General features: G+C 40.6%; 124 protein-coding genes and 4 riboswitches (2 of these 128 only partly in view). Of the genes, 92 read left to right on the top strand and 32 right to left on the bottom strand.

Annotated elements, in window-relative coordinates; genetic code table 11:
* Positions 1–1,214 carry the 3' portion of a fatty acid--CoA ligase family protein gene (locus DFO72_RS09080; RefSeq protein ID WP_113881389.1) on the top strand. 334 nt of this gene lie to the left of the window's left edge, so the window shows 1,214 of its 1,548 coding nt (coding positions 335–1,548); the start codon falls outside the window, past its left edge; it ends in the stop codon at positions 1,212–1,214.
* A 488-nt stretch (positions 1,215–1,702) separates the two neighbouring features.
* Here DFO72_RS09080 and DFO72_RS09085 read toward each other — a convergent pair whose 3' ends face one another.
* Positions 1,703–2,551, bottom strand: a complete 849-nt coding sequence (locus DFO72_RS09085; RefSeq protein WP_113881390.1) for a sulfite exporter TauE/SafE family protein — start codon at positions 2,549–2,551, stop codon at positions 1,703–1,705.
* A 220-nt stretch (positions 2,552–2,771) separates the two neighbouring features.
* On the opposite strand from DFO72_RS09085, the gene DFO72_RS09090 reads away from it, so the two are divergent.
* Positions 2,772–3,659, top strand: coding sequence for a LysR family transcriptional regulator (locus tag DFO72_RS09090; protein ID WP_113881391.1), 888 nt, complete (start codon positions 2,772–2,774; stop codon positions 3,657–3,659).
* Between the two features lie 231 nt (positions 3,660–3,890).
* Here DFO72_RS09090 and DFO72_RS09095 read toward each other — a convergent pair whose 3' ends face one another.
* Positions 3,891–4,751: a YitT family protein gene (locus tag DFO72_RS09095; protein ID WP_113881694.1), complete on the bottom strand. Its 861-nt coding sequence runs from the start codon at positions 4,749–4,751 to the stop codon at positions 3,891–3,893.
* A gap of 157 nt (positions 4,752–4,908) precedes the next feature.
* Here DFO72_RS09095 and DFO72_RS09100 point away from each other — a divergent pair, with 157 nt between their 5' ends.
* Positions 4,909–5,412, top strand: a complete 504-nt coding sequence (locus DFO72_RS09100) for an NUDIX domain-containing protein (protein WP_113881392.1) — start codon at positions 4,909–4,911, stop codon at positions 5,410–5,412.
* A gap of 37 nt (positions 5,413–5,449) precedes the next feature.
* Here DFO72_RS09100 and DFO72_RS09105 read toward each other — a convergent pair whose 3' ends face one another.
* Positions 5,450–6,469, bottom strand: coding sequence for a DUF3231 family protein (locus DFO72_RS09105; protein ID WP_113881393.1), 1,020 nt, complete (start codon positions 6,467–6,469; stop codon positions 5,450–5,452).
* 116 nt (positions 6,470–6,585) lie between these two features.
* On the opposite strand from DFO72_RS09105, the gene DFO72_RS09110 reads away from it, so the two are divergent.
* Positions 6,586–7,116: a topology modulation protein gene (locus DFO72_RS09110; RefSeq protein WP_113881394.1), complete on the top strand. Its 531-nt coding sequence runs from the start codon at positions 6,586–6,588 to the stop codon at positions 7,114–7,116.
* Between the two features lie 31 nt (positions 7,117–7,147).
* Here the strand turns inward: DFO72_RS09110 and DFO72_RS09115 are convergent, their stop codons facing one another.
* Positions 7,148–9,196, bottom strand: coding sequence for a molybdopterin-containing oxidoreductase family protein (locus DFO72_RS09115; protein ID WP_113881395.1), 2,049 nt, complete (start codon positions 9,194–9,196; stop codon positions 7,148–7,150).
* Between the two features lie 199 nt (positions 9,197–9,395).
* Between DFO72_RS09115 and DFO72_RS09120 the strand changes: the two genes are divergently transcribed.
* The 4 genes from DFO72_RS09120 to DFO72_RS09135 all read left to right on the top strand — a co-directional run bounded on the left by DFO72_RS09120 (position 9,396) and on the right by DFO72_RS09135 (position 13,839).
* The gene (locus tag DFO72_RS09120) at positions 9,396–10,076 is read left to right on the top strand and encodes a response regulator (RefSeq protein WP_113881396.1); all 681 of its coding nucleotides are present in this window, start codon (positions 9,396–9,398) and stop codon (positions 10,074–10,076) included.
* A 137-nt stretch (positions 10,077–10,213) separates the two neighbouring features.
* A complete protein-coding gene (locus tag DFO72_RS09125; RefSeq protein ID WP_113881397.1) occupies positions 10,214–11,725 on the top strand; it encodes a helix-turn-helix domain-containing protein in 1,512 nt (503 codons plus the stop codon).
* Positions 11,726–11,864: 139 nt separating this feature from the next.
* Positions 11,865–12,632 (top strand): hypothetical protein, encoded by a 768-nt coding sequence (locus DFO72_RS09130; protein ID WP_113881398.1) that lies wholly within the window; start codon positions 11,865–11,867, stop codon positions 12,630–12,632.
* 145 nt (positions 12,633–12,777) lie between these two features.
* Entirely contained in the window at positions 12,778–13,839 is a 1,062-nt protein-coding gene (locus tag DFO72_RS09135; protein WP_113881399.1) for an SDR family NAD(P)-dependent oxidoreductase, read from the top strand.
* A gap of 46 nt (positions 13,840–13,885) precedes the next feature.
* Here the strand turns inward: DFO72_RS09135 and DFO72_RS09140 are convergent, their stop codons facing one another.
* Positions 13,886–14,989, bottom strand: coding sequence for an aromatic acid exporter family protein (locus tag DFO72_RS09140; RefSeq protein WP_113881400.1), 1,104 nt, complete (start codon positions 14,987–14,989; stop codon positions 13,886–13,888).
* 199 nt (positions 14,990–15,188) lie between these two features.
* Here DFO72_RS09140 and DFO72_RS09145 point away from each other — a divergent pair, with 199 nt between their 5' ends.
* On the top strand, positions 15,189–15,704 hold the full coding sequence (locus DFO72_RS09145; protein ID WP_113881401.1) for a YbaK/EbsC family protein: 516 nt from the start codon (positions 15,189–15,191) through the stop codon (positions 15,702–15,704).
* 97 nt (positions 15,705–15,801) lie between these two features.
* Positions 15,802–16,980, top strand: a complete 1,179-nt coding sequence (locus tag DFO72_RS09150) for a M20 family metallopeptidase (RefSeq protein WP_113881402.1) — start codon at positions 15,802–15,804, stop codon at positions 16,978–16,980.
* A 53-nt stretch (positions 16,981–17,033) separates the two neighbouring features.
* Here DFO72_RS09150 and DFO72_RS09155 read toward each other — a convergent pair whose 3' ends face one another.
* Positions 17,034–17,243, bottom strand: coding sequence for a methionine aminopeptidase (locus tag DFO72_RS09155; RefSeq protein ID WP_113881403.1), 210 nt, complete (start codon positions 17,241–17,243; stop codon positions 17,034–17,036).
* Between the two features lie 118 nt (positions 17,244–17,361).
* Positions 17,362–18,261, bottom strand: coding sequence for a LysR family transcriptional regulator (locus DFO72_RS09160; protein ID WP_113881404.1), 900 nt, complete (start codon positions 18,259–18,261; stop codon positions 17,362–17,364).
* A gap of 195 nt (positions 18,262–18,456) precedes the next feature.
* Here DFO72_RS09160 and DFO72_RS09165 point away from each other — a divergent pair, with 195 nt between their 5' ends.
* The 12 genes from DFO72_RS09165 (at position 18,457) to DFO72_RS09215 (ending at position 28,725) form a co-directional block, all read left to right on the top strand.
* Positions 18,457–20,268: an assimilatory sulfite reductase (NADPH) flavoprotein subunit gene (locus tag DFO72_RS09165; protein ID WP_113881405.1), complete on the top strand. Its 1,812-nt coding sequence runs from the start codon at positions 18,457–18,459 to the stop codon at positions 20,266–20,268.
* 25 nt (positions 20,269–20,293) lie between these two features.
* Positions 20,294–22,015, top strand: coding sequence for an assimilatory sulfite reductase (NADPH) hemoprotein subunit (gene cysI, locus DFO72_RS09170; protein ID WP_113881406.1), 1,722 nt, complete (start codon positions 20,294–20,296; stop codon positions 22,013–22,015).
* A gap of 230 nt (positions 22,016–22,245) precedes the next feature.
* On the top strand, positions 22,246–23,232 hold the full coding sequence (locus DFO72_RS09175) for a nuclease-related domain-containing protein (protein WP_243856106.1): 987 nt from the start codon (positions 22,246–22,248) through the stop codon (positions 23,230–23,232).
* Positions 23,233–23,302: 70 nt separating this feature from the next.
* Positions 23,303–24,430, top strand: coding sequence for a pyridoxal-phosphate-dependent aminotransferase family protein (locus DFO72_RS09180; protein ID WP_113881407.1), 1,128 nt, complete (start codon positions 23,303–23,305; stop codon positions 24,428–24,430).
* 14 nt (positions 24,431–24,444) lie between these two features.
* Positions 24,445–24,918, top strand: coding sequence for a GyrI-like domain-containing protein (locus DFO72_RS09185; RefSeq protein ID WP_113881408.1), 474 nt, complete (start codon positions 24,445–24,447; stop codon positions 24,916–24,918).
* A 63-nt stretch (positions 24,919–24,981) separates the two neighbouring features.
* Positions 24,982–25,497: a DinB family protein gene (locus tag DFO72_RS09190; RefSeq protein WP_113881695.1), complete on the top strand. Its 516-nt coding sequence runs from the start codon at positions 24,982–24,984 to the stop codon at positions 25,495–25,497.
* A gap of 96 nt (positions 25,498–25,593) precedes the next feature.
* Positions 25,594–25,746 (top strand): hypothetical protein, encoded by a 153-nt coding sequence (locus DFO72_RS29410; RefSeq protein ID WP_166672452.1) that lies wholly within the window; start codon positions 25,594–25,596, stop codon positions 25,744–25,746.
* A 13-nt stretch (positions 25,747–25,759) separates the two neighbouring features.
* Positions 25,760–26,419 (top strand): hypothetical protein, encoded by a 660-nt coding sequence (locus DFO72_RS09195; RefSeq protein WP_113881409.1) that lies wholly within the window; start codon positions 25,760–25,762, stop codon positions 26,417–26,419.
* A 15-nt stretch (positions 26,420–26,434) separates the two neighbouring features.
* Entirely contained in the window at positions 26,435–26,893 is a 459-nt protein-coding gene (locus DFO72_RS09200) for a GNAT family N-acetyltransferase (RefSeq protein ID WP_113881410.1), read from the top strand.
* Positions 26,894–26,904: 11 nt separating this feature from the next.
* Positions 26,905–27,651 carry a class I SAM-dependent methyltransferase gene (locus tag DFO72_RS09205; protein ID WP_113881411.1) on the top strand — a complete coding sequence of 249 codons (747 nt, stop codon included), beginning with the start codon at positions 26,905–26,907 and terminating at the stop codon, positions 27,649–27,651.
* Between the two features lie 22 nt (positions 27,652–27,673).
* Positions 27,674–28,162, top strand: a complete 489-nt coding sequence (locus tag DFO72_RS09210) for an NUDIX domain-containing protein (RefSeq protein ID WP_113881412.1) — start codon at positions 27,674–27,676, stop codon at positions 28,160–28,162.
* Positions 28,159–28,725: a GNAT family N-acetyltransferase gene (locus DFO72_RS09215; protein ID WP_113881413.1), complete on the top strand. Its 567-nt coding sequence runs from the start codon at positions 28,159–28,161 to the stop codon at positions 28,723–28,725. Before DFO72_RS09210 ends, DFO72_RS09215 begins: the two co-directional genes overlap by 4 nt.
* A 57-nt stretch (positions 28,726–28,782) precedes the next feature.
* Here the strand turns inward: DFO72_RS09215 and DFO72_RS29415 are convergent, their stop codons facing one another.
* Positions 28,783–28,923 (bottom strand): hypothetical protein, encoded by a 141-nt coding sequence (locus tag DFO72_RS29415; protein ID WP_166672453.1) that lies wholly within the window; start codon positions 28,921–28,923, stop codon positions 28,783–28,785.
* A 68-nt stretch (positions 28,924–28,991) separates the two neighbouring features.
* On the opposite strand from DFO72_RS29415, the gene DFO72_RS09220 reads away from it, so the two are divergent.
* The 4 genes from DFO72_RS09220 to DFO72_RS09235 all read left to right on the top strand — a co-directional run bounded on the left by DFO72_RS09220 (position 28,992) and on the right by DFO72_RS09235 (position 32,406).
* A complete protein-coding gene (locus tag DFO72_RS09220; RefSeq protein ID WP_113881414.1) occupies positions 28,992–29,555 on the top strand; it encodes a histidine phosphatase family protein in 564 nt (187 codons plus the stop codon).
* Positions 29,556–29,570: 15 nt separating this feature from the next.
* Positions 29,571–30,596, top strand: coding sequence for a DUF2332 domain-containing protein (locus DFO72_RS09225; protein ID WP_113881415.1), 1,026 nt, complete (start codon positions 29,571–29,573; stop codon positions 30,594–30,596).
* A 134-nt stretch (positions 30,597–30,730) separates the two neighbouring features.
* Positions 30,731–31,681 carry a rhodanese-related sulfurtransferase gene (locus DFO72_RS09230; RefSeq protein ID WP_113881416.1) on the top strand — a complete coding sequence of 317 codons (951 nt, stop codon included), beginning with the start codon at positions 30,731–30,733 and terminating at the stop codon, positions 31,679–31,681.
* 104 nt (positions 31,682–31,785) lie between these two features.
* Positions 31,786–32,406: a LysE family translocator gene (locus DFO72_RS09235; protein WP_113881417.1), complete on the top strand. Its 621-nt coding sequence runs from the start codon at positions 31,786–31,788 to the stop codon at positions 32,404–32,406.
* A 75-nt stretch (positions 32,407–32,481) separates the two neighbouring features.
* Here DFO72_RS09235 and DFO72_RS09240 read toward each other — a convergent pair whose 3' ends face one another.
* Positions 32,482–33,228 carry a hypothetical protein gene (locus tag DFO72_RS09240; RefSeq protein ID WP_113881418.1) on the bottom strand — a complete coding sequence of 249 codons (747 nt, stop codon included), beginning with the start codon at positions 33,226–33,228 and terminating at the stop codon, positions 32,482–32,484.
* A gap of 101 nt (positions 33,229–33,329) precedes the next feature.
* Between DFO72_RS09240 and DFO72_RS09245 the strand changes: the two genes are divergently transcribed.
* From DFO72_RS09245 to DFO72_RS09265, 5 genes are all read left to right on the top strand, one after another.
* Positions 33,330–33,794 (top strand): hypothetical protein, encoded by a 465-nt coding sequence (locus DFO72_RS09245; RefSeq protein WP_113881419.1) that lies wholly within the window; start codon positions 33,330–33,332, stop codon positions 33,792–33,794.
* 117 nt (positions 33,795–33,911) lie between these two features.
* Positions 33,912–37,130, top strand: a complete 3,219-nt coding sequence (locus DFO72_RS09250) for a DEAD/DEAH box helicase (protein ID WP_113881420.1) — start codon at positions 33,912–33,914, stop codon at positions 37,128–37,130.
* 13 nt (positions 37,131–37,143) lie between these two features.
* Positions 37,144–37,353, top strand: coding sequence for a DNA-binding protein (locus tag DFO72_RS09255; RefSeq protein WP_113881421.1), 210 nt, complete (start codon positions 37,144–37,146; stop codon positions 37,351–37,353).
* Positions 37,354–37,461: 108 nt separating this feature from the next.
* Positions 37,462–37,716 (top strand): hypothetical protein, encoded by a 255-nt coding sequence (locus tag DFO72_RS09260; protein ID WP_113881422.1) that lies wholly within the window; start codon positions 37,462–37,464, stop codon positions 37,714–37,716.
* Positions 37,717–37,757: 41 nt separating this feature from the next.
* A complete protein-coding gene (locus DFO72_RS09265) occupies positions 37,758–38,204 on the top strand; it encodes a GyrI-like domain-containing protein (protein ID WP_113881423.1) in 447 nt (148 codons plus the stop codon).
* Between the two features lie 28 nt (positions 38,205–38,232).
* On the opposite strand, the gene DFO72_RS09270 is transcribed toward DFO72_RS09265, so the two are convergent.
* Positions 38,233–38,859 carry a metal-dependent hydrolase gene (locus DFO72_RS09270; RefSeq protein WP_113881424.1) on the bottom strand — a complete coding sequence of 209 codons (627 nt, stop codon included), beginning with the start codon at positions 38,857–38,859 and terminating at the stop codon, positions 38,233–38,235.
* A gap of 223 nt (positions 38,860–39,082) precedes the next feature.
* Here DFO72_RS09270 and DFO72_RS09275 point away from each other — a divergent pair, with 223 nt between their 5' ends.
* Positions 39,083–40,249 carry a TraB/GumN family protein gene (locus tag DFO72_RS09275; protein ID WP_113881425.1) on the top strand — a complete coding sequence of 389 codons (1,167 nt, stop codon included), beginning with the start codon at positions 39,083–39,085 and terminating at the stop codon, positions 40,247–40,249.
* 125 nt (positions 40,250–40,374) lie between these two features.
* Here the strand turns inward: DFO72_RS09275 and DFO72_RS09280 are convergent, their stop codons facing one another.
* Together DFO72_RS09280 and DFO72_RS09285 are read right to left on the bottom strand one after the other, a co-directional pair.
* Positions 40,375–41,529, bottom strand: coding sequence for an ABC transporter permease (locus tag DFO72_RS09280; protein WP_243856107.1), 1,155 nt, complete (start codon positions 41,527–41,529; stop codon positions 40,375–40,377).
* The gene (locus DFO72_RS09285) at positions 41,498–42,427 is read right to left on the bottom strand and encodes an ABC transporter ATP-binding protein (protein ID WP_113881426.1); all 930 of its coding nucleotides are present in this window, start codon (positions 42,425–42,427) and stop codon (positions 41,498–41,500) included. Before DFO72_RS09285 ends, DFO72_RS09280 begins: the two co-directional genes overlap by 32 nt.
* A gap of 225 nt (positions 42,428–42,652) precedes the next feature.
* Here DFO72_RS09285 and DFO72_RS09290 point away from each other — a divergent pair, with 225 nt between their 5' ends.
* Positions 42,653–43,441, top strand: a complete 789-nt coding sequence (locus DFO72_RS09290; RefSeq protein ID WP_113881427.1) for an aminoglycoside adenylyltransferase domain-containing protein — start codon at positions 42,653–42,655, stop codon at positions 43,439–43,441.
* A 37-nt stretch (positions 43,442–43,478) separates the two neighbouring features.
* Here the strand turns inward: DFO72_RS09290 and DFO72_RS09295 are convergent, their stop codons facing one another.
* Positions 43,479–43,820 carry a hypothetical protein gene (locus DFO72_RS09295; RefSeq protein ID WP_113881428.1) on the bottom strand — a complete coding sequence of 114 codons (342 nt, stop codon included), beginning with the start codon at positions 43,818–43,820 and terminating at the stop codon, positions 43,479–43,481.
* A 148-nt stretch (positions 43,821–43,968) separates the two neighbouring features.
* Here DFO72_RS09295 and DFO72_RS09300 point away from each other — a divergent pair, with 148 nt between their 5' ends.
* From DFO72_RS09300 to DFO72_RS09360, 13 genes are all read left to right on the top strand, one after another.
* Entirely contained in the window at positions 43,969–44,793 is an 825-nt protein-coding gene (locus DFO72_RS09300; RefSeq protein ID WP_113881429.1) for a pentapeptide repeat-containing protein, read from the top strand.
* 19 nt (positions 44,794–44,812) lie between these two features.
* Entirely contained in the window at positions 44,813–45,268 is a 456-nt protein-coding gene (locus DFO72_RS09305; RefSeq protein ID WP_113881430.1) for an NUDIX hydrolase, read from the top strand.
* A gap of 69 nt (positions 45,269–45,337) precedes the next feature.
* Positions 45,338–46,465 carry a DNA polymerase III subunit beta gene (gene dnaN / locus DFO72_RS09310; RefSeq protein ID WP_113881431.1) on the top strand — a complete coding sequence of 376 codons (1,128 nt, stop codon included), beginning with the start codon at positions 45,338–45,340 and terminating at the stop codon, positions 46,463–46,465.
* Positions 46,466–46,730: 265 nt separating this feature from the next.
* A complete protein-coding gene (locus tag DFO72_RS09315; protein ID WP_113881432.1) occupies positions 46,731–47,423 on the top strand; it encodes a response regulator transcription factor in 693 nt (230 codons plus the stop codon).
* Positions 47,401–49,620: a sensor histidine kinase gene (locus DFO72_RS09320; RefSeq protein ID WP_243856108.1), complete on the top strand. Its 2,220-nt coding sequence runs from the start codon at positions 47,401–47,403 to the stop codon at positions 49,618–49,620. The genes DFO72_RS09315 and DFO72_RS09320 overlap by 23 nt, the downstream gene beginning before the upstream one ends.
* A gap of 16 nt (positions 49,621–49,636) precedes the next feature.
* Positions 49,637–50,137, top strand: coding sequence for an RNA polymerase sigma factor (locus DFO72_RS09325; RefSeq protein ID WP_113881433.1), 501 nt, complete (start codon positions 49,637–49,639; stop codon positions 50,135–50,137).
* Positions 50,138–50,372: 235 nt separating this feature from the next.
* Complete coding sequence (locus tag DFO72_RS09330; protein ID WP_113881434.1) at positions 50,373–50,852, top strand: hypothetical protein; 480 nt, start codon at positions 50,373–50,375, stop codon at positions 50,850–50,852.
* 808 nt (positions 50,853–51,660) lie between these two features.
* On the top strand, positions 51,661–52,017 hold the full coding sequence (locus tag DFO72_RS09335) for a DUF805 domain-containing protein (protein WP_113881435.1): 357 nt from the start codon (positions 51,661–51,663) through the stop codon (positions 52,015–52,017).
* 102 nt (positions 52,018–52,119) lie between these two features.
* Positions 52,120–52,647 carry a general stress protein gene (locus DFO72_RS09340; protein ID WP_113881436.1) on the top strand — a complete coding sequence of 176 codons (528 nt, stop codon included), beginning with the start codon at positions 52,120–52,122 and terminating at the stop codon, positions 52,645–52,647.
* 108 nt (positions 52,648–52,755) lie between these two features.
* Entirely contained in the window at positions 52,756–53,589 is an 834-nt protein-coding gene (locus DFO72_RS09345) for an aminoglycoside 6-adenylyltransferase (protein WP_113881437.1), read from the top strand.
* Between the two features lie 36 nt (positions 53,590–53,625).
* On the top strand, positions 53,626–53,979 hold the full coding sequence (locus tag DFO72_RS09350; protein WP_113881438.1) for a VOC family protein: 354 nt from the start codon (positions 53,626–53,628) through the stop codon (positions 53,977–53,979).
* 1,288 nt (positions 53,980–55,267) lie between these two features.
* Positions 55,268–55,810, top strand: a complete 543-nt coding sequence (locus tag DFO72_RS09355; protein ID WP_113881439.1) for a DUF1572 family protein — start codon at positions 55,268–55,270, stop codon at positions 55,808–55,810.
* Between the two features lie 297 nt (positions 55,811–56,107).
* Positions 56,108–56,923, top strand: coding sequence for a lipid II flippase Amj family protein (locus DFO72_RS09360; RefSeq protein WP_113881440.1), 816 nt, complete (start codon positions 56,108–56,110; stop codon positions 56,921–56,923).
* A gap of 50 nt (positions 56,924–56,973) precedes the next feature.
* On the opposite strand, the gene DFO72_RS09365 is transcribed toward DFO72_RS09360, so the two are convergent.
* The 6 genes from DFO72_RS09365 to DFO72_RS29875 all read right to left on the bottom strand — a co-directional run bounded on the left by DFO72_RS09365 (position 56,974) and on the right by DFO72_RS29875 (position 62,448).
* The gene (locus DFO72_RS09365; protein ID WP_113881441.1) at positions 56,974–57,579 is read right to left on the bottom strand and encodes a DedA family protein; all 606 of its coding nucleotides are present in this window, start codon (positions 57,577–57,579) and stop codon (positions 56,974–56,976) included.
* 272 nt (positions 57,580–57,851) lie between these two features.
* Complete coding sequence (locus DFO72_RS09370) at positions 57,852–59,162, bottom strand: hemolysin family protein (protein ID WP_113881442.1); 1,311 nt, start codon at positions 59,160–59,162, stop codon at positions 57,852–57,854.
* A gap of 136 nt (positions 59,163–59,298) precedes the next feature.
* Complete coding sequence (locus DFO72_RS09375; RefSeq protein ID WP_113881443.1) at positions 59,299–59,679, bottom strand: MerR family transcriptional regulator; 381 nt, start codon at positions 59,677–59,679, stop codon at positions 59,299–59,301.
* A gap of 166 nt (positions 59,680–59,845) precedes the next feature.
* On the bottom strand, positions 59,846–61,069 hold the full coding sequence (locus DFO72_RS09380; protein ID WP_113881444.1) for a dicarboxylate/amino acid:cation symporter: 1,224 nt from the start codon (positions 61,067–61,069) through the stop codon (positions 59,846–59,848).
* 148 nt (positions 61,070–61,217) lie between these two features.
* A riboswitch (cyclic di-AMP (ydaO/yuaA leader) is annotated at positions 61,218–61,362 on the bottom strand.
* 134 nt (positions 61,363–61,496) lie between these two features.
* Positions 61,497–61,682, bottom strand: coding sequence for a hypothetical protein (locus tag DFO72_RS09385; protein ID WP_113881445.1), 186 nt, complete (start codon positions 61,680–61,682; stop codon positions 61,497–61,499).
* A 568-nt stretch (positions 61,683–62,250) separates the two neighbouring features.
* Positions 62,251–62,448, bottom strand: coding sequence for a hypothetical protein (locus DFO72_RS29875; RefSeq protein ID WP_243856109.1), 198 nt, complete (start codon positions 62,446–62,448; stop codon positions 62,251–62,253).
* Between the two features lie 118 nt (positions 62,449–62,566).
* Here DFO72_RS29875 and DFO72_RS09395 point away from each other — a divergent pair, with 118 nt between their 5' ends.
* The 11 genes from DFO72_RS09395 to DFO72_RS09445 all read left to right on the top strand — a co-directional run bounded on the left by DFO72_RS09395 (position 62,567) and on the right by DFO72_RS09445 (position 73,175).
* The gene (locus DFO72_RS09395; RefSeq protein WP_113881446.1) at positions 62,567–63,016 is read left to right on the top strand and encodes a GNAT family N-acetyltransferase; all 450 of its coding nucleotides are present in this window, start codon (positions 62,567–62,569) and stop codon (positions 63,014–63,016) included.
* Positions 63,017–63,166: 150 nt separating this feature from the next.
* Positions 63,167–64,183 carry a serine hydrolase domain-containing protein gene (locus tag DFO72_RS09400; protein ID WP_113881447.1) on the top strand — a complete coding sequence of 339 codons (1,017 nt, stop codon included), beginning with the start codon at positions 63,167–63,169 and terminating at the stop codon, positions 64,181–64,183.
* Between the two features lie 61 nt (positions 64,184–64,244).
* On the top strand, positions 64,245–64,769 hold the full coding sequence (locus DFO72_RS09405; RefSeq protein ID WP_113881448.1) for a DinB family protein: 525 nt from the start codon (positions 64,245–64,247) through the stop codon (positions 64,767–64,769).
* Positions 64,770–64,939: 170 nt separating this feature from the next.
* Positions 64,940–66,100, top strand: coding sequence for an endonuclease (locus tag DFO72_RS09410; RefSeq protein ID WP_113881449.1), 1,161 nt, complete (start codon positions 64,940–64,942; stop codon positions 66,098–66,100).
* Positions 66,101–66,214: 114 nt separating this feature from the next.
* Positions 66,215–66,365: riboswitch (cyclic di-AMP (ydaO/yuaA leader) on the top strand.
* A 76-nt stretch (positions 66,366–66,441) separates the two neighbouring features.
* The gene (locus DFO72_RS09415) at positions 66,442–67,098 is read left to right on the top strand and encodes a potassium channel family protein (protein ID WP_113881698.1); all 657 of its coding nucleotides are present in this window, start codon (positions 66,442–66,444) and stop codon (positions 67,096–67,098) included.
* 46 nt (positions 67,099–67,144) lie between these two features.
* Positions 67,145–68,515, top strand: coding sequence for a TrkH family potassium uptake protein (locus tag DFO72_RS09420; RefSeq protein ID WP_113881450.1), 1,371 nt, complete (start codon positions 67,145–67,147; stop codon positions 68,513–68,515).
* An 85-nt stretch (positions 68,516–68,600) separates the two neighbouring features.
* Positions 68,601–69,035 (top strand): MarR family winged helix-turn-helix transcriptional regulator, encoded by a 435-nt coding sequence (locus DFO72_RS09425; RefSeq protein WP_113881451.1) that lies wholly within the window; start codon positions 68,601–68,603, stop codon positions 69,033–69,035.
* Positions 69,036–69,408: 373 nt separating this feature from the next.
* Positions 69,409–70,302: a 2OG-Fe(II) oxygenase gene (locus tag DFO72_RS09430; protein WP_113881452.1), complete on the top strand. Its 894-nt coding sequence runs from the start codon at positions 69,409–69,411 to the stop codon at positions 70,300–70,302.
* On the top strand, positions 70,299–70,568 hold the full coding sequence (locus DFO72_RS09435; RefSeq protein WP_113881453.1) for a DUF1450 domain-containing protein: 270 nt from the start codon (positions 70,299–70,301) through the stop codon (positions 70,566–70,568). Before DFO72_RS09430 ends, DFO72_RS09435 begins: the two co-directional genes overlap by 4 nt.
* 119 nt (positions 70,569–70,687) lie before the next feature.
* The gene (locus DFO72_RS09440; protein ID WP_061793441.1) at positions 70,688–71,056 is read left to right on the top strand and encodes an ArsR/SmtB family transcription factor; all 369 of its coding nucleotides are present in this window, start codon (positions 70,688–70,690) and stop codon (positions 71,054–71,056) included.
* Positions 71,049–73,175, top strand: a complete 2,127-nt coding sequence (locus tag DFO72_RS09445; RefSeq protein WP_113881454.1) for a heavy metal translocating P-type ATPase — start codon at positions 71,049–71,051, stop codon at positions 73,173–73,175. The genes DFO72_RS09440 and DFO72_RS09445 overlap by 8 nt, the downstream gene beginning before the upstream one ends.
* Before the next feature lie 92 nt (positions 73,176–73,267).
* On the opposite strand, the gene DFO72_RS09450 is transcribed toward DFO72_RS09445, so the two are convergent.
* Positions 73,268–75,448 (bottom strand): FUSC family protein, encoded by a 2,181-nt coding sequence (locus DFO72_RS09450; RefSeq protein ID WP_243856110.1) that lies wholly within the window; start codon positions 75,446–75,448, stop codon positions 73,268–73,270.
* 142 nt (positions 75,449–75,590) lie between these two features.
* Between DFO72_RS09450 and DFO72_RS09455 the strand changes: the two genes are divergently transcribed.
* The 12 genes from DFO72_RS09455 (at position 75,591) to clpP (ending at position 86,438) form a co-directional block, all read left to right on the top strand.
* Positions 75,591–75,929: a YolD-like family protein gene (locus DFO72_RS09455; RefSeq protein WP_113881456.1), complete on the top strand. Its 339-nt coding sequence runs from the start codon at positions 75,591–75,593 to the stop codon at positions 75,927–75,929.
* 105 nt (positions 75,930–76,034) lie between these two features.
* A complete protein-coding gene (locus DFO72_RS09460; RefSeq protein WP_113881457.1) occupies positions 76,035–76,526 on the top strand; it encodes a tetratricopeptide repeat protein in 492 nt (163 codons plus the stop codon).
* A gap of 66 nt (positions 76,527–76,592) precedes the next feature.
* Positions 76,593–76,769, top strand: a complete 177-nt coding sequence (locus DFO72_RS29420; RefSeq protein ID WP_166672454.1) for a hypothetical protein — start codon at positions 76,593–76,595, stop codon at positions 76,767–76,769.
* 141 nt (positions 76,770–76,910) lie between these two features.
* The gene (locus tag DFO72_RS09465) at positions 76,911–77,669 is read left to right on the top strand and encodes a GNAT family N-acetyltransferase (protein WP_113881458.1); all 759 of its coding nucleotides are present in this window, start codon (positions 76,911–76,913) and stop codon (positions 77,667–77,669) included.
* Between the two features lie 195 nt (positions 77,670–77,864).
* Positions 77,865–78,488, top strand: coding sequence for a YhbD family protein (locus DFO72_RS09470; protein ID WP_113881459.1), 624 nt, complete (start codon positions 77,865–77,867; stop codon positions 78,486–78,488).
* A gap of 19 nt (positions 78,489–78,507) precedes the next feature.
* Entirely contained in the window at positions 78,508–79,221 is a 714-nt protein-coding gene (locus DFO72_RS09475; RefSeq protein ID WP_113881699.1) for a polymer-forming cytoskeletal protein, read from the top strand.
* 109 nt (positions 79,222–79,330) lie between these two features.
* Entirely contained in the window at positions 79,331–80,812 is a 1,482-nt protein-coding gene (locus DFO72_RS09480) for a spore germination protein (protein WP_243856111.1), read from the top strand.
* 18 nt (positions 80,813–80,830) lie between these two features.
* Complete coding sequence (locus tag DFO72_RS09485) at positions 80,831–82,000, top strand: Ger(x)C family spore germination protein (RefSeq protein WP_113881461.1); 1,170 nt, start codon at positions 80,831–80,833, stop codon at positions 81,998–82,000.
* Between the two features lie 17 nt (positions 82,001–82,017).
* On the top strand, positions 82,018–83,121 hold the full coding sequence (locus tag DFO72_RS09490) for a GerAB/ArcD/ProY family transporter (RefSeq protein ID WP_113881462.1): 1,104 nt from the start codon (positions 82,018–82,020) through the stop codon (positions 83,119–83,121).
* A gap of 495 nt (positions 83,122–83,616) precedes the next feature.
* Positions 83,617–83,695, top strand: a riboswitch (ZMP/ZTP riboswitch).
* Between the two features lie 67 nt (positions 83,696–83,762).
* On the top strand, positions 83,763–84,962 hold the full coding sequence (locus tag DFO72_RS09495; protein ID WP_113881464.1) for a phosphoglycerate dehydrogenase: 1,200 nt from the start codon (positions 83,763–83,765) through the stop codon (positions 84,960–84,962).
* Positions 84,963–85,155: 193 nt separating this feature from the next.
* Positions 85,156–85,830 (top strand): sigma-70 family RNA polymerase sigma factor, encoded by a 675-nt coding sequence (locus DFO72_RS09500; RefSeq protein ID WP_113881465.1) that lies wholly within the window; start codon positions 85,156–85,158, stop codon positions 85,828–85,830.
* A 26-nt stretch (positions 85,831–85,856) separates the two neighbouring features.
* On the top strand, positions 85,857–86,438 hold the full coding sequence (clpP, locus tag DFO72_RS09505) for an ATP-dependent Clp endopeptidase proteolytic subunit ClpP (RefSeq protein WP_071155714.1): 582 nt from the start codon (positions 85,857–85,859) through the stop codon (positions 86,436–86,438).
* 44 nt (positions 86,439–86,482) lie between these two features.
* On the opposite strand, the gene DFO72_RS09510 is transcribed toward clpP, so the two are convergent.
* Entirely contained in the window at positions 86,483–87,142 is a 660-nt protein-coding gene (locus DFO72_RS09510; protein ID WP_009333678.1) for a GntR family transcriptional regulator, read from the bottom strand.
* A gap of 294 nt (positions 87,143–87,436) precedes the next feature.
* Here DFO72_RS09510 and brnQ point away from each other — a divergent pair, with 294 nt between their 5' ends.
* Both brnQ and DFO72_RS09520 read left to right on the top strand, forming a co-directional pair.
* Positions 87,437–88,789, top strand: coding sequence for a branched-chain amino acid transport system II carrier protein (gene brnQ, locus DFO72_RS09515; protein WP_113881466.1), 1,353 nt, complete (start codon positions 87,437–87,439; stop codon positions 88,787–88,789).
* 140 nt (positions 88,790–88,929) lie between these two features.
* A riboswitch (purine riboswitch) is annotated at positions 88,930–89,033 on the top strand.
* A 129-nt stretch (positions 89,034–89,162) separates the two neighbouring features.
* Complete coding sequence (locus tag DFO72_RS09520) at positions 89,163–90,032, top strand: 5'-methylthioadenosine/S-adenosylhomocysteine nucleosidase (RefSeq protein WP_113881467.1); 870 nt, start codon at positions 89,163–89,165, stop codon at positions 90,030–90,032.
* A 350-nt stretch (positions 90,033–90,382) separates the two neighbouring features.
* Here the strand turns inward: DFO72_RS09520 and DFO72_RS09525 are convergent, their stop codons facing one another.
* The gene (locus DFO72_RS09525) at positions 90,383–90,694 is read right to left on the bottom strand and encodes a winged helix-turn-helix transcriptional regulator (RefSeq protein ID WP_113881468.1); all 312 of its coding nucleotides are present in this window, start codon (positions 90,692–90,694) and stop codon (positions 90,383–90,385) included.
* Positions 90,695–90,840: 146 nt separating this feature from the next.
* On the opposite strand from DFO72_RS09525, the gene DFO72_RS09530 reads away from it, so the two are divergent.
* The 7 genes from DFO72_RS09530 to DFO72_RS09560 all read left to right on the top strand — a co-directional run bounded on the left by DFO72_RS09530 (position 90,841) and on the right by DFO72_RS09560 (position 95,166).
* Positions 90,841–91,245, top strand: coding sequence for a DoxX family protein (locus DFO72_RS09530; protein WP_113881469.1), 405 nt, complete (start codon positions 90,841–90,843; stop codon positions 91,243–91,245).
* A 17-nt stretch (positions 91,246–91,262) separates the two neighbouring features.
* Entirely contained in the window at positions 91,263–92,111 is an 849-nt protein-coding gene (locus DFO72_RS09535; protein ID WP_113881470.1) for a VOC family protein, read from the top strand.
* A gap of 23 nt (positions 92,112–92,134) precedes the next feature.
* Complete coding sequence (locus tag DFO72_RS09540; protein ID WP_113881471.1) at positions 92,135–92,725, top strand: NADPH-dependent FMN reductase; 591 nt, start codon at positions 92,135–92,137, stop codon at positions 92,723–92,725.
* A gap of 117 nt (positions 92,726–92,842) precedes the next feature.
* Entirely contained in the window at positions 92,843–93,571 is a 729-nt protein-coding gene (locus DFO72_RS09545) for a ZIP family metal transporter (protein WP_113881472.1), read from the top strand.
* A 76-nt stretch (positions 93,572–93,647) separates the two neighbouring features.
* Positions 93,648–93,932 carry a YrhK family protein gene (locus tag DFO72_RS09550; RefSeq protein WP_113881473.1) on the top strand — a complete coding sequence of 95 codons (285 nt, stop codon included), beginning with the start codon at positions 93,648–93,650 and terminating at the stop codon, positions 93,930–93,932.
* Positions 93,933–94,034: 102 nt separating this feature from the next.
* Positions 94,035–94,244, top strand: a complete 210-nt coding sequence (locus DFO72_RS09555) for a DUF2187 family protein (protein WP_113881474.1) — start codon at positions 94,035–94,037, stop codon at positions 94,242–94,244.
* A 196-nt stretch (positions 94,245–94,440) separates the two neighbouring features.
* Positions 94,441–95,166: an MOSC domain-containing protein gene (locus DFO72_RS09560; RefSeq protein ID WP_113881700.1), complete on the top strand. Its 726-nt coding sequence runs from the start codon at positions 94,441–94,443 to the stop codon at positions 95,164–95,166.
* Between the two features lie 76 nt (positions 95,167–95,242).
* Here the strand turns inward: DFO72_RS09560 and DFO72_RS09565 are convergent, their stop codons facing one another.
* A complete protein-coding gene (locus tag DFO72_RS09565) occupies positions 95,243–96,463 on the bottom strand; it encodes an MFS transporter (protein ID WP_113881475.1) in 1,221 nt (406 codons plus the stop codon).
* A gap of 206 nt (positions 96,464–96,669) precedes the next feature.
* Between DFO72_RS09565 and DFO72_RS09570 the strand changes: the two genes are divergently transcribed.
* The 3 genes from DFO72_RS09570 (at position 96,670) to DFO72_RS09580 (ending at position 99,245) form a co-directional block, all read left to right on the top strand.
* Positions 96,670–97,128 (top strand): NUDIX hydrolase, encoded by a 459-nt coding sequence (locus DFO72_RS09570; protein ID WP_113881476.1) that lies wholly within the window; start codon positions 96,670–96,672, stop codon positions 97,126–97,128.
* A complete protein-coding gene (locus DFO72_RS09575; RefSeq protein ID WP_113881477.1) occupies positions 97,125–97,865 on the top strand; it encodes a class I SAM-dependent methyltransferase in 741 nt (246 codons plus the stop codon). The genes DFO72_RS09570 and DFO72_RS09575 overlap by 4 nt, the downstream gene beginning before the upstream one ends.
* A 102-nt stretch (positions 97,866–97,967) precedes the next feature.
* A complete protein-coding gene (locus DFO72_RS09580; RefSeq protein ID WP_113881478.1) occupies positions 97,968–99,245 on the top strand; it encodes a hypothetical protein in 1,278 nt (425 codons plus the stop codon).
* 380 nt (positions 99,246–99,625) lie between these two features.
* On the opposite strand, the gene DFO72_RS09590 is transcribed toward DFO72_RS09580, so the two are convergent.
* Positions 99,626–100,114 (bottom strand): J domain-containing protein, encoded by a 489-nt coding sequence (locus DFO72_RS09590; RefSeq protein WP_113881479.1) that lies wholly within the window; start codon positions 100,112–100,114, stop codon positions 99,626–99,628.
* A 208-nt stretch (positions 100,115–100,322) separates the two neighbouring features.
* Here DFO72_RS09590 and DFO72_RS30395 point away from each other — a divergent pair, with 208 nt between their 5' ends.
* The gene (locus DFO72_RS30395) at positions 100,323–100,451 is read left to right on the top strand and encodes a hypothetical protein (RefSeq protein ID WP_258549807.1); all 129 of its coding nucleotides are present in this window, start codon (positions 100,323–100,325) and stop codon (positions 100,449–100,451) included.
* A 146-nt stretch (positions 100,452–100,597) separates the two neighbouring features.
* On the opposite strand, the gene DFO72_RS09595 is transcribed toward DFO72_RS30395, so the two are convergent.
* Both DFO72_RS09595 and DFO72_RS29425 read right to left on the bottom strand, forming a co-directional pair.
* Positions 100,598–100,840, bottom strand: coding sequence for a DUF2164 domain-containing protein (locus DFO72_RS09595; RefSeq protein ID WP_019382696.1), 243 nt, complete (start codon positions 100,838–100,840; stop codon positions 100,598–100,600).
* Between the two features lie 117 nt (positions 100,841–100,957).
* A complete protein-coding gene (locus DFO72_RS29425; RefSeq protein WP_166672455.1) occupies positions 100,958–101,134 on the bottom strand; it encodes a hypothetical protein in 177 nt (58 codons plus the stop codon).
* Positions 101,135–101,225: 91 nt separating this feature from the next.
* Here DFO72_RS29425 and DFO72_RS09600 point away from each other — a divergent pair, with 91 nt between their 5' ends.
* The 5 genes from DFO72_RS09600 to DFO72_RS09620 all read left to right on the top strand — a co-directional run bounded on the left by DFO72_RS09600 (position 101,226) and on the right by DFO72_RS09620 (position 104,185).
* The gene (locus DFO72_RS09600) at positions 101,226–102,188 is read left to right on the top strand and encodes a LacI family DNA-binding transcriptional regulator (RefSeq protein WP_113881480.1); all 963 of its coding nucleotides are present in this window, start codon (positions 101,226–101,228) and stop codon (positions 102,186–102,188) included.
* Positions 102,189–102,571: 383 nt separating this feature from the next.
* Positions 102,572–103,045 carry a hypothetical protein gene (locus tag DFO72_RS09605; RefSeq protein ID WP_113881481.1) on the top strand — a complete coding sequence of 158 codons (474 nt, stop codon included), beginning with the start codon at positions 102,572–102,574 and terminating at the stop codon, positions 103,043–103,045.
* Positions 103,042–103,551 carry a hypothetical protein gene (locus DFO72_RS09610; protein WP_113881482.1) on the top strand — a complete coding sequence of 170 codons (510 nt, stop codon included), beginning with the start codon at positions 103,042–103,044 and terminating at the stop codon, positions 103,549–103,551. The genes DFO72_RS09605 and DFO72_RS09610 overlap by 4 nt, the downstream gene beginning before the upstream one ends.
* 110 nt (positions 103,552–103,661) lie before the next feature.
* Positions 103,662–103,856 (top strand): transcription initiation factor TFIIIB, encoded by a 195-nt coding sequence (locus DFO72_RS09615; protein ID WP_113881483.1) that lies wholly within the window; start codon positions 103,662–103,664, stop codon positions 103,854–103,856.
* Positions 103,857–103,984: 128 nt separating this feature from the next.
* Positions 103,985–104,185, top strand: a complete 201-nt coding sequence (locus DFO72_RS09620) for a hypothetical protein (RefSeq protein WP_113881484.1) — start codon at positions 103,985–103,987, stop codon at positions 104,183–104,185.
* 55 nt (positions 104,186–104,240) lie between these two features.
* On the opposite strand, the gene DFO72_RS09625 is transcribed toward DFO72_RS09620, so the two are convergent.
* The gene (locus DFO72_RS09625) at positions 104,241–105,197 is read right to left on the bottom strand and encodes a 3-oxoacyl-ACP synthase III family protein (RefSeq protein ID WP_113881485.1); all 957 of its coding nucleotides are present in this window, start codon (positions 105,195–105,197) and stop codon (positions 104,241–104,243) included.
* 151 nt (positions 105,198–105,348) lie between these two features.
* On the bottom strand, positions 105,349–106,770 hold the full coding sequence (locus DFO72_RS09630; protein ID WP_113881486.1) for a vWA domain-containing protein: 1,422 nt from the start codon (positions 106,768–106,770) through the stop codon (positions 105,349–105,351).
* Positions 106,771–106,917: 147 nt separating this feature from the next.
* On the opposite strand from DFO72_RS09630, the gene DFO72_RS09635 reads away from it, so the two are divergent.
* Together DFO72_RS09635 and DFO72_RS09640 are read left to right on the top strand one after the other, a co-directional pair.
* Positions 106,918–107,460 (top strand): GNAT family N-acetyltransferase, encoded by a 543-nt coding sequence (locus DFO72_RS09635; RefSeq protein ID WP_113881487.1) that lies wholly within the window; start codon positions 106,918–106,920, stop codon positions 107,458–107,460.
* Positions 107,461–107,530: 70 nt separating this feature from the next.
* Positions 107,531–107,872: a n-acetylglutamate synthase gene (locus tag DFO72_RS09640; protein WP_113881488.1), complete on the top strand. Its 342-nt coding sequence runs from the start codon at positions 107,531–107,533 to the stop codon at positions 107,870–107,872.
* Positions 107,873–107,904: 32 nt separating this feature from the next.
* Here the strand turns inward: DFO72_RS09640 and DFO72_RS09645 are convergent, their stop codons facing one another.
* The 3 genes from DFO72_RS09645 to DFO72_RS09655 form a co-directional block, all read right to left on the bottom strand.
* Complete coding sequence (locus DFO72_RS09645) at positions 107,905–109,140, bottom strand: Bcr/CflA family efflux MFS transporter (protein ID WP_113881489.1); 1,236 nt, start codon at positions 109,138–109,140, stop codon at positions 107,905–107,907.
* 136 nt (positions 109,141–109,276) lie between these two features.
* Positions 109,277–109,660: a VOC family protein gene (locus DFO72_RS09650; RefSeq protein WP_113881490.1), complete on the bottom strand. Its 384-nt coding sequence runs from the start codon at positions 109,658–109,660 to the stop codon at positions 109,277–109,279.
* A 63-nt stretch (positions 109,661–109,723) separates the two neighbouring features.
* Positions 109,724–110,449, bottom strand: a complete 726-nt coding sequence (locus DFO72_RS09655) for a MurR/RpiR family transcriptional regulator (RefSeq protein ID WP_113881491.1) — start codon at positions 110,447–110,449, stop codon at positions 109,724–109,726.
* A gap of 231 nt (positions 110,450–110,680) precedes the next feature.
* On the opposite strand from DFO72_RS09655, the gene DFO72_RS09660 reads away from it, so the two are divergent.
* The 3 genes from DFO72_RS09660 (at position 110,681) to DFO72_RS09670 (ending at position 113,273) form a co-directional block, all read left to right on the top strand.
* Positions 110,681–112,117, top strand: coding sequence for a glycoside hydrolase family 1 protein (locus tag DFO72_RS09660; RefSeq protein ID WP_113881492.1), 1,437 nt, complete (start codon positions 110,681–110,683; stop codon positions 112,115–112,117).
* Between the two features lie 140 nt (positions 112,118–112,257).
* On the top strand, positions 112,258–112,539 hold the full coding sequence (locus tag DFO72_RS09665; protein ID WP_113881493.1) for a hypothetical protein: 282 nt from the start codon (positions 112,258–112,260) through the stop codon (positions 112,537–112,539).
* A gap of 119 nt (positions 112,540–112,658) precedes the next feature.
* The gene (locus tag DFO72_RS09670; RefSeq protein WP_113881494.1) at positions 112,659–113,273 is read left to right on the top strand and encodes a hypothetical protein; all 615 of its coding nucleotides are present in this window, start codon (positions 112,659–112,661) and stop codon (positions 113,271–113,273) included.
* 102 nt (positions 113,274–113,375) lie between these two features.
* On the opposite strand, the gene DFO72_RS09675 is transcribed toward DFO72_RS09670, so the two are convergent.
* Positions 113,376–113,544, bottom strand: partial view of a polysaccharide deacetylase family protein gene (locus DFO72_RS09675; RefSeq protein ID WP_113881495.1) — the end only. Its footprint extends 3,521 nt past the window's final position; 169 of the gene's 3,690 nt are visible here — the last part of the coding sequence; its start codon lies off the right edge, out of view; the stop codon is at positions 113,376–113,378.

Consider the following 113,544-nt stretch of genomic DNA (forward strand, 5'->3'; position numbering starts at 1 on the left):
TGGAGCAGGTAATGAATCATGTACCAGCCCTTGAACAAATTATTGTATGTGCAGCTGCTCCAGGGGGAGCAGCTGTGAAGAATAATAAAATCAAAACATTCACAGAGGTTTTAATGTCAGGTGATCCCGAATTGCCGTTGCCTATTATTCATAAAGATCAAACCGCAGTTATTTTATATACATCCGGAACGACAGGAAAGCCAAAAGGTGCAATGCTCACACATTATAATTTATATAGCAACGCAAGAGACCTTCTATCTTTTTTAGAAATCTCCAAAAATGATCATATCATTGCCGTACTTCCGATGTTCCACGTGTTTTGTTTAACTGTAGCCATAAATGTTCCGATTATTTGCGGAGCGACAATTTTAATTGTACCGAAGTTTATTCCTTCAGAAGTGTTCCGTATTTCCCGTAACTATAAAGCAACAGTATTTGCCGGAGTTCCGACAATGTACAATTTCTTACTTCATTATCCAGAGGCTGATCCTTCAGATTTGCAAAGTCTTCGTCTTTGTGTGTCTGGGGGAGCATCGATGCCTCTTACCTTATTGGAGAACTTTGAAAAAAAATATAATGTGCAAATTTCAGAAGGCTATGGTTTATCTGAGGCTTCTCCAGTGACATGCTTCAATCCGCTGGACCGTCCAAGAAAGCCAGGTTCAGTCGGGACAAGCATAATTAATGTAGAAAATAAAGTAGTAAATGAGCTTGGAGAAGCCATCCCAGCTGGGGAAGTAGGGGAGTTGATTGTTAGAGGTCCGAATGTCATGAAAGGGTATTACAAAATGCCCGAAGAAACAGCTTCTGCGATTCAGGATGGCTGGTTACACACAGGAGACCTGGCAAAAATGGATGATGATGGCTATTTTTATATTGTCGATCGTAAGAAAGATCTTGTAATAGTTGGAGGATATAACGTTTATCCCCGAGAGGTTGAAGAGGTATTATACAGTCATTCTTCCGTTGTTGAAGCAGCAGTAATTGGAGTGCCAGATGAAGATTATGGCGAGGCATTAAAAGCGTATGTTGTCCGTAAAGATCCATCTCTAACAGAAGAAGAGCTGACAGCTTTTTGCAGGGGACATTTAGCTAAATATAAAGTACCATCTGGAATAGAGTTTTTAGATGAACTGCCCAAGAATACGACTGGAAAGATTCTCAAGCGTGCATTGAGACAAACATTGTTATCGAAGGATATTCAGCAGACGTAACAGTTGCTTAGTTTAAAGGAGATATAATAACCCCCACTAATGGTGTTGAGGTGATTAGTTGTAGAAAGCGGTCAATGTTTTAGTATTGGGTATAAGAACTCAATATTAGCTTTTGTCTCATTTGTTCGGAGTATATTTTCTTTGGAAAATCTTATGAAGTGAAGCTAGTGGATGCAAGAGTTGAATATTCATTGAGGATCTTCAGCTCTTTTTTCGTATTCGACAAACGGGGCAGCATTACTTAATGAAGAGATTTGAGGTTTAAAACAAAAAGAGCCCTCTTGGTATCATTTGAGGTGTCATCACCATTTACTAGGGCTTAAATCGGATGGAACGGTGGTAGCAGTGGGCCGAAATATTGAAGGTGATTGCAATAAGCGCCCTGAATGAAAAATTGTAGCGGTAGCGGCGGGTAATAATGAATATGCCAAATCATAAATCATCTAAATAGTAAGTCCTTGCCAAGTTGAATAACATGTCTGTTTGCTTTAGCTAAAAAACATTCGAACCCCGATTATAACTAATAATATTGAGAGCATTTGCATAATGACCTTTCCATTCATACGTTGGGCAAGGATGATTCCAAGTTGTGACCCGATGATTACCCCGATCCCGCCGAATAGTATAGTTAGCCAGTCAAAGCTGTTATAAAACAACTGAGAAGCAACACCTCCCGAAGAATAGATGCATAAAGAAAAGATCGAGGTTGCAGTTGCATGGTGAGCGGGCAGTTTAAATATATAAATGAGAATTGGAACCAGTAGCCAGCCTCCCCCAATACCTAGATAACTTGAAAGAACTCCAATGATGAATCCGAGTAAAATTAACCGTGTGTTTATTGAAGCGTGACCTTTCTTAAGAGGTATCATTTCTCCTTTATGAGTGACGAGTTCCGTCGTGTCAGGTTCCACACTTTCACAGGAAGCGCAGGGGTACTTTTCCGCAGCGGCCAGTTGATTCTTTGCTTTTCCTTCAAAAGGAGAGTTTTTTGTTATCAAAAAGATACCAAGTGTGACCAGCATCGTGGCAAACACAACATAGAAGTATTGGGAGGAATAAGATTGCAGTAGCCAAACACCTAATAATGAACCTGGGATAGCGCTGATTCCTATGGTAAGCCCAGTTCTGTATTGAATCAATCCTTGTCTGGAATACCCGATGACTCCAGAAAGCGAATTTATGAGTACAATGACCAATCCAGCACCTGCTGCCAACACGGGGTTCATATCTAGGATAAGCAATAAAGCGGGGACAAAGATAAAACCGCCCCCTGCACCGACGATGGTACCGTAACCACCTGCAATAATCCCTATTAAAAGCAGTAATAATCCTGTCATTCTATCCCTATTTCCTCCTCTCGGAATACTACTGTACAGCTACATTTTCCCAGACAGGATGACCGGTGTAAAATGAATAAAATTAATAGGGTATAACGAAAGGATATAGCCCTTTCAAGTTTAATTTATGTATATCATAGAGAAAATAGATGGTCAAAAGTTAACCATGTATTCTCTGCATGACATCTCAAAAATTAAAGAATAGAATTAGGTGGATCAGATGAATATAGCGAGTTTAAGAATGTTCTGCCGGGTAGTGGACGAGGGAAGTATGAGTAAAGCAGCCCGTTTAAGCTTCGTATCACAGCCTGCTGTTACAAAGCAAATTCGACAATTAGAAAACAGGTATGGAACCTTATTATTTGACCGAATGGATGGAAAAATGACATTGTCAAAGGCAGGTGAAGTTCTATACTCTTACGCAAAAGATATCATAGAAGCCGATAATACGTCTTTTCAAGCCATTCAGGAGATACTGGGGGAGCATGAACATAAGATCCAGGTGGGAGCAAGTCCTACTATAGGTGAATATTTACTTCCTGGGATGCTGGGAGCATTTAAAAAGCATCATCAAGAAATGAATTTTCGATTGTGGGTTGGTAATACACCATATATACTATCGAAATTAGAGGAAAATGAGATAGATATTGCACTTGTTGAGAGTGGTGTAAAAGACCCGAATTATAAAGTGCAAAAATTTGCAGAAGATGACCTTATCCTAGTTACTTCTCATCATCACCGGTGGAAAGGGAAGGAGTTTATCGAAGTAGATGAACTCAAAGAAGAAAAGATTATATGGAGGGAAAAAAACTCTGGGACTAGGGAATTAGTTGAACTTGCACTGAGGGAATACATGATGCTGGAACAAATGGATTATGCGATGGAACTTGGCAGCATTCAATCCATAAAAAGCGCAGTGGAAGCTGAATTAGGGATTAGTATCCTCCCTAGAATAACGGTCTTAAAGGAATTAAAATACAATATTCTCAGGGAAGTCAAAATAAAAGACTTCTCCATAAAGAGGGCACTATGGATTGTACAGAAGAAGCGGCGTTTTAAAAAGTCTGCAGAAATTTATTTTGAACAATTCTTACAAAGCAGAATCTAATAGAATCTTAAAAGATACAGACTTATTCGAAGCAAAGCATACCGGCCTTTACCGTTGTCGTAAAAACAACATTTTGAAGGGGGCTTACAATCATAAACGAATAAAAACAAAATAAAAAGACCTAAGTCCATTGGAGTACCGAACTTAGGTCTTGGAATCTGTTTAACTTTTAATGTCTAACTTTATTGGGTCAGAACAATTAATTAGGAAGCTGCTTTTTTTATTTAACCATTAATGAGCTGTGCCTTTGTCAAAGTTGCTGCCGCTGACATCGGCAATATTTTCTATAGCCACTAATGCATTCGGGTCGATATCTTCCACAATCGAACGGAGCGTAGATAATTCAATCCGTGTGACGATGGTATAAATGATTTTTTTCGGCTCTCCAGTAAAAACACCCTGGCCCTGAATATAGGTCATTCCCCGCCCCAGTTGCTTCAGGAGCTCGGCAGAGATTTCTTCAGGCATATCAGAAATGATCGTAACTGACTTCAGCTCTTCTATACCTTCCACAACGATATCAATCATTTTATAAGCAATATAATAGGTGATAATGGAGTACATGGCAGTTTCCCAGCTAAAAACGAGGAAGGCCGCAAGAATAAATATAAATACGTTGACAATCATGATAAACTGGCCGACAGACACTGGTCGCTTTTTGCTGACTAGGATGGCGATAATTTCTGACCCATCCAATGCTCCGCCAGTTCTGATCACAAGGCCGACTCCTGTACCGAGAATGACAGCTCCTATGACTGTCGCTAAAAATAAATCATTGGTTACCGGCTCAAAATGATGCAGGTAAGCGGTACTGGCAGATAAAACAATAACACCGTATAACGTATGTATCGTAAATTTCATTCCTATTCTACGGAAGCCAATATAGAGAAATGGCAGATTTAAAACAATCAGGAATATACTCATGGTCATCCCGGTCAGTTCAGCAGCGATAATGGAAAGACCGATAACCCCGCCATCGAGAATATTATTGGGGACAAGGAAAAACTCAAGTCCTGCCGCTGCAATCACCGCACCTAGCGTAATCATGATGAGCTGTCTTATCTCTTTTAATACCCGTTTTTTCTTTGTCATTGCCAATATGATCAAGCCCTTCTTTTTTAAATACTTTCATATTATAGCACTTATTAAGAAAAACCTTTAAGCAGGAACCACTTAGCTGTAAAAGAGGAAATAAAAAGGCAAGTGTTGAATGTAATTAAGCGGATTTAAAAAAAAGCGAGGTAAATATATGACTGCTGCTTACGTGGATTGGGGCGGAGCAAGGATAAAATTAACCTGGAAGGAGGCAGCCTATCTTCCAGAAAGAGAATGTATTACGAGCGTTCATGGGTTTTGCTTTTTAGGAGGAAAGGTTTTATTAGTGAATTTGCAGAACCGGGGATGGGATATTCCCGGCGGTCACATAGAAAAGGGTGAAAGCCCGAAGCAATGTTTTAAGAGAGAAGCCATGGAAGAAGGCTATGTGGAAGGGCAGTGCACCCAAATGGGATATATTATCGTAGACCATAGCGAGAATCTGCAGTGGACTGAAAGAAGCGCATATCCTAAAATTGGCTATCAGATTTTTTATCATATGGATATAGAAAGAATGTTCGACTTTGAAGCCAGGTATGAGTCATCAGAAAGGATCCTGGTCGATCCTCCGCAAATACCTGAGTTTTGTGAGGGATGGCATGAAACACTTGCTGAGGCTTTAAACTCAGCAATGAAAAGAAGTATCTCCAATTTATGAACCAAAAAGAAAAAGAGCATGGCTGCTCCTTTTTCCATCATGATCCGTTTTTATTCTGGGCCAATTTTTTTCGGTCTTTTGTGCCAGGCGGCTTTTCCATCCAATGATGTTTAATCATAATGTCTGCTCCCGTTTTGGCATATTTGGCAATCTCAATGGATAAGCGTTCATAATTCATGGCCAAATCGCTGCGCTGGCTGGCAGCTGCTGCCGTAGCATAGTTTCCGGTTCCTGCTGCACTTATTAAACTCATATGAAACATGATCAGCTTATCTGAAAATGTCTGGGTAACCGAATTGCTGACACTGACATCAGGCAGACGGGGTGTGGGAATATCATTTTGCAGCAGAATATCTGTGAAAATTTTAATATGTTTGTTGGCTATTTCTGCACCTCTAAGCATAAAATCTGAAACCTCTTTAACCGGTGAGGTCTGAGCAAAACTGAGGCTTAAGTTTACCCCCATGGCATTGGTCATGACATTCATATACAAATGAGATATTTCTATTGTATTTAACGGTCTTTTATTGGCCAAAGGATTCAGCCCGCTTAAATAATTCTTGCTATCAATATATTCAGTCACAGGTGGTGTTTCTATATAAGGGTGCCTTGCAAACAGGCCTTTGCTGAGGGCAATCCGGGTTGACTTATTATATAGAACTGAAGTTTCATGAAGTCCATTTGTAAAGTATTCACATATGTCTTCCCTTGAACTCATGGAAAGAAAGCTGCCGTAAGAAATAAGACCTGTCCGAGCCATATGGTTTATATACGTTAAGCAGAACATATCAGAAAAGAGCCATGGGGCAGTCATAATGACGTCGTTATCAGAAAAACCATTAGGCAGCGGCATCTCACTCTGCTGAAAAACCTTGACAAGCTTTTTTAAATGGGTGGTGGTCAAATCATATGCGAATTGGACCACTCCCTTAATTTCTTTATCCTCCAGATCTTTAAGCATAAACCCTAAAATGCACTTGGCCATGCTGTCATTCATATAGGAAGTCCACAATGATGCAATTTCAGCCGCTGTGAGACGTGTCTTATTCTTTTGCATTGGATTGCCTCCATTATACGATTATTGACTATGGTTGATATTTTTTCCTTTAAAGTGGTTCTTATTCTTTTTCCGGATTAAGTCATCAATCAGCATTTGGAAAAGGGGCTGATTATTTGAGAAGAATTATGGTGATTGGGATTTCAGCGGGCGCAGGAAAATCAACCTTTGCCAGAAAATTAGGAGAAAAAACAGGCATTGAGGTACATCATCTGGATGCTGTATTCTGGAAGCCCGGCTGGGTGGAAAGCAGACTTCAAGAATTTTCGGATGCCCAGCGTGAACTTGTGAAAAAACAGCAGTGGATTATTGAAGGCAATTACAGCAATACTTTTGAAATCAGGGCAGCTGCGTGTGATACAGTCATATATCTAGAACTTCCCCTGTATCTCTGCTTGTACAGGGTATTGAAGAGGTGGCTGACCAATCTAGGTAAAACACGGCCTGATATGGCAGCCGGATGCAAGGAGAAAATGGACTGGAAGTTTATTAAATTCATTCTGACAACATACAGAACCCGCAAAAAGAAAATGGCTGAACGGCTTGACAGATTTGCAGCAGAAGGTAAAAAAGTCATTGTACTTAGAAAATCGGATATTGATTCATTCATAGAGGATTTTGATGTTAAGAATAACAATGCTTCATAGAATGCAAAAAACCCCTGCAATTTTGCAGGGGTTATTCTTTTCTGATTTTCGAAATATTTACCCGGCCTGAAAAGAACACGGCACCGCCTCCCATATCGGAAAGCCTGTCCGGAGTCAGCGAATTGACCAGATGTTTTGTTCCTGGGGCGTCTGCCCAAATTCCCTGTGAAACGACTGTACCAGGAAGGACAAGTTCTCCGACAACCGCTTTGAGTTCACATTCCCCTCGTTCATTCCAAATACGAACCAAGTCGCCATCTTTAATTTCAGCATTTATAGCATCCCTTGTATTTATGTGAAGACGCGGTTCCTTCTCCATGGCTGCATGTTTTGTATTATTCGAAAAAGTTGAATTCAAAAAGTTATGGTTCGGTGCAGGCACAAATAGAAAAGGGAATTTATTTACTTCCTTCAGCGGTATGTATGTCGGCAGAGGAGGATATCCATCATCTTTCATTTTCTGCGAGTATAATTCTATTTTTCCGCTGGGCGTGGGCAGCCTGCCAGGAAAAAGCGGTTTTATCCTTGCTTTGATAAACTTGTTTTTCTTCAGGGATTCAGCTTTGATTTCCTCAATTAAGGGGTTAGCTGGAAAATCTAATGCGGCATCAATCATTTCTTCTTCTGTTTCTTTAAAAACAGAATCATGAAAGCCCATTCCTTCTGCAAGAAGCCGAAACACTTCGACATTAGATTTTGATTCGCCGTATGCTTCTATGACTGGCTCCTGAATTTGGATGTAGTGGTGCCAATAGGATGAATAGATGTCCGTATTCTCAAAAGAAGAAGCCGCCGGCAGTACAATGTCAGCATACTTGGCCGTTTCGGTTAAGAACAGATCATGGACAACAAGGAACAAATCCTCTCTCTGCAGCCCTTGACGGACCTTATTCCCTTCTGGTGCAACAACAGCAGGGTTGGTTCCATAGACGTACATAGATTTAATCGGTTTTTCCAGCTCAAAGAGTGCCGAACCGATCCGATTCATATTAATGAGGCGTGTATCCTTTTTGTGCAGGAGGTCAGGCCTTTGAAGGGCTCCAGTATTAAAAGCAAGATAGCCGGAGTTTCCCTTGATGGCACCGCCGCCCTTTAAGAGCCAGTGTCCTGTAATTGCAGGAAGACATGAAATGGTGCGAATGCACATTCCTCCATTGTCGTGATGCTGTGGCCCGTTGCCGATTCGGATAAAAGCAGGGGAAGTCTTTCCATACATACGGGCTAATTTCAGAATATCATCTTTTGGCACACCTGTTATGCCGGCTACTGTTTCAGGATCATATTCCTTCACATGTTCACGAAGTTCCTGGTGGCCAACCGTATACTTTTTCAGAAAGGGCTCATCTTCCAAATTTTCGTCAAACAAGACGTGCATCATGCCAAGAGCCAGAGCAGCATCAGTGCCGGGAGTAATCGGTATAAACCAGTCGGCCATTTTTCCAGTCTGGTTTTTATGGACGTCAATCACAACGATTTTCGCACCGCTCTTTCTTGCTTTTTGTGCGAGAATCATTTGATGCATGTTCGTGCTGACTGCATTAATGCCCCATAGAATAATGAGCTTTGAATGGATGGTATCCTCCGGATCTATTCCAAAGCTCCCGCCCATTGTGTACGTATATCCAGCTGTACCGGCAGACTGGCAAATCGTCCTGTCAAGGCGTGATGCTCCGACTTTATGGAAGAAACGGCGGTCCATTCCTTCTGCGTTTAATCTGCCCATATTTCCGTAGAAACTATATGGCAGGATGCTTTCAGGGCCATTATTGACTATTAGGTCCTTCCATCTGGAAGTGATCGTGTCTATCGCCTCTTTCCACCCAATCCGTTCAAAATGGCCATCACCTTTGGTGCCAGTACGCTTCATTGGATATTTTAGGCGATTTTTATCATAAATCCTTGATGGCATGTTGCGGACCTTATTGCAAATATTCCCCTGTGTTACGGGATGATTGGGATCTCCTTCAATTTTTACGATTTTTCCTTCTTTTTTATGTACGAGAAGGCCGCATTGATCGGGGCAATCCAAGGAGCAAACGGATGGGAAAACACCATCTAAGGTTTTGCTGTAAGAGTTCATGTCCACATACTCCTTCCTCATAGTATTTCGATCATAACATAAAATTCAGTTTATTTGATTGGCGTCTTGAGGCATCCGGCAAATTTCTATAATGAAACACCGAACCTCATATTTGAAACTATGCTTTGAAAAAACTTATGTAAAATAGGTTTGATAGATACGAATGGTTCAGAATACATCCGAGCAGGTGAACAGGGAAATGGCGCTAAAAATTGCGATTGTAGATGATCATAAGCTCTTCAGAGAAGGGGTCAAACGGATACTGGAAATGGAAGAAGACCTTGAAGTTGTTGCTGAAGGGGAAGATGGCCGTGATGCTCTCATAATTGATAAGAATTATAAGCCTGACGTCATGATTATGGATATCGACATGCCCAATATGAATGGCATCAAAGCAACGGATAAGCTGAATGAAAACAAATCAAAAAGCAAAGTCATTATATTATCTTTTTATGATGATGAGAATTATGTGACGAGAGTGCTCCAGTATGGTGCAGCCGGGTACCTCCTTAAAGATATTGGTGCAAAAGGGCTAATCGAAGCAATCAGGATTGTTGCAAGCGGCGGCAGTTATCTGGATCCCAAGGTTACACAAAATATTATTAAGGAATACAAAAGACTTACAGAATTAAATTCAGGCAGCAATCATGCGTCAAATCAAAACTATCAGCGTCCTCTGCATATTTTGACTCGCCGCGAATGCGAGGTGCTTCAGCTGCTGGCAGATGGAAATAGCAATACTGGCATCAGTAAAGCGCTTTTTATTAGCGATAAGACGGTTAAAAATCATGTAAGCAGCATTTTGAGAAAGATAAAAGTTCATGATCGGACTCAGGCAGTCCTTCTAGCCATCAAAAAGGGCTGGGTCAGAATCGGTTAGAACCAATGAATGTAATTCAGAATTGGGCATGTTCTCCTGAGCATGCCTTTTTTCGTTGAGATAGCAGTAAAAGATGAGTAAACAGATTCGGTAAAAGAAAAGATAACTTTGAAGTGCTTGAAAAGATAGGTGATAAAATGAACCGGTTTTATAAACGCTATTCAGATTTAATCTTTCATTTGCTCAGTGAAAATAAATGGATCAGTTTAGCTCAGCTGGCAGAACGAACAGGTTTTTCAAAAAGCACGATATGGCGTGATCTGGAATTCCTGGACACGATACTGCCGGAGGATTGGAAGCTTGAAAGGCATGAGGCTTTTGGAGTTAGGCTGAGAAAACCTGAAAGCGGGACTCTGGAGAGCATTTTGAGAGAAATTCGCGATAAGAATACTTATTTCCATACGTTAAAGCTGATTTTATTAAGCGATGGAATAGATATTTCTCTAATATCCAATGAGGTGCATATAAGCCGTTCGACCGCATACCGCCACATTGAAAAGCTTCAGGAGGTTCTTCAGGAATCACAGCTTACTTTAACTTCGAGTCCTTTCAAAGTAGTCGGAGATGAAAGAGATATCAGGCGTTTTATCATGCAATACTTAGATTTAATGAGCTTTAAACCGGAAGCTGAGAAGGATTGGCCGTATTCCGGGGATTTTCAGTCGGCCTTGCTGGTGCAGACCTCGAGCTATTCGATGACTCTCCGGACAGGAGCCGTTCAGCGCCTCAAAATGATCTTATATATTTCAAACCTGCGTATGTCTATGGGCTATTTTGTTTCATTTCCAAAAACTTTGGTGGATGCATATAAGGAAAGTAAATTTTTTCTCTCAGCTAAGGAAATAGTGCATTTTATGGCTAAAGCCAATATTCCTTCCAGGGAAACACAGCTCCAGGAAATACTTTTCTTTGCCATTTATTTAATGAGTGAGGAAAGGCCGACGAATAGATCGGAGCATCTGCGTTATCTCCGCAGGAGAAGAATAGGCGAAAGGGAACATCCTTTTTCTGTCTACTTAGAAGACCTTTCGAATATTGCTGGCTTCAATTTAACAGATGATGATATCTTTCTATTTCACATTTACCAGACATTCAAGAGAATTTACCTTGAAAAAGAATTAAATACCGAAACACTCCATAGCTCAATGATGCAATATCTTCCATATTATGAGACTAATCCACTTTTCAAAACAATAGAGGACCTGGGAGTCAAAACATTCTCGAAAGTCCCCCTTATTTTTAAAAAGCTGGATGTTCTTGAAATCTTTACTCTTCTCCAGGCTGCTATTCTGCGAAAGAGGAATAGGCATGTAATACAAGCTGCGCTTGTATGCCGGACATATTATGAAAAAGATTATATTAGGGAAGTGCTAAACTATCATTTTGGAAAACAGCTTTCTATATCAACGCTTGATTCATCAAGCATCGATTTAATTTCAGAATATGAAGAGTTTGATCTGGTCATATCAACCGATTTTGATCATTCATCCAAGCTTAAAGACCTGCCAGCCATAAATGTTTCTGCATTTCCGACAGGTTCAGAGCTTATGGAAATCAAGCAATTCATACATGATCATTTTTTAAAGCAAATGGACCTGGATAAAGAGATGATCTATCCCTTTGAAAAGCAGGATGAGCCATACTCATAAGGAGACGCCTTCAAGCTGAAGGTGTTTTTTTATTTATTTTTTAAAACATGTTGATTTTGATAATCATTATCAATTAAAATAAAGATAGATGATAATCGGTTTCAATTATACATAGTTTTGATTTTAAGGAGGCGAGGAGTTGATCAAAAACTCTCAAGTATCCGTCCGCACAATGACTGACCAGAATTTAACGGACTTTATCCGGTGCCCTTATAAATTTTATTACGCACATATTGAAAAGAAAAAACACCCTCTTGGCTGGCGTCAGGCCATTCAGCATATTATCAATAAAGTTGTTTCATCCTATTTTCAGCTGCCGCAAAGCCATCGCACTCCTGCGAACGTTCTTATGCTGATCGATCAATATTGGGGAAGGCTGGAGCTTCGCATGTTTGATTCCCAGCTCCAATATTATATGGCTGCAGCAACGGTAACTGATAGTTTAATGAGAAACTTAAGCAGTGAATCTGAAATAGCACAGCCGCTGTTTTTGTATGAAAGGTTCAGAATGAATCTTAAAGAGCTGAATGCAGATCTTTCTTTAACTTTTGATGTCGCGGAATGGCAGCAGGACTCTTTTATAGTGAAGAAATTCCTGGTGGATGCTGATGAGCAAATGCTTGAGCTCTATTGTCATTTAACAGTGGTTTTTTCAGAAAAGGTATTTGGAATAAGGCCGGCCAGAATTGAGGTCGTAACATTAATGGATGGTGATAGGCATGTATTCAATCCAAATAAAGATAGCCTTGAAGCGGGATTAATCTATCTGCAGATGATGAAGGCGCTTCTTGAAGACACAAGACAGTTTTCGGATTTGTACAATATGAATGAGTGTCCAGCCTGTCCTTTTCAGGGAGTCTGCGACAGGGATGAAAAGAATGAGCGAAAACAAAAATACTTATCCTAAAAAAGGCGCCTGGGGAAAACCAGGCGCTTCTGTTGTTTATGAATATGCAGAACCGATTTAGGGTAAATGTATTTCCATTGCTTTTAAATGAATTTCCCGCTAAAGTTTTTACAGGGATGTTAGGTAGAAAGGTTGCGATTCTTCTTTGAATATACTAATTACAGGTGCAAACGGTTTTTTAGGGAAAAAGCTTTCATTAAAGCTTTTGGAACAGGGGCATGAACTTTATTTATTAGTCAGGAGCAGAAAGCGGCTGGATGCTTTCATGCAAGGCGAGGGAAGCGATTTTTCCAGACAGATTCATATATTGGAAGGCGATGTTACAGAAGAGCATCTTGGATTAAATAGAGAACTGGTGCATTCATTAAAAGGAAAGATAGATGCCTTATATCATAGTGCAGCACTTCTATCTTTTGATGAAAAGGATAGGGATAAGACTTTTAAAGTGAATGTGGGAGGAACAGAAAATGTTCTGAATCTTGCTTTGGAAATAAATTGTCCAAAAGTTTTATATATCAGTACCGCCTATACGGTTGGGAAAGAGATTTTTGGGGCGGAGGCTCTTTACTCTGCGGACAGGCGTTTTGTAAATCCCTATGAAGCTTCCAAATGCGAGGCAGAACACCTCGTATATACATTTCGGGAAAAACTGGATATTGTTATTCTCCGTCCGGCTATTATCATCGGTGATTCCAGAACAGGTGAAGCAGATACAAACTTCGGCTTATATGGATTTCTAAAAGGCATTAAGATCTTAAAGAAACGGGCCATGCGAAGACAAGACGGCCAATTCTGCAGAATCTATTTGGATCCAGAAGTTGCCCAGAATTTTGTGCCAGTGAATTATGTTATAGATACACTGGATGCCGCCCTGATTCATGCAGAAAATGGCGGGATTTTCAACATTACAAACCCTAACCCGCCTCTGCAATCAGATGTATATGAAATAGTAAAAGAGGTATTGGATTTTCCGCAATTGGAGATGTGTGTCCCATTATCTTCTGCAGAAATGACAAGTGAGGAAAAGGCTTTTCATAATTCAATGAGCATTTTCCACAGCTATTTCCAGCGGACCATTGATTTTCCATCAGACAATACGCAAAAGCTGCTTGCAGATGCAGGAGTTCCCATGCTGCAAATGGACCGTGATGTATTAACAAGAATAATAGCAGGATATTTGCTCGATGAAGCAAGTATATCTTCCTGATAAAAGAAAAGACCGGGGTTTGATTTCCCGGTCTTCCTTTATTCATTCATGCCTGTTCCCCGCCTTTTTGGGCACCTGCTTCAAGTGGGGCTTTTAAAAGCTTCCGGTGCTTAATTTCCATAGTCTGAATTTGATTCAATTCCTCAATTAAGTCATGGATGGAGAGAACCTCATATAAAATGGCTGTTTCAGGCTGGACATGGTGGTGTGTGCGCGGTCTCAAACCGCCTGCAGGGTTCAGCTGTTTTTGCTCAATAAACCACTGTGTTACTTCGCTGATTTTTTTATGATGGCTTTCTGTAATAAGAAAGCCCGGGTCATATAGGCTGTCTTTTATATCCTCAAGAACAGCAGCGGCTGCCTTTTTCCTGTCCTTCTCCAGCTCCGGAAGGACAGTTGGCAGAAAGATCAAGTTTCCCACGTGATAGGTAATCTGCCTTAAAATAGTCAGTTTTTTATATTCATAATGAAAGTTGCGCATATCTTCACGGCTAAATCGGTGATACCTATATTCTGCTTTTTGATAATGGCATAAGGTTTCGGTTTTATCGATATCTTTAATAAGTCTTTGAAAATCAGAACGGACAGTGCCATCGGATCCCTGTGAATTGAAAATTTCAAGGCCTCTTTTATGTAAAATGTCACCGGATCGTCTGTAAAGGGCATGTATGTTTTTTATGATTGATGTTGAGTAATTGGGAGGCATGACAAAAAAGTTAACTGCTGTGGAAACGACAATTCCGGTAGTCGTAGTCCCCAATCGAATGAAAAAAGAGGACAGATAATGGTCCTGTACTGTTGAAATCATAGCGACACCCGTCAATGTAGCCACCAGCATTCCATCGTGAAGCTTCAGCTTATGGCAGACAATGATTGTCGCAAGCGACACGGAAGCATAACTGTACGGGCTGTCCCCGAAAATGAACGTAAATAATACAGCAAATCCCGCACCAATGGCTGCCGCCGGAAACCGGACATATGCTTTCCGAATTGAGTCCGCAACAGTGGGCTCAATCGTAACGATTGCCGTAATCACAGCAAACATGGCTGGCCAATCCAGCATATGGCAAATAAAAGCTGTTATAAAAACCGCCAGTCCGGTTTTGGCGATTCTTCCTCCTATAAATTTATATGGAATAGTCTGTTTCATACATAATCCTTCTTTTAATCTGTGGTTTAATATTAAATTTATATTAGTGCAAGAAACCAATAAGAGCAAATGTGAATCTTCTGATAAAGAGAAATTATCCCGATGACATCATCTGATAGTATGTTAAAATAGACAACTATAAAGTATAAATATTGAATATATATAAGATTTTACGGAATTAGAGGAAGGGTGAGTTTGAATGTCAATTGAAAGTGTGAAAGCCCATTTTAAAAAATGGGATCGGGAACAGGATGTAATGGAGTTTGATTCTTTAAGTGCAACAGTGGAACAGGCTGCTGAAACTATCGGTGTCAGCCCTGCACAAATTGCCAAGACTCTTTCCTTCAGGGGGGATGGGGATGAAGCAATTCTTGTGGTGGCAGCAGGCGATGCCAAGGTTGATAACAAGAAGTTCCGGAAAACGTTCGGTTTCAAAGCCCGGATGCTTTCAGCGGAGGAAGTCCTCGAGCAGACCGGCCATGCCGTAGGCGGTGTGTGTCCATTTGGACTGAAAAATGACCTGGATGTATATCTGGATGAATCTATGAAAAGATTCGAGACCCTATTCCCTGCATGCGGAAGCAGCAATTCCGCCATTGAACTGACACCTGATGAAATTAATACATATTCAGATGCAAAAGCCTGGGTAGATGTGTGCAAGGACTGGGAAGAGGCGCTGATCATCGAGCGGCCGCTGGAAAAAATAACGAAATAGATGTCATATTTTCGTGCTGAAATCAAAGAAGTGTTGTATAATTATAATTAATACTGAATAAATATATATAATTGCGGGTTAGGAGAGCAGATAATTCATGGGAAAGAATCTGATTATTAAACAAATTGATGAACTTCAGGATGACTTTAATAGAATAAGCACCTATATCGGCGAGAATCCCGAACTGGGGCACGAAGAGTATAAGGCATGCAAAATATTGACAGAGGAGCTTGAAAAGCATGGTTTTTCTGTAGAAATCGGCACCTGCGGTTTACCGACTGCATTTACGGCAGCTTATGACAGCGGGAAAGAAGGTCCTGTGATTGGATACATGTCTGAATACGATGCATTGCCTGAAGTAGGGCATGCATGCGGTCATAATCTAATCGGCACGATGGGGATTGCTGCAGGAATAGGACTAAGTAAAGTGATTCATGAAACTGGGGGGAAGGTTATTGTCTTTGGCACGCCTGCAGAGGAGACGAAGGGCGGTAAGGTGACCATGGCCGAAGCTGGTATTTTTGATGTTTTGGATGCAGCAATCATGGTTCACCCTCTTGACAATTTTGTGAAAAGCGGGTCATCATTGGCAATGGATGCCATACAGTTTGAATTTTTTGGAAAATCAGCCCATGCAGCTGCCAGCCCCCATTTGGGAATAAATGCTTTGGATGCTGTCCTGCAAACGTTCAATAGCATAAACGCTCTGCGCCAGCATATCAAACCTGATGCCAGAATCCATGGCATTATCACTGAAGGGGGCAAAGCCGCAAACGTGGTTCCGGACTATGCGGTTGCCCAATTTTATGTTCGTGCAGCCAAACGTGAGTATGTGAATGAACTTGTTGAAAAGGTCAAGAAATGTGCGGAAGGGGCAGCTTTGCAGACTGGTGCCGAAATGAAGTGGTCATTTTATGAGTTCTCTTACGATGATATGGTTACAAACAGCCCTTTATCAGAAGCATTCAATAAAGAACTGCTTTCTCTTGGTGTGAACGAGGCGGAAATTCTGGAACAGAAGGATGGGTCAGGTTCTCTTGATATGGGGAATGTCAGCCAGGTGGCACCTTCCATTCATCCTTATATTAAAATCTGCAATGAGTCATATGCTTGCCACACACATGAATTCCGGGAAGCTGCTATGACTGAGCAGGCTAAAGAAGCCATGATACTCGGAGCGAAGGCAATGGCATTTACGGGGTATGAAGTGTTAACCAACCAGGAGCTTTTAAAACAGATGAAAAAAGATTTCGAGTCAAACAAGGCATTAGCTTAAAATCCAAAATATGGCCATGATCCAAAAGAAGCATGAGGATCATGGCCATTATATTATGATAAACTATTCCATTCTGAATACAGTCCGGTTCCATTGCAGCCCTGGCAGTCAAATTGGTTTGCATGGTAAGCGAATTCATTCCCCGGATAGAGTGAAAAACCCCTGCCGTAACAGTCAGGACACTTGTTTTCTTCCTTCATGCGATTGACATGATTCTGATATCTGCTTTCCCGCCATTCATTAAAGGCATTCAATAATCCCATCTTTTTCACCTCAGCCATTTTTCCTTATTTTGAATAAAATGGGCAGATTTTATACACTTCGCTACTATAGTATATGAATAAAGTGGGACTAGTGTGAAAAAAAGCTTGTTCAAAAATGCTATTTACCCTTCGGGTGCTTCCATTTTTCGCTGAGTGCTTCGATAAAAATGCTGACATTCTTTTTTTCCTGCATGATGGGGGAAAGGACATAGGAAAGAGTGCGTTTGAATTCCTGATTTTTCACTTTGATTATTGACAGGTTATTTTGTTTAACGTCCCTTTCAACGACGCTTCCAGACAGGATGCTTATTCCCAGCCCGTTGATGAGTGTTTCTTTTATCCCCTGGTTGCTGCTGATCGTTAAAAGTGATTTCACCTTAAGACCATTTGATCTGACAACATGGTTAAAATACTCGCGTGTCCCTGACCCGTTTTCCCTCATGATCCATGCCTGATCTTGAAGGTCAGCAATGGTGGTTTCCTCTTTTTGTACCAATGGATGCTGGTTGGAAGTCACAATATATAATTCATCCTCTAAAAAGGGAGTTACGATAAGCTCTCTTTCATTTGTCTGGCCCTCTATTAACCCAATATCCACATGATGGGACCGTGTTGACTGAACAACTTCCTCCGTGTTGGCAATCGTCACTTGGAGGTTTAGCTCAGGATACTGATTCTGCAAATCAAGCAGCAGGGGAGGCAGGATGTATTCCCCTATAGTGAAACTGGCCGCAATTTTGAGGTCTCCTTTAATGGTGTTTTGCTGCTCTAAAATTTCCTGTCTGGTTTGCTCGTAAATGGTAATCATCTGCTTGGCCCGGTCATATAATATTTCACCGCTGGGCGTAATTTTCAAGTATTTTGGAGAGCGTTGAAATAGCTTGGTCTGAAATTCCTTTTCCAGGTTTTTAATATGCAGGCTGACACTGGGCTGTGACATAAGAAGGAGCTCGGCCGTCTTCGTAAAATTTTTAACTTCAGCCAATGTGACGAATGTTTTTAATGCATCATAGTACAAAATATCACCCTTTCTATAATTAGTAATATTAATAGCTGCGATAATTAATATTTATTTTACTAATGGAATATCATTCGGTAAAGTAATAGATATATATTTTTTGCGTATAAAACCGACTTTTTTTATAGGAAAAGAGGAAATTTAAAGAAATACTATAAAACCAGCCTTTTGCGCTGGTTTGCGAGGTGGATCATGTTGCAACTTCAGGTAATGAACAGTCCGTTTAATCAGGAGCAGGCAGAGCTCCTTAATCGTCTTCTTCCGACTCTTACAGAGACACAATCCCTCTGGCTGAGCGGGTATCTTGCCGCGATACAGTCTTCATCACTGCAGGCTGCCCCGGCAGTGGAAGAACGTCCCGCACCTGCGGCGGCTCCGGCCATTCCAAAAGAAGTGACAATCTTATTTGGATCACAAACCGGGAACGCACAGAACCTGGCAAAAAAAACTGGAAAAACGCTTGAGGATAGAGGTTTTCAAGTAACGGTTTCAGCAATGAGTGACTTTAAGCCCAATAATCTTAAAAAGGTCAAAAACCTGTTAATTGTCGTAAGTACCCATGGTGAGGGAGATCCGCCTGACAACGCTTTGACATTCCATGAATTTGTTCACGGAAAAAGGGCGCCCAAAATGGAAGACTTCCGATACTCAGTTTTGGCACTTGGCGACAGCTCATATGAATTCTTCTGCCAAACGGGAAAAGATTTTGATAAACGTCTGGAGGAACTTGGCGGAATCAGAATAACGCCGAGAGTGGACTGTGATCTTGATTTCGAGGAGCCTGCAGCAGAGTGGGCGGAAGCAGTTTTAGCCGGATTGAGCGAAGGGGAAAGCAGCAGTCCTTCTCCTGCAGCAGCAGCTTCTGTTTCAGCTTCAGCACCTGCCGAGTCAGTCTATTCCCGGTCCAATCCTTTCAGGGCAGAAGTTCTGGAAAATCTTAATCTCAATGGACGCGGCTCCAATAAAGAAACCCGCCATCTCGAGATTTCTCTGGAAGGTTCCGGTCTGACTTATCAGCCTGGTGACAGCCTTGGGGTATACCCTGAAAACGATCCCGAATTGGTTGACTTGCTTTTAGCTGAGATGAGCTGGGATCCTGAGGAAGCAGTCAGAGTGAAGGAGGAAACAGTAACGTTAAAAGAAGCGCTTACGGCTCATTTTGAGATTACTGTCCTGACCAAACCGCTTGTTGAAAAGGCTGCAAAGCTTTCTGGAAATGAAGATCTGCACCTGCTTGTGTCAGACAGCAATCAACTGAAATCCTATATGAATGGGCGAGACTTAATTGATTTAGTCCGTGACTTTAAACCATGGAACAGTTCGGCACAGGAGTTTGTCTCTATACTGCGTAAGATGCCTGCGCGTCTTTATTCCATTTCCAGCAGCTTCGAGGCGAATCCTGATGAAGTTCATTTAACAATCGGTGCTGTCCGCTATGATGCTCATGGCCGTGAACGCAAAGGTGTCTGCTCCATTTTATGTGCGGAGCGTCTCCAGCCTGGCGATACACTGCCAGTATTTATTCAGCACAACGAAAACTTTAAACTTCCGGAGAATCCGGACACACCAATCATTATGGTAGGTCCAGGAACCGGAATTGCACCGTTTCGATCATTTATGCAGGATCGTGAAGAAAGCGGTGCAGATGGGAAATCATGGCTATTCTTTGGCGACCAGCATTTTGTGACTGATTTTCTTTATCAGACTGAATGGCAAAAGTGGCTCAAGGATGGAGTCTTGTCGAAGCTGGATGTCGCTTTTTCCCGTGATGGTGATGAAAAGGTATATGTTCAGCATAGAATGCAGGAAAATAGCAAGGAATTATTCCAGTGGCTTCAGGAAGGAGCAGCCGTCTATATCTGCGGCGATGGGAAAAACATGGCACATGATGTCCATAACACACTAATAGATATTATTGAAAAAGAAGGCGGTATAAGCCGCGACCAGGCTTTAGAATATCTTGCCGACATGCAGAAAAATAAACGCTACCAGCGCGACGTATATTGATTTGGAAGGAAAGGAGTTTTACAGCATGGTAAACCCAAACTTAAAAGCACCGGATGGCCCTCCGAGTGATGTTGAGGGAATTAAGGATCGAAGCAACTATTTGCGCGGAACGCTGGAGGAAGTTATGCAGGACAGGATCAGTGCCGGAATTCCCGATGATGATAATAGATTAATGAAGCACCATGGGAGCTATCTGCAGGATGACCGGGATCTGCGGAATGAACGCCAGAAACAGAAGCTTGAGCCTGCCTACCAGTTTATGCTCCGGCTGCGCCTTCCTGGAGGGGTTGCAACACCTGAACAATGGCTTGTCGTGGATGATTTAGCTGAGAAATATGGGAACGGAACTTTAAAACTGACAACACGCCAGACCTTCCAGATGCATGGAATTCTAAAATGGAATATGAAAAAGACAATTCAGGCAATCCATTCGACGATGCTTGATACGATAGCGGCATGCGGCGATGTGAACCGTAATGTAATGTGCATCTCTAATCCCGATCAATCGGAAATTCATTCGGAAGTGTATGAGCTGGCGAAGATGCTCAGTAACGACCTCCTGCCTCGCACACGTGCTTATCATGAAATTTGGCTGGATGAAGAAAAAGTAGCGGGCTCTCCTGAAGTGGATGAAGAGGTTGAGCCGATGTATGGCCCGCTTTATTTGCCCCGTAAATTTAAAATCGGGATTGCTGTACCGCCTTCCAATGACATTGATGTCTTTTCCCAGGATCTCGGCTTCATTGCCATCGTGGAAAACGGAAAGCTGGCAGGCTTTAACGTGGCAATCGGCGGAGGAATGGGCTTCTCCCATGGAGATAAGGCGACCTATCCGCAGCTTTCGAAAGTGATCGGCTTTGTGACACCTGATAAAATTTACGAAGTGGCTGAGAAGGTAATAACGATTCAGCGCGATTACGGCAACCGCTCAGTCCGAAAAAATGCCCGTTTTAAATATACGGTTGACCGCCTTGGTCTGGAAACAGTTATGGTAGAGCTGGAGAACCGTCTGGGCTGGAAACTTGATGAAGCTCGCGGATTCAAATTTGATACTAACGGAGACCGATACGGATGGGTAAAGGGTGTCCGCGGAAAATGGCATTTTACGATGTTCATAGAAGGCGGCCGTGTGGCAGACTTCGAGGGATATAAATTGAAAACAGCATTGCGTGAAATTGCCAAAGTTCATAAAGGAGATTTTAGGCTGACTGCCAATCAGAACCTCATTATCGGAAGTGTATCAACCAAAGATAAAGCAAAGATCGAGGCGCTGATTAATGAGTATGGCTTAACAGATGGAAGCCGCTATAGTGCATTGCGCCGCGGGTCAATGGCCTGTGTGGCCCTTCCGACGTGCGGTCTGGCGATGGCCGAGGCAGAACGCTATCTTCCTGTCTTGGTCGATAAAATTGAGGAGATCGTTGACGAAGCAGGCTTGCGGAACGAAGAAATCACTATCCGCATGACCGGCTGCCCAAACGGCTGCGCCCGCCACGCACTCGGCGAGATTGGCTTTATCGGCAAGGCAGTCGGCAAGTACAATATGTATCTCGGGGCAGCATTTGACGGAAGCCGCCTCAGCAAAATGTACCGCGAAAACATTGGCGAAGAAGAAATCCTGAACGAGCTGCGCGCCATTCTGCCGCGCTACGCCCGTGAACGTCAGGACGGCGAGCATTTTGGCGATTTCGTGGTCCGGGCGGGGATTATTGAAGCGACAACGGACGGGACTAATTTTCATGATTGAGCTGAAGAAAGATGGGGCGGGAGCCCTGTCTTTTTTTTCTTTGTGTTCGGGAGCCGAACGCACGTAAATATTTCTATCCACACATATTTTCTGCCTATAAGCACACAAAAAAGTCTATCCGCACATAATTTTGGCTATCCGCACTTAAACATTCTCTTCGGAGTTTTTCTTAGAGGATTTGAAGGAGTATTGCAGAATTTTTTAGTATCAAGCAAGAATGGAGTGAAAAAATGATCCTCAAAGAACGAAAAATCCCTCTTTTAATTCTTAAAACAGAAGCTCTCCTCCGAAGGCTTCCAGCTCATCACCCCAAAATCCCTATCATTAGCGAAGAACTGAATAAAAGATTTGCAGGCTATAAAGGGGAAGCTTCATTGGATTTTCCTCTTGATTTTCTAGATAGTAAGGAATATTTTATCCTTCATGATCTCCGCCTGCCAGATAACGATCGCTTTTTCCAAATCGATACTCTTATATTTACAAAAAAGTTTGCTCTAATACTTGAAGTGAAAAATATAACAGGTATCCTTCATTTTGATACAGTATATAATCAATTAATTCGTATAAAGAATGGAAAAGAGCAAGTTTTCCCCTGCCCTTTAATTCAGGTGAATAGACAGGCATCTCAACTTAGAAGTTGGATTAATGCCAATGTCAGTATTGAAAATTTACCGGTCTATTCGTTTGTAGTCATATGTAATCCGCATACAGGAATTAAAGTCATTCCTCCTTATATTGACCTCAGCCGTAAAGTTATACACCGAAATACGCTCCCTATAAAAATGGAGCAAATAGAAAAGTCCATTAATGGAGAAATCAGTAATAAACTCCTTAAAAAGTCCATTCGCTTATTAAAAAAGCAAAATAGAGAGCAGGAAAGCTCAATACTATTAAGATTCCAGATCAATCAATCTGAAATTCTTACGGGTGTATTCTGCCCTGCCTGCAGCTATCTGCCTCTACAAAGAGTCAGTCGCACCTGGAGATGTCCTAAATGCCAGATAACCAGCAAAGAAGCACATATGAAAGCATTGCATGACTACAGTCTTCTGCTGGGGACTGCCATCACGAACAAGGAGCTGAGAAACTTTCTGCATATTCCTTCTTCCTATACCGCAGCCCGACTCCTCCAATCCCTCAATCTCCCGCATACCGGCGCTCAAAAAAATAGAAGATATACACTAATTTTTCCGAAGGAAACACCAATCCAAAAGTAATTAAAAGAGGTATTTGATAATAACTGTCGAAACATTTAGATATCTATAAACCTATCAAGGAGGAATATTCATGCCAAACGAGGAAATGCTTTTGATTCCAGGGCCGACGCCTGTTGTGGATTCGATTTATGATGCAATGGCACAAGAGACGCGGGGGCATACGGATCCCAGGTTTGCCGCTATTTATAAAAGTGCGATTGAGAAGACAAGGGAGATGCTGAAGACAGATGGGGAAGTGTTTGTAATCTCTGGCTCCGGGACGATAGCAATGGAAATGGCTCTGGTCAACACGGTTGCAGCTGGAGAGAGGCTTTTGATTATAAGTCAGGGCTTCTTTGGTGATCGTTTTCAGCACTTAGCAAAGGCGTTCGGAATCCAGGCAGATATCATTCAGTCCGAATGGGGAAAGCAGGTGGATCCCGCAGCTGTTGAGGAAAAGCTTGCGTCCCATTCCTATAAAGCTGTGACAATTACCCATGCTGATACTTCTACTGGTGTTGCGGCAGATTTGGATACATTAGTGCCTATCATTAAGAAGCAAGGGGCTCTTGTTATTTTGGATGGGGTCTGTGCGACAGCGGCAATGGAGGAGGATATGAGCAAGTCGTATGGCGAAGGAAAAATTGATGTTGTTTTGACAGGCTCACAGAAGGCGATTGGTGTCCCGCCAGGACTCGCTGTTGTGGCATTCAATGGGACAGCACTGGCTGCCAGGGAACAAATGGAACAGGTTCCTGCCTACTATTGCGATATCTATAATTGGATTCCAATTATGCATGACCCCCAAAAATACTTTGCTACACCGCCTGTTAATTTGATCTATGCCTATGATGAGGGCATGAAACTGGTCTTAGCTGAAGGAATGGACAATCGCTGCAAGCGCCATGAAGCATATGGTAAAGCTGTCAGGGCTGCACTTGCTGAATATGGAATGAAGGCAATTGCCGAGGAAAAGGCCGCCGCAGCGACTCTCAGCTGTATCCTTTACCCTGAAGGAATGGATGATGCTGAATTCCGTGCATCTCTTGCAAAAAAAGGTGTCATTGTTGCCGGAGCAGGCCATATGGGAAATACGACTGAAAATATGCTTGAAAAAGCCATTGTGCTGATCGGTGAAACAATGAACGAATTGGGCTTTGAAGCAGATATCCAAAAAGCAGCTGATAAGTTTAGAGAACTTGCATTGCCTGTTGCTTAATAAGGAGAGAAGAGATGTCTGATTTGACTTTCCGAGCGGCTGAGACAGAACTCGGAGAATTAAAACTGATAGGGATCCGCGTCTTATGCCCGCCGGATCAGTATCCGGCCGAAATTCCGAAGGCTATAAATCTATTATCTGGACGCCTTACAGAAATTAAGGGAGCTGTAAATCCTGAACGGCTTGTTGGTGCCTTCAAAGTGGAGGGAAACTCTCCTGAAGAAGACGGATATTGGATTTGCATTGAAGTGAAGGAATTTATTAGTGTTCCTGATGGTATGTCCTCATTAGAAGTTCCACCGCAAAAATATGCTTCTATCCGGCACAAAGGACCTAATTATGAGATTGGAAATTCCTATAGGGAATTGCACAGCTGGATTGAAGAAAAGGGATACAAGAGGCTGAAAAATAAATGGCACATAGAAATCCATCATAGCTGGGAGAGTATTGAGGATTTAGATTTAGAGCTAATGGATACGATTGTATAATATTAAAAGACTGCCATCCCGGCAGTCTTTTTCCTGAACATTACAGAATTGGAGAATGCAAGTATTGTCGATTGCCGTATTAAGCGTGTGAAGGGCTACAATGAAAAAATAGGAGAACTTGTATCAATGCTTGAACATGCCCGAGAAGTAACGCTGGAAGATATATCAGGCTTAACACAGGCTGAATTGGATTTTCGTCCTGATCCAGGCAGCAATTCAATTGGCTCACTTTTGAAGCATATAGGATTTATTGAATATGTTCACCAAGTCATTACTTTTGAAAATAGAGATCTTAACGATGAAGAGCATTTAAGATGGGCCGCCGCGTATGAACTGGGCGAGAAGGCAAGGAGGGAAATTAATGATCATCCTCTTGAATATTATTTGAAGAAACTGTCTGCAATAAGAGGAAAAACGTTAAAACATTTATCATCCAAAAAAGATTGCTGGTTATATGAAGAAGGAAAGTGGAGCAACGGAGTGACCTTTAATAATTATTGGTTCTGGTATCACGTCATGGAGGATGAAATTAGCCATCGCGGACAAATCCGGGTGATAAAAAGACAGCTGGCAACCTAGAGGTGATAAGCTGACCGTCTGGTTTTTCCAAAAATATGAAACTAAAGGTCTTTTTGTTCGTATATAAGGTAAAACATTTAAAGGCGGTTAAACGTTATGAACAAAAAAAATTGGGGCCTTTCAGGAAGCGGACTGGCATACGGTCTGTCGCTGGGATTAGTTTTTGGAATGCTGTTTGAAAATTGGGCATTGGGTCTTGCTATGGGAGTTGCTTTTGGGGTATCGTTTGGATCCGCAAAAAAGGAGTAAAGGGGAATCTGCCTTGATAAAAAATAAAAAGCTCTTTGTGGCATCGGTTGCCTTAATCGTTATTTCCATAGCTTTAAACTTTCCTTTTCCGCATCAATATCCGCTAGGTGAAGCAGCCTTAATGATATTAAACATTCCTATAAAATCAGCAGATGGATTTCATTATGCAGGGGTTTTCATTCTCTTTTTACTTGTGTTGGGCATGGTCTTTCTTCATCGTTCACTTGAAAGATATCATTTGCGATCTTTCTTTGCCGTTATCGTTATTGTTTCCCTTCTACCTCCTTTTCTGGCAGAATCCTACCAAAAAACGCTGGCAGAAGGAATTTATGCTGTTTCCTATGTTAAAGATGAAAGTTTGTGTAAATTTGAAATGATTAGTGAAGAAACATTGCAGGGAATTTGTGAGCTGTCATTTGAAAATTACAGCAATGAAGAAGTGTCTTTTACTATCGGCTTTTATGACAGATATTTAACTGAAGAGGATTTCCAGATGCTTTCACTAATGAACAGTGGAGAACACAATAACGTTAAACTGCTCCCTAACGAGGCAAAGGTCGTTCGTATTAAGAAAGAGATTGATGTGTCACAAATCAAAAACCACGTTGAGAGTGGAGAAGCTGCTTATGTAAGCATCATTATTAAGTCAGGTGATAAAAACAGGAAATTATAAGAAGGTGCTGAAGAAATGAACATTGGGTTAAAACCCGTTACAAGAGACAACTGGGAAGAAGCCATTAAGATGAAGGTAAAAGAATCGCAGCGTGATTTCGTTCCTTCAGCGGCTGTTTCACTTGCAAAGGTATATATTAAACCAGATGGAGATGATGTAGAGTATATCCCATTTCTAATATATGAAAATGAAAAAATGGTCGGGTTTATCATGCATGCCTATGAACCGGATACGGCTAACATGTATTGGATTAACGGTTTTTTTATTGACCAGAATTATCAGGGAAGAGGATATGGCCGGGCAGCATTAGCCGAGATGATCTGCTGGATAAAAACTAAATTTCCGCAGTGCGAGGAAATCCGTTTAACTGTTCATAAAGATAATCTTCACGCAAGGAATCTATATAAAAACTTCGGATTTTCCCCGACCGGAGAGATTTGGGGAGAGGAAGAAGTTTACTATTTTTCGGTATAAAGGAGATATTTATGTTTAATGAAACATTGGAATTAAATAAGAAAAGCTGGGATGAAGCGGCTAAAAGATTTTATGGGCGCAACCCTTTGCCTGAATACGGACCGCTGGCGCCAACTGAAGATGATCTTCAATTGTTCGGAGATGTGCACAGCTTAAAGATGCTGGAGATTGGATGCGGAAGCGGGCATTCCCTAAAATATTTGGACCAGCGCAGAGCAGGTGAATTATGGGGATTGGACTTGTCTTCCAGGCAAATCGAATCCGCAAAGGAACTGCTGATAAATTCATCTTCACGAGTAAAGCTGTTTGAATCCCCGATGGAACAAAATCCGGGAATCCCTGCTGATTATTTCGATGTCGTTTTTTCCATTTATGCGATCGGCTGGACCACGAATTTAGATAAGACGCTTAAAAACGTTCATCACTACCTTAAAACAGGAGGGATGTTTATATTCAGTTGGGAACATCCGATGTATAACCGGATCAAGGCCGAAAATGGAGCATTAATTATGGATAAATCCTATCATGAGGAAGGCTCCTATCAGCATATAGCCTGGAACCAGCCTGCCATTATGCAGCAATATAAACTAAGTACATATATCAATCTATTAATAGAAAACGGGTTTGCGATAGAAAGGGTAATTGAAGATGTCAGCCTTACAGAGGAAGATGTTCAGCGGCATGCCAACCGATGGTATTCTTTTGAAAAAACAAGAGCTATACCCGCTGCTTTTATTATTAAATGCAGAAAGCTATAGAAGAAAAGGCGGATGAGACCGAATGACCTATCATATTAGAGTCAGAGCAGGGGCAGTTATTATAGAAAATAATTCGATTCTGCTTATTGAGTTTCAGGATGAAAGAGGCCTTCATTACAATTTGCCTGCAGGAGGGGTTGAACCTAAGGAATCTGTTATTGATGCAGTGAAAAGGGAAGCGAAAGAAGAGGCCTCTGTGGATGTGATGGTCGGCCCATTGGCATTCGTTTATGAATATGCCCCTCACTTAAATGAATGTAGGTACGGGCAGATACATTCACTGGGCTTAATGTTTGAATGCCAGTTGAAGGAAGGCACATTGCCTAAGATGCCTTCAGCCCCGGATCCAAACCAGACAGGTGTTAGGTGGGTGCCGCTTTCGGAGCTGGCCAATATAGTGCTGTATCCTAATATGAAAGCTCACATCCTGGAATATGTTAAACATAAAAGAAACATAGATTTGATCGAAGAACACACACTGGATGTTTACCCGATGGAGATGAAAAAATGAATAAAAAAATAATGATCGATTGCGGTGAGATCATCCTTAGGGAATACAGGATGGAAGATGTGCCAGAGCTTTATGAAATTACTTTACAGCCCGAGGTTTATGAGTTCATTCCTGGTGCGCAGGCTACACTTGAACAGCGTATTAACTGGATGGAGAATTATGAAATTCCTGCGAATAAAAAGTTTAGGTCCTCGATGCCTGACCTGAAGGATGCTGGATTTTTGAATTTAGGAATCATACTAAAGGAAACTGGAAAGTTTATTGGTTTTTGCAATACAGGAATAAAAGATGAATTGCCGAAACCGAACAGGGAAATTGGCTATGCTATCTCAAAACACTACCGAAATAAAGGATATTCCACGCTTGCTGCAAATGGGCTAATGGGATTTCTTTTTGAAAAAACAGCTCTTGAAACACTGAATGCCGTTGCATTAACAAGCAATTCCCGTTCCATTCGCGTTCTGCAAAAGTGCGGATTTCAGCATGCTGGAGAAATGGAAATCGACGGAGAGCAATATTCCCATTACATCCTCAGAAAAAAGGATTGGGCATCAAATTCATAAAACTACAGTAACTGCAAAGACACCCTCCATCCACTATGAGGGTGTCCCGCCATTCCTTTATCTATCTGATTTAGAGTTTGTATTAAATGTGCCACTTCTGTTTTCCTGTTCATGTCCACGGACCTGGTCTCCGCCATTTCCTTTTTCGTGTACCTTTTTGCCGCCAAGCTTTACGTTTGGATATTCTTGTTCCCGCATGGTATTCACCTCCATGTTAATTAAATTATCCATAAAGGAAGAAAATATATAAATTTTGGGGTTTTTAAATGGAAATAACACTTATTAGACATGGCAGGTCATCGCAAATGGATAATCACCGCATGAGTAGCCATGAATTTAAAAAATGGGTGGAAATGTATAACCACTTAGGAATTGTTGAGGGTGAGACATGTTCTTCTGACGCAATAGAAAAAGGGATTTCAGCCTCTTTTATACTTACAAGTGATTTAAGAAGGTCAATCGAGTCGGCCAAAAGCATAAATCCTTCTGCAAAGATACAGACAGATCCATTATTCAGGGAAACTGAATTGCCCATACCTGCCGGTAAATTTCCGGGTATGAGATTAAGGCCAAATACCTGGGCTGTGGTATTAAGGCTACTATGGTTATGCGGCTATTCACAGGGCTGTGAATCATACAGGGATGCAAAATTACGGGCAAAGCATGCATCATCAACATTAACCGCTATTGCAAAAGAACATACCTTTGCTGTTCTCGTAGGTCACGGTTTTTTCAATCATTTAATTGCGAGGGAACTTCAAGAAGCTGGGTGGATCGGGAAGAGAAAAACAGGTTCAAAGCATTGGAATGCAGATACTTACATCTATTAACGGAGGGGAAGGAGAATGGTAAAACCTAATCTAGCATCCAGATTCAAAACATTTGGACAATATGAATGTCACGGATCCAGTGGGCTTTATGAGTTCTTGTCTTATAAGATTGCAGAGGATGAAGAATTGCTGGTTTTGGCATCTGAAGCGAAAGACGGCCAGCCAGTGCCGAATTTATTTCTTGGAGCCATTCATTATCTGCTTTTAAGCGGGAAAGAGCATGAACTTAAGGAATATTATCCAAGTTTAGTGGAGAATCCCAAAAACCCTCTGGAATCTTTCCAAAGCTTTAAAGATTTCTGCAGGCTAAATTCACAGGAAATTAAAGAAATAGTAAAAGCAAAATTAGTCCAGACGAATGAAGTTAGGCGCTGTGCTTACTTATACCCTGTGTTTGCCTGGATCTTTCAGCAAACCGAAAAGCCCCTGGCTTTGATTGAAATAGGAACAAGCGCGGGCCTGCAGCTTCTTTGGGATAAATACTGCTACACTTATGATACAGAAGAAACTTTTGGAAATCCAGCCTCGAATGTTCAATTATCCTCTGAAATTAAAGGAGGGCATGTCCCGATTTTACAGCCAAAAATGCCGCCGGTAGCTTCAAGAACTGGAGTTGATCTGCATATAAATGACCTGAATAATGAGGAAGATTTTCTATGGCTGAAATCACTTATCTGGCCTGAACATCAGGAGAGAAGTACTTTATTCGAAAAAGCTGCCCAAGTTGTGAAAGAAAATCCAATCAGCCTGATTGAAGGAGATGGTGTTGAGCTTTTGCCCAGGCTGATTAAAGGCATACCTGATGAACATTTAATCTGTGTTTTCCACACACATGTAGCAAATCAGATGCCTAGAGAGGTAAAAGAGAATCTGCTTAATAAAATAAAAGCAAGCGGACAAAGCAGGGATATCTTTCATATTTATAATAATATCCAGGACCGGAATCTGCATCTTGATTATTATCTGGATTCCAAAGAATATAAGAAATTGGCCGGCAAAACAGAGGGGCATGGAAAGTGGTTCACATGGGAATTGAATTAAGCTTCCTTACTATTTCGCACCTCTAAAATTTTGAAACTTGACAGCATCTGTTATACTTATCTAGGTAAGTATATATTGTTTTAACCTATTAACAGATATATCTTGCAAATATTAAGTGATAGGTGGAAATACAAATGAGTCACAAACCATACAGAGTTTTACTTTACTACATGTATGTTCCGATTGAGGACCCTGAGGAGTTCGCAAAGGAGCATAAAGCTTTTTGCAATGAGCTGGGCCTTAAGGGACGCATTCTTGTTGCGAATGAAGGCATAAACGGGACTGTTTCCGGACCAGTGGAACAGACAGACCGGTATATGGAAGCAATGAAGCAGGATCCGCGGTTTGCGGAGATGGTTTTCAAAATAGATGAAGCAGATGGACATGCCTTTCCTAAGATGAAGGTTCGTGCACGTCCCGAGCTTGTAACACTTCGCCTTGAAGACGATGTGAACCCCAACGAGGTTACAGGCAAATACCTGGAGCCAAAAGAGTTCTTCGAAAGACTTCAGGATGAAGACACAATTGTTTTAGATGCACGAAATGATTATGAATATGATCTTGGCCACTTTAGAGGTGCGATCAGACCGGATATCAAAAATTTCCGCGATCTGCCGGAATGGGTGCGTGAAAATAAAGAATTGCTTGGTGATAAAAAGATCATTACGTATTGTACAGGCGGCATCCGCTGTGAAAAGTTCTCCGGATGGCTTGTAAAAGAAGGATTTGAAGATGTAGCCCAGCTTCACGGAGGAATTGTCACTTATGGAAAAGATCCTGAAGTACAGGGAGAACTCTGGGACGGCCAGCTTTATGTGTTCGACGATCGCATTGGCGTTCCGGTTAACCAAAAGGAGCATATAATCGTAGGCAAGGACTACTTCACAGGTGAGCCTTGTGAACGCTATGTCAACTGTGCAAATCCTGCATGCAATAAAAAGATCCTATGCTCTGAAGAAAGTGAGCATAAATATATGCGCAGCTGTTCTGATGAATGCCGAAAGCATCCTCAGAACCGTTATGTAGCTGAACACGGTCTTTCCGAGGCAGAAGTGGAAGAAAGAGTAGAACAAGTAAGAGCATAAGATGTTTAGAGCAGATTTTCCTTTATGGAAACTGCTCTTTTTTTATTGGAAATTTCATGAAAGCTGATATAATATTCTTAAAAATCTTATAAGGTAGGTGGGATATGGAGAATTTACTGTTATTTCTGTTTATGTCGTTTCTGCTTGTTATTTTACCGGGACCTGATACTGGGATTTTAATTCAAAACACGATTTCAAGCGGGAAAAAAAGCGGCATTAAAACGATGTTCGGATCTGTCGCTGGGCTGATGGTCCATACAATGGCTGTTGTATTTGGCTTATCGGCATTAATTGTAAAGTCTGCTTACATATTTTCTTTTATTAAGTATGCTGGTGCGATATATCTTATTTATTTGGGCATCGTTTCGTTAAAGTCTCTATCGGGTAAACAAGAATCAGCTGACATGGAGAGTAAGTATAAAAAGAACAAATCGCATTTTCTTCAAGGGTTTTTCACGTGTGTGTCCAATCCAAAAGTAGCTGTGTTCTTTTTAACATTTTTCCCTCAATTTTTAAGTGCGGAAGGGAATCACTTTGCGCAATTTCTTGCGATGGGCTTAATATACAGTCTTATAACAATTATTTGGTTCTTTTTCTATGTATATTTGATTGACTTTTTCAGGGCCTGGCTGAAGAAACCTTCTGTTAATAATGCGATTCAAGGAATTTCTGGTGTGGTTTTAATGGGATTTGGCATTAAATTGGCACTTGAGAAACAGCCTTAAGGAAGGGACTGCTTAACCTCTAAAATAGGTTAAAGCAGTTTTTTTATGGTTTAGCGTAGGAAATATACTCTTTGATTATAGCTGTTCTCCCCAGCTTCTAATTAAATCTGTCATAGCATATTTGTTCTGTTTAAACTGCTTAGCGCGGTGTCCATTTGCGCCAGAAAGGTGAGGAAAGCCAGATAATATGGTATGTCCTGTAAGTTGTTTAGCTGTGTATAGATGACGGATGATCCTTTCGGCGGTTATTCCCAGCGGAATTATGAGTGCAGGGCTATTTATTTGAGCCAGCTCTTCTGGGAATACTTCTGTTGCGTACTCGGCAAGCATCGCTGTTATTAATAGATCAGGCTGGTGTCCGGTATAATTATTGCCACGGAAGAAAACCGGATATTTTAAAACAGAAGTGGTGTGAAGGAGCGGTCTATTTCGCCCGAAAAGTGTATCAGTGCCATCTAGGTGCAATGCTTCTTGTAAACCGCATTGGTCTAGCATGCTTATTAAATTTCTCCTCATCCCTCCTGAAAAACTGGCTGCCTTTTTGGTCTCCTTCAGGATTGCATTAAGCTCATTTTCAGCAGCCAGTCCTTTCAAGAATGATTCAAAGGCAATCCTCATTTGGGCCCATCCAGGAGTAATCCCGACGATTACAATTTTCGCGTCATTATTGATATATTCGTTGTGCGGGGCATAATATATGTCCAAATCCCCATCCTGACTTATTAAGAACTCTTCAGTCATTAATTGATCCTTTGTCAGCGTTCCGACTTTTGGCAGCTTTTCAATGGCTGGAAGATACTTTGAAAGTAATGAACAATCCATAAGATCTCCTTCTAATATGTAATGGTATATGAATAATGTTACCAAATCATGAATAATAAAAGCCATCTAAGAGACATTAACAAATAAAAAGGATTCTGCTCATGTATGGACTGATAATAGCTGCCATTCTTTTTAATTTCATTGCATTTACAACAAAAAAACGTCTGACAAAAAATCAAATTTTACATATATGGACATTCACAATTTCAGCTCAGCTAATATTTGATGTCATGATTGAGTTTAAATTTGGGGGATACTGGTACTTTGACAAGGAGCCAAACTGGGCAGGACTGCTGGCACATATTGTTCTGGTACCCCCAGTTAACATGATGTATCTGAATTGGTATCCTTTCAGAGGGGATCTCATTAAACGATTTTCTTATATTGTTATTTGGGTAGTTGCCATTTTGCTGTATGAAGTCATCGCTTTATTGCCTGAGCCATGGGGATATTTTAATTATGGCTGGTGGAGATTGTGGCATGCAGCTTTACTTGATCCCATGCTGCTTTTATTGATGGTCAAATTCTATAAGCTGATTACGAGGTTTGAAGGGGAACTTAAATAACTGTAAATGATGATCTAAAAGGGAGATGTGCTCTCCCTTTTTGTGTTAGATGAAATGATTTATGGCAGATGACTGTGATACAATTTAAGTATACATATTCCCGGAAGGAGAACGTTTGTGGATATTAAATTGACTCACAAATTGATAAAAGAAATGTGCGGCACTGTCTCCTTCAAAAGAGGGGACGCTTTTTTCCGTAATAAGAAGGTAACGATAAAGAAATACAATGATGAGATTTGTGAAGCAGCAGTATCTGCTGGTGAGGAATTTTTCGTTTCGGTCGAGAAAACATCCGGAAACAGTTTTAAGACATTGTGCAGCTGTCCAAAGCTAGCTTCGTTTGATAAAGAATGCCAGCATGCAGCGGCTGTTCTGCTGGCAATTTATGATATGCAGCAGCACAGATCGCCCAGGATAAAGGATGCAGCAGGCACCCTTGTGGTTTCTGCCGAACACGCCTTAACGGATGGTCTCATGACACTTTTCAGTGAGCAGCCAAGAAGGTCAAGTGGACACCAGCTTCATTTTGAAAACAGGCAGGTGCTCCGTCCAGAATTCACATGTGTGCCTGTTCATTTGGGGAAGGGGCATTATTTGTTAGCCATAAAATGTACCATCGGCCCAATCGCTGTCCTTGATATCCGTCAATTTCTTCACGCCGTTAAAGAGGGAGAACCAAGCCTATTATCATTAACTTTTACCTACGACCCCGCTTTGCATTGTTTCCCGCCAGAAGCTGATGCAGTTCTTCAGCAGCTGATACAGCTAATACACGATGAATCCATTTATATAAATGCTTTAATGGATGATTTCGATTATACTGCGACCAAGCATATGCTCTTAATCCCTCCGTCATCTTGGGAAAGGCTGAAGCCTGTTTTGACGCTTGCTGAGAAAGTAAGGCTTGAGATAATGGGGAAAACATTTGAACGGATGGCTTTTTCAAAGGAACGGCTGCCTTTAAGGTTTGAACTTAGCGAAAAGGAAGAGAAATGTTATTTAAATGTTTTTGGCCTGGATCGGATGCTGATCCTGGATTCATATTATGCTGTTCTATCAGGCGGCAAATTAGTCACGCTCAATAAAGAAGATTGCCAGCGTTTATATGATTTAACACAAATGCTGGAGTCAGCGGGGAGAAGCCAGATTCCGATTGCTGCTGAACAAATGGAACTGTTTCTGGAAAAAGTGGTCCCTGGACTGAGAAAGCTGGGGGATGTCCATATTTCAGAAGACATGTCACAAAAATTTATGAAAACACCTTTGATTGCCAAGCTATACTTAGATCGTCTGCGGAACCGGCTTCTGGCAGGAATTGAATTTCATTATGAAAATATCGTGATCAATCCGCTGGAAAGAAGAGAGCCGAAGGGCGGCACACGGATTATTAGAGATGTGGAATTAGAGGATGAGATCCTTCAGCTTATGGAGGAAAGCTCCTTTGCAAAGACGGATGGCGGCTATTTTCTGCAAAATGAAGAGCTGGAATATGAATTCCTTTATCATGTTGTCCCTAAACTGCAAAAGATGGTCCAAATATATGCCACTACGTCTGTCAGAAACCGTATTTTCAGGGAAAATGCCAAGCCGCAGATACGGATAAAAATGAAAAAAGAGCGGACGAATTGGCTGGAATTCAAGTTTGAATTGACCGGCATAGCTGATCAGGAGATACGGGATGTATTATATGCACTTGAGGAGAAACGGAAATTTTATCGCCTGAAAAATGGCGCGCTCCTTTCTTTGGAAACAAAAGAATTTGAGGAAATCCAGCGTTTTCTGAAAGCTGTGCCTGAACAGGCAGAAGATCTGGAGAGCGGTTTGAACATGCCGGTTGTATCCGGTCTTAGAATGCTGGACACAGCTGGAGATCAGGAGATGTTCCATCATGAGGAATCCTTTAGGGAGTTTTTAGAAGAGCTTGAGAATCCATCATGCCTCCAGACTCCTGTGCCGGAAATTCTGAATCCTATTTTGAGGGAATACCAGAAAAGCGGCTTTAAATGGCTAAAGATAATGGCGCATTATGGATTTGGCGGCATTTTGGCTGATGATATGGGACTGGGGAAGACACTGCAAAGCATTGCTTTTATTCAGTCTAACCTTAAGGAAATTCGGGAATATACCGGTCCTGCACTCATAGTGTGCCCTTCATCCTTGACGTATAACTGGTTAAGCGAACTGACGAAGTTTACACCGGATATCCAGGCAATTGTCATCGATGGAACTCAAAATGAACGGGCTGAGCTCCAAACGGATTTATCTGGCATTGATGTGGTGATTACTTCCTACCCCTTGGTGCTTAAAGATATTAAATGGTATGAAATGCAGGATTTTTATACGGTGTTTTTCGACGAAGCGCAGGCATTTAAAAATCCGGTAACTCAAACAGCGAGAGCAGTAAAGAAAATTAAAGCCAAATATCGCTTTGCTTTAACAGGTACACCCGTTGAAAATTCTGCGGAAGAACTGTGGTCTATTTTTCATGTCGTCTTCCCTGAATTGTTTGGCGGCTTAAAGGATTACGGAAATTTAACAAGGAAGACGATTGCCAGAAGGGTTCGTCCCTTCATGCTCAGGAGGCTGAAAGAAGATGTTCTTTCAGAGTTGCCTGAAAAGATGGAGCTTATTGATTCTGCTGAGTTGCTTCCCGATCAGAAGAAGCTCTATGCGGCTTATCTGGCAAAACTGAGAGAGGATACCTTAAAGCATTTAAATAAAGATACACTCAGAAAAAACCGCATAAGAATCCTTGCTGGTTTAACACGGCTCCGCCAGATTTGCTGCCACCCTGCTTTATTTGTGGATGGATATAAAGGGAGTTCAGCGAAGTTTGAACAGCTTAAGAGGATTATCGAAGAATCGAGATTGTCTGGAAGAAGAGTGCTTATTTTTTCGCAGTTCACTAAAATGCTTGACCTTATTGGCAGAGAACTTGCCCTTCTGGGTCTGCCGTTTTTCTACCTGGATGGACAGACACCTTCCGCGGAAAGGGTGGAAATCTGCCGCCGATTTAATGAGGGAGAGCGCGATTTTTTCCTGATTTCATTGAAGGCAGGCGGTACGGGTCTAAATTTGACTGGTGCAGATACAGTCATCTTATATGATTTGTGGTGGAATCCCGCCGTTGAAGAACAGGCAGCCGACCGGGCGCACCGCATAGGACAGAAAAATACTGTCCAGGTAATAAAATTATTGTCGAGAGGCACCATCGAAGAGAAGATGAATGAACTTCAGGATAAAAAGAAAAACTTAATTGAAGAAATCATCGATTCGAATGGAAGTGCAGCCGGAAGCCTGACGGAAGAAGATATACGCGAAATATTAATGATCTAAAAGGAGGAACCCCATGCCAGAAAATAATCTAAAGGGGAGCAGATTCCCTGAAAAGCTGGCAAAGCCAGCATTGCGTGCACTCGAAGGGGCAGGCTACTTTACAATTGAACAGTTAGCCGGTGCCACTGAAGCAGAATTGCTGGATCTCCATGGAATGGGGCCAAATGCCATGGCAAAACTTCGCAAGGCAATGGCAGACAGAGGTTTAACATTTAAAGTTTAGTAAGGAAGACGCGACTCTTGAGACGCGTCTTTTTAATGGCTGTTTTCGTATATTGGTGCTTTTTAATTGCTTAGTTTGAATTGCTGAGTTGATTGGAGCGGAGGGCACTTGATCCTCGAAAATGCTGACGCATTTCCTTCGTGCGGTGTTAAAGTCGAGGAAGTTAATTCAATGTCCTGCGGGAGAAGCGGGACAGGTGAGACCCAGCAGGTACAATGCGACGAGGAGGCTCACCGCACCCACCCCCGCGGAAAGCAAGTGCCCCGTGCTGAAATCAACGGGCTGAATTCATGGGCAATAACAGCAACCTATGAGAAAAAAGCCTTTTTAATCTATCAGATTAAAGGAGGGATTTTCCAATAGTTAGAGAAATTCTTAGTATTCAAAGTTTGGAGGGATTTCTAATGTGTAAAGTCGTTTTGCAGGAGTTTAAAGCAGTAGTCATAAGGAACAAGGGTCTTTTTAAGGATTATGCCCATTTGGTGCCTGAAGCAGCTCAGAGCTTCTTGAAGCAGGGCCATCTTGTACAGCATAGCAGCGGACTGGAAGTGTCCATTTATGAACCTAAGAGGGGGGAAGACCACTTAGAGGGAATATTTTTTGTCGGTTATTTAGTTCATAAGAAACCTGAAACACTGCCAGATGGGATGGAATATATAGAGGTGCAGCATACTTATGCATCAATCAGAGGAAAGGGAGCTGACATGGGCGGCCTGTATGCACGTCTTAACAATTGGATTAAAGAGCAGGGCAATACGCAGGGTTCCGCTGATCATTATATTTTGGAAGTTTATTATCCGGCTGAAAATGAGGATGAGGATGTAGAAGTATACATTCCAGTCAAAAACTAACCGCTCAAATTCTGAGCGGTTGTCTGTCTTAGATCTCTTTCGACGAAATCGGGAGAAAGAGCTTTATGCCCCTTTTATTAAATGGAAGCAATTTTAAATCGGCTATCAAATGACTTATATAACCGGCAAGGCATGTATAGAATACACCCTCTATGCCAAGTGATCCATCAAATTTGGCTGAGATGAATCCAAAAAAAATAACACCCAGGATAGAATGAGTATAACTGCGGTGGGAAACGAAGGAAGCTATCAATATATAAATCCCAAATAATATCAGCCACAGTTCCTGCAAAGAGATTCCTCCCGCCAGGACGCCAATTCCCGTAATGGTCAGCATATGCTTTTGTTTGATTTTCGCAGAAATGGCGGTCATGCTGATCCCTATAGCGATGCCCAGCCATTTCTCTTTCGGCGAGCCTTCATAGAAGCTATAGATGATCATTAAAATTCCTATGATTTGGGCAACTGTCCGAACGACTTCATGTGAAAGTGTAAGCCGGTCACGAAGTTTTCCATCAATGTCGAGGTCCGGGATTAATCCAGAAACGCTGCCGAGTCCTACTAATAATAGCGTTGTGGATGGGCTGGCATGAACAGTGTTCGCAACCACATATCCTGCTGCTGCTCCAATCGCTGCATGGGCGGTACCATTCAATATAATTTCCACCTTTATAATATATTTGCATTTTTTTCATGCATTCTTATATTATATCAAAACACTTGTTCTGTTTAGGGGTTAATAGATTATTTTGTTATTTAGGGCTAAATTCACCTCTGAGTTCATTATCCTGGGCATACTTAAAACAGTTCATGGTATAATGAACAATACATTGAGCTATAAGCATACATATTAGAATTTGTATCTAAGGAAGGTATTTATGTCAGAGGAAAACATAACGAGGATTCATTTAGACGGCAAGGAATACATATTGATAGGAACAGCACATGTTTCAAAGCACAGTGCAGAACAAGTGAAGGAAGTCATAGAGGCTGAACAGCCTGACTCTGTTTGTGTGGAATTGGATGAACAGAGATATCAATCGATTACAGAAGGCAGCAAGTGGAAGGAAATGGATATCATCCAGGTAATTAAGGAGAAGAAGGCTTCACTGCTTTTAATGAATCTGGCGATTTCATCCTTTCAAAACCGCATGGCTGACCAATTCGGCATTAAAGCCGGCCAGGAAATGATTCAGGGAATTGAATCAGCCAAGGCTGCCGGGGCAAAGCTTGTTCTGGCTGACCGGAATATCCAGATTACCTTTGCAAGGATTTGGGGCAACCTCGGATTAAAAGGGAAATCCCTGCTTCTTAGTCAAGTAATAGCAAGTATTTTCAGCAAGGATACCATAACTGAAGAAGAACTTGAGAAGATGAAAAATCAGGATACGATAAATGCGATTCTAAATGAATTTACAGATAGTTTTCCGCGATTAAAGAAACCGCTCATTGACGAGCGGGATCAATACCTTGCACAAAAAATTAAAGATGCACCAGGAGAAAAAATAGTAGCGGTGCTGGGGGCAGCCCATGTACCGGGGATCAAAGAGGAAATCAAAAAAGAACAGGACATGGCCAAATTGACTGAGCGCCCTCCAAAATCAAATGTTCCAAAGATAATTGGCTGGAGTATTCCGGTGTTCATTTTGGCCATTATTGCCTATACATTTTTCGCAAATCCTTCTGCGGGTCTTGCACAGACTATCAGCTGGATTATTTGGAATGGCTCCTTGTCAGCACTGGGGGCTGCCATTGCAATGGGACATCCTCTGACCATTTTAACTGCCTTTGTTGCAGCGCCAATTACATCATTGAACCCCCTTCTTGCAGCAGGCTGGTTTGCCGGACTGACTCAGGCCTATATACGCCGTCCGAATGTAAGGGATTTTGAAACCTTATCTGAAGATGTATTTAGTGTTAAAGGATTCTGGAGAAACAAAGTGAGCCGGATTTTATTGATTGTTGTCCTTTCCAATCTGGGCAGCTCGCTGGGAACCTTTATTGGGGGAGCAGATGTAATCAGAGTGTTTCTTGAAAATTTATAAGAAAGCCTTTCTGGGATGAAATCAAGATGATTTCATCCTTTTTCAATATTAATGAATTTTTTATACTTCCAAAAAAAATACTGAAGAAGGCCAGCTGGCCGATTTTGGCAGCTGGCACTTTTTCATTATCTGTCAGCAGCAATCGCTTTTCTCTTATAAAGCAAGGATCCCAAAAGAAAAGTAACGGCTCCCCATAACGTCATCACGCCAATTCCTGCCCAAAGTCCTGCTGTAGCAATGCCGGTTTCATACACCATGCTTTCCCTTAAGCCTTCAGCAAAATAGGTTAGCGGCAGGATGCTGGATATTGGCTGGATCCATTCAGGCATCGTTTCAATAGGGAAGAACACTCCGCTTAAAAACATCATGAGAAAACTGCAGATATTGGCTACTCCCATATAAGCTTCTGTCGTTTTGCTGAAAGATGAGAAGAAGTAGCCAAGTGCATTAAAGGATAAAGCACCGATCAGGAATACGATAATCAAGGTAAAAGGATTAATATAAAGATTGGCTCCAAACACGAGGACACCTATTAATGATAGCAGGATGATCTGCACAATACTGAACAACAGCCTCATAACCATATCACTTAATCCGAAAATGCCCATATTTGCCGGTGTCATTCGCAGCCTTTTGATTAATCCCTTTCTGCGCATGTCGACCAGATCCACCATGCCAAACATGCCGCCCTGGGCAATGGATAAAGCAATCATCCCAGTTAAAAGGAAATCTGTATAATCCAGTTCATTAGTGCCAGAGGTTATCGATTCATATTGCAGATCATATTTCGGGGAAGCACCTGCTGCCATTAAATTGGCCTGCTGGATAAACTTATCCAGAATGCCGGAAACTGCCTGGGCTGCGGCACCCTGTTCATTTTCTTTGTTTATTAATAGGGTAACAGAGGAGGCCTCTGCCGACCCCGGCAGGATGATGGCGGCATCCACTTCCTGATCTTTTACCCATTCCTCTGCTCTATCCCTCGCAACAGGTTTTCCAGACTTGACTTCAAAAACGGGAAGACCGCTGATTTGAGAAAGCATCATCTCTGAAGCAGGATTCGGGCTTGGATCCACAACTGCCACTTCGGTTTTAAACTCTTCATCTGAATTTCCGCTGAAGATGACCATGAAGATAACCATTAGGATAACCGGGAAAAAGATGCCCCAAAACCATGCTTGTTTTTCGCGAAGAGTTAATTTCAGCTGTGCTAAAAACATCATTTTAAATTGATGGTATCTATTAATCTTAATCCCTCCATTCTTTGCCGGTAAACGCAATAAACACATCCTCCAGGCTCATTTCCCGTATGGAGACCTGTTCCACTCCGAATGATTTTTCTTTTGTAAATTTAAATAAGTCCAAAAGGGTTTCTTCAGGTTTTGCTGCCCATATTTTTAGAGTTGCCCCTTCCCGTTCCGTTTTGGATACGGATTCCAGGACCTTCGAGAATATATCAGCATCCACTGCAGCACCTTCGCCATCAAGGAAACTCAATCTTATTTCCCGTTCATCTGTAAGTTTCTCTATGAGTGCGGAAGGGGAGTCAAGTGTGATCACATTTCCCTGATCCACGATGCATACACGATCACTTAATTTCTCTGCTTCTTCCATGTAATGAGTGGTAAGAATGGTTGTTTTGCCTAGTTCTTTAAGATGAAGAATGATATCCCAAATATTTCTTCTGGCCTGGGGATCTAGTCCGGTAGTCGGTTCATCCAGAAAAATGATTTCAGGGTCACTAATCAGCGCCAGTCCAATTGCCAGTCTTTGTCTCTGGCCGCCTGATAATTTTTTTACATGATTTTTGCGGTGCTCAGTAAGATTGACAATTTCCAGGATTTCTTTGGCTGACCGGGCATGGTCATAAAAGGAAGCAAAAAGGTTCAGGTTTTCTTCTGGTGTTAATAAATCAAACATGGCACTTGACTGTGGCTGGACGCCAATTTTCTTTTTAATTGAAACGGCATGCTTATTCCAATCGAGGTCGCCAAAATGGATTTCACCGTTATCGGGTGAAACAAGGCCCTCAATCATTTCCAGTGTAGTCGTTTTGCCAGCTCCGTTTGGACCGATAATAGTGAAGACTTCCCCGGCATTAACCGAGAAACTTATATCCCGGACAGCCTTTATTTGGCCAAAGGATTTTTGCAGATTTCTTACTTCTAACACAGTCATTCGTCTTCCTCGCTTTCATGACAAGTTGGATATTAGCATCATGCAAAATTCTAACCTTTTATTTAATACGTTACTTTTTTTGAAAAAATTCATTTTTTTAGTAAACTTAATAATATCTATACTGATTACATAATATGGGGCAAACCGATGTAGAGAAGATGATTGCCGGGTTTGAAAATGAAGTGTGAAAGGCTTTTTCTATTAGAAGTTAGGGGAGAAGTGTAAATGAGAGGACTTCCAATAGTGGTTGATGAATTATTAAATGAATACATAGATTTAGTAAATGAATATATGCCCAATCAGCTTGAAGGCCTCTATTTGCACGGATCGCTTGCACTGGATGCTTTTGTGGAAGGATCAAGTGATATTGATTTTATTGCGGTTACAAAAAGCGGTTTAACTGTATCAGAATTCAAAAAAGCTGAGGAGATCCATGGGATACTAGCAGAAAAATATCAGTTTCCTGAGATGGATGGGGTATATTTAACTCAAAATGACCTGGGAACGCTTTGTGAATGTTTCTTCTATAATAACGGGACAATGAATTATGGGCATTTTCTGAATCCAGTCACCTGGTGGCTTTTACAAAAGAATGGTATTGTCATTTATGGGGCTGTTCCGGTTATAGAGATAAATGACAATGAATTGGTTTCATACACTTACGAGAACATGAATACATATTGGGCAAGTCGAATCCAGTCATTCGAGGAATCAATTGATGAACTGACACAAATAGCAGACTCTGAGATTGATAAAGAAGTTGAATGGATGGTGCTCGGCTTATTGCGCCAGTTTTACACATTGAGAGAGAAGGATATTATCTCTAAGCAAGGGGCCGGTGAGTACTCCTTAGAGCATTTGCCGGAAAAATGGCACCCAATCATAGTGGATGCCATTAATATTCGCAGAGGTGAGGAAAATAGACATTATACAAGAAAGCGTGATCGAATTAAAGAAACTATTAAACTGTCAAAATATCTTATAAGCCAATCAGCAGCAATCAAAAATAGGTGAGCTCCCCTTGATGTGAAGCTCACTTGACTGAAGGCCGTTACGTTATCCTTATTGGAGTATCCAAGTTATGGGAATCCCGATAAGATCGATAAGAGACAAATCTTTTTCCGTGTGAGGATCCATCCAATTGAAGTATCCGTTCATTAATTGTTTCCATATACAGAAAGTCATCATTCGCATTTAGACGGTAGAAAGTGTAGGTGTTTCCAAGGAGTTCTTTCTTTGTTATTTGTGTATCGGGGTGCTGCTGGATGAATTCTGACAGCTGCTTAACAGAAACTGAAGGAACCTCTGCCATTTCATAAAGCTTCCCTTTAAGGTTTGCTTTTAGCTTGCTTACGGCACTCATTGCCTTTTCTTTATATTTATTCCTGGACATAAAGTCACTCCCTTAATAATGAGATATTAAGAATAATTTCCATTTGCAGAAAGAATAAACATTACCTGCAGGAAAGTCAAGAACAGTAACAAATAAAAAATATTGCTGAAATGCATCCTGTAATTTGAACGAAAGGAAGTGCCGTGTTTTGCCTAAACAAATTAGTAATTTAATATCCGATTGTGAAAATTGTTTTGGGCTTTGCTGTGTGGCCCTCCCATATGCAAAATCAGCTGACTTTGCTCTTGATAAGGAAGCAGGTAAACCATGCCCTAATCTGCAAGCTGATTTTCGCTGTCAAATACATGCAGACCTCAGGGGAAAAGGCTTCAGGGGATGCACCTCATTTGAATGCTTCGGAGCAGGCCAAAAAGTATCTCAAAACACTTTTATGAATAGAGACTGGCGCAGCCATCCCGGACTGGAGAAAGAGATGTTCGATGTGTTTCCCATTATGCATCAGCTTCATGAAATGCTTTTCTACTTAACAGAAATTCTATATTTGGAAGCCGCTATGCCTATTCATGATGAAGTCAGAGAAATTTTGGACAAAACAGAGGATTTAACTAATATGGAGCCGGATGTGATTATGGGTATTGATGTCCAGGCACATAGGGGTGAAGTTAATAAGCAGCTTCTAAAAGCCAGTGAGCTTGTCAGGAAGAACTCAGGATTGAATCAAAAATCCGCGAAAAAATATAGCGGCCGGAGAGATTTTATCGGAGCCAGATTAATCGGTGAGGTGTTATGCGGAGCGAATTTAAGAGGTTCCTTGTTTATTGCAGCTGACCTGCGCAAAGCTGACTTGAGATATACGGATCTTATTGGTGCAGACTTTAGGGACGCAAATTTATGCGGAGCCAATCTAATGGGAAGTATTTTTCTTACACAGGCTCAGGTTAATTCAGCAAAAGGGGACATGTATACGAAGCTGCCAAATGGTTTACAGAGACCGCAGCATTGGGTGAATTAAAGGAAAGAAGAGATGCCGAATGACACAGAACGAAATCGTGCTTGTTGTCAGCACATCAATTATACAGGAAGGCAAAGTGCTGATGATTAAAGAGAATAAAGCCACTGTAAGGAATAAATGGAATTTCCCGTCCGGCCGTGTTGAAAAAGGGGAAGATATCCTTGCAGCTGCCTGCAGAGAAGTTAAAGAAGAAACGGGCTTGGACGTAAACCTGACCCATACAACTGGTATCTATAACTTTATCAGCAGTACGGACCATCAGGTCATCTTATTCCATTTTATTGCTCAAATAAGAGGGGGCTTTTTAAACCTTCAGGAAGAGGAAATTGCCGATAGCATGTGGTTGAACCTGTCAAACCTTAATCGCTTTAAAGACGAGGAACTTCGCGATGCCAAAGTCATAAGGCAAATCCTGAATGCCGTAAAAGGGGATAAGCTTTATCCCTTGGAGCTGTTTCAAACAAAGTTAAGCTGATAAGGTAAAAGGAATATTCAGGAATTTTGTCGAAAGAATACCTTATCGATAATATTAGGTGGGGTATGAATGGAATTTAAAATTAGGAATGAATATTTTAATAAAGCCATTGGAGAAGTAAGCAGTGCAATTTCTGCCAAGACACCTTTTCCTATTTTAACCGGGATAAAGCTGACTGCATGTGAGGACCATTTAAGACTCACTGGAAGCAACTCAGATATTGTGATTGAAAAACTCATTCCTGCTGCTGATGAAGGGGATGTGCTGGAAATAGTAAAGACAGGCAGTGTTGTAGTAACATCCAGATACCTGACAGAGCTAATTAAAAAGCTGCCGGGTGACATACATATCAAAGTGAATGAAAAGCATAACGTGACAATCATATCAGATGAAATTATTACATACATAAATGGTTTTCCAGCCGAACAGTATCCGAAACTTCCTGAATTTGATAATTCTCATGGGATCCAAATTTCTTCTGTAAAATTATCAGCAATAATAAAGCAGACCGTGTTTGCAGTTTCGAAGAATGATACAAGGCCGGTGCTCACAGGAGTGCATATGATTGTTAAAGAAAATCACTTTTCGTGTGCGGCAACTGACTCACATCGTTTAGCTTTTCTGGACACAAGGATCGCTTCTGCTTCCAAAGGGTCTTTCATTGTTCCAGGCTCGAGCCTAAAGGAACTTTTAAAGCTATTGGCTCATCAGGAAGAACGCAAAATACAGATCTTCTCATCCGAGAGCTATTTAGTTTTCAAAACAAAATCAATCATGCTCTGTTCACGGCTTATTGAAGGCAAGTATCCTGATGTAACTGGACTCATCCCAAATGAAGCGAAAACAGTTATAAAACTGGACGCAAAGAAACTATTAAAGGGAATTGACCGTGCCTGCCTGTTTGCCCTCGAATGGAAGAATAACAATGTCCTTCTGGAGATAAAAGAAGGAAAATTGAAAATATCTTCAGTTTCCTCTGCCATTGGAAAAATTGAAGAGATACAGCCTCTATTAGAAATCACAGGCGAGCGGGAGCTGTCCATATCACTTGATGGAAGCTTTTTAATGGATGCCCTAAAAGCTATTCAGGAAGAGCATGTTCTTTTAAGCTTCAGCGGCTCAATGAAGCCGGTTATAATCAAGCCTGTCAGTGACGAATCTTATATTCAGCTTGTTTCGCCCGTCCGTTCGTATTGAGAGCAGTCTTCTTACGTGGAGAAATGACATTTCTAAATTACTTTTTGCACCATTCACCAGCTAGACAGCTGGCGGATGGTGCTTTTTTATGACTTACAATTACAAGTCTATATTTCCATTTCCACCCATTATAAAATAGAAGGGATGTAAACTTAAGAAATGCAGATTCAATCTTAAGAAATTCTTAAGATTTCTATTACATTAATGTTAAGATTTTGCGTTTAGTATAAAAATATGAAAAGAGCACCTTGAAAGCAGGGGGATTATGAATAACTATTATGTACTCGTCGTAGATGATGAAAAAGAGATAAGAGATGCCATTGAAATTTATCTTAAAAATGAAGGCATTACTGTATTGAAAGCAAAAGATGGAATCGAAGCTCTGGAGATATTGAATGAGAACCAGGTGCATCTGATCATTTTGGATGTCATGATGCCTAAGCTCGATGGTATTTCAGCTACATATAAAATTCGTGAAAAGAAAAACATCCCGATTATTATTCTGAGTGCCAAAACAGAGGACACAGATAAAATTCTAGGGCTGCAGGTTGGAGCTGATGATTATGTGACCAAGCCTTTCAATCCCATGGAATTGGTTGCCCGGGTGAAATCACAGCTGAGAAGATATGTGACATTCGGAACATTTGAAGGAGTCAAAAAGGTGATTGATCTGAACGGTCTCATGCTGGATAAGGAAGCAAAAGAAGTGAGTGTTAATGGAGAGCCAGTGAAAATGACTCCGATCGAGTATAAAATTGTGGAACTTTTAATGACGAATGCCGGACGCGTTTTTTCCATTAATGAAATATATGAACGGGTATGGAACGAGCCGTGCTATAACGCAGAAAATACGGTGGCAGTCCATATTCGGAAAATCCGTGAAAAGATTGAAATTGACCCGAAGAATCCGAGATATTTAAAGGTGGTATGGGGAATTGGATACAAGATGGAAAAATAAATTCATCATTGCAATGATAACGGTTTTATTTGCTTTTGGAGCGAGCGGCGTTTTGTCTGTTCTAATAAACGGAAGAGAATATGCGAACCCGGACTATTTTCACACAAGTCAGTTTAGAAGTGATTTGGATCAGTATGCCGGATACCTGGAAATGTTCGAACTGAATAACGTTACCCTCGAAAAAGCTAAGGAGGCAATAGAGGTGTCAGAAGAGGACATCCATGAACATCGCTATCGTTATGGAACTCTGCCTGAACAAATAGATAATATTAGAAGCCAATATGAATATAGAATCCAAGAGGCAAAGGACACTGAAAATAATGAATTTGCCAAGGCTTTAACCGATCAGATGAACAAAAGAATCGAGGATATTACGAAGAACTTTGAGAGTGATGAACACGTACGCCCCAAATTGATAAAAGAAAAAGAAGAAAAAATAGAAGAGTTTTTTAAGGAAAAGGAACAATTGCGGGATCAGTATGATTTTTATGAGGATTCGTTTACTTATTATTTTGAGGATACTTCCACTGGTGAAGTATTCACCAATTTAACTTTGTCCAAAAATGAGTCTCCGGATGAAGTAATGAAAAAAGAGATGGTTTATCGTACCGATTACACCATGGACAAAAATTATTTCCTTCATTTTATTATGGGGGGGTATGGGGAGTTTGAACAGTCCCTGGTAGAATCGCAATCAGGCTACTTTAAAGGACAAATAGGCCTGGCTAAAAACCTTCCTGATTCAAATATGTTCATTGATCAAAATAATCATTTCAAACAAAAGCAGATTATATTATTAATTTATGGCGGCTCAGCGGTTTTGGCTATTATCGCTGCATTGATTGCTGGCAGAAAGTCAAAGGCCCTGTCTGCTGAAATCAAAAGGTGGGAGCCTTTATATAATAAGCTGCCTATAGATTTAAGAATAACCTTTTTGGGGTTGGCAGTAATAGGCAGCAGTTTGGCCTTATTTCTGATAAATGATTTTCTAATAGACTCCTACAATATCCTTCCGCGAGTTATTGAATTGATTATTGTGCTTCTTGGAGCATCGGTTCTTTGCGGTCTGACAATTGTTCAGCTCAAATATATCGCTGGTGAATTTAAGGACTTGAAAAACGCCAAGGCAGTTTTGAAAAAGAGTCTGGTTTATAGAGCGGCTGGCGGTTTGAAAACCAGCCTTCAGGAAGCCTTTTTAAACCGGAGTATAGGAACTCAGCTGTTTGTTGTTTTATTAATCATCTTTGGAATGGGAATGGGTTCAATTGTCATGTTCTTCCACCCGCTATTTGCCCTGTTTTATGTAATGGTCTTAGCGTTTGCAGGTATTCCGCTAGTTATGGCACTTATCAGGCGTGTAGGCTATTTCAACCGAATTGCCGTGACCGCAAATGAATTGGCAGCGGGCCACATGGGACCGGACTTACCGGTTAAAGGAAAGGGTGTTCTGGCTTCACTAGCAGGAAATATGAATGTATTGAAGCAGGGCGTAAAAACTTCCCTTAGCGAGCAGGCAAAAAGCGAAAGGCTGAAAACGGAGCTGATTACAAATGTCAGTCACGATTTAAGAACACCACTAACTTCAATTATTACGTACACGGAACTGCTGAAGTCAGGTGAAGTTTCTGAGGACGATCGCTCTGCCTACCTTGAGATTATTGACCGTAAGTCTAAACGGCTTAAGGTTTTGATTGATGATTTATTCGAAGTCTCGAAAATGGTGAGCGGCAATATTGAGCTGCGGAAGGAAAGAGTGGACCTTGTCCAGCTGCTGCAGCAGGCTCTCGCGGAGCATAATAACGCTATTAATGAATCCAATCTGCATTTCAGAGTAACCCAACCTGATCATCCGGCAATCGCATTTGTTGATGGCCAAAAGCTCTGGCGAGTCTTTGATAATTTAATTGGCAATATACTGAAATACTCATTGGAACACTCACGGGTCTATATTGCGATAGTGAAAGTGAAGAGTCAGGCAGTCATAACGTTTAAGAATGTTTCTAAATATGAATTGGACGATCAAAGTGAAGAACTGTTCGAGCGTTTTAAACGAGGAGATAAATCAAGGCATACAGATGGTTCAGGCCTTGGCCTTGCCATTGCCAAATCGATTATTGATCTTCATGATGGAAATCTTGAGATAGATACAGATGGTGACTTGTTCAAAGTGAGCATTTCACTGAATATAGAGGAGTAAGGGAAGAGGATGAAGTATGGATATTACCGAGCTGTATACGTGTCATTATAAACGCCTTTATCATATTTGTTTCTCGATGACAAGAGACGCATATCTTGCGGAGGATATCGTTCAAGAAACTTTTATTAAAGCCATGAAGAAAGCGGAAACGATTATCGATGAAGAAAAAGCGGGGGCATGGCTCTCAGTCATTGCCCGAAGGACCGCTCTGGACGTTATTCGGAAAGAAAGGCGGAAGACTGCTGTGCCGATGGAGCAGGACATGCTGGAATGCCTCGGTATAGCTGCAAAACAGAATGTCGAGCAGGAAGTTGAATCCGGCTTTGCTGCTGAGGAAATCACGGGGGCGGTAAAGAAGCTGACAGGCAGCTATAGAGATATTCTTTTGCTGAAAATAGACCGGGGATTAAAGGAAAGAGAAATAGCCGCTATGCTTAATTTGAATCCTTCAACTGTAAAAACCAGAATCTTCAGGGCTCGAAAGCAGCTGAAAATGATGGTGCAATTAGGGGCATAGCAAAAATAAAGAGAGCAATTGGCCAATAAGATTGGGCTTTTGCTCTCTTTTAAATTTATCCTTTCCGGCATGGGCGGCGGAGCAGACTCCGTTCCTATGGACTTGTACTTCTTATCGATATTAGGGCGGTGTATTTATAGACGGGCAATATCAGGTCATTTGTATTCTCTGCTTTTGTATAGCAGACGTCCGAAATAGGGGATAATAATATAAACTTTCGAGAAAGAGATATAATATGGTTTTACTTATAGCTTCCATAATCGCCTTTAATATAGTTGCCTTCAAAATGAATAAAAAAATTACTCCCAGTCAAGTTTTGCAAATCTGGACATTTACGATAGCTTTTCAGATGATATTTGATTTAATTGTTGAATTTAAACATCATTTTTATTGGTACTTTACTCCAGCTATTGAATGGGAAGGCTTGCTGCCGAGGTTATTTTTAATTCCGCCGGTGAACATTATTTTTTTGAATGGATACCCTTTTTCAAAAGGCATTCTTAAAAAAATGGTTTATCTGCTTTTCTTTGTTGCGGGAATTATCCTTTATGAAATGGCGGCTCTGCTTCCTGAACCATGGGGTTACTTTAACTATGGTAAATGGAAGATATGGTATTCGGTGATTGTTGACCCATTTCTGCTGCTTGCTCTCGTTTTATTTTATAAGTTGTTGATTTTATTAGAGGAGAAAAGTTTTTTACAAAAGAAGTATTGAAACAATAAAAGTCGGTTCATTGTATTTTAGTGGTTTCCTTATGATTCTTTGGCCGTTAATCTGATATAGGAACTTATTAGAAAGAAATTTTCTTCAGATGGGTTGTCATTGCTTTAGCTAATTTAAATACGGATGAAATGCTAAGTTTATATTTTCGGATTTATGAGCTAAACGCGGGGGAGGGCAGCTGGGAGCCCTTATCATCAACTGACTCTTGGAGCAACATTCGGGATTATCTTTTTAAATTTCATCCCAGAAAGCTAGTGCTCTTTTAAATCAGCACGGTTCATTTTTTCACATCTTTTTGAAAAGGCTACAGTCAAGCGGAATTATACAAATTATTTCTCCTGGAAATGGTGGTATTCTGCCCCTATTAATGTAGTTTTTTTATTAGTGTGTGCTGTCATTTGCATTTTATTAGGTCAAAATTAAAGCTTCCTGCTTATGCCGGAAGCTAATTCTTGTGTTGGAATCTGTTTGGGAGCCTATCTTTATGCCTGGCCATTCTGTTTTCGAACAATTTTTTTGCCTCGTGCTTTATTGCACCTAGAAGTGTTCTTAGTATTTTCATGTTTATCACCACTATAAGAATATGCCGCAAAAAACATTCAGTGCCAGTCCGTGTATCTGCTAAGATGAGAAAAAAAGAAAAATAGACTCCTGTTTCAATGATAGGAGGCAGGAGTTTTTTATTTCATTTATGGGGGGAATCCTTCAATTTTTAATAAAAAACATATTTTTCCCTGCTGAAAAAAGGATTTTACTATTGATATAATAGATGGGTGTGTACAGCGGAGGTGAAAACAGCATGAATGCATTTATTAATGTGTTTAAAGAATCATTTAATTTCAGCGGAAGATCCAGAAGAAGAGAATATTGGATGTTTATTTTGTTTACATTTGTCATTTCAATTATTTTAACTATTATTGAGATGATTTTGGGATGGGAGATTACAGAGGACATTGGAATCCTTACAACCCTCTTCTCTCTGATTATGTTAATTCCGAGTCTTTCTGTAACTGTCAGAAGGCTGCACGACACCGGGAAAAGCGGCTGGTGGATTTTAATCTCTTTGATTCCATTAATCGGAGGGATTATTATCCTCATCTTTACTTTAATGGACAGTGAACGTGGATCAAATAAATACGGGCCTAACCCTAAATAAAAAAATCTCCAGCCGTCACGGCTGGAATTTTTTTTGAAACTATTTTTGGGAAAATTCGTATTACTTTTAAGTGGTATCTTTACCTGGAAGTGAGGAATTTAGGTGAGGAATAGAGTATTGAAGAGACTTTCATATCTTTCTACCGGAGAAGCGACGAGCCTTATAATGTTTGTTTTTATCAGTTATCTGGTGAATTATACATATCCTGATCTGCGTTTATATTCACTATTTTCTTTCTGGTCATCATTTCTGCTGCTGGAGTTTTTACTCCTTCAAGGCTCCATTTATTGGTATATAAAATGGAAGCGGTTAAAAAGAGAAAATACATCTGCTGCACCGATCAGGATGGTTAAGCAGTTATGGGCTATAAAAAAATGGAACATTGCCATGATAATCATTATTCCGGCTGCCTTCATAGCAGATTATTATATGTGGCATCCCTCAACACCTCAGGGACTGGGGATTGCCGCCTTTATCTATACCTTTGCCATCCTCGAGTATGTTAACTATTTTCATATTCAGTTATCTTATGATAATCGCGCTGATATTAACAGCCTCAAGCAGTCAAAGCACTTTAAACAAGCTAGTTTGAGCAAGGATTTTAAAAGGCTGAAAAATAGTAAAACATAAAGCAGGAATTTTCGGTAAGCTTACTGAACACATAATATGGAACTAGTAGAATGTGCAGAATAGGCAAAGTACTAATGAATAATGTATAAGGGAGTTGGCCAGATGTGAATGGGATTATATGTTAAATACAAAGGAAGAGATTCCGAACTTCCACGACATAGAGAAAGAATAATGCATTCTATTGAAAAGGATTTGATCCATGATCAAAATGTATTATCTGTATTTTATGGCGGTTCAATAGGAGAGAACAGTACGGATTTATTTTCAGACATTGATCTGCGGATTGTCGTGAATGATAAAGTATTTGAGGAATATAGGCTTAATAAAAAGGGCAGGGCGAAAAAATGGGGAAATGTATTATTCTTCGAAGATAATCCCCGTGCATCACATACTGTTGCACACTATACAAATTTTATTAAAGTAGATGCATTTTATTATCGTTCCCAGCAGCTCCAGCCATCTGTATGGCTTCAAAATATTAAGATCGTTCATGATACGGATGGAGTAATGATTTCTTTATCTGAAAATTCAAAATGTTTAACTTACCAGCCCGCTCTTGAGGAAGTAGAAAGCTGGAGAGATAAAATTTTTGCCTATGTACATGAGGTATACAGAAGAGTGAGCCGGGGGGAGATTTATTATGCTTTGCGCTGCCTGGACAATCTCAGGTTATCCATGATAACTGCATGGCATATGGAAGCAGGGCTCCAGCCAAATACCTTTGGAGACTGGGCCAGACTACAGGGAACAAGGAGCAAACTGGAAACCTGGCAGCTAAAACTCCTGGAGGAATGGTTCAGCAGCCCGGAACCCTCTGAAATTATGAAGGTGATGACAAGCATGTTCCCGGAATTTAAAAGAGTACATGCATGCCTATGTCAAAAGGTGGGGCTGGAAGAAAATAATAGTTTGGCGGAAAAGGTACTGGAAATGATTAATTAAGACATAGCAGTTAATATATGAAAGCAGGCGATACCAATGGCGAAAGTAATCGGATTTGAATTAAACAGCCAGGATCCGGAAAAAGCAGCTGAGTTTTATTCCAATGTTTTCGGATGGGAGATTGAGGAACCGAATTGGGGATATTGGCCAGTCAAGACAGGAAATGACCAAAATCAAGCCGTAAATGCGGGCATCAGTAAAGGACCACACGATTACCCGCATGGAATCCGTATTCAGATAGAAGTGAAATCGATTGAAGAATCCATTTCATTGGCAAAGGAAAATGGGGCAATGGTGGTAAGGGACAAAATGGAATTTGATGATTTCTATCTTGCCTATCTGGTGGATCCGGTTGGGCTTGGGTATGGGCTTATTCAGAGAAAGGGATAAAAGGGGCGTCCTTCTTGCTTTCTATCATGGTAAAGGAGAACTCTCAGTTGGAATTAATGAATGAAAAAGTTACATTAAGCGAGTAAGATTTTCTGACACGAATCTTAGGGAGGATAAGACTTCCTATTTCTGTAACTTAGATGGCAGTAAAATAAAAAGCAGCAGCTTGAAAAATGTTGAAATTATCGATAGTAACATAAGCGGAAGATCAGTGGTTTATCTGTGGAAGACTTATTGCAATCTTATGAGCAGGTAAATATCAAATAAAGGGCGCTGCTTCAGATGCTTCGTGAAGAATAACGATGAAAAAGACGAAGGTCAAAGGAAAATGGTCGTTAATCGAGAAGAATAACGACGAAAAAGGCAAGGGTAGAAGGTAAATGGTAGTTAATCGAGAAGAATAACGACGAAAAAGACAAAGGTTGAAGAAAAATGGTAGTTAATCGAGATGAATAACGACAAAAAAGACAAGGGTAGCAGGTAAATGGTAGTTAATCGAGATGAATAACGACGAAAAAGACAAAGTTTGAAGAAAAATGGTAGTTAATCGAGAAGAATAACGACAAAAAAGACAAGGGTAGAAGGAAAATGGTCGTTAATCGAGAAGAATAACGACGAAAAAGACAAAGGTAGAAGGAAAATGGTAGTTAATCGAGATGAATAACGACGAAAAAGACAAGGGTAGAAGGTAAATGGTAGTTAATCGAGATGAATAACGACGAAAAAGACAAAGGTTGAAGAAAAATGGTCGTTAATCGAGAAGAATAACGACGAAAAATACAAAGGTTGAAGAAAAATGGTAGTTAATCAAGAAGAATAACGACGAAAAAGACAAGGTTAGAAGTAAAATGGTCGTTAATCGAGAAGAATAACGACGAAAAAGACAAGGTTAGAAGGAAAATGGTCGTTAATCGAGATGAATAACGACGAAAAAGGCAATCGTCAAGGGAAAATGGTAGTTAATCGAGAAGAATAACGACGAAAAAGGCAATCGTCAAGGGAAAATGGTCGTTAATCAAGAAGAACAACGACGAAAAATACAAAGGTTGAAGAAAAATGGTAGTTAATCAAGAAGAATAACGACGAAAAAGACAAGGTTAGAAGGAAAATGGTCGTTAATCGAGAAGAATAACGACGAAAAAGACAAGGGTCGAGGGAAAATGGTAGTTAATCAAGAAGAATAACGACGAAAAAGACAAGGGTAGAAGGAAAATGGTAGTTAATCCTGAGAATGCATCAAAACGATTTCACAGGTTTAGGTTCTAATGAGTAAAAAGGAGGCCATAACATGAGCTTAGGTGCAAATTATCTAATGATCGTAAAGAAAAGATTGCAGGCAGTGAAGGAATTAGCGGATATAACCATTCGGCGGCTTTCCAATGAGGAATTGAATTGGGCCTGCAATGAAGAGTCCAATAGTACAGCGGTAATTATCAGGCATATGAGCGGCAATATGGTTTCACGGTGGACCGATTTTTTGACATCAGATGGAGAAAAGCCTTATCGAAACAGAGATGAAGAGTTTTCAACAGCCTCAGCCTCAAAGGATGAACTAATATTGATTTGGGAAAAAGGGTGGAAGGTACTGTTTTCCGCTTTAGATAGTTTAAAAGAGCAGGATCTGCTTAAAAATATCGTTATTCGAGGCGAGAGCCATCTAGTAATGGATGCAATAGAAAGGCAGATGGCCCATTATTCTTACCATGTTGGACAGATTGTTTATATCGGCAAGCTAATAAAAAACGGGGAGTGGGAAAGCCTCAGTATTCCAAGAGGGAAATCTGAGGAATTTCTTAAGGAAATGCTCGACAAACACGATGCCGGAAAATAATAGGAAATGTATTATTTGCAATTGGGGATGGAAATCAATGAGTAAACTAAGAACATAGGGTGGCGGCAATATCATTTTAATTTCCCTTTATATGTTAATCAGCCAAAGCTATATTTGTATCCCCTTAAGTTCTTTTCTTTTATGCATGTTAATGCTGGTGATAGGCAGGGAAGAGATGAAGAAAGGAATAGGGGATATGGGTATAGGGATTATGCATCAGAATTTACCTTTTTCGTCGCGCTTCAAACATTATTAGCATAATGGTATAATTAGGAAAAACCGAAAGAAGTGTTCTTTTTGGATCTAATGACGGGGAAAATCGTGTTTACTTCTTTATTTATTATCCTTATACATAGTATTGAAACACTGGCTTATGCAGTCCGATTATCGGGTGCCAGGGTCAAGCTGATAGCATCAGGGCTTTCTTTGTTCAGTACCATTGTCATTGTTTCTCGAATGGCAAACATGGGTCAGCAGCCTCTGCTTGGCAGTATTATTGATACTGCGCCTGAACAAAACTTTCTCGTTTTTGTGGAGAGTCAATTCAGGGTGTTAATAGGGGCATCCACAATAGGGACCATAATTGGAATTCTATTGCTACCAACGTTCATAGCCATTTTCTCAAGAGCGATAATCCGTCTTGCAGATGAGGAAGGGTCGGTTCCTTCATTACTGAAAATGGGGTTTAATTGGAAATCGGCTAAGAGAATGGTTAAACATTTTAAGATTCCGAGAATTTCCTATTTAAATGGGCTTAAATTAAGTGAAATTCCAAAACGGCTTTTTATTTTTAATATGTTTGTAACAGCCATATATACGATTGGAGTACTTGCGGCCCTATATGCTTCCTTGCTTACAACTGCTAGCTCAAATACGGCTGTTATGGCGTCAGGACTCATAAACGGTGTGGCAACGATCCTTCTATCGATTTTTGTGGACCCGAAAATTTCTGTTATGTCAGATAATGTTGTCCACGGTAAGGCTAAATATTCGAGTTTAAAAGGAATTTCCATTATGATGGTTACCTCCAGATTGATTGGAACAGTCCTTGCACAAATCATGTTTATACCTGGTGCCTATTACATCGCCTGGGCTTCAAAGTTTTTTGTATAAAAGACAAATAGAAAACGGCACTGTCCATCCAGTGCCGTTTCCAATTATATTTAAATGCTTTGACTTTTTTTACGCTTGTTTACATATTTGTAAGTGAACATAATAATGATTGCTGCAATGATGATCAGGGCTAGAGGCAGGGCATAGCTATTAAAAATTTCCTCTGCTTCTTTGTAGTGAGGTCCCAGTTTATATCCCAAATAAACATAGAAGGCTGTTATTGGGAGCATTGCCAGGAATGTATAGATAGAGAACTTCCACACATTCATTTTGGCCATCCCGCATGGAATGGATATCGCTGTACGGACAACTGGCATAAAACGGGCGAAGAAAGCTACCCCTGCGCCATATTTTTCAAAAAACTTGTCCGAAGCATCAATCTGTTTTTGCGAAACCAAGAAATATTTTCCGTATTTTAAAACCATTGGACGGCCGCCATATCTACCCAATGCATATAACGTCAGCGGTCCAATTGTTCCTCCCACTGTACCTGCTAATACGACTAAATAATAATTAAAGTCTCCCTGGTAGACCCAAAAGCCTGCCAAAGGAAGAACCACTTCTGCCGGGATAAATTCAAAGCATAAGGAAAGCAAAATACCAAAGTAAGAAAACTGTTTTAAAAAATCAATAAAGCTGATGATAATTTCTGACATAGCCACACATCCTGTTGATTAATAAGAAAAGCGCAAGCGCCTTGCTACCCCCCAACAAGCACAAGTCGAGCCTCACGGAAAAACGTTCTTTGCTTTTTGGGGGATTGGCTTGTGACCTCGAGGGGGCAGGCTGCTTACGCTGGACAGTTCACGAAGTTCAAAGATATAAAACGTACATAAGTCAGTCTAACGGGTAAAAGGAAAACAATCAAGTATTTATATAGACATGCCAAATAGAAACGGCAGCTGCCGAAATCGGAGCTGCCGTTTTATTAGTCTAATAGGGGCTTGCTTTTAAAAACCTCCAGATAATGCAGCTGGTGTCCATCTTTTTCGTGGACTTTGAATGTGAATCCATCAGCTTCAATCTCTGTTCCTATCTCAGCTTCCATATGCTGTGTCAGGAACCAGCCCCCAATTGTATCAACGTCTTCATGCTCAAAATCTGTACCAAGCAGATTATTGACATCATCTATTAGAAGCTTGGAATCCAGAATATAATGGTTGTCATTTAGCTTTCTAATTTCAGGAACTTCATCTTCATCAAATTCATCACGGATTTCTCCGACAATTTCTTCGAGAATGTCTTCAACAGTCACCAATCCGGAAGTTCCGCCATATTCATCCATTAGAATGGCAATATGGATGCGTTCTTTTTGCATTTTTACAAGCAGGTCATGAATCGGGATGCTTTCAATTACATGGATCACTGGATTAATAAAGGAGTCAAGCTCAAGATTCTCCGGGGTGATCTTGTTTGTGAGACTGGCCGTCAGAAATTCTTTTACATTAATAAATCCGCGAATATTGTCTTTATCTCCATCTTCGACTGGATATCGTGTGTAATTTTCTGTCTGGATGGTATGCATAATATCTTCTATTGTGTCATCAGAAGCAAAGGTAATCATTTCAGTTCGAGGAACCATGATTTCTTTCGCAATTCTTTCATCAAATTCAAAGATGTTGTTTACGTACTTCAACTCATTTTTATTGATTTCACCGCTTTTATAACTCTCCGATAAAAGAATTCTCAGTTCTTCTTCTGAATGGGCGATTTCATGCTCGGAAGCTGGTTTTAAACCAAATATGCCAACAAGTACACGAGCAGATCCATTTAAAAACCAAATAAAAGGGAACATCAAACGGTAGAACCAGATAATCGGTGCTGCAAACGCCAATGTAACTGCCTCTGCTTTTTGAATCGCAACGGTTTTCGGTGCAAGTTCACCTACAACAACATGCAGGAAGGTAACTAAAGCAAACGCAATACCAAAGGATAAAATATGGGTAACGGATTCGGCGATCTCAAATCTTGCAAATACCGGATGCAATAGCTTTTCAACCGTAGGCTCACCAAGCCAGCCCAGACCTAACGCGGTAATGGTAATCCCCAACTGACAGGCTGATAAATACTCATCAAGATGAGTGGCGACTCTCTTAGCTGCTATTGCCCTTTTATTTCCCTCAGCGATCAGCTGATCAATTCGGGAAACACGTACTTTTACAATCGCAAACTCAGTTGCTACAAAGAATGCGGTTAATGCTATTAATAGTGCTATCAGTAATAAATTTATGGTTGTCAACGAGCAGTCTTACAAAAAGTAAGACATACACCTCCTAAAAATGGGTATAATCCATTAATAAGTTCACTACTTAAATTGTGCCCAAATAGATATCCATAATGCTCCAAAAACCAAAAAATCGTTTTGGCACAAGATATCAGTTGAGTAATAAAAGCAATGACTGTATTAATGATAAGCTTTCGTGTGAAATATTCTTTTTAACATATTCATATTTTTCGGGATCAGCTTTTTTGAGCTGAGAAAGTGCTTTTGTCACATCTTCCTCCAGATCCTGAATTTTGAGCCTTAGTTCTAGAACATCTACTTCTTCAGAAAACCGGCTGATGACTTTTTTCTTTATTTCCTCCAGCGACAAACCCTCAGCTTTACATTTTTCAATAAAAGCAATACGTTCGATGGCGGAATAATCATAATAGCGATAATTTGAAGGGGAACGTTCTGCTTTTAACAGGCCAAGAGAAGTATAGTAATCAATCGTTCTCTTAGTAACCTTTGCTTTTTCAGCTAATTCTCCTATTCTTAACTTCTCAGTCCCATGAGGATTCCTCCAAACTGTTACGTGATGGTTATGAAACTAATTATACTAAAAATTAATAGAAAATCAATGAATTTGTATAGAGAAACAAGCAGGGTGGAAGAGATTACCAAAAAAATAGCACCGGATAACCGGTGCTATTTTACATTCAGGCTTTAACGGCCTCTTTCTTTGCTTCTGTTTCAGCGACAATCACTGCACATGCAGCATCACCAGTAATATTGACTGCTGTTCGCGTCATATCAAGCAGACGGTCAATACCAATGATTAATGCGATACCTTCAACAGGAAGATTAACCGAGTTAAGGACCATCGCAAGCATAATCAAACCGACACCAGGCACACCAGCTGTTCCAACGCTGGCCAGAACGGCAGTAAGGACCACTGTGATCAGTTGGGTGAGAGTTAAATCAACATTATATACTTGAGCAATAAAAATGGTGGCAACCCCCTGCATGATGGCTGTTCCGTCCATATTAATGGTTGCGCCGAGCGGCTGGACAAAGCTGCTGATGGATTCAGGAACTTTCAGGTTTTTTTGTGCTGTGCTCATGGAAATAGGCAGTGTTGCATTACTGCTTGATGTACTGAAAGCAACGCCCATGGCAGGTGCAAAGCCCTTAAAGAATGACAATGGATTTCTTTTGGCAATAAGTGCTATAGAGCCGCCATAAGTGACAATGGCATGAATAAGAAGTGCAAGAACTACGACGATCATATATAGCCCCATGGCTTTTATGGCATCAAGACCCTGGCTTCCTACTGCCGAAACAATAAGTCCAAATGTTCCATACGGTGCAAACCGCATAACCAGGTTAACAAGATACATCATGATGTCATTGCCTTGTTCAATTAGATTTAATATGCCTTTTGTTTTATTCCCAAGCATGGTTAATGCAAATCCTACAAAAATGGAAAAGGTGATAATCTGAAGCATGTTGCCTTCTGTGAAAGCTTTTACCGGATTGGTTGGAATAATATTTAATAGTGTCTCTGAGACAGGGGGAGCTTCTTTAGATTCGTACTCCGCGTTTGTTACGTCAAATTCACCAACGTTTCCTGGCTGGAAAATGGCTGCCAAACCAAGACCGATGACGATTGCAATGCTGGTCGTAACCAAGAAGAATAAGATTGTCTTAATCCCAATTCTTCCTAATTTCTTTGGGTCACCAAGACCGGCTGTACCAAGAGTGATGGAAAAGAAGACGATCGGAACAACCAGCATGTTGATGAGATTTAAAAAGATTTTTCCAAGCGGTGTAAATAAAAACTTGTCAAGCTCAGGGAAAATGCCAGGTGCAAATAAATTAATTAAAAGGCCTGTGATTCCACCTGCAATCAGAGCAAGAATAATTTTAGTAGATAATTTCATACACGTTCCTCCAATGAATGATGTAAAAAAATGTAAAATATAAACAAAAAATATTTTGCCTTTCCTATATTACCCCCAAAAAACATAAACCTAACTAAAAAAGGCAACAAAAAAACACAGAGGTAATAACCACTGTGCATTTATGCAGTGTTTCCCTCTCAACACGCTTACGAGGTTAGCTGACGGATTCGGGTCTTGAGAGTACCCTACCTGTAAAAGGATTCACCCCAAGTACTTTTATTAAAAAGTACAGTTGGTTCCCCCGCTCAATTAAGATTAAGCGAAAATTATTAATGTTTTTTTAATATATTAACAATAATCATAAAAGTTGTAAATCATACGATTTTCTTATCTATGATTACTAAGGTTACTATACTTCAAATAGTAATTTAATAGGAAAGGTCAATTTGACTTTTGAGCAATAAGATTAAAAGTTAAGCCAGCTAAAAAGAGGATGTCTTTTTTTGTCCTTCACTTTCAGTTCCTTCTTATTCAGCTTGTCTTCATGTTCGGCCAGCCACTCTTTTAACTCTTCTTTATCCTTGCATTGCGTATAATAAGTTTCGCCGTTTTTCCCAGTGGCACTCACAACATATCTGCATGTATTTCCCATAAAGCACCCTTTTCAAAGTAATTTCTTATAGAATTATAACAAGATTTATGACAATGTCCACCATTATTTTTTAGGATTATGGGTATCTTGGTTATGGGAAAATGGCTGATGAAAATATGCCTGAAAAAATCCAGCTAAGATTTCCGCTGGATTATTTTCGCCACTGATTTTATTCAATTGGTTCGGCAGGATTACTGATTATTGGGAACGTTTTTTCCTGTTGTCAATCCTTGGGGAATAACCTTTCTTATTTGCGCAAAACTTTAATAAAGCCCTCAAGGATATTGTGACTAACAGTAAACCCTTTGCGTGTATTAAATTCAAGGGTCTCTGAATTCCCATTTGACACATAGATAAAATAATCTTCAACATCTTTAAATTGGCTTAACCATTCCACCGACTTATTAAAAAAGACTGATTCCATATTGTCTGCAGCCATCTGTTATAAAGAATTGAGATAAGCAGCCAACATTGTTTTTTTCGACTGAAGTTTGATCAAAAAAAGTGACGAAATCATTGAGTATGCTTCCTTAGGAGAGACATTGGAATAGACATTGCCAACGATTTCTTAATCGTCCGTAACGAGCACAATATAATTATGTATAGCGGATTTTACGGATGTAATCATTCTTGTTTCAAAATTCATGCTGTCAAAACGCTCAGGTGTGATATGTTCCTTAGATTTCTGAAAAGCCATCAACCCATTGGATAAATCCCGGTAAGAGCTGATTTTGTCTTCTGTTATCACCTCATAATTTAAATTCATTCTATTCACCTCTTTAGTTATCATTTTAAATTGGAAGGTCGTCATTCGTCCAAAAAAGAGGGAAATTATCTTTGGTAGAGAATTTATTTTTAAAACTAATATAAAAAGAGGGACCATAATGATTAAGGAAATTAATATTAAAGATCGAAAAGCTGCTGAGCAGGTTCTAAGCGTACAGCTTCCCGCTTATAAAATTGAGGCTGAAATCATTGGATTTCCTGATTTACCGCCTTTGAAGGATACGGCTGATGCCTTGCGAATAACCGGGGAGACCTTTTTTGGGTATTTTATTGGTGAAAAGTTATGCGGTGTGATTTCTTTTAAAGAAGAAAATAATGTTTTAGATATTCATAGACTGATTGTGCATCCTGAATATTTTAGAAAGGGAATAGCACAAAAGCTGCTGAACTTTATTGAACTGAGGCCGATGATTGAAAAAATGATTGTTACAACAGGCTCTAAGAATACCCCTGCTGTCGATTTTTATTTAAAGAATGGTTTTAAAGAGCTAAAGAAAATGGAAATAAATGAATCACTGACTATTACTGCATTTGAGAAATATTTATAAAATACTAAAAGGTTAAGCGGATTTTTCTTATGGAAGAACCGCTCTTTTTAACTAAAATATGGAAATTTATGATATGTTTTTATTGAGTCCGCTATTACTGTCCCGCAATTGCTTTAGGTCATTGGAATAATACCTTAAAGGGGAATACACATGTTAATTAGGGATTATGATAAAAGGTTAAGTTCTGTAATTAAAAATGTTGGTTTTTCTGGTGTCGTATTTGTTAAAGAAAAGGAGGGTATGATCCTTCAATTAGCAGAGGGGGATGCTGATAGAGCAAATGAAACCCCCAATAATCCAGACACCAGGTTTGACATCGCCTCCGGATGTAAGATTTTTACGGCGGTTGGCATTTGTCAATTAGTCGAGAATGGATTCATATCATTCGAAACAAGACTTAAAGATATATTGGAGGATGTTTTTCCCTTATTTGATGAGACAATTACCATTCATCACCTGTTAACCCATACATCCGGAGTGCCTGACTATTTTGATGAGTCAGTTATGGATGATTTTGAGGAGCTGTGGAAAGAAAGGCCAATGTATCTATTAAATCATCTTAGAGATTTTCTGCCTATGTTCCAGAATAAAGAGATGATGTTTAAGCCAGGGGAGAAATTTCATTATAATAATGCCGGATATATCCTTTTGGGTTTAATTATAGAGAAGAAGACAGGACTGAGTTTCCATGATTATATCCAATCCCATATTTTTGAACCATGTGGAATGAAGGATTCAGGCTTTTTCCGATTTGACAATCTTCCTGAAAATACAGCAATTGGTTATATAGATAGTGAAGAAGGGACATGGAGAACCAATATTTATTCATTGCCCATCAGAGGCAGTTCTGACGGGGGAGCCTATGTTACTGCTCAGGATATGATCTTATTTTGGGAAGCTTTGTGTAATGATAAGCTCCTGAGCGGGGAGTATACTGAAAAGCTTATGACCCCGCATGCAAAAGCAGATGAGAATGAGTATTACGGCTACGGATTATGGATCAGCAAGAAAAACGAAGCCATCTTCAAATATCACCTCATGGGATATGACCCTGGAGTCAGCTTTCATTCTGCCTATTACCCTGAAAGCGGGATAACCCTTGTGGTGCCATCAAATAAATCTTATGGGCCATTTACTGTAATGGAAGAAATTGAAAAAGACTTTTAGAGAAGCTTAGATACGACGTGTATGTTTGTTTCTGATCATCTGTTTAATAAGGAGCGGTTATATGAATTTTCATTTAAGAGAGGCTATTGAGATTCTTGAACGGACACCCCATACGCTGGATGCATTACTAAGCGGTCTATCTTCGGAATGGCTTAATGGCAATGAAGGGGAAGGCACGTGGAATGCTGCCGAAGTGGTTGATCATTTGATTGATGGCGAGGAGAAAAATTGGATTCCACGGCTGAAATTTATTCTGGGGGAAGGGGAAAGCAAGCCCTTCCCTCCATTTGACCGCTTTGCCCATTTAAATGTGTCAAAGGATCTATCACTTGAAGAAAAACTTGATGCCTTTAAGACCCTTAGAATGAAAAATTTGGCCACACTTAGAGGTATACCTGATCTGGAAATTCATTTCGAAAAGACAGGACTTCATCCAGCATTTGGTCCAGTGAGAGTCAGGGAATTGATTTCCACTTGGGCAGTTCATGACCTTACGCATATTTCACAGATTTCACGAGTATTGGCAAATAGATACAGGACTGATGTTGGTCCTTGGATTCAGTATCTGGGCATTTTAAAAAAGTAAGCATTTTACATAAATTGCATCGTAGTTAAGTTTTGTAAATTCTGTGTGAAAAGTAAAGTTTTGGGACCAAAACCTCATGATATGGCCGAAGGTGTTCATTTATACTTGGAGAAGATTGTGGCTTTTCTGATTATTTATTAGTCCTTTCAAAAAAATATGGAGGCGAATGAATGCTGAATCATAAGAAAAAAGGCCTGCTGTTAACTTTTATTCTGGTTACTGTCATTATGATCGTGATGCCCATTCAAAATTCTATCACTAGGGCAGCTGCCGGGGATGGATCCTGGTCATCACCATATTCGGTTTCACAGGGAATCAATACTCAAAACAACTCTTCCAAAACGGTTCAAGGCTATGTGGTTGGACAGCCGACTGCGGCAAATACGGTTATTTCCAGCGGGTTTCCAAATGATTATGCTTTGGCCCTGGCTGATAGTCCATCAGAGACCAGCACAGCCAGGATGCTTTATGTTCAAATTCCTTCCGCGTTTCGCTCAGCTTTTGGCTTAAAATCCAATCCATCCTTGGTTGGAGAAAAAATTAAGGTAACCGGAACGCTTACCGCCTATTTTTCTCATCCGGGGCTAAAAGATGGGACTGCCTTCGAACAAGCTGGTGATGGAACAGCCGATCCCGGCCCTGAACCTGGAGGATATTATGATGCTGCAAACGGAAAAACAGGGGAGGCTTTAAAAACAGCCCTCCATACTATCATTGATGACCACACGGAAATTTCCTATTCGAATGTATGGGAAGCACTGCGCGAGACCGATGAAGATCCTGGAAATCCCAATAACGTCATTCTTTTGTATACTGGCCGATCTCAGGGGAAATTTATCAATGGTTCTGGCGTCAATGATTGGAACAGGGAGCATGTTTGGGCTAAATCTCACGGGGACTTTGGAACTGTAATGGGTGCAGGAACAGACTTGCATCATTTACGGCCAACAGATGCTTCTGTAAATAGTTCGAGAGGGAATCTTGACTTTGACGATGGGGGCACCCAGCATTCAGAGGCACTGGGAAACTACTATGATTCAGATTCCTGGGAACCCAGGGATGAAGTAAAAGGGGATGTTGCGAGGATGCTTTTTTATATGGCCGTCCGTTATGAAGGAGACAGCGGAGAAGTGGATCTGGAGCTAAACAATCTGGTCAATAATGGCTCTGCTCCTTATCATGGCAAAATGTCTGTCCTGCTTGAGTGGCATAAGGAAGATCCGGTAGACGATAACGAGCGGAGAAGAAACGAAATTATCTATTCTGATTACCAGCATAACCGCAATCCATTTATAGATTATCCCGAGTGGGCATCAGCAATTTGGGAATAATCTTTGGGAAAGCACTTTCCGTTACAGGGAGGTGCTTTTTATTTTACATACTATGTTAAAAAAAGATTGACAAGAGATTTCCATGGGAGTAATTTATACTTATTAATTTCATAGTAAACCTTTTTGCTGAATCATTATGAGCGGGGGAACCAATTTTGATAAACCTGGTTTATCTTGGGGTGAATCTTAGCATATTAAAGCTAAGAAGGGATACTCTCAATCCCTAATCCGACAGCTAACTCCGTAAGCCGAATCGAGAGAAGGGTTGATGGAAACCATTGGCCATTCTTTTTAAGAGTGGTTTTTTTGTGTTCATTTTCAAAAAGAAGGGAATTTCTTTAATGAAAAAACAGTATGCTGTATTTGGTTTAGGCCGCTTTGGCGGAAGTCTCGTAAAGGAATTTCATGAATTGGGAGTGGAAGTGCTCGCAATTGATGTCGACCAGGAGAAAGTAAATCAATACGCACAGTTTGTGACATATGCAGTTCAAATCAATGGCATTGATGAAGCTGCTATAAAGCAATCAGGGATTAAGAATATTGATCATGCATTTGTTTCATTTGGTGAAAACATTGAGTCCAGCATATTGACATCCTTGTTATTAAAAGAAATGGGGATTCCAAAGGTGTGGGCAAAGGCACATAATGAGTATCATGCCAGGGTGCTCGATAAAATTGGCGTCGATCGAGTTATCCACCCGGAGCGGGACATGGCTAAGCGGATTGCCCACCATATTGTTTCGGAAAAGATGATTGATTATATTGAGCTGTCTGAAGATTACAGTATGGTTGAGATTGTGGCCACCGATAAAATTGCCAGAAAATCTCTGTCTGAATTGAATATTAGGGCTAAGTATGGCTGTAATATCGTAGGGATTCAGCGCGGGAAGGAAATAATCGTTACTCCTCCAGCTGAAGAGGTCATTTTAAGGGGTGATGTCCTGATTGTAATGGGACACAATAAAGGGATTGGCCGGTTTGAGAGGCATGGAGTGTAAGCTTTTTCAATGATGTTTACCATTTTAATGAAGGAGATTATGGACCATGTACAAAGAAACCAGAAGGAAAAGAAGAATTGAGCGGCCCAGCACATGGATCAGGATGAATCCTGCACAGGCTTTGTCTATTGGCTTTTTAATTCTTATAGCAATTGGCACCCTGCTGCTTATGCTCCCTTTTTCAACTAGTGACAGGCATCATTTATCGTTTATTGATGCCATATTTGAAGCAACTTCTGCTGTATGTGTGACAGGTTTAGTCGTCGTCGATACACAAACAACATTTACTGTTTTTGGCCAGGTGGTTCTTATGGCTCTTATACAAATAGGCGGACTTGGTTTTATGACATTTGGAGTTCTCATTGCCATTATGCTTGGGAAAAATATTGGCTTAAAGGGAAGGCTGATGATACAGGAATCATTAAATCAGCTTACAATTGAAGGGATGGTACGTCTCGTAAAATTCGTAGTGGCTTTTACTCTGATTGTTGAAGCAATTGGTGCCATAATTTTGGCTGTTCGGTGGGCTGAAGATTTTGGATTTCCGAAATCTTTATATTATGGGGCTTTTCATTCGGTTTCAGCTTTTAATAATGCCGGGTTTGATATTATGGGCGACTTTAGCAGTGTTACCGGTTATGCAGGGGACTTTCCTGTCATTTTGACGTTAAGCTCGCTGTTTATCATCGGAGGAATTGGCTATATCGTGCTGCTTGATTTAAAAGTCAATAAAAGCTTGCGGAAACTTTCTCTTCATACGAAATTGGTTTTGCTGATGACACTGATTCTAAATATATTAGGCACAGTTTTCATATTTCTTTTAGAATTCAATAATCCCGCGACAATTGGTGAATTGGGAATGAAGGAAAAACTTTTAGGATCTTATTTTCATGGAGTCGTTCCAAGAACAGCTGGCTTTAATTCGCTTAACACAGGTGAGCTGACAATGGGCTCTCAGCTTATTACCATGCTTCTAATGTTTATTGGCGGAGGATCAGGCGGAACGGCAGGAGGCATTAAAGTAACAACCTTTGCTTTAATCCTGCTTGCTGTCAGAGCCCTCATCAAAGAAGATGAAGAAGTTAATCTGATGGGCAGAAGAATCCCGAAGGAATTAATTTTTCGGGCTTTTACGATTACAGTATATTCTATGGGATTAATAGCTTTGGTTCTATTTCTTCTTTCTTTGACAGAAAATGCACCGCTGAATATGCTTTTATTTGAAGTTATTTCTGCTTTCGGCACTGTGGGGATGTCTCTTGGATTAACTCCGGAACTGAGTCCATTAGGAAAACAATTAATTGCATTCATGATGTTTGCAGGCAGGGTGGGTCCTTTAACTCTTGCATTCGCACTTGCCAGAAAAAGAGAAAAAGCTAATTTTAAATATGCTGAAGAGAAAATCATGATTGGATAAGTAAAGGAAAGTTATCTGGTGTATATGACAGAATTATTTAATTTCAATAAAATTTTCCACCAATAAAGAGGATAGGGGATATTAAATGAAAACCAGATTTAATGACTATATAAGCATTAAGATCCATCAAATAGACCTTACCTTAACAAGCTATATTAAGGATAAATTAGCCCACTTAAATATTGCCCCGGAGCAGAACCTGATTCTTATGCTTCTCTGGGAAGAAGACGGATTAAGCCAAAACGAAATCGCCAGGCGGCTGGACAAAGATAAATCCAACATTACCAGAATGCTGAGCAGTCTTGAAAAGAAAGGGTTTATCAAAAAAAGCATGAATAAAGAGGACAGCCGATCTCTGAATGTCTATCTAACGGAAAATGGCAAAAATCTCAGTGAGCATGTATATCCCATCACAGAGGAGTTTCACTCGATCGTCACGTCGGGCATAGCGAAAGAAGAGCTGAGAATTGTTGAAGATGTTTTAACGAAAATGAGAAGAAATGTCGAGGGTAATAAGTAAAATGGCCGGTGCAGGATAGAGTGGGATGCTCTATCCTGTTTTTTTGTGAAGGTCATAAGGCCGAAAAGTCGTAGAGTGAGAAGAAAATGGTTGTCATGAATGCATTATGAAGCTGAAAAATCGAGGAGTGAGAAGAAGATGGTCGTCATGAATGCTTCATGAAGCCGAAATGAGAGCAGCGCTGAGAAAACAGTCCTCATGAATCTATAAGAATTTATAACGGCACTCTAAAGAGAATCAGTTTATATAAAATTAGAACTATCAGAATTACCAGGTAAATCGATTCAGTTCCTTCTTTAATAATAGTATAATAAAATACATATATTTCTATATCTGGCCAACGGGTGTTTTCAGTGAGTCATACAGGGGGACGATGATGACGAAGATTATGCAGATATCAGATGAACTGAAGGATTGGATTGTGGGTGCGCTAAAAAGTAATGTGAGTCCGATTGCACTTGCAAACGCTTTGATTAAGAAGGGTTTTGATAACCGGTTTGCATATGAGACTTTATATAAAATTGCTGGAAATGAAGCAATTAAGACGACAGAAGGCCAGCAGATTCGATATAATTATGAAGTCCCCGAAATAGGCAGGAAGGGGAATATCCTGTTTACCAGTGACAAGGACGTAAGAGTGCTTTCCAGAAATGAAAAGCCATTTGTACTCCATTTGGATCAGGTGCTCAGCTCAGAAGAATGTGATGAGCTTATCAGTCTTTCAAGGAGCCGACTGCAGCCATCCCTGGTGGTGGATATGGGTTCTGGGGAAGAACGGGAGGGTTCAGGAAGGACAAGCAAGAGCATGGCTTTCCGACTTAAAGAAAATGAACTGGTCGAAAGAATCGAAACGAGGATCGCTGAATTGACAGGTTATCCGGCAGAAAATGGCGAAGGCCTTCAGATCTTAAACTATGGATTGGGTGAAGAATATAAGCCTCACTTTGATTTCTTTCCTCCCCACATGGCGGATGCCAGCAAAGGCGGACAGCGGGTTGGCACATTCCTCATCTATTTGAATGATGTGGCTGATGGCGGTGAAACGGTCTTTTCTAAAGCTGGACTTTCATTTGTTCCCAAAAAGGGTGCGGCCATTTACTTCCATTATGCCAATGAACAGGGGCAGCTGGACCGATTGTCAGTCCATAGCAGTGTGCCTGTAAGAAAGGGAGAAAAATGGGCGGCTACCAAATGGATTAGGGAAAGCAATATATATACTGCCACCAGAGTTTTTAAAGAAAAATCAAAAGGAAGTTTGATCAGGTGAAACTCATCAACAAACTATTCTCAAAGCAAAAAACGGCTTCGATTGAATTTTGTCAGCGGAATCTGGATGAATTTTTAAAAGAAGAGAGTTTTGCTGCATTTAATCAATTTCTGAGCCAGAAGAATATTAACTATAAAGAATACGAATGCCAGAGCAGATGCAAAGAATGCAGGCAATCACCTTATGCCATGGTAGACGGTAAGATGATTGCAGCGGAGAATTCGGATGAATTATTGATAAAATTGAAAGAAGAAGTAAAGAAATAAAAGGAATCGGAGCAATCCGATTCCTTTTTTCATACAATATTCAAATAAATGTTTGAATAAGTTTTCAGACGAGGTATAATATATTCAAATAAAAGTTTGAATAATGAGGTGAGATCATGGTGGGCTCTAAAGATACATGCGATATTTACTGTTTTGATGAAGAAAAAGTGAACCGCATTCAAGGGGAACTGGTGAAGGAAGATCTTTCAGGTGCTGCCCAATTATTTAAGGCTCTTGCTGATGAGAACCGGGCAAAGATTTCTTATGCACTATGCAGGGATGAAGAGCTGTGTGTCTGTGATATTGCCAATATCATTGGTGCAACAGTTGCAACGGCATCCCATCATTTGCGGACTCTGCATAAGCAGGGAATTGTTAAGTTTCGGAAAGAAGGCAAATTGGCTTTTTATTCATTGGATGATGATCACATCAGGCAATTAATGATGATTGCGCTTGAACACGGAAATGAGGTGAAAGCCAATGTCTGAACAAGCAGGAATTGCGGAGAAGGAGACGGTAACCTACCGTGTTCAGGGCTTTTCCTGAGCAGGCTGCGCCAAGACGTTCGAAGAGAACGTGAAACGCCTGGATGGCGTTTTAGATGCAAATGTGAATTTTGGAGCTTCCAAAATAACCGTTACAGGGAAAGCTTCTATGGAAGCGGTCGAAAAAGCCGGTGCCTTCGAAAATCTGAAGCTGCGTGCCGAGAATGAAAAAGCGGTGGAGCGGGAGCCATTCTGGAAACAGAAAGCTAATCTTAAAGTTTATATTTCAGCAATTATTCTTGTCGTCAGCTGGTTTTTAAGCGAACCGTATGGACAGGATCATTTATACCCAATCGCAGGGTATGCAGCAGCCATCATCATAGGCGGTAATACTTTATTCCTGAAAGGCTTCAAAAACCTTGCTAAATTGAACTTTGATATGAGCACCCTGATGACAATCGCCATTATTGGAGCCGCAATCATTGGCGAATGGGGAGAAGGAGCGATGGTTGTCATCCTCTTTGCCATCAGTGAAGCACTTGAGCGCTTTTCAATGGAAAAAGCACGCCAGTCCATTGAATCCCTGATGGATATAGCTCCTAATGAAGCATTGGTCAGACGGGGACATGAAGAAATGCTCATTCATGTAGATGATATTCAAATTGGTGACGTTATGATTGTTAAGCCAGGTGAGAAATTGGCCATGGATGGAGTGGTCTTAAAGGGGACCTCATCCCTGAACCAGGCAGCCATTACAGGAGAAAGTGTGCCTGCAGTAAAGACTGCAGGTGATGAGGTTTTTGCAGGAACACTGAATGAAGAAGGGCTGCTTGAAGTAAAAGTAACGAAGCGTGCTGAAGATACAACTATTGCCAAAATCATTCATTTAGTGGAAGAAGCACAGGCGGAAAAAGCTCCTTCACAGCAGTTTGTCGATAGGTTTGCCAAATATTACACGCCTGCCATCATTGTTTTAGCCTTTTTAATTGCGGTTGTTCCTCCTCTGTTTGGCGGGGAATGGAGTGAGTGGATTTACCAGGGTCTTGCTGCACTGGTTGTCGGCTGTCCATGTGCACTCGTTGTTTCTACGCCAGTAGCGGTCGTAACAGCGATCGGAAATGCGGCAAGAAACGGTGTGTTAATTAAAGGCGGCATCCACCTGGAGGAAACAGGGGCACTTAAAGCGGTTGCATTTGATAAAACAGGCACATTAACAAAGGGGGTGCCTGCGGTTACAGACCTTATCACCATTAGCGGTGAAGAAAAACACCTCCTCCAAATCACGGCAGCCATTGAAAAGGGGTCACAGCATCCCCTTGCTTCAGCAATCATGAAAAAAGCAGAAGAGATGGGCTCTGATTTTAATGGGCTGAATGCGGAGGAATTCACCTCTATTACCGGCAAGGGAGTAAAAGCTGCAGTGAATGGTGTCCTCTATTATGCTGGCAGCCCCAATCTTTTTGAAGAGCTCCATAGCGGCATGGACAGCTTTATTCAGAAGCAAATATCAGATTTGCAGACCCAGGGTAAAACCGTCATGATTCTGGGCACAGAAAGCGAAATTCTGCTTTTAATAGCTGTTGCAGATGAAATGCGGGACCATTCGAAAACTGTGATCAGCAAATTAAATGAAATGGGAATAAAAACGGTCATGCTGACAGGTGACAATAAAAGAACTGCTTTGGAAATCGGAAAGCAAGCTGGTGTTTCAGAGATTAAAGCTGATTTGCTGCCTCAGGATAAACTGGCTTTTATTAAAGAACTGCGTGCCAGCCATCAAAGTGTGGCAATGGTAGGGGATGGTGTCAACGATGCGCCTGCCCTTGCTGCGGCTGCGGTTGGTGTTGCCATGGGCGGAGTGGGAACTGATACAGCACTCGAAACAGCAGATATTGCGTTAATGTCAGATGATTTGAGAAAACTGCCTTATACCATTAAGCTCAGCCAAAAAGCGTTAGGGATCATTAAACAGAACATTACATTCTCACTTGGAATCAAGGCGCTGGCATTATTGCTGGTAGTTCCAGGATGGCTGACCTTATGGATTGCCATTTTTGCAGACATGGGAGCAACATTGCTGGTAACCTTGAATAGTTTACGGCTGCTCAAAATAAAAAAATGAACATAGTCAGAGTGATGCATTAAGTGCATCGCTCTTTTTTTGAAATACGTACTGAAAGAGCATCTCACCATTCATATAAAAAAGAAGGAGCATTATTGCTCCTTCCCTGCACCAAGATCTTCTGCCAACTCCATAATTGCTTTGTTAATTCTCCAGACGAAATAAAGGTGATGAATTAAATCACGCTGGGATTGCTGCCTTGCAGGTGCCAATCGTTCAATTTGTTCCCTTTCATTTTCAAGACTATAGACAAGCATTCCGTCTCCGCTGTCTTTAATCAGATCCATTAATGTCTCAATATTTAATTCAAGCTTTTCTTCAATCCTTATAAAAACATCGACAAGCTCATCGGGATAGTCGAATCCCTTTCGGTAGGAGGAAGCCACAAGGTGTCTTGCATAGTAATTGATGGCTGAGAATAGTGTAATCCATCTGTTAACGTCGGCATGGCGCGGGGATCCGGGTTTTTTTATCAGGGATTGCGCTTCAACGTTTATAGTTTTAAGTTTTTGATCCAATAAGAACCCTTTGCCTGAAAGCTCCTTAACGTTCACATCTTCCCGGAAGCTTTTCACATACTCAGTGACATACGGCTTCAGTTCTTGTAAGTAGTCATTTAAGGTATCCGCCACTTTTTCCTTCGTTTTCTTTGGGAAAATAAATAAGGAAACTCCGAATGCAATGCCGGCTCCGGCAATAGTATCGATCACCCTTGCGCTGATAAGGGAAAATGAAATACCTCCCAGTAAAAGGTCATACATAAAAGCAACCAGCATCGTAATGAACATGCTCATTAACGTATAGGAGACCTCAAACAAATAAAAGGCGAAAAAAACAGCTGCAAAAATCAGTGTAATCTCAAGGAAAGAATGACCGCTGACCACTCTTGCAAGTGTAAATCCTATTACTGCTCCAATAATCGTTCCAACCGAACGCTGAAAACCTTTCGTATAAATGCGCCCAATCGACTCGGTTCCGAGCAAAACAATAAAAGCGGTTAAAAGGACCCAGTAAGGCTGGTCCGGCGAAAGGATCTCACCGGCAATGATTGAAATGATTGCAGCAGTCAATGCCTGAAAAGCCTTTTTGGTGGAAGGTTTGATGCCCTTATCTTCCTCAGATGGTTCATCTTCATTCTCGCAATCTGCTATCTCTTCGGATAATTTATTCTTATTGTCTTTCACTTTATGAAGTGCCTGCTGTATGGTTATGCCGCCCTCGATGACATGGTTCGCAATGGACTCGATCCGCCTGATCAAAAACAGCCATCCTGCAGGTTTGTCTTCCCGGCTGAACAAATCAATAATAAGCAGGCGAAGTGCCTGTACAGCAAGCTCTGCTTCACGAAGATTTTGTTCTTCATACTGTTGGGCAAGAACTTCAGCATCGCGAAGAGAACGGGTTACCCAAACCAGGAGTTTTCTCAGCTCATCAATTTCAAGGGCATTCGCTTTTTTTAAGCTTCGAATTGAGTCTGTCAGTGTTTCAATCAGCATACCTGCATCAAATATATATAACCTCAGCTGGGAAGAAGTCAGCCCAGGCCATAATTTATGAACATCTTCATCATTTACATATTCCGAAACCATGACAGCATACTCCCTGAGCTTCAGTACATTTCTCCGCAATTCCTCCCTCTGATGGGAAGTCATATTCTCATTCTGCATTCCCTCAATTAAGAGATTGAACGTAAAATTACTTTGGAAATGAAAGGAGCGAATACTTCTTTTCAGGTTTTTCGCGGTGTCCTGAAAAAGGATGAAATTGAACAGGAAAGCATACGCGATTCCAATCCAAATGCCGAAGTAAAAGGATGGAAGCTGACTGCCTGATAATTTTAAAATAGACGAAAAATAAAGTGTCATGAATGCAATCATGCATAGAGAAAAATACCGCACACCAAAGCGGGTCAAATAAAAGCTTAGGAAGATTAACAGAACCATGGCAATATCGACAAAGACCGTACTTTCAGCCAATAGTGAACCGATCGATACTCCTGCCATGGCTGAAAGTCCAAGTAAACCAGTTGTGAGCATCTTACCTTTTTTTGAGTCATCCATCACAATCATGATGCCAAGCATGCCTGCCATCCCGGACACGATCGCCGGAGTGAGAGCGGCATCAGCTCCAGCCAATTGCATGAAGAACAAAGTCGTAAAGACTGAAGCCATTAAACTTAAAGTGGCCCGTCCAGCTTTTTGAAATCGGATAAGCCCGGGATCGGATGCCAGCAAACGCCCGAGCCACCGGTGTTTTATAGGAAACTGCTTCATTGTTTCACCAATCTTTTCAGAGAGTTAAAGATTATTTTACCACTCGTACTTTTATTATCCAAATGAACCAGCTTGAGATTTTATGCTCTACAGGTTTAAAATAAGAACAAGTGTTCTATAATATAGGGTGGAGGGATTTGCTATGCCGCTAAAAGACAGAGGGAAAATAAAATGGCAGCCAGCCCACTTCATGCCGGAACACCGGGCGATGCTAAGAAAATTGGAAACTGAACAAATGGCTCAAAACAAGCCGCTTATTGATGAATATGAATTGGAGGATTATGAAAATAAAATTCACTATGCAATGGAATATGCCTTCTTTCTAAAAGTAAAAGTCTGGCGGGGAGGATTTTTCCACGAATACACAGGGAGGGTAAACAGGCTGGATGGCATCAGCAGAAAAATTTATCTGGAATTGGAAGATGGGTTTCTTGAGAAGGTCATGTTTGATGAAATCGCTTCGGTTGAAGTGAAAGAATAGTGCATCGAGACATAATTCAATTTTGCAGAAAAGTTAATGCTTTGCCATACCCATTATTTGCAATTTTTAGATATAATAGAAAGAAAGCTGTAATCGGAGGTACATATGAGCACGGATTTAGAAAAAGCGATTGTGCTTCGCAATCTCGGAAAATACAAAGATTCCAGCCTTCTGCTTGTAAAATTGGCTGAAGAGTATCCTGTAAACCCAGTCATTCACTATCAGTGCGCTTGGAGTTTTGACGTTCTAGGGGAGGAATCAAAAGCGGTTTCTCATTATGAAAAAGCGATCGAGCTTGGGCTGCCTGAATCTGACCTGCCAGGTGCCATTTTGGGTCTTGGGAGCACATACCGGACACTTGGTGAATATGAAAAGTCAAAGATGGTGTTCGAGAAAGGAATCTCCCAGTTTCCGGCTAATCGTGCAATCCAGGTGTTCTATTCCATGACACTCCATAATTTAGGCAAGCACAGCGAGGCAATGGAAATGCTCCTAAGGTGTGTGGCCGAAACTTCTGATGACCCGGAAGTTATGCAATATAAAAAAGCAATTACCTTTTATGCAGACAAACTTGATGAAATATTTGATAAGGATTAGAAAAAGGATATCTCAAAATACATGATATGCCTGCCCAGCATCTTTTAGTTATAAGCGGTAATTTTAATGAATGCATGGTTAATTGAAATAATAGATGATCTTAAATGGTCAAACGGCGGCCATATCCTTTATCAATTCATTAATGCAGTCTCTTATATATCTGCATGTGCCAAAAGCGGAGGACAAGTTTTATTTTGGAAGATGATCGTAATTTCCTCCAGTTTGATAAGGGGAGGAATATGACCTGATTTCCTGTGTGCTTATGATAACAACAGTACTCTTGGAATTAAAGAATACTTTAATGCGCTGCCATGATGTGCTTATTACAGATAAAAAATATAAATTTTTGCAAAACTAAAGTGTTTGCTATTTTAGGAGAAGCCGATGGAAAAAATCACTTTTAATACTATCCATAAACCGGGACACACAATACTGGAAAATGACCTTTTTATTCACAATCATAACCCTGACATGCTCCTTCAGTATGACAGCAGCTTTATTGCTTTTAAAAGAATGCCTTCTGTTCAGGAGTTTGAGAAGGCTCATCAATATTTAAGAAATTTTCATCAATATTATGGCCAAAAGCATGTAAGATTTTATTTTCCTGATGACGAGGAGCTTTCCGGAGAACTTTTGGCCATCCTTGAGAAGGATGATGATTATACGGTTGGTTATTTAGAGTTATTTGCGATTCATCCAGCTGATTTTCCTGATGTTCAGGAAAAGGAAGAAATTATAGTAGAATATGTTACGGATGAAACCTGGAATGATTATTTGGAATTTCAGCATGAGCAGGATTCGGTTTACGGGATTAATTATGCCGAGAAAAAGAAAGATCAGCATTTAAGGAATTATAATGATGAAAGGATTATGCAGTTCATTGCATTTTATAAAGGGAAAGCTGCCGGGTCGGTAGATGTTATTATAAAGGAATACACAGCTGAAATTGATGGATTGATGGTCCATGAGGATTTTCAGAAAAAGGGCATCGGCAGGAGCCTGCAGAAAGCGGTGATGGATCAGTTTAAGGATAAAACCATCATCCTTGTTGCAGATGGAGATGATACTCCAAAGGAAATGTACCGCAGGCAAAATTATCAGTATCTTGGAAAGCAATATAACCTTTTAAAAATATACGAATGAAGAGAAGCCTGGTTCTAGAGAGCCAGGTCTTTTTGTTTGAATAGAACACTGTTTCGTTGATAGAGTGCATCTTAATTAATTTCATAGTCCAAAACCGGGATGTTGTCGAAAAGTCTCGGAAAAAAATGAATAATACATTATTCTTAACGTAACAGTGTTATGTTACAATGATACCATCAGAAAGGGGTCCTGGAATTGAGCGATGAATTAATCTCAAAAAAAGAAGTCCTTGATTTAACGGGTATTTCTTATGGGCAGCTTTATCGGTGGAAAAGGAAAAGCCTGATACCGGAGGATTGGTTTGTCAGAAAATCAACTTTTACAGGGCAGGAGACATTTTTCCCAAAAGAGAAAATTCTTGAGCGGGTCGATAAAATACAAAAGATGAAGGATAGCCTATCGCTGGATGAGCTGGCAGATTTGTTTTCCTTGAATTCTTCAAATCTGAAGCTGACAAAGGAAAGCCTGATTACAAAAGGAATAGCTTCTGAACCAGTTATGAATATCTTTTTCGAGACACAGGGGGAATTTAACGAATTTAATTACCATGAGACTTTGAAGCTCTATATCCTTTCCATCCTGCTTGAATCGGGAAATATCCATATCGAGGAAGGGAAAATGCTCCTGCAGTTATTGAACGATCATCAAAGCATCCTGCAGCAGCCAAAAGCTGTTATCTGCTTTATTCGCAAACTTGGAATGTCCAGCTGCCTGATTTCGATTAATGGAGAACAGGTCCTGCTTGAAAAAGGAACAAAAGTGGCTGCCACTTTATCGATAGAGCATTGTACAGAGGAATTAAAATCCAAATTGGTATAGGGGGAATTTTGCTGTGAATATGAAAACACTAGGGAACTTAATAATTAATGGGGTTGGATCGTCTAATGGAGGTTCATTTGAAAAGGTTGAATTAAATGGGAAGGGAACGGTAAACAGTGATATTGAATGCGAGAGATTCCATTGCAACGGTACGGGCACTATCCATGGAAACGTAAAAACTGAAAAGGGAAAGATTAGTGGTGCAGCAAAGATCCATGGAGCTGTTAAAGCTGAATCCCTTGTTATCAATGGCTCTGCCGTTATTTCTGAAGCTGTCAGCTGTCAAAAGCTTGAGGTCGCTGGAAGAACTTCTATCGGAAGCTCTGTAAAATGCGATGTAATTGCTGTGAATGGGAAAGTAACAATTGAAGGGGACTGTGAAGCTGAGGTCTTCCGTGCTGAAGGGACATTTTCAGTAGATGGTTTACTGAACGCAGAAACGATTGATATTAAGCTTTTTGGAGACAGCAAAGCGAAAGAGATCGGCGGCAGAAAAATTAAAGTGACACAGCATAGAGAGACCCTATTTAAATTAATCAAATCCATCTTTCCCTTGAAGCTGGAGGCGGATTTAATTGAAGGGGATGACATCGAACTCGAAGGCACAGCAGCTCTTGTCGTAAGAGGGAGAAATGTAAAAATCGGCAAAAATTGCAAGATCGGACTTGTGGAATACTCAGGAGACTATGAATGTGCACCAGATTCAGAAGTAAAAGAATACCGATTAATTTAAGAGTGTAAGCCTAACCAGAATGGTTAGGTTTTTTTTATATCATGGGCAATAATCCAAATTGTACCGGGCACACTAAAAAACAATATCATCTTTCAAAAGGAGATTAACTGTGTTCAGGAAACATCATAGCCATCATAAAAGGGTCAGCAAGAGTGTTCATTTCAATATTCAATACTTAAAAGAGCAGCTTGGCGACAGCTCAGATCTATCTGTTCGGAATTTAACAATAGCTGAGCTTGGACATGCAGCCATCATACATATTCAGGGGATTGTCGACGAGCAGAGCTTGCATGACAATGTTCTGAGTCCAATCCTGGCCTTTATTCATGAAAAGAGAAATGTCCATTCGGGGAAATTGCCAGAAGAAATAACTCAAATTATTTCAGTGCCTAAGATTAAACTACTGAATGATTGGCCGGAAGTAGTCGACAATCTGCTTGGCGGCGACACAGTAATTTTGATTGAGGGGCACCCAGAAGCAATTATTGCGGGAACGAAAAAAATTCAATCAAGGTCCATTACAGAACCTACCACACAAACCGTGATTAAAGGACCAAAGGATGGCTTTACAGAGAATTTAAGTACGAATATTTCGCTCATCCGTTCCAGAATTCAAAACAATAAATTAAGAATTGAACAAACAAAAGCAGGGACAGTGACCAAAACCAATATTGGCATCTTATATATGGAAGGAATAGCGGATAAAGACATCGTCAGGGAAGTGAAGCTGAGAGTCAGTAAAATCGACATAGACAGTATCCTCGATACCAATTATGTGGAAGAAGCTATAAAGGACAACAGAAAAACTATATTTCCCCTCTTCCAAAGTTCAGAGAGGCCAGATGTGGTGTCCGCTAACCTTTTAGAAGGCAAAATAGCGATTATTATACAGGGAACACCATTTGCCTTAATTCTGCCGGCACTTTTAATACAATTTTTTCAATCTCCAGAAGATTATTATGCTAACTATTTGGTGAGTTCATTTTTAAGAATCATTCGGATTGGCTCTTTTTACGTAAACATGTATGCTTCGGCCATTTACCTGGCGCTAATTACACATCATCATGGTTTAATCCCTACAACTCTAATGGTGACACTTATGGCACAAAGAGAACAGGTTCCTTTTCCAGCTATTGTGGAATTGCTGCTGATGGAACTTGCCTTCGAGGTTTTACGGGAAGCCGGAATACGAATGCCTAGGGCAATTGGTCCAGCTGTTTCCATTGTAGGAGCCCTTATTTTAGGCCAGGCGGCAGTCGAAGCTGGCTTTGTTTCAGCTGCAATAGTGATCATCGTGGCTACGACTGCCATCAGCAGCTTCACATTGCCAAACCCCAATATTGTGAATGCAGCACGCGGATTGCGTTTTATCTTTATTTTTGCAGCTGCTTTTATTGGATTCTATGGAATTATCTTAGTTTCCCTATGCATTATTCTGCACCTTTGCAGTCTTAAGTCAGTAGGAGTCCCATATTTTGCGCCATTCTCACCGGTAAGGTTCAGTGATTTAAAAGACAGTTTAATCCGAATGGGGTCCCCTTCATTATTAAAACGCCCAACTGGGACCAACCGTTCCAACAAAGTCAATTAAAAGAGCAGGGATGAACAAATGAGAAAAGCCATTTCGGTACTGTTGATTATAGGATTACTATCTGGCTGTTCCAATTACAGGGAGTTAAATGAGGTTGGTTTAATTATCGCTATTGGCATTGACCTTCCAGAGGAAAGGGAATCAGGCTATCGGGTCACATATCAAGTTATAAATCCGAGCTACTTCTCCCAAAATGGTTCTGGCAGTCTTCCTGTTATTAATTATACTGTGGAGGCAGAAACGTTTATTGAAGCATATCGCATGGCGTCTGTCATCATTCCAAGGGAGAACAGGGTAACTCACCTCTCCCTGATTATCATAGGAGAGGCTCTTGCGAGAGCTGGGATGGGACTCATATTTGATGTGTTTGAAAGAGGAGAGTCACGTTCCACATTTCCTGTCTTTATAGCAAGAGATTCTACTGCTGAAGAAGTTCTTGGAGTAGTGGAGCCTCTCGAATCCAACCCAACAAAAAGCATTATAAGCACCAGCGAAAATAACCAAAAAATGTACGCCATTTCAGAAGCAATCCCCATTTACAGGGCAATTTCCCTTTTATCGGGCGAAGGCCAAAACCTTATGCTATCAGGCGTGAAATTAAGCCAGCCCTTAAAGTCCGAAAATCAAACAGCCAATCTGCAGAATATAAAGCCTTCCGTTGTTGAGGTAAGCGGTTTGGCGATGTTTAAAAAAGATCAATTGGCAGGCTGGTTTGATGGGAAATTCGCAAGGACAGCCCATTTAATCACATCTGCCGTGGAAAGCACTTCATTCCCGCTGGCTTGTAAAGGAAATAAGAATATTACGATTACAACACAGGGTATAAAGAGTGACATTAAGACAGAGTTAAAACCGGAACCGGCTTTAATTGTCAACGCAAAGATAAGGGGCAATGTTACTGAATTAGAATGTTATTTGGAAATCAGTAATAATGAAGAAATGATAAAGCTTGAAAAGAAGTTTGAAAAGGAGGCAGAAAACCAAATTAGGGAAACGATTACCAAGGCACAGGAACTGGAAGCAGATGTATTTGGTTTTGGTAAAGAGCTATCAAAAGATGATCCAGAGTATTGGAAAAGACACGAAAAAGAATGGAATACTCTTTTCAGCAATGCGGAAATAGACGTAAATGTAGAGGCTAATATATCGAACTCAGGAATGCTGACAGATCCATTTAAACTACAATAATTTGGATGTGAAGAATTATGCCAAAAGAGAAGATCGATGGAATTCAATTATTCTGCCTTATGGTCCTTTTTATGTTTGGCACTGCTATTTTTTTGGATCTCGGCAGCGGCGCAAAGCAGGATGCATGGATTGTTACCATTCTTTCGCCGATTACAGGACTTTTATTATTTGCAGTCTATTACCGTCTTTATAAACAGTATCCGTCGTTGCCATTAACAGAATATGTGAAGAAAATTTTAGGGAAATACCTGGGAAGCATTATTAGCTATTTGTACATCATTTATTTCATTTATATAGCCTCAAGAGTTTTGCGTGATATTGAAGAATTGCTGATCAGTTCTCCTTATGCAAAAACGTCAATTATAACACTGGGTATTTGTATGGTATTTGCTCTGATATACGCAGTGAATTTAGGGCTTGAAGTATTTGCGAGGGCAGGGGTTATATGCTTTGCGATTATCTCAGTTACTTTATTCCTAATCATTATCTTCTATGTGATCAGTGATTTGATTCACGCAGAAAATTTAAGACCTGTCCTTGCAAATGGGTGGAAGCCTATAATCAAAGAGATTTTTCCAGTTAATATGACAGTTCCATATGGCGAACTGGTCCTATTTTCTATGATCTTTCCTTTAATAAAACGGGAAACAAAAATTATGAAGACTGGAAGTATGGCAATTGGGTTTGTTGGCCTTTACTTAACCATTAACACCATTGTATTAATTTGTATTCTTGGTGCAGACCTTCTTGACCGGTCTGCTTTCCCGGCATTGGCTGCTGTAGGCTATATTCAAATTGCTGGTTTTATTCAGCGACTTGATCCACTAATCATATTATTGATTGTCTTTCTTGGATTTATTAAAGTAGGAGTATTCTTCTATAGTGCGGTAATCGGAATGAATAACCTTTTTAAGCTAAAGCCGAATGCTTTTACATCCTATTCTGTCGGGGGAATAATATGTCTTTCTTCCATAATCATTGCACCAAGCTACCAAAGCCATCTGGATGAAGGGCTAAAAATCGTACCGTACACTTTACATATTGCTTTCCAGTTAGTCATTCCTATCCTATTGTTTATAGTGGCTGTAATCCGTCTTAAATGGAAAGAGCATAAAATTTAGCAGCAACTATTTTATCTTTCTAATATGCAGCCAGAATAAAAGGAATAAACCCAAAATAAAAGTAACTAAAAGAAAATAATCTTCCCCTTTTGCAGAAGCGATAACAATTTTTATGCTCTGCCAGGATTCGAATAATGAATGGCCTTGTATATGATCGAGAAATACGATCAGGCCTATTGTGCCGGCCAAGACTGATAAGAGAACGAATAAAGTACGCAATTGCTTCACCTGCAGGATTTAGGATACTTATTAGGGTTAACATGTTTTTTCATTTATATAACCCATTGGGAACGAAGGAAGCAATATCCGAAGAAATGAGATGAAATAGCGGTGATCAGTTGCTCAGTTCTTGTGGGAATATAAAGTATAAAACATTAAGCATAGTGTACAAAACAAGAAAAATATACTTTAGAAAATTAAAAAATATTTTATTAATGTAAGCGCTTTAAAGGGTTGAAGTTTTCAGAAGACTTTGATAAGATTTAAAAAACCGAAAAGGCTATGTGTAACTGGCGAGACGCGGATCACCGCGAGGGAGCACATAGTGTCGAAGCCGTTCGCCTGGGCAGAGGTAAGGGATTCTACCCTTGCCTCTTTCTGTTTTAAAATCTGACAAAGTTAGTTGAAAAGGGGAGAATCCAGTGAGTACCATGACTTTAGACAGAGTGAAGACGATTAAAACCTTGAATGCGATTGCGCCAAGCGGACTTGAGGTGTTTAACAAGGATCAATTTACAATCGATAATGAAAGCGGCAATCCGGATGCGATTGTCCTTCGGAGCTTTAATATGCATTCCATGGAATTGGGTGACCGATTAAAAGCAATTGCCCGTGCAGGGGCGGGTGTAAATAATATCCCGGTTGAGAAATGCACTGAGCAGGGAATTGTTGTTTTTAATACACCTGGTGCCAATGCGAATGCAGTAAAAGAAATGGTGCTTACTTCCTTAATGGCTTCATCCCGCAATCTCTTTGCCGGCATCTCCTGGACCAAAACGCTGAAAGATGAAGGAGACCAAATTCCAAAGCTTGTAGAAGCAGGGAAAAAGCAATTTGTCGGAAAAGAAATTAAGGGGAAAACTCTGGGTGTCATCGGGTTGGGGGCAATCGGGGCACTTGTGGCGAATGATGCACTTGAACTTGATATGGATGTCGTAGGCTTTGATCCATTCATATCGGTTGACACTGCCTGGAACTTGTCCCGCAATGTTCAGCGCGCCATGACCATTGAGCAGGTGTTTGCAGAATCCGACTACATCACTGTACATGTTCCTTTAACTGATGATACAAGGGAAATGTTCAATGAAGATACATTCAGCATGATGAAGAATGGTGTTCATATTCTGAATTTCTCACGCGGAGAGCTTGTGAATGAATCAGATATGGCTGCCGCCCTTGAAAGCGGAAAAGTGGGCAAATATATTTCAGACTTCCCAAATGAAAATATCCTGAAAATGAAAAACGCGGTAGCAATTCCGCACCTTGGGGCGTCAACAAAAGAATCTGAGGAAAACTGCGCTGTCATGGCAGCACGACAGGTGAAGCATTTCCTTGAAACAGGCAATGTCAAAAACTCAGTGAACTTTCCAAATGCTGCTCTTCCTTACACAGGCAAGCGGCGTGTCACTGCTTTTCATAAAAACATCCCAAATATGGTCGGCCAAATCACTCTTGCTATTTCAAGCTACCAGCTGAATATCGCGGACATGGTGAACCGCAGCCGCGGTGAATATGCGTATACCATGATTGATATCGATAATAAAGTCAATGGCGATGTGATTCCTGGACTGCTTGAACAGGTTAATCAAATTGAAGGCATTATCACGTCACGAATTATATAAAAATGCAGCCTCAATTCCGCAGGGATTGGGGCTATTTTTTGACTGCACGCAGGACTGAAATCAAAAAAGGTATATAACCAGTATAAAATCAGCTATCCTTAGAATAAACTGATAAAAAATATGAACCCCCGTATCTTTTTGTTCTCTTATTCCGTTATAGAAGCAGAGATGTATTAAAGGAGTGAACAGGTTTATGAAGCAAGGGAAAGTTCAGGCTAAATCAAGGGATTTCTTAAAGCAGAAGGAAAGCTGTATTGCAGATATCTATCCTTCACTGCAGCGTTATAGCCGGTTTCTTGCACAGAACCGCTGGGACGGGGACGATCTAGCCCATGAGGCAATCATCCGCGCATATAAAAGCTATTCGCCCGAGAAAGTTAATCAGGCTCTTTTGAAGAAGATTGTCTATAATTGCTGGATGGACACTCTTAGAAACAGAAAGCGGGAAAAGCTTCAAGAGGCGCCTGAACGGGAAATGAAGGAGTTCAGCCCTGATGGCGGAGAAGCAATCACCCATCTCCTTAATAGGCTGACATTAAAGCAGGCAGTTGTTTTTACGCTGAAGGAAGGGTTTCAATATCAAACAAAAGAGATTGCTGATATTCTTCGGACCACTGAATTTGCAGTGAAGTCCTCGCTGAACCGAGCACGGAAGCAGCTTCAGCAACCAGTAGAAGATGAGACTGAGGCTTCTTTTGCAAATGAGGAAGAAGAAAAGTTATTTCATCTGCTGCAGCAATCAGTGGCTGCGGAAGACCCGTCCATCCTGATAAAAACAATACCTTTCCTGCGATCCCTTGAAAGCCATGCCCAAAAGCCTGTACTGTCCGTTCCATCTTCTTCTAATACTCTCTGTATGGCGGCATAGATCCGCAATGAACAGGAGGGATACAGGTGACAGCAATACCATATGTCATTGAGCAGTCCAGCAAGGGAGAACGTTCCTATGATATTTACTCACGGCTGTTGAAAGACAGGATTATCATGATAGGAGAAGAGATTAATGATGTGGTTGCCAATAGTGTGATTGCCCAGCTGCTGTTTCTTGCAGCTGAATCTCCTGAAAAGGATATCTCCCTTTATATTAATAGTCCAGGCGGGTCGACAACCGCAGGGTTTGCCATCTTTGACACGATTCAATATATAAAGCCTGATGTGAGAACGATTTGTACGGGAATGGCCGCATCATTTGGTGCGATGCTTCTCCTTGCAGGAAAAAAAGGAAAACGCTACAGCCTTCCGAACAGCGAAATCATGATTCATCAGCCTCTTGGCGGAGCAAGAGGCCAGGCGACCGAAATCGAGATATCTGCAAAACGGATCATAAAACTTAGGGAGCATATTAATGGAATTATTGCAGAACGAACTGGTCAGCCTATAGAAAAAGTAGCGCGGGACACGGACCGCGATTATTTCATGACTGCCGAAGAAGCAAAGGAATACGGGATTATCGATGAAATTATCTATAAAAGCTAGAAAAAAAGAAAAAGCAGCCGATGGAGGCTGCTTTTTCCGTTTGATCATTTTTCCTCGGAGTAGTACTCGTCAATTGCCCGAAGCCAGTTGACGCGTGCAATGTGCCCGGCTTTTTCTCTGTCTTTTTGTTCAAAAGCTTTTAATATATCTTCATGTTCTTCTATAGAGCGTTCTTTCAAAATAATTGTTTTATTGTAGTAAAGCCGCATGACATGAGCCTGAAGCATGGAAGCTGTATTCGAGATATAAGGATTCTGAGCCAGATCAATAATAATATTATGAAACTTCTCATCCTGCTTCAAAGCTGTGAAGGTATCTCCCGCAATTAGAGCTTTAGCGAATTTATGATTAATATCCCTAAGTATATTAATCGTTTCCTGGCTGATAACAGGAGCAGCCAATTCTGCAGCCAGTGCCTGCAATACGCCTAATGGGGGCAGGATTTTACTAATATCTTCAGGATTAACTGAAGTGACCTGCGTTCCAACCCCGGGAAACATTTCGACGAACCCTTGAACATTCAGCAGCTGAAGAGCTTCCCTGATGGGGGTCCGGCTGACACCTAATGCTTTTGCAAGATCGGCATCATTCAATTTTTCTTTCGGCTGGAGTGTGCCGTCAATGATCCACTCCTGGATTTGGGAGAAGGCGCGATCCTTAGCTGACACACGGGTAGGTGATGAATAATTGGAGGGTATCGGCATAGCTGTAACCACCTTTTCATTTCATGCAATTCATCTGTGAAATTAAAGTTATTTCCAGTAGTTTATAAATTTAGTATATAGAAGTATCTTGAAAAATTCAATATATCGCATAATTCGACAAAAACTTTTGTGCGATATATTGCATAAGTATTTTGAATATGTTATCTTGAGTTATGCAATATATTACTAGTGTACGAAAATAATAATGTTACAGCGCTATAATTTTTCGGAAAATTTAAATTTCACAAAATAAGATAATCATTTAAGACAGACAGATTAATAGGAGGAATTGAAATGACCAGCAAAATACCATTCTCATATATTGTGACAGTTGGTTTTATGTTATTTGCCTTATTTTTTGGGGCAGGAAACTTAATTTTCCCTGCGATGCTTGGCCAATCGGCAGGAACGAATGTATGGTCAGCGAACGCTGGCTTCATCATCACAGGTGTAGGTTTGCCTCTTCTTGGTATACTGGCTTTGGGCTTCTCGGGAAAAAGTGATCTGCAATCACTGGCGAGCCGTGTCAATCCATTTTTCGGACTGGCCTTCACAGTGGCCCTGTACTTATCAATTGGACCGCTTTTTGCTATTCCGAGAACAGCTACAGTTTCATACGAAATCGGAATTAAACCTTATCTATCAGAAGGAAGCGGTTCAATCGGATTAATCGTATTTTCAGTTATTTTCTTTGGCATTACCGTTTTTTTCTCTTTAAATTCTTCAAAGATTGTTGATATTGTAGGAAAATATTTAACACCGATTCTTCTAATTGTAATCGCGGTTTTAATCGGTGCTGCATTCTTCAATCCAATGGGTGCATTCCAGGCTCCGACTGAAGCCTATATGAATGGTGCATTCTTTAAAGGGTTCCAGGAAGGCTATCTGACAATGGATGCACTGGCAGCATTTGTATTCGGTATTATCGTTGTAAATGCTGTGAAGGAAAAAGGCGCAGTAACTAAGAAGGATATCATGGTATCCATTGCGAAGGCAGGTGTGATTGCTTCTGGTCTATTAGCAGTCATTTATACATCGCTGTCCTTTATTGGGGCTTCAAGTGTCAGCGGTCTTGGAGCATTGGATAATGGCGGTGCTGTTCTATCTGGTGCATCTTCCCATTACTTTGGCTCATTTGGTGCACTGCTCTTAAGTGTCATTGTTTTTGGAGCATGTTTGACAACCAGCATTGGCTTAATTACAGCTTGTTCTTCATACTTCAATAAACTGATGCCAAAAGTTTCTTACAAAATGTTCGTGATTGTTTTATCTATATTCAGCGCCATTTTTGCCAACTTTGGCTTAAGCCAGCTTATCGCCATTTCCGTCCCTGTACTGGTGGGAATCTATCCATTGGCAATTGCATTGATGGCTCTTACTTTCCTGCATCCGATTTTTAAAGGCAAGAAAGAAGTTTATCAGGGAAGCATGCTTTTCACCTTTGTGGTAAGTTTGTTTGATGGTTTGAATGCAGCAGGTATTACGTTTGCACCAATCAATGACCTATTCAGTGCAATCCTTCCTTTATATGATGTTGGGTTAGGCTGGATTGTCCCTGCTATTGCAGGTGGTCTGATCGGTCTGGCTGCTGCTGCAATAAAGAATGACAGCCAATCAACTTCTGCTGATGCAAAAAAAGCAGCATAATGATTAGAGCCTCCAGTTTAATACTGGAGGTTTTTTTGATGAATGAATATAGTTTAATTACGAATATTAAATAGTTAATATGAACTAAATGTTCGTATTTGGGTTGAAAATCCACGTGCTATTTGTTATATTTTTATTGTAATCTTATAAATTTCATCACTCGTATATGCTCGGTAATATGGTCTGAGTGTTTCTACCTGGTTCCCAATGAAAGAACCGGACTACGGGTTAAAGTATAGGAATGGCCGCAATCTTTATTGCAGCTGCTTTAACTCTATGGTCTGGAAGGTAGAAATCATTCTGCTTTTACAGGCCTTTTTCTATGGTTAGAACTTCGAGTGTATCAGACATCAAGAAAAGGGGAGAACGTACTATGAAAAAGAAATTAACTTCACTCGCTGCGATTGCAGCACTGTCTGCAGCGATGCTTGCAGGATGCTCTTCGGCTGCAAAATTAGAAACGAAGGCTGAGGGGGCCCAAAAGCCAATTCTTATCCAGGGACCAATGCCGATCGAGGCCGAAAAGTTTGCTGAACGATTAGATAAAGTCAAAGTTGAAAAATCAGGGAACTTTGTCTTTTATAAAGGAAAGCTGGACAAGTACCCGGTTATCGTTGCTAAAACCGGAAAAGGGATGGAAAATACGGCGGCTGCCACAGCAATTGCCATTGAAAAGTATGATCCAGCCGCCATCATCAATCAGGGGACTTCAGGCGGCCATGATCCAAGCCTGAATGTGTATGATATCGTTTTAGGAGAAAGAACAGTCAATATCGGATCATTGAAGACTGGCCATTTGGAAGAAGGGGAAGGGATTGAACCAACCAATTGGATCCCAATGGACCTGATGGCTTCTGAGGGAAGTGCCGGTGAAGACCCTGATGCAGAAAAGATTCGTTATTATGATGGAGATGAAAATCTTCTTGCTGCTGCCAATGCAGTAAAAGATAAGCACAAGAAGGGCAAGGTAGTCGAGGGGACAATCGGTTCAGCGGACCTATGGAATAACGAAGTTGACCGCATCAATTGGTTCCACGAAAACTACGGAACATCGGTAGAAGAAATGGAAGGCGCTGCAGCCGCGCAGATTGCCGGAGCATACGATGTTCCATTCCTGGGAATTCGTATTCTTTCTAATAACAAAACAAACGGGGGCCAATACGATCCCAACACTGCTGCTGCAAACCAGGATTACGTATATGAAGTCGTAAAACAGTATATTTCAGAGATAAAAGGAAAATAAATTGGCTATATAACAGGTGAAGGACGAATCCGAGAGAATGAGTCCGAAGATGGAGCAACTTAGGACAGGGTAATGATAAGTCCGAGGAATTGAGTCCGAAGTCGAGGCACGTTCGGACAGAAGAAGCAAGATTCTGAGAGAATGAGTCCGAAGACGGAGCAACTTCGGACAGAGTAAGGATAAATCCGAGGAAATGAGTCCGAAGTCGAGGCACCTTCAGACAGAAGATTCGAGAATCCAAAAAATGAGTCCGAGCTCGCCAGTCCAAATAGGAATAACCACGATCAAAGATATAACGCAAAAAAGAGTCTTCCAAAAAGGGAGACTCTTTTTTGATATTCATATATAAATTAAGCCTCTAACCAGTTCTGCGACCATTTTTCTATTTCTTTCATCAGCGGCTCCATGGCAAGGCCTTTTTCTGTCAGGGAATATTCGATTCTTACAGGAGTTTCAGGGTAAACCTCGCGTTTTACGACCCCCTCATTCTCCAGGTCCTTTAACCTGTCTGAAAGAACTTTGCCGCTTATCCCTATAGAGGATTCTATACTGCAGAACCGCTGTGGCCCGTTGAGCAATTGATAAATGATCAATCCGGTCCAGCGCTGGCTCAATATGCCGATGGCTTTTTCAAATCTTGGACAAATTAGCGACTTTTCCATTAGTATCACTCCTTGTTTTTATTATAATCATAAACCGAAAATAATTAAATCACTAAATATAAAATAATTACTTGACGTAACTTTATATTGATAATATACTAACTTACATAAAGTAAGCAACTAACATTAAATTCAAGGAGGAAAACATGAACAAAAACGAATTAGGACATTTCATTCTGCGAGTAATTTTAGGATTTATTTTCTTTATTCATGGATTATCAAAATTTCAGGGAGGCATAAGCAATACTGCCGGTTTCTTCGATAGTATCGGTATTCCTGGTTTTATGGCTTATGCCGTTGGCGTAATCGAGCTGGCAGGAGGCATAGCACTTATTTTGGGAATTGGCACTAAAATGGTTTCAGTACTATTTGCCTTCATCATGCTGGGAGCAATCTTTACTGCTAAGCTGCCCGCTGGCCTGCTGGGGAACGGCCAAATGGCGGGATATGAATTAGATTTAATCCTGCTGGCTGCATCGATCTATTTTGTATTAGCTAAGGAATCATCACTGTCTCTTGGGAGCAAATTAACACAATCAAAGCCAAACTAATGAGAGGGGAAATTTACATGAACTTTCATCAGAAACCGATTACCTTTGTAGCTCAGGTCAACCTGAAGGTACAGGATCTTGAACGGTCACTGGCATTCTATAAAGAAGTAATTGGATTTAAAGTGTTAACAAAAACTGACAGAATTGCCCAGCTTACTGCAGATGGCACTAGCGCCTTACTGACCATCGAACAGCCGGAAAATGTTGAACCTGCAATGGGAAGAACAACAGGTTTGTATCATTTCGCCCTGCTCCTCCCACAGCGTTCTGATCTGGCTAATATAGTGCGGCATTTCATCGAGATTGGTCTGCAGTTTGGTTCGTCAGACCATCTTGTCAGCGAAGCACTCTACCTGTCAGATCCGGATGGCAATGGGATAGAAATCTATACTGACCGTAACCCTTCCGAATGGACATGGAGAAACGGGGAAGTAAATATGACAGTTGATCCCCTGGACTTCCCTGACCTGCTGTCAAATGGGCAGCAGCAGTCCTGGAAAGGCCTGCCCGGCGGTACGGTCATGGGGCATATTCATTTGCATGTGGCAGAACTGGCAAATACCGAGACGTTTTACACAGAGGGGCTGGGATTTGAAGCAGTCTGCCGATATGGCACACAGGCATTGTTCATTTCGAGCGGAAAATATCACCACCATATTGGTTTGAATACATGGAATGGAGTAGGAGCCCCGCAGCCTGCAGCGAATAGTGCTGGGCTACAATCCTTCAAGCTCATTTTTGAAAATGAAGCAGCCAGAGATCAGGCAGTGGAAAATTTGAAAAAGATAGGTGCGGATTCAGCAATTGAGAATAATCAGGTGATTACTAAAGACCCTTCGGGGAATCGAATTGTTTTAGGATTTTAAATTATCATCAGGTGGTGTGAATCATGGGTTTTTTTAATCAATTATTTGGAAGAAAATCTAAGGAGGAACAAACAATGAGCGAGAAATTAAATATTGGGATTATCTTAGGAAGCACACGTCAGGGGAGAGTTAGCCCTCAGGTTGGATCATGGGTAAAAGAAATTGCCGATAAACGCGGGGATGCCAATTATGAGATTGTAGATATCGCTGATTTCAAATTGCCATTCTTAGGAGAAGCTGATTCACCAGGAATTGCTTCATGGAATGAGAAGCTTAACAGTCTGGATGGATTCATATTCATCGTTCAAGAGTACAACCACAGTATTACAGGGGCATTAAAAAATGCACTTGATCTAGCACGTGACCCTTGGAACAATAAAGCTGCAGGAATTGTAAGCTATGGTTCAACTGGCGGTGCGAGAGCTGCTGAACATCTGCGCGGAATCATGGGTGAATTGATGATCGCTGATGTGAGAGTGCATCCAACATTGTCTTTATTTACTGATTTTGAAAATGGTACAGTATTTAAACCTCAAGATCTTCATCTCGATAATGTGAACGCAATGATTGACCAAGTGATATCCTGGAGCGGTGCATTAAAAACTATTAGATAGAGTATAAGCAGAACCCTCGAGGTTCTGCTTTTTTTATCTTATTCTGAATAGTGGTTTTTAGTGTGGATCAAAAGGAAATAACTAAAGTAACAAAACAAAATGGAAGGGGTGAACTTGATGTGGAATGCTGCACTATGGGGAGGGGTCTCTGGATCAGCTGTCCTTTTAGGCGCAATGGCAGCCATGTTTTTGCCCATCCGAAAAAAAATGATCGGTTACATTATGGCATTCGGAACAGGTGTCCTGATTGGTGCAGCCTCATATGAGCTTCTTGGGGAGTCAGTCCATAACGGCGGCTTACTGCCGACAGGCATAGGATTTGTGGCTGGAGCTATTATCTTTACCCTTTTTGATATTATGATTTCAAATAAGGGGGCTAAGAACCGGAAAAGATCCGGCCATAAAGCAGCAGCCAGCAGCGGAATAGTCCTTTTTGCCGGGACCATTATGGATGCCATTCCAGAATCAATCATGATCGGGACAAGCCTGCTTGAAGGAGGAAAGGTGAGTTTTCTATTGGTGACGGCCATTTTTATCAGCAATTTTCCAGAAGGCCTTTCCAGTACCTCGGGAATGAAAAAGAGCGGCTATTCAAAAAAGAAAATTATCCTCCTTTGGAGTTCAGTATTTGTCATTGCGGGAATTGCTTCGATGGCTGGATACATATTTTTGGATGGAGCTTCAAAAGAGGTCCTATCAGGCATTGCAGGATTTGCTGGTGGTGCAATTATTGCCATGGTTGCTTCCACGATGATGCCTGAAGCTTATGAGGACAGTGGTCCGATGACCGGATTCATTGCAGCTATCGGTTTGCTGGCTTCATTGGTGCTTGATCATTTTTCTTGATAATTCCCAGAAAATAACACCCGAATAATGAATGTTTGGCACCTTATGTGGAAAAGACAAAACAGAGGTGTTATTGATGAAGATTAGAAATATTGTAAGGGAACAGCAGGAAAATGTGCATATTGAGATAGGCGACTACGAAATGATTATTGAAAAGCGATATAGGGTAGTATCATTAATTAATGATCTGCTCCTGGGTGTTTTATATTTTATCGGAAGTATATTATTTTTAACAGATGTAAGCCAGGCGGTTTCGATATCGTTTTTCCTTGCGGGAAGTATTATGATGATCATCAGGGCAGGCTTGAATATTTTGAAGGACCTTCATGTTAATAAGATAACAGGAACAAAGAGACAGTAAACCCTTTTGAAAATGAATGGGGTTTTGCGGAAGGGCGAAACGGCAATACTATCGACATAGCGAAAACCAGCTAAAAATAAAAGTTTTTAAAGGAGAATGGCCATGGCTGAAGAAACAGAAAAGGTAAGCAAAGGAAAAAAAGCAGATGTCGGCGATACGATCAGCATCTTAAGCGGTTCCGAAAAAGGAAAAAAGGGCAGAGTAATCGTGGTACGGGATAACTCAGTCATTGTTGAGCTGGGGATTGATCCAAAAAAGGATGAGCCCATAAAAACGGTAATCAGCCATAAGCGCTATAAAGTCGTTAAATAAAAAGGGAGGATTAAGGGTGAAATCTGAGCCAAAACGAACATCTGCGTCGATACCTTCTGACGTCCGTGCAAAAATTATTCAATCGGACAAGGATGAGAAAGCAAAGCGACAAACAAAACGGCCGCAGTAAAAAATCCATGACAGCCGCACGCGCTGTCATGGATTTTTCTAATGTTTGAAGGGAGCTGCAGGGACAGTGCTGATAGGACATGTTAAAGAGATTGTCCGCTATCCGGTGAAAAGCTTTCACGGGGAAAGTGTGAAAAAAACAAAGGTAATGGAATATGGGTTGTATGGGGATCGCAGCCATGCCTACCTGGATGAATCAAGGCCGGGGAAATATTTGACGATTACTCAGTTTCCGGAAATGGTCAGGTATAAAGCAGCGTTTATGGGAGAAGAAAATGAGAATATGTTTCCTCCAGTAAGAATTACAACTCCGGACGGCAGACGGATCCCCTGGGATGATAAAGAATTCCTAAAAGAAATGGAAAATCAATCCTCAAGGAAGATCACTCCAGTGAAATATAATCCAGCCCATGTACCTGAAGGAGCAATTGAAGAGGAAAATATTCTATTAGTGACAGACGCATCCCTTGAAAAAATGAAGGAGCTGTGTGGAAAGGAGAGGCTGGACTTCCAGCGGTTTCGCCCGAATTTAATCATTTCCCTATTAAAAGATGAACCTTTTATTGAGGAAAGCTGGTTTGGGAAGACAATGAAAATTGGCCGTGCTGAATTTCAAGTTAAGCGTCATTGCGAACGGTGTATGATTATTACAGTAGATCCAGAGAGCGGGGAGAGGGATCCTAGTTTGCATAAAAAGGTTATCAGGGAAAGGGATAATCACTTCGGTGTGTATTCCACAGTCAGGAATACAGGTGAAATTTCGGCAGGGGATGGGGTTTATCTTTTTGATTAAGTACTTGTTTGTACCTTGTCAATAAACAAAGTTATCATTCAATAAAGCTGGCCCAGTTTATGAACTGGGCTCCTGATTATGCACTTTGACTCATTTTCTTACCTTTTTTATGCCTCCCCGCAGAAAAAATCAGGACGATAATGCTTGCAGATATTAATGTCCCATGGAAGATCCAAACCATTTTAGCTAATGAGAATACTTCCAGTACAAGAGGAGCGGCAACAAATCCAAGTGCAAAGCCTAGTGATTTTAAGAGCATGCCTACTCCAAAAATTCTGCCTCTGATGTGGTTGTCTGTCTTTTGCAGGATTGTGGCATGCAGAGTTGTGAAACAGGCATCAAAAACCCCAGTTAAAAAGGCAAACGGCAGAATGATCCATAAGCTATGATTGGACAGGAAGGCGATAAATCCTGCGGACATAAGCATGGCTGATACAAAGCATGCAAAATAGAGGCGGTTTTCCCGGAGGCTTTTCAATTTTGGCAGGATCATAGTTGCTAATACCGATCCAATTCCCCATACACCCCAAATTAATCCATAGTAAAAACTTTGTTTGCTGCTGTCTATATTTTCGGCCAGCAGCGGAATCCCCAAATTATGAGAAGCCCCTGCGAAGGCCCCAATAAGAAAGACAATATTGACAAGAAGCAGCATCGGTTTAAATAATATAAACGAATAAACTTCTTTCAAATCCCTGCCAATGCTGGCCAGTTTCTCTTTAAAGCCGCTGCTGCCCCTTTTATTCACGGCTGGTTCTGACGTTTGCCATTTCATTTTTAATAAAACGAGTGCTGAAATGACGTAGGTTGAGGCATCAATGATTAAAGTTATCTGGTATCCAAGGAAATCAGTTATGACTCCAGCCCCGATAAAACCAAACACCAGGCTGACAGATGTTAATCGGGAAATTAATGCATTCGTCTCCAGTACTTTATCCTCGCCAAAAATCTGAGGAATTTCTGCGCTGTAGCTAACTGCAAAAAAGCTTGATGTCAATCCGATTAAGAAGCAAACAATCAGAATCATGATTGGATTTGGAAAAGGTATTAAGCCTAAAATGATGACTGCACGGAATACATCCGTCCAAATCATAATTTTTCGGCGGTCAAAGCGATCGGCCAGAACTCCTGAGAAAAGACTTGATAAAACGCCCCCAAGTGTCCTGATGGCCATTGTCGCTGCAAGCCAGCCAGAGCTTCCGGTGGCCGCATACATGAGCACATTAATGGCAATCAGGTCCATGAACGTACCCAAATCGGAAAAAGCTTTTACATACAGAAAAATTTTGCGGTTCATGCGTGTCTCCCTGGTTCTCAAAGATGTTTTCTGTTTTATTTTAAAGATTTTGAATTTAATTCGCAATACGAAATTTCAGATTTTTGATTTGCCGATTTTGGCATAAAGGATAATCACATAGGAATGTGGAATAAATGATTGGAGAAACGTTGAAAGCAAGACTGAATGACTGATACAAGCAGCCATTATACAAAGAAGGTAAGAGAATGAGCAATATATTCGGGAACCCCAAAAAAGGACTTAATTATAAAATACGCAAGGGTGCTTACGCTGTTATATTCAACCCGGAAAATGAAAAAGTATTAAGTGTGCAAATTCAGTCTGGCCATTACTTTCTGCCAGGCGGTGGAATAGAAAAAGGTGAAAGTGAAATCGAATGCCTGAAAAGGGAAGTGCTGGAGGAGACCGGCTATGAGATTTCGAATTTCTTCTTTATCGGCAATGCAAAGAGCTATTTGCCGCAGATCAAGAAAAGGCCAATGCTAAGTGACGGGTATTTTTATCTGGCTGATTTGGGGGATAAAATACAAGAGCCGACTGAAGAAGACCATGTAATAAAGTGGATTGAAACGGAAAGAATAGCAGAAGTATTTGTTCATGGGCACCACATATGGGCGGTCCGGGAAGGGATAAGATATAAAAAGCAGGAGGGGGAAGGTGAATGATTGCCTACTACGGTGAACTCTGCACAAAGATGTATGAAAGTGATAAATCAATAGCAGAGGATCCAGAGCTGAGCTTTTACCTATCATATGTAAAAGGCAGGAAAATGAAAGTATTGGAGCCGATGTGCGGAAATGGAAGAATGCTTATACCCTTCATACAGCATGGCATCGACACTGATGGTTTTGATATTTCAGAAGACATGCTGAAAGTCTGTAAGGAAAAGGCTGGGAAATTAAACTTAAAGCCTAATGTTTTTCAGAAAAAGATAGAAGAGTTTAATAGTGCTAAAAAATACGATTTAATTATGATCCCTTATGGTTCTTTTTCACTTTTGCCTGACTCCCTGGTAAATATAAGCCTTCAAAATCTAAAGAATTCCCTAAATAAAGGCGGTAAAATGCTTCTTACCATTGTAGAAAAAGATAATGAAATAGAAGAAGCTGCAGAATGGACAGAAACGAACAGGAAGGAATTAGAGGGACAGACCATTATAGAAAATAGAAAAATAGCTTATGATGAGGAAACGAAGATCCTGCATATCCAGCTGAAGTATGATGCCGTTGGAGAGGCAATCGCGGAAAGAACAGAACTGATGGATTTTCCCATACGGCTCTATGATCCAGGTGAATTCAATAGAGTGCTCAAAGATATCGGGTTTAGGCAAATCGCCGTTCGTGATGTTAGCGATGGGTACGGAGATGGACAATCTTTTCCTGTTTATGAATGTACGAAATGACAAGCTGTGATCTTGACGGCTTTTTTTTCAGTTTTGCAGGAGGGATAAGGATTTTTTATTAAATTACTAAGTGCCAGCATTCATCGAGAGAGGGTGCTTTATATGGAACTGGAAGTAATAAGTGATTCAAATAAACGTTTGAGGCTGAATAAAAAGATCGTGTGGGGAATAGCGATTATTTTGGTCCCCTTAGCGATGTTTTATTTAGATAAGCAAAAGTTATACAAGGAAGAAAAACCGCCAATGCCCACTGTGCTATATGGAGAGCAGGAGTTATATCCGATCTTAGGCTCTTATACATGGAACGCAGGAGAAATTGAGAAGGAGATAAAAGATCTTACCCAATTGATTGAATATCAGAATGCTGAATTTCGCGAGAATCTTAACATACAATTTCCTAAAAATCAGCAGCCGATCTTCATTGCAAGAGGAAACTACTATAATGGCGAAATTAAAGCAGAGCCATATCAAACACTTTATCGTGAATTTGCATTTTTACGAAACGAATCACGCAAAGAAATATATTCTATAAAAGCCTACTGGAAGGACGGCAAGCGGGCTGAATATATCATACCTGTAAACATTAAAGAGATTAGTCCTGAAAAGAACTATCTGGCAAGGAATAAAGGGTATCATTCACTTCTGATTGTTGGGGATACCGATAAAAATGTGATGGATGAACTCTATTCAGAACCATTTCACTTTCTTTTCGAAACAAGCAGTTCATTAGATCTAAAGGATGCAAATGCTATTTATCCTGAATTACAAGTAAAGGAAGAGCCAAGCTATATTTTATTTGATCATACGAAGGAAGCGTTTCGCACAGCTTCTCTAGAAGAGTTAATGAAATATATGAAGGAAAATACGTATTCTAAAAAAAGTTCAATAGTGGGAAGAGTCACAAAGCTGGATCGTAATCTGGGAGTAATCCAAGTGGATGATAACGTTTTTACTTCAGCAGATATTAGAGATCTTAAAGTTGGACAGAAAATCTCTTTAGAGGTGAAACAGCTAAATAAGGACATCCCTTACTATCGAATAATCGAGGACATCAAGGTGATAAAAGCTGCTGACGCTGTCTTTTCCGCTGCTAAATGGCTTGCAAAAGATGCTGAAAAGGTTTCTATTCTTGCTATTGGACCAACTGCCTTTACTGAGCAGTTTAAATCTCCAAATAAGGAAGACTTCAAGCTGGTGGAAAATATAGAGTTTCAAGAGACACTCACATTAAAAAATGGAGAGGCAGTCCCAGGTGCTGCTGTTTATGTATTTAATGATAAGGAATTAGTTTTCCAGACGGATGAATTTGGCGAGCTGCTGAACTATTTATTTGAGTTTGAAATGTTAATGCCTGCAAGAAAGGAAAGAAGCGGGCTCTAGGGCAGCGAAAGGAAAATGAAGGTGCTCCTCCAATTATCAATAAAGATAAATTAATTTTAATGAGATTTTATCGCCCAACAAAAACAAGAGAGCAGGCAGAAGATTGGGTCAGCTGGCCCCTGCATAATTATCGTACATATGATGTGGGCCGTTGGAGAAGAATTGCTAATTGTTTGCGAGACGTGAATGGAGAAAAGCCTATGCGACGGAAGCGGCATTAGTCTGTAAAGAATATGAGTTAAAAGCTAAAAAAATAAAAAGCTGGTTTCCATTATAAATATGAACAATCTTGCTGCTATCCTTGTTGCAGAAAAAGGAATAAACATTCCACAGAGCGGAAAATAAGATGTATGAATATTTCATATCAATCGTTTAGGATTTTAGAAGATTTTTTTATAATGTTCATTAAACACCTTAAAAAGCCTTTCATCACCGCCTCGGTCTGGATGGAGGGCTTTTAGAATTTTCTTGAATTCTTTTCGGACTAATTGCATGTCCTCATCAGGCTTCAGGCCCAGAAGCTTTCCAGGCTTGATTTCTTCATCAGCGATCATATTTTGCGCTTGTATCATTTTCTTCAATGATTTAACTTTGGATTCCTCTATTTGGACTCGGGTATTCAGAATCTCTATATGTCCTTTAAGATCTTTAACCTGCAGGAGGATTCCTTCTAGTTTTTGCTGATAAAGCTCTTCATGTTTTTTAATGATGAAATCAGTGAGATCCTTCGTCTTAATTGTGTAGCTGATTTGCCTCCTGGGGCTTCGTTCCGCTTTCATTTTTCCTTCTTCAATCCAGCGCTCAACGTCTGCCCCATTCGCCTTTATTCCAGCTTTAAGTAATTGTGCCACAGCATCAGTAATGTTCATTCTTCATGCTCACTCTCTATAAAATCTAATTTAGCATTCAAAAACATCATATCATTGAACACTTTCAGAAAAATCACAAGCAGATGACATAGTATTAAAGTTTATTTACGCTGGTAACGCCATCATTTCAAAGAACGGGAATTATTAGAAAATTAGGTGGGATCTTGATATAATGTAAAAAACTGGACACGGGAGGATGGGAATTATAATGAAGAAAATGTTCAAATTTGCAGTGTGGGTTGCTGCTTTTCCGTTTATTTTGCTGTGGACAATCTTTTTTGATTCGAGCGGCAACTCTGCCATGTTTGTGAATGATGTATTAAATGATAAGAAATAGGTTGAAGAAATCCTAAAATTAAGATTGATTGTTAGCTGGACCAATCGGACTTGTATGGGCATTTGGACTCCCGTACATCCTCATTCGAAACCTTAGAGTCCAGATGAGGGAGTCTTATGCCCGTTAGACGGCTATAAATTGAAGAATTACTTTATAGGACGCTCGAGAGTCAGGATTTCATCCTCCATAGAAGCATATTGCTGCTCCACTACATGCTTTACATCTGAAATCGCTGCATTGTAAAAATGCGGGGCCAATGATTCTTTAACAAAATCCAGCACCCTTTCTGCACCGAACTCAGATATTTCCTCATCCCTTTCTTCAGAGAAAAAAATCTGGATATCCTCGATCATCTTTTGCTGCTGCTCTTTTGTTATTTTTAAAAACATGCCATGCCTTCCTTTCGGTTTTGGATATATGTTACTATACACGGAAATTTCATCAAAAGGGAGGCTGTTATTTTTAAAAGAAATATGTACAGCAGGAAAACGGAAAGCACCTGCCAGCTACTTATGTGATGTTTCATCGCCATATACATCAAAGAGAAGGCGGTAATAATCTTTTACATAAATGTCTTTGATTGCAGCCTTCTTTTTCGGATAGAGAGAAATAGGGATAGATGACAAGGCAAGAATCGAACTGCATAATAGAACCAGATATAATATTCCAGATAGAATGTACATTTAGGATACCTCCTTGAGTTGTTAAAAAAAGCTTAAATTATGAAACGCATTTCAGAGCAAGAAAAAAGTGAAAAAATAATTAGGTGGTTTTATGGCAAATATAAAAGACATCGCTAAAAAGGCAGGAGTTTCAGTTACGACCGTATCCAGAGTGCTGAATAATCATCCTTATGTGAGTGAGGATAAAAGGGAAGCTGTTTTGCGGGTGATGGAGGAATTCAATTATCAGCGAAATATTAATGCTGTCCATTTAAGCAAAGGAGAAACACTGCTTATAGGGGTCGTGGTTCCTTTTACCAATCACCCTTATTTCGGCCTGCTGGTAGAAGGGATTGCAAATGAGGCCATGAAAAACAACTATAAGTTAGTTCTTTTTCAAACAAATTACCAGGAAGACAGGGAGATTGAAGCGCTAAAGATGCTGCAGCATAAACAAATCGACTCTTTAATCATTTGTTCCAGAATCTGCGAATGGGATGTCATCAATCAGTTTACTGAGTATGGCTCTATTGTTCTCTGTGAAGATGCAAGGAATCGTAATGTATCATCTACTTTTATCGACCATTACATGAGTTTCTCTAATGCTTTAGAGTATCTGCATAACAAAGGGCATCAGAAAATCGGGTATTGTATCGGAAGAAAGACTGGTGCCAACAGCAGGCAGCGCGGAAAGGCTTATGCTGACTTTTTAAAAAGAATTGACGAACCATATAAGGAAGAATATATCTTCTATGAATGTCTGCATTTTGAGCATGGCGAAGAAGTGGTACGGCGTTTGGCAAGCTTGGATAATCCCCCATCTGCTTTGCTGGTAACAAGTGATTTCGCTGCTGCCGGAATTGTAACTTCCTGCAGGGAAAAAGGCATCCATATTCCGGATGACCTGGCAATCATGGGATTTGATAACCAGCCAATAGCCAAAATCATGCACATTACCACACTTGAAATTCCGCTGGTTCAAATGGGAAGGCAGCTGCTTCTCCAAGCCATTGATGGTAAAAAGCACACACATGAGGAGATATCGGTGAAGCTGATCGAACGGCAAACCGTATAGCAGAAAGAAGGTTAATGCGGCTGTTCTCCCAGCCGTTCTTTTTTTGTTATGAATCTGTGCTACGAAGGCACTAATCGAGTGATGCCAATTCTGACTGGAGAAAATCTATGGAAACAGTCCGTAGCCTGTGTGCATTTCGGCTGGAAGAGGAGAAATCCGAGGTAGAGAGTCCGAACTAGCCTCGCCTTCGGACAGGAGAGACAGAGTTAGAAGAGAGTGAGTCCGAACCTGACAGCTTCCGATATAGAGTATGTATTCTGAAACAACCAGTCTGAACCCGATGCTCCGAACTATAGAATACAGACCAACACTCAAGAGCCAACGAAGGAATATTTGTACTTGTCCAAGCCAATACTAACAAAAAAGTATGGGGCTGAATTTACATGGGATTTGTACTTATAATTTTTCTAGCCTGGCTGGTGCTAATGCTGTTTACATCAATGAATAAAAAGCTGACATTTATTGAAAATACCTTCGTCTATTTGGTGGCGTTAGTCATCAATGTCAATTTTACATGGATTGTGTATGAAGAGTTGAATATGGCGAAAATTTCCCAGCAGATCTTAGATAATTCCGCGTTCTTAATACATAGAAGTATTACTCTTCCGCTCACAGTTGCTATCACACTAAATTTATTCAGGACAGCGCCTTCCTTTGGTTCAAAGTTTTTAAAAACCATCCTGTCAGTGTTGTTCCTTGTTTTGGCAGTGGTGATTGCCCGTTATTTTGACATTGTGGATTATAGAAAGTGGAATATCGGTTATGAAATAATATATTTATTCCTCCTGCATTTAGTGGTTCAATCCCTGCTGAAGTATTTTGGACAGCTTAAAACTAGAGGGGTGAAAGAAGCATGAAATTATGGGAGGATTTCGGCGGCAATGAACTCTTTCTTTTAATAACTGCTGCTGCTGCCTATCTTGTGTATTTTTTACTTTTAAGAAGGCCGGATAAGCTGCCCAAGCAAATCAGAATCCTAAGCCTGCTATGGGGAATGTCCATTGGTATTCTTTATGATTTCACAATAGGCGGAGGGAGGACAGATTTTTATAAGATAAACGATTTAAATAATTATGAAGTGACAGATGTTCTTTATTATTTATTATTTGCCCCATTCGGATATTTCTTTTTTTATTTTTATGAAAAAATGAAAATCGGCAAAAAAACATTCATTATATATGTTTTGGTATGGGCGTTATTAGGTGTTTTCTTTCAATGGGTGTTAACTGCTGCGGGAATCATTACGCTGCAGAAAGGGTATCGGATCGCTCACTCTTTTCCTATCTTTCTGCTGACTCAAACACTGACAGGAGTTTATATCCAGGTGCTCAAATCCAAAGAACAGCTTTCAGCAGCAGAATAGACAAACGAAGGCGGCCACAACAATATGGCCGCAGTTTTTTGCTTTCATGAAACCTTTTGCGGCTTCTGCTCGTATCTACTTAGTATAAGTAGCAGAATGGGGGATTTATAATGAAAGTGGAAAAATGTCCTAAGTGCGGATCGAGTGAATTGGGGAAAGGGAAGCATTCGGGTTATGGAGCCATGTTCCCTGTCAATAAGATGAGCCTCGGTTCTGATATTGAGTATGTTATTTGCACCAGCTGCGGTTTTATCATTGAGGGGTATGTGAAGAAGCCGGAAAAATTTAATAGTACATTGTTTTAAAACGTTTATTAAACGTCTTTTAAATTTATTGAAAAATGCTTACCAGGAAAATTAAAATTCAAAGGTGTATAATAACATTCTAGAGATTCATTTAATCTGATAAGCTATAGGAGCACCAAGATAAGATCATGAAAAAATATAAATTAAAGAATCATTTTAAAGGATTAAAGAAGGGAACACACTTTTACCTGATTGCTGAATCTGAATTTATTGGCATTAAAGAGTATGTTTTGCGTACAAAAGACTTAGAGATCAGGATTTCTATTAATGAAAGCGAGCTGAACAGGCATTTTACTTTAATGCACAGTTATGCTTCCAAAGAGGATTAATTCATCCCCTTTATTGTGCTTGTAACATAATAAAAAAAGCCCCATTTAGGCGGCCTTAAATTAGTAGTTTCGATGTTTGACCCCAGCGCATGACAATGGCTCCCCAGCCGAGACCTGCACCATAGCCAGCCAATACAACCACATCCCCGTCTTTTATTTTGCCTTCCTTCACTTCTTCATGAAGCCCAATAGCTATCGTAGGTGCAGAAGAGTTTCCGTAATATTGTATGGTTTTGGTATGAACTTTTTCCATAGGAAAGCCGAGCCGTGCTGTACCTGCTTCAATAATCCGCAAGTTGGATTGGTGAGGGATGATGAAATCCACTTCCTGCAAGCTCAGGCCAGAGAGCTCCAAAACTTTATGAACCGCTTTGGGAAATCTGTCTACTGCAAATTCAAAAACGGCTCTTCCATCCATCTTGATGTGCTTGTTTTCATCTAGATGAAGATATTTCCCCCCGCTTCCATCCATTTGCATATGGATGCCGAGAATACCTTTGCCTTTATCCACCTGACCTAAGACAACAGCGGCAGCTCCATCCGAGAACAGCAGCGCCGTCTTTTTATCCATCGGATTCAAGAGGGATGAGCATTTGTCGACAGCGATGACTAATACGTTTTTATACATTCCTGTCTGAACAAATTGGGCCCCGGTTGCCAGGGCTGTGATAAAGCTGGAACAGCCTGAATGAAGGTCCAGCCCTGCGCATTGCGCAGCGCCGATTCTGTCCTGAACCAGCGCAGCCGTAATGTGGGTGTCATGTGTGTTTGTTCCAATAATGACCATGTCAATATCCTTCGGGTTCACCCCTGCATCTTCTATCGCACGTTTTCCGGCAATTTCGCACATATCTGTAAGTGATGAGTCTGGAGATTCGTAGCGTCTTTCCAGTATGCCTGTTTTTCTGCATATTTCTTCATGTGTAATATCGAAACGTTTGGCAATCATCTCATTCGTTATAATATTTTCTGGAATATTTACACCAATTCCTAAAACACCTGCACTGAACAAAGCACTGACCTCCCGGTATAAGTTAATTTTTACCATTACATTTTATCACATAATTGGACAAATTTTGCAATATTTAAAGTTTTATATTTTTATTAAATTAAAAAATACTCAGAGCATTTCGCCCTGAGCAATTTTCACTTCATAAGTTCTTTTACCAAATGTCACCGCGATCTTTCTTTAGAGCCTTCATTTTTTCAACCCATTCGTCGACTCTCTGTTTGATTTCATCACGTTGTTCATCAGCTGTATTTCGATTTTTTTCATAGAGTTCTGAATAGAGGTCCTTCATTTGCTCGCTTCGTTCATAGCCCCAATCACGAAGTTCTGATCGCTGCTCAGCAGTGATCCAGCCGTTGTCTCCCATGATCGTAACAGCATCAAGGATCCGATGTGCTTCACGCCTGCCGATCGTAATTAATTGGCGGGGATAAACTTCTCCCAGTTTATACTCATCCATCATTTCCCATGGGCTTGGCGACAGAGTAAATGCCCAGGCCAGGTCGCCGGCAGAAGGAAGCCACTCGTATTGGATCGTGCTTTTCAATTCATCCGGGTTATCCGCTTTTAAATATTCCCCATTGCCGGCTTCGGCTACTGCCTTTAATTGGTTCTCGGCTTTCCCATCTACATCAAACCCAATGATATTCACAGTATTGCTTCTGTTGTTTTTCACAAGGTTTTTACTGGCCGAGACGGGGTCGCCATCACATGTTTCGGCACCGTCACTGACAATGTAGATTGTTGTTGACCCATCATAACCGCTGCTCATTTCTGCCGCTTTTTGAATGGCACCGGCAAGCGGTGTCCAGCCCTTGCTTTCAAATGAATCAACGGCTTCGTGAAACTCTTTTTTTGAATATTTGCCTATAGGATAGACTTCCTCTACTCCTGAACAGGAAATTTCTTTATCAGCGTCTGCTTCAGAGCCTTTATGGCCATATACAACAAGGGAAACTTCGCTGCTTTGGCCAATTGTCTGGGCGAAACTTTTAACGGCACTTTTAGCAATATCCATTTTTATTTTGCCGCCTGCCTGGAGCAGCATGCTTGAGCTGGCATCAAGAAGAATAATGGCCTGTTCTGATGCCTTTTTTTCTTCCCCAGGCTCTGATTTAGTGGGGTCCTGAAGGTAAGGCTCCTCAAAATCTGGTGTGTAAGCATTGGACTTTTCAATGATTTCTTTATAATTTGGGCTCGCCAGCAGGGAAAGAAGCCCTTTTTTAATTGAGTCTGTATCTTTCGTTTCATTCGTCAGTTCTTCCAGTTTAGGGGTCATCTCGCTTATAAGTTCAGGATCGGTTTCAGGCACATTGAATTCAATGGCCTCAATGTCCTTTTCGTATGTGAGCCCGTCCATTAATGCTCCAGGGGTCAATTTCAGCAGGCTTTCTTCTGAAACCTCTAAATGAATATTCTCAGACTCTGCTAAAATGCTTTCCTGCTTTTTTTCTTTCTTGTCTTCTTGTTTTTGTTCTTCTTTACCTGATGAATCAGCTGCCGCTTTCTCTTTGTCATTGCTGCATGCTGAAAGAATCAATGCGGCAAACAGCAGCCATAAAGCATAACGTTTCACATAAATTCTCCTTTTTATTTAAGTTTTACTAATAATAGAGTCTAACATGGATAAAGCGGGGTTTGAAGTAATTTCCATATTTGATAGGATTTTTTTACAGCATTTTGGTATAGTTGAAGGAAGATATAATGCAGAGGAGGCAATCCATTGGAAACAGTATTTCCGTTCCTTGAAACAGAAAGATTAATTTTAAGAGAAGCAACTGAAGAAGATGCAAAAGATATGTTTGTATACCTGTCAGATCACCTGGTTGTAAAGCATATGGGAATCTCGGCCTGTGAATCTGTCGAAGAGGTGCTGGATGAAATAGAATGGTATAAATCCATTTATAAAAATCGCACAGGAATACGCTGGGGCATCACCCTAAAGGATTCCGGGAAGGTCATAGGGAGCTGCGGTTTCCTAAACAGGAACCCCAGACATTTCCGAAGTGAAGTCGGTTATGAATTAAGCAGAGAGCATTGGGGAAAAGGGATAGCCAATGAAGCTCTTGAGAGAGTTTTAAAATTTGGATTTGAACAGCTTGAACTTGAAAGGATAGAAGCCCTGATTGAACCTAAAAACCTCTCATCCCAAAAGCTGGTTGAGAGACAGGGCTTCACGAGAGAAGGTTTGCTGAGACATTATGAATATACAAATGGAAAGTTTGATGATTTGTATATGTACTCAATTTTAAAAGGGGATTTGTAGAAAGACTGAAGCTTTGGAATACATATTAGGGTCTAGAGTAAAAAACCAGATCCGCTGGGAGGATATTATAATGAACTACAATGGCCGTACCTTTGTTTCCGTGCAAAATACAGATAATGGAGAAGTATCTTCAAAAACTTTTTTCCAGTATAAACAGGAGGGGAACATTATATCTGCTGCTTATGGCGGGGGAGAGATTATTCAGGGGACACTTATTGGAATTGTAAATGAAGATGGCAGTTTAGAATTTAGATATAACCATGTAAATAACAAAAATGAAATCCGGGGTGGAAAGTGTCACTCAAAACCGGAAATATTGCAAGACGGCCGAATAAGGCTTTATGAAAATTGGCAATGGCAGGATGATGAAGGGACCGAGGGTCATTCGATTATAGAGGAAGTAAAAGAATAAAGCGGCCAGGTGGGCAGGGAAGCCGGAGGGGATTACCCCTCCGCATGCAGTTTCAGGTTCTGTCTGCTTCTTTTTGTTTTTTCTTTTGTTAATGTGAAGAAGAAAATAAAGCCGATGAATGATGTTACAAACAAGATGGCTCCCATTGGTACCGCAGTGGTTTCATCAATGCTCACTAAAGGGGAAACAGCTGAACCCAGTACTAAAGGAAGCATTCCGATAACGGCGCTGGCACTGCCTGCACGGCGACCCTGATTTTTCATGGCCAATGTAAATGAGCTGGTGATGATCATCCCCATAGAAGTCATATAAATAAAAATCGGTATGACAAGCATGAACAGCGGCCCTTTAATAATGGTCATGATTAAAAGTAAAGAAGTGGCACTGACGGCAATGCAGACGGCTGTCCGGAGAAGGCTTCTTTCCGGAATGATACCTGCCAGGCGGCCAATTAGGAAACTTCCCGTAATGATGGCCAATCCATTAATGCCAAACAGGATGCTGAACACCTGAGGCGAAACCCCATAAATCCCCTGATAGACAAAAGGTGTCCCCGAAACATAAGCAAAGCTTCCGCCATGTATGAATCCTACGATAAGGGCATACCCAATGAATGATCGGTCTCTGAAAAGGCCCGCCATGCTTTTAATGGAATTACCGATAGAGCTTGGGACCCTTTTTTCTTGAGGAAGGGTTTCTTTTAATCGGAAATAGATAACGATGGTAATAAATAATCCCAAAAAGCTTAGAAAATAAAATATGGTTTCCCAGCTGGCAAAAGGAAGCAGAAGCAGGGCACCGCCTGTCATCGGTGCTATCATCGGAGCTGTTGCATTAATGACCATAAGCAGGGCAAAAAATTTCGTGAGCTCTTTTCCGCTGAACACATCACGGACAACTGCCCGTGAAAGGACGATACCTGCAGATGCGGTTAATCCCTGCAGAAAGCGGGCTGCAATAAAGGCTGTAATATTAGGTGAAATGGCGCATAAAAGGGAAGATAATGCAAAAAGAGAGATCCCGATTAGAAGAGGTTTTCTTCTTCCATGGGAATCACTGAGCGGTCCCACAATAACCTGCCCAGCCGCAAGGCCAATCAAACAGGCTGTTAAACTCATCTGAACAAGTGAAGCTCTGGCACTGAAGTCCTCAGCGATATCTGGAAAGCCTGGCAAATACATATCAATATTGAATGGCCCCAATATTCCAAGCATGCTAAGGAGAAAAGCCAGCGCAAGCCTCTCTTTTCCAGTAGGATTGTGAATCATGTTAAACACCTTTCTTTCTGCGAAGCTGTTAATCTTTTACATAAATATGGCTAGTATACGCCAGGTGCAGGGGGATGTCCAGCGGAGAATACTGTAAATAAAAAAATCCATGGCCAAGCTGCCACAGATTTAATCATTAACAATTGCAGATCATCAATATATTTCCATCCAAGTCCTGAAAGTTGAAATAGGCAAAGTCTCCAATACGCTCTATTTCCTTTACAATTGTGATTCCTAGATCTTTAACAAAAGTGTATGCCTCATCAATATCCTGGACGAAGAAATTAAATAAAACGTGACCGGAAGGATTTAAGGTAAAGGTTGGATCAAAGGTATGATCATCCAGTGTAAGACCGGTTTCAGTGGTGACAGGAAGGTTGTACACCGGGGATTCTACAGTATCCTTATGAAAAGGCAATCCAAGCAGGCTGCTGTACCATTCCGCTGATTTTTTCAGGTCGCTGACATGAATGAATACATTGTTGACTTTGCTTGCTATAGGGGAAGCAATTGATTTCATATACTCACCGCTTTCATTGTTATATTTTTACCTATTCTTCATACGCGGGAAGAATCCTTTAATTCAAGGGTTCAGCTTGTGTATTTCCCTCGCGACAGCTTCCAGAATGTACACAACTGGAACTTGAGTTGTAATATTGGACTGCTCAAACGTTTCCTCTGTTACATAATAGGCGATGTTTAAATCAGAAACTTTCGCAATTGTTGAAAGCCGGCTGTTTGTGATGCTGATGATTTTACTGCCTTCCTGCTTCAGCTGGTTGAGATGGGTGACTGTAAAAGGAGTTTCCCCTGAGACAGATAAGGCAATTGTGACACTGCTGCTGCGGATGCTTGAATGGATCGGGAAATGGGGATCCTTGATATACAGTGAAAACTTGCCAAGACTAGAGAAATATCTGGCTCCGTACTCAGCAAGTATGCCTGAGCTTCCGATCCCTATAAATATAACGTTATCTGCCGTATTTATAAGTTCTGCTGCCTCTCTGATTTTTTCTTCTAAATCACCCCTTAGCGTTCGCTCGAAAAACTCGATAATGGATTGTTTGGAACCTTTTATAGAGGTCTTTTTATTTTCCTGCAAATATAATTTAAACTTTATCTTAAATTCAGTGAAACCCTCACAATTCAGTTTCCTGCAGAACCGCAAGATGGTGGCAGTCGAAACATGGGTTTCATCTGCAAGTTCACGAATCCGCATATAAGGAATCTTTTCTTTGTTTTGACAGATGTAGTGATATATGGATGTTTCTAAATCATTGAAAGATGCGATGATGTCGTTTGAAAACATGATTCAATATTCCTCCGGGGAAAAAATAGTTAGGCTCATTCTATCATAAGGAGAAACAATACGTTACTTTTATGTAACAAGTATCAAAATGCCGTAATACAAAACTTAATTAACTCAAATTATTTACACATCCTTTGACTCGATTTAAGCTTCTTCTATATCCCTTTACGGGTAACATAAAAACTCCATTTAAACAAATATTAAAAAATAGCAGGTATTGGAGGTAATGAAATGAAAAAATACGATTTTCCTAAAGGTTTTTTGTGGGGTGGCGCCACTGCAGCGAACCAAATTGAAGGCGGATATAAGGAAGGAAATAAAGGCTTGAATATTGCGGATGTCCTTCCCGGAGGAAAAGAACGGTACAATATCTTAATGAAGCCCGGGTTTGACTTCGAAATTCATGAGGATCAATTTTATTATCCAAATCACGAAGCGATCGATTTCTATCATCGATATGAAGAAGATATTGCCTTATTTGCCGAAATGGGCTTCAAGGCGTTCCGAATGTCGATAGCCTGGACCCGCATTTTTCCGAATGGTGATGAGACGGAGCCGAATGAGGACGGACTTGCTTTTTATGATCGTGTTTTTGATGAATTGCAGAAATATGGAATTGAACCGGTTGTAACGATTTCCCATTATGAAATGCCTCTTCATTTAGTAAAAGAGTATGGAGGGTGGAGAAACCGCAAAGTCGTCAGTTTTTTTGAGCGGTATGCTAAAGCGATTTTGAGCCGGTACAAAAATAAAGTAAAGTACTGGATGACTTTTAATGAAATCAATAGCGGATTGGTCATGCCGATTAATGGGCTCGGCTTTTCCTATCAAAGTGAAGAAGATAAATACCAGCCAACATTCCAGGCCTATCACCATCAATTGGTCGCAAGCGCAATCGCAGTAAAGGCATGCCATGAGCTCATTCCTGAGTCAAAAATAGGCTGCATGATTCTATTTGCGCCTGTGTATTCTTATGACAGCAACCCGGAAAATGTCATGTATGCTATGCAGGAAGAGCAGCTTTTCAATTACTTTTGTGGTGATGTACAGGTTCGCGGTGAATATCCGGCTTTTATGAATAGGTACTTTAAAGAACATAATATCAGCCTGGACATACAGGAAGGTGACCTGGATTTGTTAAAGGACGGTACTGTAGATTATATTGGCTTCAGCTATTATATGTCCCGCACCGAAAAGAAGGTTAAGTCAGATGCAGACTCATCGGAAGGGAACATCATTGGCGGGGTTAGGAATCCCTTCTTGGAAACAAGTGACTGGGGGTGGGAAATCGACCCTGAAGGTTTGCGGATCAGCTTGAACAAGTTATATGATCGCTATCAGAAACCGCTTTTTGTCGTAGAAAACGGACTAGGGGCCTATGACAAGGAAGAAGAGGATGGCAGCATCCATGACGAATATCGGATTGACTATCTTCGCGGGCATATTAAAGCAATGGGTGAAGCTTTAGAAGATGGCGTCGGGCTAATGGGATATACAAGCTGGGGCTGCATCGATATGGTCAGCATGTCAACAGGTGAGTTTTCAAAACGCTATGGCTATATTTATGTGGACAAGCATGATGATGGCAGCGGAACATTGAAACGGAAAAAGAAGAAATCTTTTCATTGGTATAAGGATGTGATCGAGTCAAACGGAGAAATACTATAGCAAGCTTAATTGGCTGCCTGAGGGCAGCCTTTATTTGTTTATAAACAGTTGGCTGCGAGAAATTTATTCTTTAAATAATGAAAAAACCATAATGGAGCAAAATATGGACAAGTAACTAAAAAAATTACAGAGGTGCTAATATGGAGGCATTTCCAATTATTCATACTAACTTCTGGGATGCGATAATAGCAGTGCCCTTAGTGGTTCTGCTGACTCAATTAGGCAAAGTGCTGTTTAAAATTCGAAAACCATATATTCCAGGGCTGGCTAATCTGCTTGGATTAATCATATCGGTTTTCTTTGCTCACAGGAATAATCTGTGGGCGGGAATGTTCATGGGCTTTTTTTATGGAAATGCGGCAGCAGGATTATATTCTTCCTTAAAGACACAAATCCTGGCATTCAGGAAGACAGATGAATAGGGGGATGAAGAAAAATGCCAAATCTCGGTTTAATTAAAATATAAGTATACCCCCATAATATAAAGATTCTCCTTCGTATTCTTTGAATATATACAATCACAAGTCTCGAGGGGAAAAATATGAAATCACCAGCTAAAGGGGCCCTTGCCATGGTATTAGCAGGGTCTATAACGTTTTCTGCTGCCAATGGCATGCTGAAAGCTACCAAACTTTTTTCTGAGGAACATTCTTCTGTTTTATCAGGTATTCAACAAAAATCTGAAGTGAACAGACAAATTGACAAAAAGGCGGAAGCAAAAATACTGGCTGTGAAAGAGAATAAGAAACAAAAACCGGTAACTGAAGAAGCTCCAGTTGAAGAATCACAAAAAAAAGAAAAGAAAAGCAATAAGATGATTGTTGCTGTTCAAACGAATACCGAAATTCCCAATCGGAAACCTGCTGTAAATTCAGTTTCGAAAGCTGTATCTGTCTCAAACGAAAAACCCTCCGCACCGGAGCCTGCCTCTGCACCTGCTGGAAACAAGGCAGCAAATGAATCATCGAAACCTGCGACCAGCACAAAAGATCCAAACACACCTGTCTCTGGTATGGGAGGAAGCGGCCCAACAAGTCCTGCTGCAAAAACACTCAGCCATGGCCAGCAGATTTCCCAAGCCGCAAAAGAAAAAGCTGAGAGTAATCAGGTTACCAAAGGTAAAGAAGACAAAGAAAACAATGGGAAAAATCATTAAATCTATCAGGAAGGATCATCAGGAGACGGTGGTCCTTTTTCCTTTAAAGGTATTAGATTATACAGCAAAAGGGCCTCTACCCAATGGGAAAGGCCCTTAGATTCATTTAATATTCATAATGGAATTATCCTGTGTTACATTGCCTTTTCGTTTTAGTTTATTCCAGCCGACGGTTACTCCTTTTATAGCGGAGAAAATCGATTTTACTACCACATAAGTCATCAGCTGTTTATATAATATTCGCTGCAGGAACAATGAGATCAGTGGTTTA

This window comes from Cytobacillus oceanisediminis (assembly GCF_004366035.1).
Taxonomy (GTDB): Bacteria; Bacillota; Bacilli; order Bacillales; family Cytobacillaceae; genus Cytobacillus; species Cytobacillus oceanisediminis_C.

What these genes read in the sequence shown, in the direction of transcription:
- DFO72_RS09085 (WP_113881390.1), bottom strand. Translation starts at nt 2,551, where the DNA reads ATGACAGGATTATTACTGCTTTTAATAGGGATTATTGCAGGTGGTTAC.
- DFO72_RS09090 (WP_113881391.1), top strand. Translation starts at nt 2,772, where the DNA reads ATGAATATAGCGAGTTTAAGAATGTTCTGCCGGGTAGTGGACGAGGGA.
- DFO72_RS09095 (WP_113881694.1), bottom strand. Translation starts at nt 4,751, where the DNA reads ATGACAAAGAAAAAACGGGTATTAAAAGAGATAAGACAGCTCATCATG.
- DFO72_RS09100 (WP_113881392.1), top strand. Translation starts at nt 4,909, where the DNA reads ATGACTGCTGCTTACGTGGATTGGGGCGGAGCAAGGATAAAATTAACC.
- DFO72_RS09105 (WP_113881393.1), bottom strand. Translation starts at nt 6,469, where the DNA reads ATGCAAAAGAATAAGACACGTCTCACAGCGGCTGAAATTGCATCATTG.
- DFO72_RS09115 (WP_113881395.1), bottom strand. Translation starts at nt 9,196, where the DNA reads ATGAACTCTTACAGCAAAACCTTAGATGGTGTTTTCCCATCCGTTTGC.
- DFO72_RS09120 (WP_113881396.1), top strand. Translation starts at nt 9,396, where the DNA reads ATGGCGCTAAAAATTGCGATTGTAGATGATCATAAGCTCTTCAGAGAA.
- DFO72_RS09125 (WP_113881397.1), top strand. Translation starts at nt 10,214, where the DNA reads ATGAACCGGTTTTATAAACGCTATTCAGATTTAATCTTTCATTTGCTC.
- DFO72_RS09140 (WP_113881400.1), bottom strand. Translation starts at nt 14,989, where the DNA reads ATGAAACAGACTATTCCATATAAATTTATAGGAGGAAGAATCGCCAAA.
- DFO72_RS09145 (WP_113881401.1), top strand. Translation starts at nt 15,189, where the DNA reads ATGTCAATTGAAAGTGTGAAAGCCCATTTTAAAAAATGGGATCGGGAA.
- DFO72_RS09150 (WP_113881402.1), top strand. Translation starts at nt 15,802, where the DNA reads ATGGGAAAGAATCTGATTATTAAACAAATTGATGAACTTCAGGATGAC.
- DFO72_RS09155 (WP_113881403.1), bottom strand. Translation starts at nt 17,243, where the DNA reads ATGGGATTATTGAATGCCTTTAATGAATGGCGGGAAAGCAGATATCAG.
- cysI (WP_113881406.1), top strand. Translation starts at nt 20,294, where the DNA reads ATGGTAAACCCAAACTTAAAAGCACCGGATGGCCCTCCGAGTGATGTT.
- DFO72_RS09175 (WP_243856106.1), top strand. Translation starts at nt 22,246, where the DNA reads ATGATCCTCAAAGAACGAAAAATCCCTCTTTTAATTCTTAAAACAGAA.
- DFO72_RS09180 (WP_113881407.1), top strand. Translation starts at nt 23,303, where the DNA reads ATGCCAAACGAGGAAATGCTTTTGATTCCAGGGCCGACGCCTGTTGTG.
- DFO72_RS09185 (WP_113881408.1), top strand. Translation starts at nt 24,445, where the DNA reads ATGTCTGATTTGACTTTCCGAGCGGCTGAGACAGAACTCGGAGAATTA.
- DFO72_RS29410 (WP_166672452.1), top strand. Translation starts at nt 25,594, where the DNA reads ATGAACAAAAAAAATTGGGGCCTTTCAGGAAGCGGACTGGCATACGGT.
- DFO72_RS09200 (WP_113881410.1), top strand. Translation starts at nt 26,435, where the DNA reads ATGAACATTGGGTTAAAACCCGTTACAAGAGACAACTGGGAAGAAGCC.
- DFO72_RS09205 (WP_113881411.1), top strand. Translation starts at nt 26,905, where the DNA reads ATGTTTAATGAAACATTGGAATTAAATAAGAAAAGCTGGGATGAAGCG.
- DFO72_RS09210 (WP_113881412.1), top strand. Translation starts at nt 27,674, where the DNA reads ATGACCTATCATATTAGAGTCAGAGCAGGGGCAGTTATTATAGAAAAT.
- DFO72_RS09215 (WP_113881413.1), top strand. Translation starts at nt 28,159, where the DNA reads ATGAATAAAAAAATAATGATCGATTGCGGTGAGATCATCCTTAGGGAA.
- DFO72_RS29415 (WP_166672453.1), bottom strand. Translation starts at nt 28,923, where the DNA reads ATGCGGGAACAAGAATATCCAAACGTAAAGCTTGGCGGCAAAAAGGTA.
- DFO72_RS09220 (WP_113881414.1), top strand. Translation starts at nt 28,992, where the DNA reads ATGGAAATAACACTTATTAGACATGGCAGGTCATCGCAAATGGATAAT.
- DFO72_RS09225 (WP_113881415.1), top strand. Translation starts at nt 29,571, where the DNA reads ATGGTAAAACCTAATCTAGCATCCAGATTCAAAACATTTGGACAATAT.
- DFO72_RS09230 (WP_113881416.1), top strand. Translation starts at nt 30,731, where the DNA reads ATGAGTCACAAACCATACAGAGTTTTACTTTACTACATGTATGTTCCG.
- DFO72_RS09235 (WP_113881417.1), top strand. Translation starts at nt 31,786, where the DNA reads ATGGAGAATTTACTGTTATTTCTGTTTATGTCGTTTCTGCTTGTTATT.
- DFO72_RS09240 (WP_113881418.1), bottom strand. Translation starts at nt 33,228, where the DNA reads ATGGATTGTTCATTACTTTCAAAGTATCTTCCAGCCATTGAAAAGCTG.
- DFO72_RS09245 (WP_113881419.1), top strand. Translation starts at nt 33,330, where the DNA reads ATGTATGGACTGATAATAGCTGCCATTCTTTTTAATTTCATTGCATTT.
- DFO72_RS09255 (WP_113881421.1), top strand. Translation starts at nt 37,144, where the DNA reads ATGCCAGAAAATAATCTAAAGGGGAGCAGATTCCCTGAAAAGCTGGCA.
- DFO72_RS09265 (WP_113881423.1), top strand. Translation starts at nt 37,758, where the DNA reads ATGTGTAAAGTCGTTTTGCAGGAGTTTAAAGCAGTAGTCATAAGGAAC.
- DFO72_RS09275 (WP_113881425.1), top strand. Translation starts at nt 39,083, where the DNA reads ATGTCAGAGGAAAACATAACGAGGATTCATTTAGACGGCAAGGAATAC.
- DFO72_RS09285 (WP_113881426.1), bottom strand. Translation starts at nt 42,427, where the DNA reads ATGACTGTGTTAGAAGTAAGAAATCTGCAAAAATCCTTTGGCCAAATA.
- DFO72_RS09290 (WP_113881427.1), top strand. Translation starts at nt 42,653, where the DNA reads ATGAGAGGACTTCCAATAGTGGTTGATGAATTATTAAATGAATACATA.
- DFO72_RS09295 (WP_113881428.1), bottom strand. Translation starts at nt 43,820, where the DNA reads ATGTCCAGGAATAAATATAAAGAAAAGGCAATGAGTGCCGTAAGCAAG.
- DFO72_RS09305 (WP_113881430.1), top strand. Translation starts at nt 44,813, where the DNA reads ATGACACAGAACGAAATCGTGCTTGTTGTCAGCACATCAATTATACAG.
- dnaN (WP_113881431.1), top strand. Translation starts at nt 45,338, where the DNA reads ATGGAATTTAAAATTAGGAATGAATATTTTAATAAAGCCATTGGAGAA.
- DFO72_RS09315 (WP_113881432.1), top strand. Translation starts at nt 46,731, where the DNA reads ATGAATAACTATTATGTACTCGTCGTAGATGATGAAAAAGAGATAAGA.
- DFO72_RS09325 (WP_113881433.1), top strand. Translation starts at nt 49,637, where the DNA reads ATGGATATTACCGAGCTGTATACGTGTCATTATAAACGCCTTTATCAT.
- DFO72_RS09330 (WP_113881434.1), top strand. Translation starts at nt 50,373, where the DNA reads ATGGTTTTACTTATAGCTTCCATAATCGCCTTTAATATAGTTGCCTTC.
- DFO72_RS09335 (WP_113881435.1), top strand. Translation starts at nt 51,661, where the DNA reads ATGAATGCATTTATTAATGTGTTTAAAGAATCATTTAATTTCAGCGGA.
- DFO72_RS09345 (WP_113881437.1), top strand. Translation starts at nt 52,756, where the DNA reads ATGGGATTATATGTTAAATACAAAGGAAGAGATTCCGAACTTCCACGA.
- DFO72_RS09350 (WP_113881438.1), top strand. Translation starts at nt 53,626, where the DNA reads ATGGCGAAAGTAATCGGATTTGAATTAAACAGCCAGGATCCGGAAAAA.
- DFO72_RS09355 (WP_113881439.1), top strand. Translation starts at nt 55,268, where the DNA reads ATGAGCTTAGGTGCAAATTATCTAATGATCGTAAAGAAAAGATTGCAG.
- DFO72_RS09365 (WP_113881441.1), bottom strand. Translation starts at nt 57,579, where the DNA reads ATGTCAGAAATTATCATCAGCTTTATTGATTTTTTAAAACAGTTTTCT.
- DFO72_RS09380 (WP_113881444.1), bottom strand. Translation starts at nt 61,069, where the DNA reads ATGAAATTATCTACTAAAATTATTCTTGCTCTGATTGCAGGTGGAATC.
- DFO72_RS09385 (WP_113881445.1), bottom strand. Translation starts at nt 61,682, where the DNA reads ATGGGAAATACATGCAGATATGTTGTGAGTGCCACTGGGAAAAACGGC.
- DFO72_RS29875 (WP_243856109.1), bottom strand. Translation starts at nt 62,448, where the DNA reads ATGAATTTAAATTATGAGGTGATAACAGAAGACAAAATCAGCTCTTAC.
- DFO72_RS09395 (WP_113881446.1), top strand. Translation starts at nt 62,567, where the DNA reads ATGATTAAGGAAATTAATATTAAAGATCGAAAAGCTGCTGAGCAGGTT.
- DFO72_RS09400 (WP_113881447.1), top strand. Translation starts at nt 63,167, where the DNA reads ATGTTAATTAGGGATTATGATAAAAGGTTAAGTTCTGTAATTAAAAAT.
- DFO72_RS09405 (WP_113881448.1), top strand. Translation starts at nt 64,245, where the DNA reads ATGAATTTTCATTTAAGAGAGGCTATTGAGATTCTTGAACGGACACCC.
- DFO72_RS09410 (WP_113881449.1), top strand. Translation starts at nt 64,940, where the DNA reads ATGCTGAATCATAAGAAAAAAGGCCTGCTGTTAACTTTTATTCTGGTT.
- DFO72_RS09415 (WP_113881698.1), top strand. Translation starts at nt 66,442, where the DNA reads ATGAAAAAACAGTATGCTGTATTTGGTTTAGGCCGCTTTGGCGGAAGT.
- DFO72_RS09420 (WP_113881450.1), top strand. Translation starts at nt 67,145, where the DNA reads ATGTACAAAGAAACCAGAAGGAAAAGAAGAATTGAGCGGCCCAGCACA.
- DFO72_RS09425 (WP_113881451.1), top strand. Translation starts at nt 68,601, where the DNA reads ATGAAAACCAGATTTAATGACTATATAAGCATTAAGATCCATCAAATA.
- DFO72_RS09430 (WP_113881452.1), top strand. Translation starts at nt 69,409, where the DNA reads ATGATGACGAAGATTATGCAGATATCAGATGAACTGAAGGATTGGATT.
- DFO72_RS09450 (WP_243856110.1), bottom strand. Translation starts at nt 75,448, where the DNA reads ATGAAGCAGTTTCCTATAAAACACCGGTGGCTCGGGCGTTTGCTGGCA.
- DFO72_RS09455 (WP_113881456.1), top strand. Translation starts at nt 75,591, where the DNA reads ATGCCGCTAAAAGACAGAGGGAAAATAAAATGGCAGCCAGCCCACTTC.
- DFO72_RS09460 (WP_113881457.1), top strand. Translation starts at nt 76,035, where the DNA reads ATGAGCACGGATTTAGAAAAAGCGATTGTGCTTCGCAATCTCGGAAAA.
- DFO72_RS29420 (WP_166672454.1), top strand. Translation starts at nt 76,593, where the DNA reads ATGAATGCATGGTTAATTGAAATAATAGATGATCTTAAATGGTCAAAC.
- DFO72_RS09465 (WP_113881458.1), top strand. Translation starts at nt 76,911, where the DNA reads ATGGAAAAAATCACTTTTAATACTATCCATAAACCGGGACACACAATA.
- DFO72_RS09475 (WP_113881699.1), top strand. Translation starts at nt 78,508, where the DNA reads ATGAAAACACTAGGGAACTTAATAATTAATGGGGTTGGATCGTCTAAT.
- DFO72_RS09485 (WP_113881461.1), top strand. Translation starts at nt 80,831, where the DNA reads ATGAGAAAAGCCATTTCGGTACTGTTGATTATAGGATTACTATCTGGC.
- DFO72_RS09490 (WP_113881462.1), top strand. Translation starts at nt 82,018, where the DNA reads ATGCCAAAAGAGAAGATCGATGGAATTCAATTATTCTGCCTTATGGTC.
- DFO72_RS09500 (WP_113881465.1), top strand. Translation starts at nt 85,156, where the DNA reads ATGAAGCAAGGGAAAGTTCAGGCTAAATCAAGGGATTTCTTAAAGCAG.
- DFO72_RS09510 (WP_009333678.1), bottom strand. Translation starts at nt 87,142, where the DNA reads ATGCCGATACCCTCCAATTATTCATCACCTACCCGTGTGTCAGCTAAG.
- brnQ (WP_113881466.1), top strand. Translation starts at nt 87,437, where the DNA reads ATGACCAGCAAAATACCATTCTCATATATTGTGACAGTTGGTTTTATG.
- DFO72_RS09520 (WP_113881467.1), top strand. Translation starts at nt 89,163, where the DNA reads ATGAAAAAGAAATTAACTTCACTCGCTGCGATTGCAGCACTGTCTGCA.
- DFO72_RS09525 (WP_113881468.1), bottom strand. Translation starts at nt 90,694, where the DNA reads ATGGAAAAGTCGCTAATTTGTCCAAGATTTGAAAAAGCCATCGGCATA.
- DFO72_RS09530 (WP_113881469.1), top strand. Translation starts at nt 90,841, where the DNA reads ATGAACAAAAACGAATTAGGACATTTCATTCTGCGAGTAATTTTAGGA.
- DFO72_RS09535 (WP_113881470.1), top strand. Translation starts at nt 91,263, where the DNA reads ATGAACTTTCATCAGAAACCGATTACCTTTGTAGCTCAGGTCAACCTG.
- DFO72_RS09540 (WP_113881471.1), top strand. Translation starts at nt 92,135, where the DNA reads ATGGGTTTTTTTAATCAATTATTTGGAAGAAAATCTAAGGAGGAACAA.
- DFO72_RS09545 (WP_113881472.1), top strand. Translation starts at nt 92,843, where the DNA reads ATGTGGAATGCTGCACTATGGGGAGGGGTCTCTGGATCAGCTGTCCTT.
- DFO72_RS09550 (WP_113881473.1), top strand. Translation starts at nt 93,648, where the DNA reads ATGAAGATTAGAAATATTGTAAGGGAACAGCAGGAAAATGTGCATATT.
- DFO72_RS09555 (WP_113881474.1), top strand. Translation starts at nt 94,035, where the DNA reads ATGGCTGAAGAAACAGAAAAGGTAAGCAAAGGAAAAAAAGCAGATGTC.
- DFO72_RS09565 (WP_113881475.1), bottom strand. Translation starts at nt 96,463, where the DNA reads ATGAACCGCAAAATTTTTCTGTATGTAAAAGCTTTTTCCGATTTGGGT.
- DFO72_RS09570 (WP_113881476.1), top strand. Translation starts at nt 96,670, where the DNA reads ATGAGCAATATATTCGGGAACCCCAAAAAAGGACTTAATTATAAAATA.
- DFO72_RS09575 (WP_113881477.1), top strand. Translation starts at nt 97,125, where the DNA reads ATGATTGCCTACTACGGTGAACTCTGCACAAAGATGTATGAAAGTGAT.
- DFO72_RS09580 (WP_113881478.1), top strand. Translation starts at nt 97,968, where the DNA reads ATGGAACTGGAAGTAATAAGTGATTCAAATAAACGTTTGAGGCTGAAT.
- DFO72_RS09590 (WP_113881479.1), bottom strand. Translation starts at nt 100,114, where the DNA reads ATGAACATTACTGATGCTGTGGCACAATTACTTAAAGCTGGAATAAAG.
- DFO72_RS30395 (WP_258549807.1), top strand. Translation starts at nt 100,323, where the DNA reads ATGAAGAAAATGTTCAAATTTGCAGTGTGGGTTGCTGCTTTTCCGTTT.
- DFO72_RS09595 (WP_019382696.1), bottom strand. Translation starts at nt 100,840, where the DNA reads ATGTTTTTAAAAATAACAAAAGAGCAGCAGCAAAAGATGATCGAGGAT.
- DFO72_RS29425 (WP_166672455.1), bottom strand. Translation starts at nt 101,134, where the DNA reads ATGTACATTCTATCTGGAATATTATATCTGGTTCTATTATGCAGTTCG.
- DFO72_RS09600 (WP_113881480.1), top strand. Translation starts at nt 101,226, where the DNA reads ATGGCAAATATAAAAGACATCGCTAAAAAGGCAGGAGTTTCAGTTACG.
- DFO72_RS09605 (WP_113881481.1), top strand. Translation starts at nt 102,572, where the DNA reads ATGGGATTTGTACTTATAATTTTTCTAGCCTGGCTGGTGCTAATGCTG.
- DFO72_RS09610 (WP_113881482.1), top strand. Translation starts at nt 103,042, where the DNA reads ATGAAATTATGGGAGGATTTCGGCGGCAATGAACTCTTTCTTTTAATA.
- DFO72_RS09615 (WP_113881483.1), top strand. Translation starts at nt 103,662, where the DNA reads ATGAAAGTGGAAAAATGTCCTAAGTGCGGATCGAGTGAATTGGGGAAA.
- DFO72_RS09620 (WP_113881484.1), top strand. Translation starts at nt 103,985, where the DNA reads ATGAAAAAATATAAATTAAAGAATCATTTTAAAGGATTAAAGAAGGGA.
- DFO72_RS09640 (WP_113881488.1), top strand. Translation starts at nt 107,531, where the DNA reads ATGAACTACAATGGCCGTACCTTTGTTTCCGTGCAAAATACAGATAAT.
- DFO72_RS09645 (WP_113881489.1), bottom strand. Translation starts at nt 109,140, where the DNA reads ATGATTCACAATCCTACTGGAAAAGAGAGGCTTGCGCTGGCTTTTCTC.
- DFO72_RS09650 (WP_113881490.1), bottom strand. Translation starts at nt 109,660, where the DNA reads ATGAAATCAATTGCTTCCCCTATAGCAAGCAAAGTCAACAATGTATTC.
- DFO72_RS09655 (WP_113881491.1), bottom strand. Translation starts at nt 110,449, where the DNA reads ATGTTTTCAAACGACATCATCGCATCTTTCAATGATTTAGAAACATCC.
- DFO72_RS09660 (WP_113881492.1), top strand. Translation starts at nt 110,681, where the DNA reads ATGAAAAAATACGATTTTCCTAAAGGTTTTTTGTGGGGTGGCGCCACT.
- DFO72_RS09665 (WP_113881493.1), top strand. Translation starts at nt 112,258, where the DNA reads ATGGAGGCATTTCCAATTATTCATACTAACTTCTGGGATGCGATAATA.
- DFO72_RS09670 (WP_113881494.1), top strand. Translation starts at nt 112,659, where the DNA reads ATGAAATCACCAGCTAAAGGGGCCCTTGCCATGGTATTAGCAGGGTCT.